The following is a 105,595-nucleotide window of genomic DNA, read 5'->3' on the forward strand; positions in this document are numbered from 1 at the left end:
ATCTCGCTCCCTTCTGCTATCAGATGGTTTATTGTATTTCAATGGCATTTGAATTGCATGGACAAATATCAGATAGTAAAGCCTGTTTTGAGATTAGGGCGATGCTGTTATTATGGCCGCTGCTTCTTTCAGTCGGCGGAATGATTCCTGATCAGTTGAAGAAACATTTAAGGGCAGCAGATTTGGTAACAACTTTGACTCATTAAATCGAATTAGCAATGGTTATAATTGGACATAAAAAAGATGACTCCCGGCGAAAACCGAATACAGGAGCCATCTTTTAACTGCTTAATCTAGGGTCTTTCTGTTAAGTGTTGTAGTGGAACCTATAGGCGTTAAGCATCTTATCCTTTGGGTTTGACAAATACAGCAGCTATAAAGGAGAAGATAATCGCCGCGGATACCCCCGCGCTGGTCACTTTAAAAATACCAGTGATGATCCCTATATAGCCATCCTTATGAAGTTCTTCTAACGCCCCGTGCACCAGGGCGTTGCCGAAGCTGGTAATCGGAACGGTTGCACCCGCACCTGCAAATTCAATGAACGGATCATACAAATTACAGCCGTCTGCTATAGCGCCCAGCACGACAAGCGTGCTCATGGTATGAGCAGGCGTCAATTTGCCGACATCCATCAAAAGTTGGCCAAATACACAGATAGCTCCGCCAATTAGAAAAGCCCAAAAAAAGTTCATGCGTACAACCCTCCAGACTCAATTGAAACAGCATGTGCAATGCAAGGGATGCTTTCCCCTTGTTGGAAAGTAAGCGGCGAGAGCAAAGCTCCGGTCGCTACGACTAGGATTCGCTTCAATTCGCCACTCTTTATGCGCTTTAGGAGATGACCATAAGTGACAGTTGCAGAGCAGCCACAACCGCTCCCTCCCGCTTGAACGGTCTGCTTCTCGCGATCATAAATGATCAACCCGCAGTCGTTATATGTTGTTTGATCAATTGGAAACTTATGCTTATCGAATAGTTCGCGCGCAATGTTCACACCCACTGTTGCCAAATCACCGGTGACGATTAGATCGTAATAACTAGGCTCAATATTCAATTCTCGGAAGTGAGTTTGAATGGTGTCTACCGCTGCCGGCGCCATCGCAGCGCCCATATTAAACGGATCCGTGATGCCCATATCAACGATTCGTCCGATTGTGGCCGAGGTGACGACGGGACCGTCACCGGTCTTACCCAGCACAGCGACCCCAGCGCCAGTGACTGTGTATTGAGCTGTCGGCGGCTTCTGCGATCCGTATTCCGTCGGATAACGGAACTGCTTCTCCGCCGTACAGTTATGGCTGCAGGTGCCGGCCATCACGTAGTTGGCTGCGCCCGAGTCAACCAGCTGCGCGGCTAACGCGAGCCCTTCCATCGATGTGGAGCAAGCGCCGAATATGCCGATGTACGGCATATTCAGCGTACGCACAGCGAAGGTATTGGAGATGATCTGATTCATCAGATCGCCTCCAATATAGAACTGTATCTGGCCGTCAGTAAGCCCGGCTTTTGCAAGTGCTCGCTGCGCAGCTTCTTCTAGCAGCGCCTTTTCGGCTTTTTCCCACGTTTTTTGACCAACGGTCAAATCGCCGTGGACGATATCGAAATCTTCACTAATTGGTCCTTGGCCTTCATCAGGTCCTACAACCGTCCCCGTGGATAGTATCACGGGGCGATTCTCAAAGACCCAGCTTTGATGTCCCTTCAGCATACGGTCAACCCCCACCCGAAATGATAAGATGTACGATACCTACAACAAAGGCTGCGACGGTTCCGAATACAATGACGGAGCCAGCTAACTTGAACATATTACCGCCAACTCCAAGCACAAGTCCTTCCGCCTTGTGTTCAATAGCTGCTGAGCATAACGAATTTGCGAAACCTGTTACAGGAACGGAGCTTCCCGCTCCGGCCCATTGGGCCATTTTATCGTACACACCAAAGCTCGTCAGTATGACGGATATGATAATTAACACGGCAACCGTTGGATTCCCTGCTGTTTTTTCGGTAAAACCAAACCAATTAACGAACATCTCCATGAAACATTCACCAATTAAACAGATTGTCCCTCCAACGAGAAAGGCTCGCATGCAATTTATTAGAACGGGTCTTTTTGGCTCTTGCCTCTTCGCTAGTTTCTGATACTCCTGCTGCGTCATTGTCAAGTTCTTCTTCTTGTTGTTGGCCATGTTTTCCCTCCTGCTTCCTCTAATGCCCTAAGTTCTTAGAATCATATACAGATCCTGAATGACCTTCGTTAACTGCACCGAACATGCCTCGTACATCTTTTTTGCTTGCGGATGACTAGTCGTCAATGAAAATAGTTCAAGATCTGCCTCACATTTCTTCAAAGTGGCTAATAAGGCAGGCCTTTCACTCGGTTGAGGCACTTTTAATTTATCATCATAAAGATCGACCGTTAATTCGCCATGCGTGTCTACTTGTGCGAGGAACACATTCTCCTTCGTTACTCCTAGCTTAACCAGTTCCGTATGTAGCCATCCTCTTCCTCTTCCTGTTGCGGCCAAGGGTTCATCTTGAATGACACCATCCATGATGACAGACTGCGTCGGTTTCTCAATGTTCAGCTTCATACCCAAATGGTTTGGTGTAAGAGGCTGGAGTTCACTTTTAAGTAGAACACTTAAATCACCGCTAGCCTCAAGCATAGCGAACTCAACATCTGCCATGCGAAAAACACTTTTGGTGCGCAGCTGCGCCAGTAGCTCATCGCCCGTGTAGCGTTCTTTTTTCAAATTGTCCTCCAGAATTTTACCATCTTTAATGACAACAGTTCCCCTACCCTCAAACCAAAGCCGTAATGTCTTACTTTTGAGTGTCAAAATCTCTAGTGTTAAAGGGATGAGAACCCAAACGAGTATAGCGATAACGCCATGCCAGAACTCTACATCGACATCGGTGGATATTGCCCCAGCTAAGTCACCAATCGTAATTCCAAGAACATATTCAAAAAAAGTAAGTTGAGATATTTGTTTTTTTCCAAGAATTCGCGTCAGTACAAACAAAAAGACTAGTGCAAAAAACGATCTGATTACGATACTCATCCAATCCGCCACAAGCTTTCCCTCCCCTTCCTAAAGCTCGAAACAACCTCATTATGTGCTATTTTGACAGCAAGTATGATCAATTTGAGTTGGATTTATATGTTAACGATGCGAGTGATAAAATAAGCTTGCAAGTTTAAATTTACACGAGTAAAATATGTTTTATACTATATGGATAAAGAGTAAATTGCTCCTTATCCATTAAATTTCAGCTAATTTTACACGAGTAAAATTTAAGGAGGAAGATGAGAATGACGACAGTAACTCTGAATATCCCTGAGCTCTCACGACAATTTGAAAATGACGGTTACTTACTGCTTTGCAATGTTCTATCGGAAGAAAAAATAGCAGAATTGAATAGTGCCGTTGACGGCATCCTTTCCGATGAGCAAGAATCGTTATCCTACAACATTTACAATAGTGTAGAACGAGCTTCCTCTATTTTGTCCTTAATGGACAATCCGACAATGCTTCCACTTATCGTTAATTTGATGGGCTATAACATCCAACTTCATATCTCACATCTGACCGTGCGCAAACCAAATCCTGATGATCTCAAGACTGAGACCAACAGCTTCATTAACTGGCATCAGGATGGACCAGCGCCCAAATTCCCATGTATTAATGGACTAACATCCACCTATTACATTAAAGTTTGTTATATTTTGAGTGATATGTCTGAGCCAGACCGCGGGAATACGAAAATCATTCCGGGCAGTCATAAGTGGCCAGATTACCATCCCGTTCAAACCGACGTGAATGTGCCAATACCAGGAGAAATGCAGATTTGCGGTAAACCTGGGGATGTATTCATATTTGCTCAAAATCTTTGGCATGCTGGTTCGCCGAATCGTTCTGATTTCACACGTCGCCAATTATTTATCGGCTATAGCCCAATCTGGATGAGACCTATCGATTACCATGCTGCTTCGCCAACTCTACTCACAGGGGCAGATCCGATACGCCGCCAACTGCTCGGTGCAATTAGTGAAAACTATTTCAAATTCTATGTTCCAGATGAGTCAATGGTCCCTCTTAAAAAGCTATGGTTAGGCGATGCTGCTACGAAAAGTGAGTACATTTAGATTTGTCCAAATTTATGATACCCTTGAAGAAACAAGAAAAGGGAGTTCCTTATGATTACCAGGAAAGAAGTCGCAGACCGGGCTGGTGTTTCGGTAGCTGTCGTTTCATATGTGCTTAATAATCGAAGCATCGTCAAAGAAGAAACCAGGCAAAAAGTACTTGCGGTAATCAATGAGCTAGGGTATCGTCCCAATCAAACAGCCCGCAGCCTCAAAACCAGAAAAACAGGGCAAATTGCTGTCCTCGTCCATTTCGTGGGAAATCCCTTCGAGGGTGGATTACTATTATATATTGAGAAAAAAGCTAAACTTAGCAATTATTCAGTATTTTTTCATTCCTTTGAACCTGCACGTGAAGAAGAGTTAAAAAATACACTAATGGGGCGTGTGGACGGCATTCTTCTGCTCGGTCAAACGTTAAGTGAGGAAAGTCAGGCCTTTTACAACCTAATGGAGCTCCCGGTCGTATCTCTGATGCATCCAGGTGTTTCCATGCCGAGCATCCCTGTCGTTGATGTCGATTGGATAGCTGAAATGCGGCGGTTAATTGTTCATCTGCGTGAACAGGGGCATGAGCAGATTGCCTTCATGACCGCTGGCGACCCGCAGGATCCGATTGCTCATCGGCTCATTGCTTTCCGCGAAGCTATGCGTCTCGAAGGATTGAATCTGCCGGAGCCATTCATTCTCGAAGGAGCCGGCCGCTTTGAGCGGGCTTTCGAAGCGTTAACCACAACACTAACGCAAGGTTTTGATTTTACTGCTCTCATAGCAGCAAATGATTTGATGGCGGCGGGTTGCCTCGCAGCTTGCCGCGAATCCGGCATTCTTGTCCCACAACAATTGGCTGTCGCCGGGTGTGAAGATATTCTAATGTCTTCGCAAGTCTCGCCAGCTTTGACAACTATCTGTTATCCACGGATGGAGGTTGGCTTGGAGGCGACAGAACTGCTGCTATCACTCATTGACGGAGATAATAGGACGACACCACGACTGGAAGGTAAGCTTTCAGTTAGAGCTTCTACCGTAGAGAACCCTTTGAAAGTCAAATCATACAGCAATTAAGATGTACGAATCAGATGGCCGTTATGAACAATATTTATTGGAATTAATTGTTGTATATCTGGGTGAAAAGTTAGGGCATATTAAAGATCGCAATCAATTGAAAAACGATCAATTTGCTTGCTATCCTACACAAATCTTAAAGAAGAGGTGCACAACATGACAGTAGCTTCTCAAGTAAAAACAACATTGGCTTCACTTAAAAGTGCGCAAGCAAGCTTAGAAACATTTGCTTTAGGCACGCAAAATCAAGAAGCCAAACAGTTGTATGAAGCGGCCGCCTTATCTGCACAAGACATCGTAAATCAAGTCGCCTCCCGTGTGCAGCAATTGGAAAATGAAGAACCACAGTACAAAGGCTTCTAGTTAACAAACCAAAACCAGCCGACTGCGAACACTCGCAGACGGCTGATTTTGCATTAGAACATACTTACGAGTATTAGAGTAAGTAAAACGAACAGAATTAATATAAGCAGTATCAGCTTATCTTTTGGCATTCCAGCCGCCCCTCGTTTCGGATGAGATTCCTATTTATTCCAATGGTTGACCGGATGATTTCCTTAGCTCGTTGGCCAAACGATGAAATTCTTCTCTTGCCTCTGCATCCTCGGTTGCCAAATAAGCCGCAGATAAGAACGCAATGATTTTATTTGCATCTTCCACACTTAACATAGATTCTGCACCTCCCTGAAGTTGGTTCATTTACCGGTCCAATAATCGAACGTCATCACGTTGTTTTTGAAAAAGGCATAGGGCATGTAACAATACCCTTGATCTCCCCATGCTTTTCCCCATGAATTCCGCACGATGACTGTTCCCTGTCCCTTCTTCTTACCATCCTTATATCCGACGGCTAATAAGGCGTGCCCGCCTAACATCTGCTCTTTTTTCCGATTTGGGTACGGGATCCGCCCTGTTTTTGCCGCCAATGGACTTTCGAAGGATTGATAAATCCAGATTCCAAAGACAACAGGCTGCCCATCAGCTAATGCAGCTTTGATCCCTGCCAAATCATGGATCCGATGGTATCCTTCGATCCGGTAGGGTCCTGCATTAGCTTCCGCCTCAGAATCAGGTTTTTCTTTAAATTTGGCTATACGATAAGGCCATTCGGCTTCTGGACATACCCCTATTTTATGCAGCACCTTCATGCCATCACGTACAGTTGCTCCAGAGTCCCAATTGGTCGTACCTTCTAATTTACGCTCATGCCAATAATGAAAAAGACGAGATAGCCGTATCGTTGAATCACGTTCTTGACGAAGCCAATACTCACGCAGGCCGCTTACAATGGCATTCGATGTGCAAGAGCCTAAATTTCCCTGATTCACGATAGGAGACAGCTCCTTGCGCAAATCAACTTTGCGTGGCAATTGCGATTCCCTGATATAATTGACGCTTCGGTAAAAATAATCCCGAAAATCTCGTTGGTCCCGTTTAACTGTGTATTTACGCATCCCGTAGCCTCCCACGGTGTGTTTGCAGAATTGTACTGCAGTATATTCAACCATAGGCAGCAGCGTGCAAAAAGCACGCATCCCTATGGAATGCGTGCAGGTTGTTGCAAATTACTTTTTCATTACCTTTTGATATATTTGTAAGTATTTTGTTGTCATTTGGGAGGTTGTAAATCTACGAATGACATAACGACGAAGCACGGCCGGATGCGGGTAATTGCCTGCTTTTACCTTGGCAACCATTTCAGAAACGGAACGGCAGATTAATTGCGGAAACCCCGCCATAACTTCGGGTACCGCGCCACGTTTCAAGGCGATTACGGGTGTACCGCAGGCCATAGCCTCAATCATGACGAGTCCGAAGGGCTCTTCCCACAGTGTTGGAAACAGCAAACAACTTGCATATTTGAGCAGCTTCTGTTTGTTCTTCCCTCCAACTGGACCAACAAAACGGATGTTGGGATTTCTTCTAATTCGAGGTGCAATTACATTGTGGAAAAATGTTTTATTTTTTATCGGACCAGCAATAATAAGTTTTTTATTCGTTCTCTCCGCAATCTCAATGGCCTGCAGGACACCTTTCTCTCTCAGAATACGTCCCATAAATAACATATAATTGTGCTTTTTATCACTGAATTCATATTCATTAGGATTTAGTCCATTATACACAAAGTGTCCGCGATTATTGCCCATCACCTTTCTTGCTCGTTTAGAAACATACACAGGATGCTTCACCCACTGTTTTACAGGGAGATGTACAGTGCATACCGTCGGAGTACGCAGATTGAGCCGTCCAAGTGTAGATCTAAACGTATGATCATGAATAACGTCAACATCTCGCGGCATATTATTCAAGACATAACTTGCTATTCCATGGTTACGAAGCCCCTTTGGGAACGGGACAAGTCTAGCGCTTGTTCGACTCCCTAATGAAGCAAAAATAGTAACCCTATGACCTCTTCGCACGAGATTCTCAGTCAATTCATAAACGATTTTTTCTGTCCCTCCCTGATTCGTGGGCGGCAGCTTCCGTGCATTTGGAAAGTTAGAAATCACTTGCACAATGTTAAGACGCTTCATTATTTATCACTCCTTTTCTCTTAACATTTTTTCTATGTGCTCGAGAAGCCAAGGCCTCAAATCGGCTCTCTTGTTCGCTTCAGAAAGAATCGATGCAATAAATCCTCTATGGTTTCCAACGTCATGCCATTGCCCCTTTACCTCACAGGCATACATGGCTTCGATTTTGTTCAGCGTAATCAGTGCGTCCGTCAATTGAATTTCTTTACCTACGCCGGCCTTTTGTGTGGCCAAAACTTCGAAAATCTCAGGTGTCAAAATGTAACGACCCAGTATGGCCAAATTAGACGGTGACATTGGAAGAGCTGGTTTCTCAATAAGGTCTATTACACTATGAAAACCTTCATACAGGGCTTTAGCCGATACAATTCCGTAATTCGAAACGAATTGATCCTCTACTTCCTGAACACCAATAATAGACCTATGATATCGATTATAGTAATGGATTAACTGTGCCAGTGCAGGCGTTTCGGCATCAAAAAACGTATCTCCTAATAACACGGCAAAGGGTTCATTCCCAACGAAAGAACGGGCGCACCAAATAGCATGTCCTAGTCCGATCGGCTCCGTTTGGCGAATATAATGAAGGTTGGCTAGCTGGGTTGGCTCCTGCACACGCCCAAGAAGATCGAACTTCTCACGCGCTCTAAGATAGCTCTCCAGTTCAAAAGCGGTATCGAAATGATCTTCGATCGCTTTCTTCCCTTTCCCTGTCACGATGATGATGTCCTCAATGCCTGAAGCTACCGCTTCTTCTACGATAAATTGAATGGTTGGTTTATCTATGATAGGCAGCATTTCCTTTGGCAGAGCTTTGGTTGCCGGTAGGAATCGCGTACCCAAACCTGCTGCAGGTATGACCGCTTTTCGAATCTTCAAACATATCACCATCTCTCAAATATAATTACTAAGCTTTATGTTTAAAATATGCAAACCAGATTGAAATGCCACGGACATGTATCTTTTTCACTCAAAATATACTGGTTAAAACAGGTCATATGCACTTAGTAAACTTTCAGTTATGATGAGGGTGTGAACATGATTAACTGACAGAAAGGAACGATCACTATGACGATGACATCATTCACGAAAGTGCTGCTTGGTTGCACCAGTCTCTTATTCATGCTGACCTTGGGTACTCAGACGACGGAAGCCAGAGAGAGTCAATTTACTAGAAATGGAACAGGGCCCCTCTATTGGAGCACTTATGAATATCAATACACACGTAATGCCCCTATGAACGAGGCAGAATGGAAGAAAAACATTGATTGGATTGCAAGCGATTACAAAGCATCGGGCTATGATATGATCGCCTCCGACGGTTGGATTGAAGGTGCCCAGCTCACAAATGAGAACGGTTATATTTTATCCCACAATGATAACTGGCAGCACGACTGGGCTTATTGGTCAACCTATATTCAAAATAAAGGCATGAAGCTCGGTGTTTACTATAACCCCTTGTGGGTAACGCGGAGTGCCGCGGCAGATCCATCAAAAACAGTCGTTGGAACGAATTACAAAATTAGTGAAATTGCCAGCTCCGCAGATAAATTTAATGATGATTTGTATTGGGTAGATGTTACGAAACCCGGCGCCAAGGCTTATATTCAAGGGTATGTGAATTACTTCAAACAGCTAGGTGTTCCCTACTTGCGAATTGATTTTCTGTCATGGTATGAAACCGGGACAGATAAAGGCAAGACGATTGGGGTTAATCATGGTTCCGAGAACTATCAGACGGCTTTAAAGTGGATGCAGGAAGCAGCCGGCGATGAGATGGAACTTAGCCTCGTAATGCCTCATTTGAACAATCATGCAGCTGGTGAACTGCCGTATGGGGATATGGTCCGAATTAATGAGGATCTCGCCCATGGCGGTTGGGAAAACTTAAGCGGTCAACGTCAAAATTGGGTGAACAGCTGGTCGCAGTGGGCCAATCCATTCCAAGGATTTACTGGGTTTTCAGATATCGCTGGCCGCGGTTCAAATATGATTCTGGATGGGGATTTCATCCGCATGAATACCTTCAAAACGGATGAAGAGCGCAAAAGCATCATTCAATTATTCACCATGGCGGGTTCACCAATAGCGATCACGGATCAGTATTCTACGATTGGAAATTACGGAAGTTTTTACAAAAACAAGAACATGCTTGCGCTCCATAATCAAGGGTTCGTAGGCAAACCTTACTATAATAATGGGCATTCATTTAGCAGCGATCCGGGAGCAAGGAATTCAGAAAAATGGCTTGGACAATTACCAGATGGCAGCTGGGTTGTCGGTTTATTTAATCGATCCGATATGACAGCCACTCGTTCGGTCAATTATCTGAAAGATTTGGGACTGACTGAATCAGCGAATACGACCGAGCTCTGGACAGGAACTAGCCTTGGTAAACTTACTGCCTACAGCCCGCCCCTTGTGAAACATGCATCAAAAGTTTTGAAAATCGAACCAGAAGGCACGAAAGCAAGTTATGCTGCTGAGGTTGCTACTTGGCTAGGCGGAACGCATTTTAATAATAATTATGCGGGTTATCAAGGATTTGGTTTTGTGGATGGGTTGGGGTTGACGGGGGCGAAAATCGTCTATGCCGTCCAAGCAGCCGAGGAAGGTGACTATGCGCTCTCTTATCGTTATGCGAATGCGTCTGGGATGAACAGCACTCTTCATGTAAGCGCTACGGATGATAAGGGAGTTGTGGTTCAACCTTCGCGTGCAGTTTCGTTTGGTTCTACTTCAGCTTGGCAGACGTGGATGAACCAGAATGATCGTATTCATTTGAAAAAGGGTGTGAACCTGATCACCCTAGAACGTACAGCCTCAGATGCGGGTGAGATTCACTTGGATGGTCTTGTGCTCGACAAGAATCGGTTAGCCGACATTGACTCTTCGCTCATTCAAAATGGGGATTTTGAAAGCGGTGACATTCGAGGCTGGTCGGAATGGCATCCAGCAGGTCAGACAGCAAAGTACGGCGTTGATTCCTACGATGCGTATAAAGGTAAATACAAGCTCTATTTCTGGGACACCAAAGCCTACAAGCAAAGCATTCATCAGAAATTAATTGGTCTTACGAATGGATCATATACCGTCAGCGCATGGGTCAAAGAGACGTTATATGGAAACAAGCCGACAACAGTCCGGATGGAACTTAGTGAGCATGGTGCAAAGACAATATACAAGAACATTAGTCCGACCAAAGGATATCAACGCGTTCAAGCAACCGTTAACGTAACGAATGGCACCTTGGATATTGGCTTCTATGTGGATTCGCCGGGTTTAACTTCTTTGCAAATTGATCAAGTTTCGATTGAGAAGATGGACTGATTGGGCAGGAAAAAAGGAGCTCGCCAGCTGTAAACTGGCCAGAGCTCCTTTTACATTTTAGTATTAAAACACTAGACCTACTTTTTATAAGATTTGTCCATGGTAAGCTTTTACCTGTAAGGGAGCATTGAGGAAATTTCCAGCTTTACCAACGAAAGAAGTGAAGTGATCACTAGCATTATGACTAGCAATTGCTGCTTGATCTTGCCAAACTTCAACCATAGTAAACTTATTTTCTACTTCTGTATCTTTGAGCAAATCGTATGAAATATTACCATTTTCAGCTCTCGAAGCTTCTATTAATGGTTGAATCTCGTTGAGAAAGGCTTCGTGTTTTGCTGGATCAACATTGAATTCTGCATGAATAATAATCATTAGACGTTGGTCCTCCATTCTTCGATAAAGTAGTGACTAGCTCCATTGCGTGATGGTTTCGATGGGAAGCCGTACGGATTGATGACCCCCATCATCTGCTTTACCGATTGAAATAAGCATAACGGGAACATACCGATTTTTATCTAAGCCAAAAGCTTCGGCAATTTTATCTTTTTCAAAGCCACCGATTGGATTTGTATCATAACCATGAGCGCGCGCTACAAGCATCAGCTGCATAGACACTAGACCAGCATCAATAAGAACTGTTTCTTTATTTACAACCGGATCCAGTGCTGCAAAGTGTGGCTTTATTTTAGCTAGTGACATTTCTTTTACCTCTAAAGGCATATAACCCAACTCGACGGCCTTGCCAAAAATTTCGTCGGCGTAATCCGAATTGTTTAAATCACCAAATACAGCGATCACAGCTGATGATGTTTCGACTTGAACTTGGTTAAATTTAGCAAGCGGCGCAAGTGTTGCTTTACCTTCGACACTTTCGATAACAACGAATCGCCAAGGCTGCATGTTTATGGAAGATGGTGCGAGTGTTGCTTCTTTCAGGATGTCTGTCATCTCTTCACGACTAATTTTGACGGATGGATTGTACTTTTTTATGGAACGGCGTCCTGTAATAATTTCTTTAAAATCGTTCGTTGTCATGGTGTTGTTCATTTATCATTTCCCCTTTAATATTGGCTAATATTCGTTAACATGCGTTGGAGCATATCTGAGAGCATATTACGCTCTTCTTCGTTAAAATCTTTAAGCATTTGAGTAATGAATTGTGCTTTTTCTTCTTTGAATGAAATGATTTCTGTTCGTCCATGATCGGTAAGACGTACGAGAGTGACCCGATTATCGTCAGGATTCATGCGCCGTGAAACCATTCCGCTTGCTTCAAGTTGTTTTAAATGTCGTGTAACGGCTGCGCTATCAATGTTAACCTCTTTTTGAAGCGTTGTTTGACTAATTTCTTCCACCTGATAAAGCTGATGCAAGAGACGAAGCCGCGACGGACTAATACCCGTACAACGTTCAAATTTAGTGCTTATTTGTTTATTGAGGCTCAGAAATTTATCAAATAAAGCCGTTTCGTTGACATCGGATTGGGTCAAAATATACCTCCTTGGAGACGGTTCATTCATGACGAATACTTGATACGTCAATTGTTGATGCATCAATCATTGATATATCAACTAATATAGAGGAACTTCGTTAAAACTTCAAGTGTTTCGTAAAATTAAGCCGTAGTAAATTGTGGAATTCTGCACTACTGCTTACTTTCTACTGCGATGAATTGCCTGGTTTCCGGCCATATATAGGATTAGAATGGTCAATCCTCCCGAATTTACACCAAAACAAATACCCCCGCCTATTGTGACATTTATCACGCTTGGCTGGGGTTGTTTGTGTAATTCATCACTGGCTGGGGGTTATATGTGTAGTTCCTAACGCAGATAACGTATAAGCGGCTGAATATTTTGCTTCTTAATACAGTCTACGATCAGCTTGGCAACGGCAATTCCGCCTCTTTCCTGGAAATGTGTATTGTCCTCTGCGCCTTTGGGGAAGTTAGGGAACTCACCTGGCCACGCCCACATGAACAATGATTTCGTTTCCTCCGGACCTAGCGCTTCAAACAATTGCTTGCTCACTTCTGCCAAATCTATCAGGGGAACGTTCTCTTCCTCTGCGAGCTGCTTCATCGCGGTGATATAGTCACCATGCGTATCTATGATTTTAGCAGCACTGTCAAAAAATCTTCGCTGAACTGGCGTTACTAGTATCGGGGCAGCTCCCCGCAATCTCGCCTCTTGAATGTAGATGTTCAAATGCTCTTTATATGTTGTAAAAGGGGAAGTAGCCCGCTCCGCATCCAGCTTCTGATCGTTGTGCCCAAACTGAATGAACAGGTAGTCATTCGCATTTATGTGCTCAAGGATGGGTGCCAAGCGTCCTTCCTCCAAAAAGCTTTTGGAGCTGCGGCCTGATACCGCGTAGTTGGCTACAGCGGCGTCCGCTTTTATAAAAAGCGGCAGCATTTGTCCCCAACCCGTGTAAGGATAACCATCCTGCGGTTGGTCGGTAACGGTGGAATCACCCACGATATATAAGGTTGCCGCTTGCGGTGCTAAAGTGATTTCTAAAGCATTAATTCGCGGAGCAACGCCAGAAAAAGCAAGCTTAAGCTGTCCATCTGCCACATGAACGGCAAAGCTGCTAGTAACAAACTCTCCTGCTTCTGTCAGAACATCGGCCAATACAAGTCTTCCGGGCCCCATCTTCAATCCTGTGCAAGTCGCAGTTATCAGGTCCCCCATGAGTATCTGAACCGTATAGCTGCCATTCGGCACATCCACAACGAAAACAGCACCAACTGGAATGCAGAAATCTTGACGTAACGCCGCGGGACGCCCACGATCTCGTTCAAACACCGTTGAACCATCCAGAAAGCCGTAGCCCAATTTCTCATTGTAATACGTTTGACCGCTAACTCTCGTGTAACCTTCTTTTGTATTGCTCGAACTCTGTTCTGGACCGAAATCGAATCTGAGGTTTACGCTCATATACGCTTACCTCCTACCAGTCTTTGCGATTAAGCAAGGATGCTAAGAAAGTAAGCCCTAACCCTTGTCCCCAGCCTTGAATCCGTTTGTAAGGAACCCCTTTGTAGCCGTCAATATCCCTCATTACCGCTGTCCCAGCTGAAACGTGAGTGACTGTCCCATCTTCCGTGATGCGTGAAAGTATGCCTTGAATTGATTTATTCGTATATTTGTTGTAAAGAGGACCTGAACTGATAAGTGCCGCCGCGATACCCGCAGAACCGCTTGTTTCCAAATAAGCATCCTTGTCCGTCAATACGGTATGCCAGAGTCCACTCTCATCTTGCAAGCGGACAAGTGCGCTCAATTGATCACGCAGCGAGCCCTCGAGAATCATAAATGAAGGATGTGTCACATGCACCAGTCTCAACGCACGCGCCATCGTGATCGCTGCCCAAGCATTGCCACGGGCCCAGAATATGCCTGACATATGATTTTGTGCTAGATGATCCCAACCGTGGTAGTAGAGATTAGTTGTCATATCTTGCAAATAATTCTCGTGACCGTGATATTGCTTCAACCCATCTTCGAAATAATCGTCACGCTTTAGCACGGAACCGATCCGCAGGAGGAAGTAACCTGCCATGAACATGGTATCCACCCATGCCTGCTGCGGAAAGTTATACGTTTCCGAGTTCACCGTGTGCTGGAAAATGCCTTCTCCGAAACGCTCAGCCTCATTCTGAAGGAATTCAGCCATTTGGGTAGCAATATCGATATAGCGATCTTCACCGGTTTCTTTGTACAGTGTCAGCAAGGAATGTCCAATCGAGATCCCGTTGACGGACAGCTTAGGCAGGCCATCCTCCAGCTTCTCATCGATCCAATCTTTCAGCAGCTGCAGATATTCCTCCTTGCCCGTCGCTTCATAGGCTTCGGTTACGCCATAGAAGGCTACGCCGCCCGGCCAATCCCAATTAAAGTCCATCCGGAACGTTCTATGAACAACTCGGTCAATCACCTTGCGAATTTCATCTGGATCGAATTGTAAGACTGGCATCTCTTCATTTCCTCCCTGTAGTTGGCTATTTTCTATGTTTGTAATCATCTTTTCTTATCCTTTCAAACCGCTCGTCGAAATCCCGTCAACAATGTACTTCTGGAAGATGATGAAAACAACGAAAATCGGGACAAGTGATAACGTCGACATGGCAAACATCCCACCCCAGTTATTCAACGACTCGCTATCCAAGAAAAGCTTTAGGGCTAAGGAAACCGGATATTGACTTGGATTATTCAAATAAAGCAGCGGCGTGTAGAAATCATCCCATCTCCAATAGAAGGAGAAAATCGCCGACGTTACGAGTGCCGGAACAATTAAAGGTACGATAATTTTGTAAAAGATGCTGTATTTGCTGCAGCCGTCCATTTTTGCGGCTTCATCCAACTCCGGAGGAATCGTACGAATAAACTGCATGATCAAGAAGATGAAGAACGGAATTCCAAAGAACTGTGGAACAATAATTGGTTTAAAACTAGATAACCAGCCTATTTTGGCAAATAAAATATATTGCGAAATAATCGTTACGTCTTGAGGAAGCAGCAAAGTAAGCATAACCGCTGAAAACCAGAATTTGCTTCCGGCAAAACGAATCCGGGCAAATCCATATCCTACTAAAGCGGAGGAAACCACCGCACCTATCGTCGAAAGAATAACAATAATGAACGAATTTTTCATGAATGTAGCAAACGTATTGCCCGCAAAACCTTTCCAACCCGACACATAATTGTTCCACTCGAGCCGACTTGGGATCAGACTGGTAGCCGTTGTATAGATTTCATCATTCGGCTTCAGTGAGCTGGCAACCAGCCACAGGATCGGATAAATCGCCGTTATTGCGATGATACAAACGATGAGATGATACAGCAGCGTTTTCACATTTTTCACTCGTATAACCATGGACTACCCCTCCTAGCTTTCGTAATGAACCCAATATTTCGATGTTTTGAAAATCACTAAGGTGATGAGTCCGATCAGTATCAACATGAACCAAGCCATGGCCGAAGCGTAACCCATTTCGAAGAAGACGAATGCTCGATGGAATAAATAGAGTGAATACAACAAGGTGTTGTTCAGCGGCCCGCCTTCCCCATTGGAAATGATGTAGGCCGGGGTAAAGGTTAAGAAGCCTGAAATCGTTTGCAGAATTAAATTAAAGAGAATAATCGGACTTAACAAAGGCAGTGTGATGTGGAAAAATTTGCGAATCGGTCCAGCGCCATCAACACTTGCAGCCTCATAATAAGTTCCCGGAATATTCTTGAGTCCTGCGAGAAAAATCAGCATGGAGGAACCAAATTGCCAAACCGACAGCAGTACTAACGTTCCAAGCGCCGTTGCCGGGTAACCAATCCAAGATGTACTGGTGTGGATGCCAATGTTTCCTAGAAAAGCGTTGATTAGTCCTTTATCTCCGAATATTTGTCGCCACATAATGGATACCGCTACGCTGCCGCCAATCAATGACGGTAAGTAATACGTGGCTCGGTATAAGCCAATTCCTTTTACCGCGCGATTCAGAAGCATGGCGACGAGCAATGCAATAATGAGTCGCAAGGGAACGGACGTAAGTACATAAGTCAGTGTCACTCGGATCGAGTCCATGATTTTGTCGTCATCCGAGAACATTTTCTCGTAATTGGAAAGTCCCACCCATCGTGGAGCCGATAGTAGATCGTACTCGGTAAATGAAAAGTACAGCGATGAAAACATCGGAAACAGCGTGAAGATCAGAAAACCCAGGATGAAAGGTGATATAAACACATAACCGACTATGTGATCATTTTCACGTAGTTTCATAGTTCCACTCCCTTACGTTCGTCAATTTCTATTTATTTGGGGAGGGCGGCTTGCATGAAGCTAGCCGGTTCCCCCTTTGTAAAGCTGTTTAAAAGTTCTTATTTCTTATTTTTGGCGAGAATTGCGTTAGCATCCTTCATAAATCTGGCTGCGGCCTCTTCCACCGAGAGCTTCCTATACAAGATTTGTTCTTGCATATCCCGAAGCAGCTTGCTTACTTCTGCAGACCCTGGCGGATCCGGTGGATCCATAACACTGCTGTTCAGCTGCGCCCAAGTGACGTAGTCATAGACTTTCTGATCTGCCTCTGTCAATGTGGGTTTTAGACCTTCCTTAACTGCTGCCGAAATTGGAATCCCGCGGTCACCATTTATGAGCTTATTCGCTTCCAAATCATTAATAAACCAAGAAATAAATTTAGCTGCTTCTGTTTTCTGCTTCGAGCTTTTCGAAATTGAGAACAGCATGGTTGGCTTCAAATAAAGTCCTTGCTTCCCATTTGGACCAGGCAGCCCTATCATACTCAAAGACTTCTTAGCGGCTTCCTGTAGAGTCACGAATTGATTGGACCACGCCATTGTCATGAACCCATCACCGAGGGCAACCGGATTCTCCTCCGGTGTCAATTTGGTTAAAGACTCTTGATCCCAGTTCCGCATATAGCCGGCATCGTACCATTTGAGATACATCGTGAAGTAATCTATAAAATATTGGGGATCGCTATAACCAAGACTCGTACCATCCGAGCTAAAATAGTGCTGATTTTGCGTACGCAAGTAGTAAGGAAAGAACTGATCGAATCGCATATGATCGAGTACTTTACCTTGCCCCTTCATTTGCTTAGCGATTTGCTCCAGATCAGACCAAGTCCAGTTCACAGGAATCGAAGCGATACCAGCCTGCTTCAGCAGCGCTGCATCGAAGGTCGCCCCCATCGCATTCACCCCAAGAGGAATACCGTAAAGCTTGCCGCCAATTCGTCCAGAGTCTATCGATTCCGCTGAAGCTGAACGAACATCTAGCGTTCCGTTACTCGTAAGCTCTGTTAAATCTTCCAGCTGATTCTTCGAACTGTATTGATTTAAGTACGATATATCCATCTGGATAATATCCGGTAGTTGGTTGGCCGCAGCTTGCGGTGCCAGCTTTTTCCAATAATCATCGAAGCCGGCATACTCCGTATCGATTTTCACGCCTGGATTCTGCTGTTGGTATAACTCTATCAGCTTCAAAGTGTAGTCATGTCTGGCTTGACCGCCCCACCAAGCGATTCGAAGCTTAACGTCATGCTTGCTTTCACTTTTCGCAGTTTCTATCGTTCTTGATGTCCCAGTTCCCCCATTCGCTGATTGCTGACTCGAGCTGCATCCGATTATGGTTAACAACAACATGACTAGGAGCAGGACTGGTATTGGTATGCGTTTCATAGTTAGCTTCCCCCTATGAGTCACCTGCGCTCCACACTTCTTATTATCAGCTTGGAAGAGCGAAAGTTGAATCTAATTTACCGCGATAAATGTTCAAAAAACAGTGAAAACAAGATTTATAGCGTCAACTTCTTATACTCGGAAGGAGCGCAGCCTGCGATCTTTTTAAACACTTGGGAGAAGTATTGCGGATTGTCACCAAAACCCAGCTGTTCCGCTAGTTCGAACATTTTAACATCATCATGATGTCTAATAATCTCCATTGCTTTCTTAATCCTTACGGTGACCACATAGTTAGAGAAACGTTCTCCCGTCTCTTTCTTGAACAATTTCCCCAGATAATCCGGGTTCATATACAACATCTGATGGGCTACCCAGTTTAGAGAAAGTTCAGTGTTCGCTAGTTCCACATTAATAATATCAATAACCTTCTGAACGACTTGCGAATGTTTATTTTTATTTTGTTCGAAGTTAATTAGCGTGATTTCGGATGCGATTTGCTTCAGCAAATGGATGCTCGCTTGCAGGGTTTCCAATTGAGATATTTGACCGATCAGCCCCATGTAATGATTCATTTGCTCTTCCGCACATAGTCGCGTCATGGAAATAAAAATTTGAATAACATACGACTTGGTCGTCTGAATATCGAGTCGGGAATTGGCAAGCTGATCATGAAACGCTTCAATGCTCACTTCTGCTTCCTCCCAATTGCCTGCCCGTATCGGGAATAGAATCCGATCTTCGTCATAGACGAAATCAGTTTTGCTCAGTCGGGTGGAATCCAGGATATCACGCATCGTAATCAGTCCGCCTTCACCGAGATAAAAGCGATGGCCCAAACAATCAAGCGCTTGCAAGTAAAGGCGTCTCGCCTCTACGATGTCTCCTGATTCACTTAAAGCGACAGTCGTATCAATTTTGTAATAGAGCATGAAAATGCGCCGTATCTCTTTGATTTGCTCTTGTAATCGCTCCATATCTTCCTGATCCTCAATCATAATCAGAATTTGCTCGGCAATGGTTGAGCTTAGAAGAGGTTCATCGAGAATATCCTCAGCAATATTTTTCACGGCAAAAAGATGCTCATATTCGAACTTGTCTTCCAGACGGAAAAGCAATAAGCGCACTTTCTTCCCGCTAACCTGCAGACCAAATAAATCCTGATAATAATCCCAATCCCGGCTTCCATAGGACTTGTTCGTCACGAACTCCTTCAGAAACTGTTCCTTCACATGGGGCAGTACCTTCCGCAAATTGGCCTTCATCGACTGAATAAAGCCTTCCTTGCTCTCTTCCTGCTTATATTCCTCAGCAATTTCGCTTAATGCCTTCAGAATACTGTTCTCGTTGCATGGTTTTAATAAATAATGCTTCACCCCATACTGCATGGCAATTTGAGCATATTCGAATTCATCGAATCCAGAAAGCATAATGAACCGGATGTGCGGGTGGGTTTCTTTTACTCGGGCTACAAGCTGAAGTCCATCCATACCAGGCATGCGAATATCACTAATAATAATGTCGGGTGTATGTTCACACACGAAGGCGTAGGCTTCAACACCATTTCGCGCTGTTCCAACTAACTGTGTATCCACCGAATGCCAGTCCACAATGGAAGAAATACCCTCCAGAATCATCCGTTCGTCATCAACTAACAGCACTTTATACATAAGCAGTTACCCTCTTTTCGTAATAGGAATACGGACTGTAATTCGAGCACCGCCGCCCGCGCGATTATCCACTTGGACTCCGAATTCATCGCCAAAAGAAAGCTTGATCCGTTCATCAATGTTTTTCAGACCGATACCTGTCCCTCTGGATTTACGTTCTCCTGTCAGGATCTGCTCTAAATAAGCTTCATCAATACCAGGGCCATTATCTTCTACGATGAGCAAAATGGTTTCGCCTTCTTCCTGGCCGATAATTTGAATGACACATGGCTCTAGCATAACTTCTAACGCATATTTAATCGCATTTTCCAAAAGTGGCTGCAGCGTCAGCTTCGGTATACGGTTACTTCTTATTGGTTCCGGAACATCGAGTCGAAAATCGAGCCGTTCTTCAAATCTGACCCTTTGAATCGTAATATAATGCTGCACAAGCTGAAGTTCATCTTCCACCGTGATGATATCCTGCTTCAGACTAATCGACGAACGGAGCAGATAACCGAGTGATTCAACCATTTGAGACACTTGCTTCTGTCCATTCATCTTGGAGATCCAGTTGATTGATTCTAGCGTATTGTACAGAAAATGCGGATTAATCTGCGCCTGCAAAGAACGAAATTCGGTTTCTTTGATGATCAACTGTTTTGTGTAGTTCTCTTTGATCAGCTCTTGAATACGCACTAGCATCATGCGATACGTACGCTGCAGCAAGCCTACCTCATCCATCTGCTGTGATAATGGTGCGATCGTCGGCAGCTCGGACTTCTCTAGATCACTAATTTGCAGGCCGCGCATGTTGGTAATTAAGCCTTCTATCGGCCTTGTTACGCTTCTTGCAACCGTCATCCCAAACCCGACAAGGAGGAAAAAGCTAAGCAGGAATGCGGCAATCATCCAGTTTTTCATCAAAATAATATGATAAAAGATGGTTTGGAAGGGCAGGGTGTTGTAATACGTCCAACCCAAATAATCAGAGTGAATATGGGAAACGAAATATTTCTCTCCATCTTGTTCCATAATGCGAAAGCCCTTGGATGCCGACTCCGCTGGATTGCCCTCATTAAGCAAGGATTTCAAACTAGCTGCGCGCGGGTATACTAAATTCCTATCTGATACAATGACAAGTTCGCCGTCCCTCGTTACCGCTTCTCTTGCGTATTGGTTAACAATTTTGTCTAAATTCACATGCAGCACCAAGGTGCCCAGCTTGTTTAGCTCCAATTTGTCGAAGGAACGGATTTGTCTGGCAGCAATTAAACTGTAATCCTCCGCGTCCGGGTTCACCCACCCCAAGGTGCCATTGCCTCGGTCAGCCGTCGTTTGGATAAGGTCTCTCCGCTCGGATGAGAGCGTTGTCAAATTTCCGCTGGAATAGCTGCTTCCCTTCACATCGGTTATATCGGCTGCAATGATATACGTCTCCGTATTAATGTATTGCACGAGCCGATCCACAAGCTTGGCACGCGATTGGATACGATTGTAATCGGATTCATCCTCGTTCATCACGATCAAATTTTGCTGAATTTGTTCATCTGACATGATACTAAAGGTCAATCGTTCCACTTTGTTTAACTCGTTCTCAATCAAGGTGGATGAGAGATTCAAAACCTGAGATGATTTCTCATAAATTTGCTGATCATAAATCGAATAGGCAATCTGGAGCCCCACCAATGAGATGCAAGAACTGACAGCCATAGATATTGTAATTAGTAGAAAAAGCTTCGCTTTAATACGCAGATTGCGTATTTCATTAAACCACTTGCTTATGCCTGATTTCATGCAACGTCACCACTTTTCTTCGCTGAATAAGGTTCATGTTGGAGAGAGTCTTCGTGATGGATGTTCCAATTCCCTTTATAAATATGAAAAAAGGACGCTGGAATTAGTAACCAGACATCCTCTTTCGTTTATGAACTTAGGTACTCTCCAACGAATTCTAGCGTTTACTTCTCTTCAGTATCCGAACCCCGTAAGGCTGGAGCTGCAAGTTAGAACTGATCTTCACAGACGACGCTGAATCCGAGGCTAGCATGTCCGTATATACTTGTTCATCCAGTGTAATGGTGTGGGTTGTACTGCTAAAATTCATGAGGAAAATGAACTCATTCACACCGTCCGTACGAATTTGAGCTGTTACCTCTGCAGGCAAATCTGTTTGTAGAGCACCATCGATTCCAGCTTCTTTAAGGATCTGCTTATAGAAGCTGCTCTGGAAAGTTTGATCCGTACGAGCTGCTATATAGTATGCTTTACCTTTACCAACTGCATTGACTGTGAGCGCAGGTCGGCCTGCATAGAAGTCATCACCATAGACGGCAAGAGTCTCTGCACCTTCTGTATGAATCAGCTCGCACAGCTCACGAACCTCATATTCACCTGTGATCTGAAGCGCATTGCCCTCCGTGAAGAGGACACGATTCATCTCATGATCATGCAGTCCGTCGATCTCCTCAGACCAGATGCCCAGCGTTTTGCGAAGAGGTCCCGGGAAGCCGCCTTGGAAGCAAAGGTCATTCTCATCCACGATGCCAGACCAATACGTAGTGACGAAAGTTCCCCCATTCGCGACAAACTGTTCGATTCGCTCGGAGGCACCCGGACGTACCAAATATAACATTGGCGCGACAACAAGCTTATATTTGCTAAAATCACAGTCCATATCGATGACATCAACGGGAACGCCTTGTTCCCAAAAGGCACGATAGTGACTTAAAACCGTTTGTTCGTATTTGATCCCCATATTACGAGGACCTTGCGAATCCTTAACGGCCCAGCGATTTTCCCAGTCGAAAAAAAGTGCCGTTTGTGCGGGCACTCGTGTCCCGATGAGATCTGTCAGCTTCTCCAAAGCGCCGCCAAGCTCAGCTACATCTTGAAATACACGCGTATGCTCATGACCAACGTGATCAATCACCGCTCCATGCAGCTTTTCGCTAGCTCCTCGGCTTTTGCGCCACTGGAAATATTGAACGGAGTCAGAGCCATGTGCCACAGCTTGCAAGGAAGACAGTAGATGCATTCCCGGCTTTTTCAGCTTCGAAACAGGCTGCCAATTCGTTAAGCTCGGTGTACTCTCCATAAGCAGGAAAGGCTTACCGCCCCCTAACGAGCGAAACATATCATGATTAAACGAGAACCATGCGGCTAGATTGCTCTGATCTGACGCATCATGCCAAGTTGGATAAGCATCCCAAGAGATGACATCCAGTACATCGGCGAACTTCCAGTAATTAAGACCTTCGTAAGCGTCCATGAGATTCGTCGTTACAGGCAGCTCGGTATTTTCCGCCTTCAGTGGGGCGATTTCATGACGGCAGAAATCAACCGTTTGATCCGTCACGAACCGTTTCCAATCTAAATTCATCGCATGGACCAGATTCTCGCCATGCGGTGCAGGAGATTCAATCTGCGACCAATTCGTATACGTATGGCTCCAAAATGAAGTCCACCACGCCATGTTGAGCGCATCCAGCGTTACGTACTTGCGCTTCAGCCATCCGCGGAAAGCTTCCTGACAATAGTTACAGTGGCATTCCCCTCCATATTCATTGGAGATATGCCAGCCCACTACGGCAGGATGCTGCGCATAGCGCTCCGCCAACTGCTTGTTCATGATCGCGACTTTCTCCCGATAGACGGGGGACGTATAGCAATGATTATGACGCGCACCGAATAAATTGCGCACCCGGTTAGGGCCTACCCGCAGCACTTCCGGGTATTGCTCCGCCATCCATGCTGGTCTGGCACCACTCGGGGTAGCCAACCACGCATAAATGCCGTTGGCCGCGAATTTGTCCAATACACGGTCGAGCCAATCGAAGGTGAACACACCTTCCTCCGGCTCAAGCGCTGACCAAGCAAAAATGCCTACAGCCATCACATTACATTTGGCCAGCTTCATCATGCGAATATCTTCTTCCAACACATGTGGATCGTGCTGCCACTGATCAGGATTATAATCGGCACCGTGCATGAAAACGGGTAATTTCGGGCTTATTGGCGGATGTTTCTGTGACAAGATGATCACCTCTAGGATAAATGTATGGACTCATATTAGGTTCATTGCATCCAAGTTTAACAGGTTCATCACCACAAAAATACCCGACAAATTATCGATTTCCCGTCATTTCTTTCGATTTACTGTCGAATCTAGGCGATCCTTTTGGACGCCTTCATATACGGAGTACAACAATCGGTCCTATTAACCAAAGAAAAGACGGTCAGACTAGACTCCTCCCCCCTACTCGCTCAAACCAAAAAACCAATAATTGGGAACACCAATGATTAGGTTGGTTCTACATGTGTTTTGTCGGTTATTGGTATAAACAAAAAGAGCCTACCCGTAGGTAAGCTCCATATGAAACAAAAACTTATTGTTCTTCGTAAATCACGACGGACTTCGTTTCTTCTTCCCATTTAACCGTAGCTTTTAGAGCTTCGCTAATGAAACGAACCGGTACAACTGTGTTACCTTCAACGATAGCTGCAGGAACTTCCAATGTTACTTCTTTACCGTCTACAGTAGCTTTCGTGCTATCGATAAAGAGCTTCACTGTAATGCCGTCACGAGTAACCGTTACTGAACGTTCTTCCGCGTTCCATGTTACTTCAGCTTTTAGCGACTCAGAAATCGCACGGAATGGTACCAATGTACTGCCATCTTTAATGAAAGGATTCACTTCCAAAGTAGGCTCCTCACCATTCACATACAAAAACACGCCTTTTTTGCCTAGCTTTTCAAAAAGTTTTCCAAGTTTCTTGTAGGAATTCAAGTTCTTTATGTTTGCTTTTACTGCTTCCTTTTGAACATAAACCGCATCGGTTACACTACCCTGCTCGTCCAAAACATCGGCAACAGCAGAAAGTGCAGCATCACGATCTTTAATCGCATCAAGTTCAGCCTTTAATTCATCGCTAATGTGAGCACCGTAGTTAGTCAAAAGAAGATCGGCAATAACAGCTCCGGCTGGCTTATCTTTTACATTTTCGATCGCTTTAAGAAGACCTTTATAACCGTTTTTGCCTTGGTTATCATATGTATCGGAAGTTACAGTTGCATCAGTACCTCCATTAACCTTCACATTCAGTTCTACTGCTGGTTTGGACGAATCCGCTTTATCCGCATTGTTGCCATTCTCGGATTTTGCAAAGGCAGATCCTGTCATAAGGCTAGTTACAACAATACATGTAGCTGTGATCATCCAGGGCTTGTTCATTTTCATAATAACGACTCCTCGGTTGTTTGGATTTATTAACTCTCTTACATATTCGACATCTTTCCTATTTTTGGAGGGGTCAGGTACTTTCAAAGCTAATTTAAAAAAATCCACCTCCTGTAATCAGGAAGCGGACCTCTCTTCAACTTATTTTTTCGCAATCAACGGATTAGCTTGATTCTGCATTTCAGCGACAACTTTTTCGATACCAGCTTGCTTCAGTTTATCGTTAAATACTTTCAGACCATGTTTTTCATCGTTAGGATCAACCAAACCGTAGAAGAGCGGTTTACCATAAGTCTCCATAACGTTGCTAACAGCAGCAACTTCATTTTTCACTTTGGTATCATCAAACGTAAATGTTTCTAAAGGATGGTTGACAGTCACTGTCTTTTTCCAGTTTTCTGTGAATTTTTGCGTTTCAGCAGCTACCGTGGAATCCAAACGCTCATGTAAGGAGTTCCATCCCCATGGATCCGTACCGGACGGAGGGAAATCAGCAGAAGCAGGAAGCGGTTTGAACTGATCGTTGCCCACAGGCTCATAGTGTTTGCCTTTAATCCCGTAGTTGGTCAGGTCATGAATTTCCGGATCATAACGAAGTAAGTCAATCGCCATTAAACCACGTTCGTAGTTTTTGGAACCGGCATGAATGGACATCCCATTATTGATGAACGGATTGGATAGACGTTTTTTGTCTGGACTCAGATCATACAGCTCCACTTTCCAATCTGGATGTGTGGTTTGCATTTCGGATTTTGCACGCAATAATGTTCCTAAATTCCATTCTACGGAAGCTAGTTTACCATCTTTGAATGCTTGTGTTTTGTCGACTTTATTTGCAATGGCATCTCGGGACCAAGCACCTGTTTTTTGGGTATCATTCATTTTCTTAGCAAAATCAGCGAACTCCTGCGTATCTACATAGTTGAATAGCTTGCCCGAACCATCCGTTACTTTATAAGCAACTGGCAGTTGCGGAACGACGAAGTTCCACTCATTCGGTTGAACCAACTCAATAGCATTAAACTCACTTACACCGATACTCGGTTTGAAATCCTTCTCTTTCTCCGCAACCGTTTTCAAATAAGTCACATAGTCATCATACGTTTTCAGCTCCAGCAAATTGTACTTTTGACGCAAGTCTCCACGGATACCGACCATATGGTAGCTGTACTCAAAATTGTTTTGTGGAACCATATAAATTTTACCGTTGATTTTTGCTTGCTCCCAAGCTACTCTTGGCTCTTCCGCCCATGTTTTCGGAGCAAACTTCTTAATCATATCCTCTGTCAATTCCATATAGCCGTTTTTCGTAGCTTGCTGCGCATAGTAGGACCATGTCGCCGAGAAGACGAGATCGAAATCCTCATTTGCTGCGAACATAAGCGGATATTTCTGTTGATATTCGCCCCAATCTAGGAAGCTAACATCCAGCGTCGCATTAATCTTTTCCTTCATAATTTTATTGACTTCACCATAAACCTCATCAAAAGCTTTTGGCTTCGAACCAAGCAAAACCATTTTCAGCTTTACTTCTTTACTTGTATCAATACCATTGCTTGAAGTTGCGGAAGCGCTTGCTTGAGGTACCGCAGACGTACCTGGTGTTGGTGATGCATCCTTCGTACCGCAAGCCGTCAGAACAGTACCCATCACGAAAAGTGCTGCTAGACTGAGTTTAGCTAATTTCTTGGTGTATGCCATTTTTTTCTCCCCTTATAAAAGATAGATAATTTATGATAACCGGGAATTTGAATTCCCGGGGTTACCCTTTTACTGCTCCAACAGTTAAGCCTTGCACAAAATAACGCTGAACGAACGGATATAAGAAAATGATCGGTCCTGTGACAAGAATGGCGAGCGCCATTTTCAAACTTTCACCTGGCAATTCCGTAACCTGCATACCTGTAATGGCCATAACCTTGCGAATGCCTTCGAGATTGCCCAGCATTTTATAAAGTAAATATTGCAGGGTATACAGTTTCTCATTCTGTACAAACAGCAAAGAGTTAAACCAATCGTTCCAATAATTCAGTGCGGTGAACAGTCCAATCGTGGCCAAGCCTGGTTTCGCTAGCGGTAGAATTAAACGGATAAAAATCGTGAAATCCCCTGCTCCATCAATCTTTGCAGATTCCGTAATGGCGTCTGGTATGCTCCGCAAAAACGTTCTTAAAATGATGATGTAGAAAACGTTCAAGAGCGGCGGTAAAAGCAGCGACCAGAAGGTATTCTTCATGTGTAAATAGTTAACCATTAAGATGTACCAAGGTACAAGTCCACCATTAAAAAGGGTTGTGAAGTAGAAAAAGAAGGAAAATCCGCCACGCCACTCAAAATCCTGACGTTGAAGGACATACGCAGCCATCGCTGATATGAATAGTCCCACAATCGTCCCCGTTACGGTTAAAGCAATCGTCAACAGATAAGAGCTAACAAATTGCTGTGGATGTTTGAGCGCAAAGGCATAGGCATCCCAAGAAAACTCCTTAGGCCATATTCGAAAGCCATCACTTGTAATCGAGGATTCGCTCGTTAAAGAGCCGCTAATAATAAGAATAAAAGGGATTAAACAAGCCAAACTGATCAAACTGATAAACACATAGCCCATGACATCCAGCATCCGCTGATCGATGTGACTCTTTTTAACACTCGTCGTACTCATAGGTTCACCCCGCAAATTACTTTCTGTTTAAAATAAGGCATTCTCTTTATCCGATTTACGCACAAGGAAATTCGTTACCATAATGGTCGCAAAACAGAGGATGGATTGATAGAATCCAATCGCGGATGACATCCCGATTTCATTGTTGACCAGAAGTGAACGATACACATACGTGTCAATGACATCCGTCGTTTGATACAGCAGACCATTGTTGCCCACGAGCTGGTAGAATAGTCCGAAATCACCGCGGAAAATACCGCCAATCGCTAATAAGACAAGGATGGTTATCGTAGGACGTAAGGACGGAAGTGTAATGTATCGAATCCTTTGAAACACATTGGCGCCGTCAATTTCAGCTGCTTCGTATGTTTCTCGATCAATACTAAGGATTGATGCCATGTAAAATACAGCGCCGTAACCAACCGCTTTCCACGCTGAGAAAAAGATCAGAATATACTTCCAATATTCAGGAGTGGTATAAATATCAAGCTCAGGAATATGTAGGGAGCGAAGCAGTGTATTCACAGTTCCGTGCTCGTAATTGAATAGATTGTACGCTACGGCACCAACCACGACCCAGGATAAAAAATACGGGAGAAACATAAGTGTTTGCGCCGTTTTGCGAAACAGTTTCGAGCCGATTTCAGCCATCAGGATCGCCACCACAATTTGCTGCAGATTGTTAATAATGATAAAAGCCGCATTGTAAAGCATCGTGTTCCTCGTAACTCTAAAAGCATCACCCGTCATGAAGAAGAATTTGAAGTTATCAAATCCTACCCAAGGTGAGCCCATAATGCCCAAATCATAGCGGTACTGCTTGAACGCAAGCACGATACCGGCCATGGGCACATAGCTGAAAAGCAAGAAGTAAAGAACTGCCGGAGCAATCATAAACAGCAGTGTTTTCTTAGACTTGAGTCGATACAGGAGTCCTGTTCTCATCTTTATTCGTTCCCCCATCCGGTTCTAGTTGTCTCTCCTGTTACTAAATTAACAGGTTCCATGCAGCGTAGTAACCCGACAAAATATCGATTCCCTGTAACTTTTGCAGATAGCCCCTAAGTTAGTGGCTTTGCTATCTAATATGCGCTAATCTTAAGCTACACTAGGATAAACGATTCCGCCGTCCTCCAGGACGAGCGCGTTTATCAAGGTTGATGCAAAGCCAAAGTATAAAACTTATACTTTCTTATCAACTCTAGAGAAGTTTACGCTTACATCATAAGTTTCTTCGAAAATTCTTGGGGGCGATTTTAACTATGAAACTTCTTTTCGCAGAGGATGAAAAATTCACGAGAGAAGGTATTCGTAAATCAATTGCATGGGGAGAACTCGGGATTACTGAGCTTGTCGAAGCGGTCGATGGTCTAGAAGCGGTTGCTATTGCTGAGCAATTTCAGCCCGATATTGTGCTGACAGATATTCGCATGCCGCGCATGGATGGCATTGAGCTTGCCACGCATCTTCGCCGAAAGTATCCACTGTGCAAAATTGTTTTTATGAGCGGTTACGCAGATAAAGACTACTTAAAAGCAGCGATATCGTTGAAAGCGGTCAGCTATGTAGAGAAGCCGATTGATATCGAGGAGCTGGAAGAAGCGTTGCGTAACGCAATAGCTATTTGTTTGGAGGAGCAGCGGCATTTGGCGAACGACGCGGTAGCCAGAGATAATAAGAGCTACATCAAGCAAGAAGCAGCGCTCCAGCTCATTCGTGGGGGATTTGACGAGGAATTGCTAGTTAAGCGACTGTTGGCCGTTGGTTTCGAGGCATCGCTTCACGCTCCGGCGGTTACGATCATGGCCAAGCTAATCACGCCGCAACCAACCAAAGAAATCGTCAGTTCCATCATTGAAACAGCATTGACCGGCTTCGAAAATCCGTACTTGTATGCACTGAAAGATGACAATCACGTCATCCTGCATTTATTTCCGAACGGCATAGAGCCTATAGAAAACAGTGGATTGCATCACGTTTGTTACGTGCTCTCTTCTGCTTTAAAAAAGGAATTTCATTCCTTCTCCATTGCCGCGGGGAAAATAGTACCTACAGTCAAACGGCTGCAGGAATCGTACACAAGTGCTGTCCTTCGGCTTCAGGAGTCATTTTTTCATAAACCATGCTCCGTCATTCTGCATGATAGCCATGGCAGCGAAGTGCATTCTGAGCATTATCAAGCACCGACTGAGTTATTCAACAGGTTCCTAGAATCACTTGTTGAGGAAAACTTCGAGGAAATTTCCCGTTTGTTGGACACGGTTACCGCGGATATTCATCAGCATCCTGGAACACTAATTGTCAGCGTCAAAGAACTCTATTATCGTTTTGCTTTGGAAATGGACAAATTTGCTCGCAGCCGAAATGTCATCCTGTTCGATGTCTCGGAAGAAAATAATGTGCCGTGGAAGCTAATTCTGGAATGTCACTTCCTAGATGATATTCATCGGGTGATCACCCAGAAGCTGGATGAGCTAAAACAATCCTTCAGGGAACGTGGGAACGGAACCATGTCATCTGCCAGCTCGCGGATCATTCGTTACATTCATCTGCATTTTGCTGAGGATAACTTGTCTGTTCAAGATGTAAGTGATCATATGCAAATGACGGCCTCGCATCTCATCTCGATTTTCAAAGAAGCGACTGGCAAAACCATTAAGCAGTACGTCACCGAGTACCGAATGGAAAAGGCGAAGGATTTGCTCCGGAATAATCGATTGAAAGTGCTTGACGTCGCTTCACAGGTGGGGTTTAAAGATGGGGAGCATTTCGCGAAAATATTTCGAAAATCCACAGGGATGACACCTTCCGAGTATCGGGAGCGATGTCAACTATGATATTCACTTTTATACAAACGATACGAAAATGGCTGTACAACGCGAAATTACGGCATAAAATCATGGTTACTTATTTGCTGCTGATCATGATTCCACTTGGCTTCTATCAATTCATTGCTTCGGATAAAATGTCAGCCATCATCATTAATCATGTGACGTATTCGGCCAAGCAGGGCTTCGACCAAACCTATTCGTTCCTCAGCTACCGCGTACAGCGAATAGCGGAAACGACGAATATTCTCGTTTCGAATACAACCATTTCTGACATTTTAATGGACACGAGTATCACGGAAAATATTAATCGTGAGCTGCAGGATTACAGCAATCTCAAGCAGCTCCTCCGCTCTATGCAGGACAGTCTTGATATTTCTCGGGTCATTCTGTATGTGCCGAAGGCGTTTATTTTCTCCAACGAATCGGAGAATTTCCTGCCCCTTGACCAGACCGCCCACAGCCCTTGCTTTGCCCGATTAAACGAACTGCATGCCAAATATTTATGGTGCTCGCCACCTGAATTAGGTACTCATGCTACCCATGATAACTCCTCCCTCTATGTGGTTAGGAGCATTCTGGATCCAAATAATTATTCGGTACCCATCGGCCAACTGCGGGTGGATGTTCAGGCGGAGACACTGCGCTCCATGCTTAAAAAAGCCAACGTGGTGAAGAAAAGCGCCACTTTCTTAGTCGACCAGAACCATCAGATCGTGCTAGCATCTGAACCTCTGACTCTTACCGACTTTACCCTGCCGGATATAGCCAGCGACGCAGTTACGATGAATTGGCAAAGCAACAATAACTACTATTTATACCGGCAGCTTCCATCGAATTGGGGTATGGTGACAGTCATTCCGCTGGATGAAGTCGTTCAGCAGAGTCATGAGCTGCGCAATGACTTGCTAGTTATTTTGCTTATTGTCAGCAGCCTTGCCTACCTGTTAGCCTATCTGCTCTCCTTCTCGGTCACACGGCGCATTTCACAATTGACAAGCCGTTTGCGTGATGTACAGAAAGGCAATCTAATCGCACTTGCTCAAACGCAAGGAAAAGATGAAATTGGAGAGCTGATTCAGACCTACAACTACATGATTGAACAAATTAGTTCGATGAATAAAGAGCATTACCGATTAGGACAAGAAGTGAAAAACGCGGAGCTGAAAGCACTCCAGTCGCAAATCAATCCTCACTTCCTGTATAATACGCTCGACCTCATTAACTGGATGGCTGACAGCGGTCTTAACACGGACATCAAAAAGGTCGTTAAAGCGCTAGCCCGCTTCTACAAAGTCAGCTTAAGCAGCGGCAAAGATATTATTTCGCTCCGCGAGGAATTAAAGCATGTTTCTTTTTACGTGCAGATTCAGAATATACGATTTGAAAATAAGATTGATTTTCAGATCCATGTGCCGGATGAGCTGTTAGATAACGCGATTCCGAAGATTACTTTGCAGCCCATCGTAGAAAATGCGATTCTGCACGGTATTCTTGGACGTACTCACCGTGAAGGTACGATTACGATTAGTGGCACAAGGGTGAATGACAACGTTCACCTGATCATCAAGGACGACGGTGTCGGCATGCGCGCTAATCAGGTCGAAGATATCATGACGGGCACGAGCCGCAGCAAAATCAGCGGCAGCGGATACGGCGTCAAAAACGTCATCGAGCGCATTCGCCACTATTTCGGCGAGCCTGCGAATTTGACGTATCACAGCGTACCCGGCGAGGGTACGGAAGTGGAGATTACGATTCCGGTTACATCGGGATCAGAGATGCCATGATAGAAGAAGAGCCATGGGAAGCTGCTTCCCATGGCTCTTCTTCTATCTATTTCAAATAAAACACTTCACGCATCGGTTGGATTGGCACCGCTTCGCGGAAGTCGAAGGAACCGACGACCATCTTCGAAGTAATCGCATTCCATCGATTACAAGCTTCGCTTTCTGCTAAATAGGCGAAAGCAGATTCTACATCATCGCACATGAAGCAATAAAAAAATTGTGCACCGTTTTGAAAGATCGAGTAATCCCTAATCCCGGCTTTCGTGTGCTCTTCCATAATTTCCGGCCATGGAGCCAGATGCATACTCACGTATTCCTCTAAATCTTCTTCACGTATCGTCCATGTCCATGCGAATTTCCCACTACTCGTCATACGGTCACCCTTCCCCATTAACATTCAATCAATTGTACTTTACCGCGACAACATCGTCTCGTCAATAAACTTCATCGGCCAAGCTTTTATACAGAAAAATACGACAGCCAATTAAGGCCGCCGTCTCGTGTTGCATAGTGTCTATTGTTCAATTTTACGGGATGCGCCAATGAACCAAACGAGAAAAACGTAGCACAGTAGTGCAATAAAGCCATAGCCGCCGAACACGTCATACTTTGAAGCAAAGTAGCCGAAGCCAAGACCTGCGAGAGTGTGCACGAGATTCTCCCCTAATGACTGGAACGAATCGATCGTTGCCCGCATGGAGGAATTCATCCGGTGATGCAAGTATCCGGTGGCGATCGGCTCCATCACGCCAGAGAACAAGCAGATGATGAGCATCGCTGTGAGGCCGATGAAATCCTTACTAATGGCAACATAGGTGAAGCCGACAGCGAATACAACCATAATAATGAAAATCAGCGTTCTATAGCTGAACCAACGTATCAGCACGTGTGCCATCAGATTGCCAGGGAGCTGCAGCAGCATGATCGCGGCGGATAACATGCCGAAGTATACAACAGGCACACCCAATCTGCTCACGTATAACTGCCAGAATTCTTCGATATAGCCAATGGCTGCACCTGACACCATGGCTGAAAGCATCACAAGGGTGACTCTTGGATTCGCTCGGAAAAAGCGCAGTGACACAGCCACATATGCCTTGAAAGGAATAACTTCCTCGATAGAAATGCTGTCTTCTGCAGCAGGCTCAATCAATAGCAATGAGAGGACTAGAGCGATTATAGTGCTCCCGAGTGATATCCAATAGTTCAGCTCAAGGTCGTATTTACTAGCGAGGAGGCTTCCGCATAAGGCGGCGAGTATCGCGGATACGAAGTCGCAGGCATTCAATCTGCCAAGTTGCTTTTCGAACGAAGAGGCCTTCCCTTGCAGCTTTAAGGAATCGTAAAGCAAAGCATTTTCTGAGCCGCTGCTGGCCGATCGACTCACGCCCGCCAAGAAAACGACCAGGGCAAAGTGCCAGAATTCCGTCGCATACAATAGAATCAGAAACTCACTGCATGCCAAGAGGGCGCTTAGTACTAGCATCCTTTTTCGGCCCCAATTGTCGGCCATAATGCCAGTCGGAATCTCCAGAAGGACGATTGTCAGGGCGTAAATAATTTCTGTATACACGACCATCTGAATGGTCATACCCCGCTCCTCCCAGAAAAGCCTCTCGATGACGTAGGCTGGTATAAGGCTGGAAAAGAAGCGGAGCGCATATAGTTTGGGAAGATTGGATGTGTAGTCCATGAAGGAGCTCCTCTCCTAAATCTGATTGGCTAATTAGGCTCAATCAAATAAGGGGGCGCTCGCGCTGGACTAGCGGTTACGTCTTAGCAAGGGGGTCGTGCGAAAGCTATCATAGTGGGGTCTCTCCTTTCATTCAGATCGTGGTTATCCCCATCATAAGTTGCGAAGCGAGGCGCGTCAATGTGATTATTTGAGCTGCTTTCTGTGTAGATACCATGCAAGTATGCCCATTGAAATAACCGCTCCGGCTAATCCAAGTCCCATGTCTTTTTGAGTATCAAAGACATCACCTTGCAGCCCGAGATAATCCACTCCCTTTTGCCCAGCTACCAAAGCAGTCCCCATCTCTATAATTTCAAAACAGGCGCTGCAACTGAAAACAACTGCTGTGGGAATGGCATAAGACCAAAAACCACGCTGTGCGGCGGCCCGGGTTAGCAATTCACGGAATGGATATGCCCAGAACAAACCGAATGCGAAATGAACGACCCGATCGTAGTAGCTTCTCTGGATATGAAACGAGGCCTTCAGCCACATATCAAACGGTGTTCCCTGATAGGTATAATGAGCCCCATAAGTATGTAAGCAAAGAAAAATAAACATGAGTAAATAGGAAACGTTAGAGAAACGGAAAACTTTATAAGTAAAAACCAGAACAAGTATGACCATAACGGGAAGTATGCTCTCCATAAGCCATTGTATCCGGTCAGTGGGTGCGATGGCCGTGAATCCCCAATACACAGCAAACACGAAGATCATCAAGTGCAAAGGCCAATTGCGGGAAAACGGTATGTATGGGTTAGTCAGCATGTTCGTCCGTTCCTTTTACACCGGCTGCTAATCATGTAGAAGTCAACCTTTCCGCTTGTATGTTTTTTATCTGGATTACATATAACAAAATCCCGTTAGCCATTTTCGGCCAATGGGAGATTTATGAATGACTTTAGTCTTCTGGGGTACGATCCAAGTATAACCGAGTCACTGAAGTAGCATCGCCCTTTTCAATATCTTCTTCGGTCGCTTTTTTTTCAAGTGGATCATGCGTGTTCATACCCGGTGCAATTGTCGGCTCGTTATGGTTGGATTGGGACTTGTCTTTCAAATTGATCACCTCCATCAACCATAGTTTGGATTAATATGCCGATTCTATACTTGGCAGAGACACATAACATCCAAAGCGGCTTTTGGGCATCCCCAGAAGTATGGTTTGGGGTGAGGGTGGCTCTCGACAAGCATAGATGTAAAAAGTACATCAAAATTTGTTGAAAGTGACTCATCGGGCGAGTAATCATGCATTTTATACATCAAATTCAGGCCAAATCCGGCCTTTTAGCCTGAATCGGTTAATCTTGATGTAGTTTTTGCAGCTTCTGCCTATCGAAAGCTTGTTTGAGCAGAAATCAGCTGCACTTTTTGCATGAAAGTTCGTTTATAAAGCAATCTCTGCCGTTTCACGGACGAGCACGTCAAATTGGCTAATTGCCTTGGACAAATCAGAATGCTCAGCTGTCAAACAGGCAAAGCCTTCCTGAACGCGTGACTCGAAATCAATTGGAGCCAATTGAAAACGACTGCACTGAGCTACCGCCCCTTTTTCGTTCAGAAGATAAACTCCATTGCAGGCAAATAATACTTGAGTCAAACAACTTACGGTCCGAAAGAGATGACCTGCCGCATAAGAAACGTCCTTGCGACTCCATGCTTTTTTGGCATTCGATACGGAAAATTCAGCTTCCCACATAAACTTGGAGACTGTCGCTTGCCTAAGGGTATCCGGATACGGATCTGTCAACGTCTTCATTTCAGCGACAAGGCCATCCGGATCCCAGAGTGGTCGGCAATACGCCGCTTCTCCCATGTATATGGATGTGCAAAATCCATGAGGATGCCCTGGCTGATAATGGATGTCGATCCTCCCTTGGCGGCAATCGTTGATCACTCCAGTTACGTTCTCAATATCACGGTAGAGTAGGTCCAATGAATACCCTCCCACATTTAACCAGCCGCCGCCATTAATCCACGGTCCCCATCCGCCTAGTCGCGTAATTAGTCCGCTACGACCTTCGTCGTCTAGTGCCGATGCTAATCTATCAAGAGCATCCGTGTCGATCGGGTACCCAGACTGATAGTAGAGTCCAATGTCAATGTCGGATTCCGGTGTTTCTGTACCACGGGCCCGAGATCCGCCCAACACGACTGCCCTGATACCCGGGACATTACGTAATTGCCCAACAACCGATTCAATTACTTCGTTTGCATCCATGTTCCATAGCCTCCATTCAATATCAAAGCAAGCCCAACAAGATGAAGGGCCAGCTCCGACACATGTGTATTAAAACTGTAGGACAAGTATGGTTTGCGGTTCAAGAACTATTTTTTCTTTCCATATCAGATTTCCCTCTGCCTGTTCAAAGGAGACGCTTTTCCCGCCAATCGTTACGCTCTTCACGTCTCGCTCAACCAACTGTCCACTTCCAAAGCTGGACAACCTTAGTTCCCCCATCATTACCTCTAATTCCAGCTGTCCATCGCTGCTGCGAAACTCGCCCCAACCATCGTTCAAGCTCCAGAAACAACGGAAATCTTCTGCTTGCCATCTTGGGCTAAAGCCGATATGTCCGCCTACCATATCATATTCGAAGCCGCTTAGAGCAAGAAGCAGGCCATAGGAAGCCATCGAACGTGCATAATTGCTGCCGCATTCGAATTCGTTCCATGGGTTGCGGCGCTCTCCATCATATCGGTCGCGGATAGACTTAACGGCATTCAATCCTTCCATCACGAACCCTTCATAAATCATATGGCAAGAAGCTTGATATTCGAAGCCATTCATGCATTCGTCTGCATAAGGAACCGGCACTACCGGACTGTTCTCGTCAGGCCAAGTACAGATCATCAGGCCAGATTCGTCATTTAATCCATAAATGCGGCAGGCATTCGGAAAATCGCGTAAATTCTCGATATAATTATTGTCATAAATCGATTGGACCGCTCGTTTCACTTTCACAGGATCAAGGACATAACCGAGACCGACAAGATGAGCAAACCATTGCCCGAGTACTTGATCTATGCCGCAGCCTTCACCAATCTGGTATTTATGCTCTCCTGCCTCGTCATTCCAGTACACTTCTTCCGCACCATATTTTTCGAGGACTGATTGATCTTTGAGATCGACCAACTGATGGAAGTACCGGCCATTGAACAGATGCTCATTCGTCCAAGCGGACCCTTTGGCGCAAAGAGCATCGTACTCTGCCGCAATCTCCTGTTCACCGAGTGCTTTTGCCATCTCTGCTGCCGCCTTCAACGCAGTCAAGTACATGCTCGTTAGCCAAGAATTGGGGCCGAACAATTCCATGTCCAGCGTATGATGTTGGCGCCCTTCCATGACACCGTCCTTGTCGGCATCCCATTGGTCTTCGTTTGTAGGATCCCAGGCATATTCGAGAGCTTTACGAACATTCGGCCAAATCGAGCGCAGCCATTCCGTATCGCCTGAAATTTTCCATTCCCTGTAGGACTTAATCACGCCTCCCATCTGACCGTCGGCTGCCGCCCTGAACGTGTTATCACGAGTCGTTCGCTCGGCCGGCAGCATGAGGCGGAACGCCATTTTTCCATTCTCAAACTGGGCGTGTTTGTACTCGATGTTTCGCATCGAACGGGCAAGAGCCGGGAACAAGAAGGCTGTCGCCTGCTCGTAATTCCATACATGCGAGCAGGAACCTTCACACGAGCCTTCGTTCGTATGAACACCCTCGAAACCGTAAAGTGTCCCGTCAGTCAAACGCAATACTGTAGGGGATTTTAGGATCGAAATATTGCTGCTAATTGCGTCAATCACAGTGTCGGGAAGTGTAGAACGGAACAGTGTCTCTTGGAACAACCGCGTCTCCTTGTTCAATCGGCCATAGTGTTCCATGATGTAATTTGCCGTATCGGTGGAGTCACGGAACACTGTCGAGTAGTAGTTTTTCCAAGAAGGTAGTCGGCCGCTATCATCCCCATTGCCTGGATTCCAGAAGTTGACGCAATTCGGAAAGTTCCAGGCAAGAACGAAGCGGAATTTAGCCTTCCCACCAGCCGCTACAGTGCTATGCCCGCTCAGCAGGCCAACATCCTGATGCTTTTCATGCAGCCTTTTCGCATCCAGTTCACGAGGTCCTTCGTAATTTCGCTCCTGAAAGCGGCCTGGCCGACGGAAATCCTTCCAGAATACGGTCAAGTTATCGAACCATCCACCACGGTACCAATACGATTGGTAGCTGACGTCATCATTGTCAGTCATCAACGTCAGATCGCCGAATTCCGCTTCGTCCGCTTCATACTGTGTGGAAGACATACGGATGGCACTTCGTCCGCCGAATTCCACCGCTTCATTGACAGCTCCCTGACGAAACGGATTTGACACATTGCCGACCACACTGATCTCCAACTCATCCGCTGACCGATTAGTCACCTCATATTCGAAAATGGCACAAGGAATAGATGAATCCCGATCATTCAGAGGAATGAATGGATTAAAGGCTGTCAGTTTGACCGTGATTGGGTCATCAGCATCGTCGAAGTTCATCTCTGCGAACGGGAATTGTCCACGGAACGATGTATTCGTAAAGTGCGGAAATCCGGCCATGTTTTCCCGTCTGGGTCCGTACCCATAACCCTCGTATTTGCCTTTCCCTTCTCCTGTGTACGGTGCCTGCATATCCCCATTGAGTACTTTGGTCAGTTTAACCTCACCCTTACATTCCGCCTTTACGGCAAAGAAAGAAAATCCGTTAAAGCTCAGCTTGTTGGGCCGATTGAAAATTTCCCAATCAATCAACCGTCCGTTGCCGGCGAGACCGATACTTCCCGTTCCAATCCCGCCAAGCGGAAAAGAGATTTGACTCGTCTTGGCGCCTGTATACATAAAATCTTTGTCCATACGAAACTTTTCGTTTACTATATTGTTGCTCATTTCTTGGCCTCCTTAAGTTACTAACTGATTTCATGAATCCTGACAGGCACTCAAAGTTTAAGTCCACCCGCCGTAATGCCATCAAGCAAGTATTTTTGTCCGAAAATATAAAAGAGCAGCGGAACGATAAGTGACAATGTCACCCCTGCCAGGATAGAAGACAAATTCCCCGTCCCGAACGCTCCGGTTAATGCCGTCATACCGATCGGCAGCGTCATTTTTTCGAACGAATTCAGAAAAATTAAAGGGCGGAAAAAATCGTTCCAATGCGCGATGAAACTTATTACCGAGGTAACGGCTATCGCCGGAAACGACATGGGAAGGATGACTTTAAGGAAAACCCATAATCGGCTAGCACCGTCCATATAAGCAGCTTCGTCATACGTATAGGATATGGACATCATGGTTTGCCGAATCATAAATATTCCGAACGGGTTGATAAGCCCCGGCAAAATGAGCGCCAAGTGCGTGTCGACCAAGCCTAACTTCGACATCAGAATGAACTGAGGAATGATCGTTACCTGTCCAGGGATCATAAGTCCGGAAAGAAAGACGAGAAAGAGGACGTTGCGTCCTGGAAAAGCAATACGAGAGAAGGCAAATGCGGCCAAGCTTGAGATGAATATATGCCCAATCACGATGATCAAGCAAATTTTCAAGCTATTGAAAATAAAATCGGAAAACGGTACCTTTGCGAACACCTCTGCATAGTTGCCGATGTGCCACGCTGTCGGAAAAATGGCAGGCGGCAATGAGAACGAATCTTTCGGCAGACGCAGCGAGGTGGAGAAAATCCAAAGGAAAGGGGTGAGCATGAGAAAAGAGAACGCAAGCAAAGCGCCATCCAGTATGATGCGTTCTAGTTTGATTCGCCTCACGGTTCTTCTAGACGTCCCTGCAGCCCGCAGCTTGGTAACCTCCACAAGTATCAACTCCCTTTTAGTCCCGATCGTAATTTACCCACTTATGGCTTATGGAAAATTGCAAGATTGTAACGCACAAAATGATCAAGAACAGACTGAGTGAAAGCGTAGATGCATAACCCATCTCATGATGCTGGAAGGCGACCTCATAGATATACATGTTCACCGAACGCGATGCATCGCCAGGACCACCCCCGGTGATAAGGTACGGTTCATCGAATATTTGCGTCGCACCAATCAGCGTAGTAACCAGAACGAAGAATATGGTAGGGGAAAGCATCGGCAGTGTGATGAAGAAGAATCGCTGCATTTTGCTTGCACCATCAATTTCGGCTGCTTCATAGAGCGGCTCAGGGATGCTTTGAAGGCCGATCAAATAGTAAAGAAATGCATTGCCTATAAATTTCCAAAAACTATAAATCGCAACGGCCAGGTAAACCCACTGAGGCGATTGCATCCAAGGAATCGGGTCAACACCAAACTTACTAAGAAAGTAATTCAGAATGCCGAAGTCCTTGCTGAAAATGAATTGCCAAGCGACGGCGACCGCAGCAGAAGTCGCTAATACCGGGAAATAGAAAATCGTACGGTACAGATATTTCCACCCTTTGGCTATATTCCGGTTAACCGCTAATGCAATTAGCAGCCCGAGAATAACGTGCATCGGCGTTAAAATCGCAACATACTTGATCGTATTGCCATAGGTAAGCCATAACCGATCATCAACAAGTAAATGTTTCATGTTGTCAAAACCGATCCATTTGGCTGGCGTGATTACGTTGTACTTCGTGAAACTGAGATAAATAGTTGCCACAACCGGTTCGCCGATAAATATAATAAAAAATAGCAAAGCAGGCGACAGAAATAAGAACCCGACAATGATGTTGGACATTTTACGATTGGCTGCCACGTTTGATCCCTCCCATGAACCGGGGTGCCGGCGGCGATCCTATTGGACCGTCGCCAGCATACCGCGAGTCAGCGTCATTTTTTCAGGATGGCATCGATTTCTTGTTTGGCTTTCTTCATTGCCGTCGCTGCATCGGACTGGTTAGACAGGATCTCCGATACATGCCGATCGAATACTCCCTGGATTTCACCATATTGCATCGGAGCTTCTACCGCCTTGGCAATATCGGCGCTTTCTGCATATACCTTCCAATTCTGAGCTGGTGTCTTCGGCAATACTTCGTTCATGACAGAGATGCGGGTTGGAATTGACGTGTTGGAAAGCGTCGTTTTCTGCGAGTAGACGCTACTTAGGAAAGCTGCGAGTTTATATGCTGCTTCCGGATATTTGGTTGATTTGAGCACAGGGAACGCCCCTGAACCGAAAATAACTTTGTTCGTCTTGAAGGTCGGCAAAAACTGTACATCAATGTTCGTGAATTTATTTTTGTCATAGGTGCCGAATGGCCATTTGCCTGCTGATATCATGGCAATCTGACCGTTGATCAACATCTGAATTTGGTTATCTTTGGGGTCTGGAACCGGCGCAACTTTATATTTGTAAATTAGGTCCTGAAAAAATTGCATCATCTCAATGGCATTTGGATCATCTAATTTACTTGTGGTCATATCGTCATTCAGAACACTCGCATCATTGTTAAATAACCATGCAGATGCTCCAAAATAATAATTTGGAATCGCAAAACCGAATGTTTTCTTGCCACCCTTCTCAGAGGTCAATTTTTGAGCGTACTGGAGAAAGTCATCCTTCGTCCAGCCTTTATTTGGAACGGATAGCCCTGCTTGCTTGAGAAGATCGGTATTGAAGTGCATAACAACGTTATTCCAGTCCCAAACAAAGCCGTACGTTTTATTGTCAATAACGAAAGGCGATTGAAGCTTTGGATGCAGATCACTATAGTTTTCCAAAGCACCGGGATCTGTTTTCATATATGGATCCAGCGGGAGAAGCAGGTCCTGTTTGGCAAACATCTGGATGCCTTCGATGGCTACGCGAATAACGTCAGGCGATTTGCCGCCAGCAATCATTGTCTGAATCTTATTAAAATAATCGGCCCAACCATTACTGACCACTTCGACCCTCTTCACTGTGATATCGGGGTTAACCTTATTGAACTCGGCCAAAATATTCGTAAGTTGTTCATCGGATGCTTCATTCTTGCTCCAGACTAACGTAAGTTCGGCTTTGCCTGATTTGTTTGCAGTAGTATTACCTGTCGAGCTGCATGCGACTAGCGACCACCCAAGAGAAAGAGTTAGTAATAAGACCCAGGCCTTTTTCATATTCGAGACACCATCCTTAGCAGATTGTGGGACGCACTGCCGGAACAGCTAACCCGGTGCATCCAGATGTCTGTCTATGTTGTTGAATCATGGTCGAAGATCAGTTCCGTGCACGTGCACGGAAAAGACTAAAAAAATTTGTGCCGAAGATACTATTACCGATAGGGGCGTCCCCCTCGCCACTTTTCTTGCATCTGAGTGGCAAATTAACAATGTGAGCTCCAATTGCGTAAATCGTGCACGTGAACGAACTTATCTTATCAAATGCCCTTATGTTTGTAAACGCTTTTATTACAAATTAGTTCATCTTTCCTATACCTACTCTTTCCTATATCGTTCACGAGCACGGGGTATTGACCAGCTCGCTCTGTTAAGCTACGATTAGACCACTAGATCCCATACTCACGGAGGCCGCATGAACATTACCAGTAAACAAATCGCCGAGCTGTGCGGAGTTACACGGGGAACGGTGGATCGGGCGTTAAACAACCGTCCCGGTATTAATCCGGAGACTCGCGTGAAAATACTGCGGGTCGCAGAGGAGCTCGGCTACCGCCCCCATTTTTTAGCTCAAAGTCTTGTCAAAGGACATACCAAAACGTTAGGTATCGTGCTGTTTGACATTCATAATCAGATTTTCTCCCAGCTATTCCACGCATTCGAAGCCGAAGCTAGAAAACGAGGTTATATCGTCTATCTTGTCCTTTCTAATCGCGACAAGGACCTAGAACTAGAGTATATCAACAACTTGTTAGATCGTAGAGTTGACGGAATCGCACTATTGCCGACCAATTTCAACAAAAAATTTGAAACTCTTTTGACACGCTCGCGGACACCTATCGTAACATTCGGCAATCGCCTTTCAGGCCCGTTTCCTTATGTTTGGATCGACGACAAGCAAGCGATCAGAGACTCAGTCGCCTTTCTTTCCAGTCAAGGCTATCGGCACTTGATCTACTTAAGTCCGCCTCTTATGCGAAAGGGAAAAGAAAATATTTATGTGCCCGAACAACGATATCTTGGTTTTATCGAGGCATGTGATGAGATCTCCGATATGCGGCATAACGTCATCGCACAGAAAAATTATTTGGCTGAATTGGAACAATTGATAGAGAAAACGAACAGCAAAAGCGCGATCTTATGCTCTAGTGACGTGTACGCACTTGAGGTTCTGAAATGGTTGAAATCCCGCAAAATCCGAGTACCTGAACAAATTGGCCTCATGGGTTTCGATAACATTCATGTATTGAAATACATTAATCCCTCACTAACAACAGTTGACTACAATGTGAATGAAATCGGCACTAAACTAGCTGACATACTAATTAATCAAATTAACAATGATGAAGTTCCTTCCGAGACACTTATCGCTCATCATGTTCTCCAAGGAGAATCCGTCACTTTAGACAGAGATTTATAAGTCTCTGTAAGAGTGTTTATAAAGGTTGATGCAACGCAAGCGCTACGTTCAAGAGAAGTAATGCTTTAACATTCGCTTCCACATCCGTGTAAAGTTGTACTTTGTACAACAATAAGATAGCTATTCCGCATTATCTACGCGATTGTTGCAAAAAATACAACAATTTTAGCCTAAAGTAGCTTTAAAACCAGTAAACAGGATAAATTGTTGTAGAATTTACAACATTCTGAACTTGTCAAGCAGAAATCAAGGAAATTGTTGTACGTAGTGCAACTTCAGCTTGTTGATAAATTTCAAATGGGCTATATTTCCACTTGGTCTATAACAGATGTCCAAAATACCCATGAATTGGTCTACATTGAAGAACTAGTCCCCGCAGATCATCTTCTGAGATACATACACGCAAATAATTATTCCTTCATATGAATTGACACTCGCGCGTCAAGAGCCATCAGCGAACGATTGGCCCTTGGCGGCAAGGGCTTGACGAATCTGTTCCAGAGCCTTTGGTCCCATACCATGCAGCTTCAAGATCTCGGCCTCGGTGAGCTTGCTAAACTGCTCTAGTCGGATGTAGCCTGCACTAGAGAGTGCTCGACGTGCTGGACTGCTTAACTTCGGAAGGTCAGATTTCTGCTCGTCGTCAATTTTCATATGATTAGGTTCAATGTTTTTGTTCCTTGGCATATAAAGTTCTCCTTAGTTTTTAGTTGATTTTTCAAGTATCTTTTGCAGCGTAGTGTTAATATTCAACAAAGCCATGAAAATGAATCCAAGCATAATAAAAGTGACTATTTCTTGTGTGAAAATAGATACTACCGCTAATATTACTGCATATATTCCATAAAAATTATTTTTTGAAAATATCAATTCAAACACTCTCCTCTTCTAATAAAATTCCCTATACTATTTTACCATAATATGGTTGATGCTAGGGAAGTCGCAGCTTTCCTATAGACTCTTGTCTAATAATCAAAAAAGAGCCGCCACGGCAGCTCCTTGATGATGTTTATTTTTTTACACAAATCCTCGTTACTACGAATGGTTGACCAGAAATCCACTGAGATTCCTCGCTGGCCCAAAACATCGCTGATGGATAACATCAGAGTTCTTTCCCTTTGCCTTATTTCATTTGAAGTTGCGATTAATACTTGTTCTAAGCTACAATCGCACACTCGCCACAACTGGATAATGGTCCGACGGATAGCGACCGTTGTACATGTTTCTATCGACGTTGATTGAATTCACTTGAATTTCGGGCGTCACGAAAATGTAATCTATCGGCTCTCCCGTGTCGCCGCCTTTAAAATCATGCCAGGTACAGCCTACATTTTCGTCCATGCCATAAGCGTCACAAAGCCCCGCTTGTGTCAGAATTTCGATTACATCGCTGCTTGGGCCGCAGTTAAAATCACCCATCAAAATTGCCGGAATCCCGTCTAGGCCGTTCATGGAGCGGATTCGTTCTACAATAAGCTGAATGCCGTTCGTTCTAGCTTCCTCACTCATATGATCCAAGTGAGTATTGAACACGTACAACTCCTGTCCGTCTTGCTGCCTCAGCCGTACCCAAGTGCATATTCGCGGACAGCCCGTGTTCCAGCTCAAGTAACCGAGTCGTTCGGGATATTCGGATAGACCGAAGTTCCCGCTCTCGACTGGCTTCAGCAAGCCACGATGATAGAAGATAGCACAATGCTCGTCTTCGTTTCCTCCTTGACGGCCATCACCAAGCCAAGCATAATCCGGTAGCTGTGCCTGCAGATCCTGCAGCATAGCGTGGGTTCCTTCCTGCGTGCAAACAATCACTGCCCCTGCTTTTTGTATGGCCTCAGCCGCTTCATGGACACGGTTCGGCCATGCATTGTCTCCATCCTGCTTGACATTAACCCGCAGGTTAAACGTCATCACGGTTATATCCATTGTTATCCTCCAATAGGGTTACAAATAACCTGTCAACTTTTTAAGAATTTGCGCTTGTTCTGTCGTAATTTTCTTGCCGCTTTGGGCGTCCACTTGGTTAAGGAAAGCGTGGAGCATGCCTTCCTTGGCCTTTAGATTTCCTCGCTTCTCTGCTTCCTGCGCATTCAGAAGCTTGCTGCAAAGCCCATTTGCAATCCCCTGATCGTCCGCCATGAATTGACGAATGAGTTCGCACACCCCATCATAGGTCACAGAAACCTGAAACGTAAATGTGGCGGTACTGGTGTTTCCTGCCAAGTCTGTGGCCGACACTGTAATATCGTGGCTTCCAGGTTCAAACGTATAGGCAGGTTGCCTAACTAGTGAAGATGAACACGAATTCGTAATCAGTCCGGATAAAGCGTCTGCAGCTGTGCAGCCGATATAGACCGCTTGTTGTACAGTATACGAACGTTCGCCCGAGAATTCAATAACTGGCGCCGTTTTGTCGATCCGAATATCCATCGTTCGAGGAATCTCTTTAATACCCGAGAAGTTCGTAGCGGCATACGTTACACTCGTAACCCCTTCAACAGAAATCGGGAATTGAAGTGATACTCCCTTTACGGTCGTTTGATCAATCGGCTGTGCCCCCATAGCGGAATAGGAGATGGAGTAAGCACGATTTGCTTCAATTGTTACAGCAGCATCCTTGTTAATCCAACCGCTCTCGTTCGGAGACGGATTGATGCTTGCGACTGAGATCGGCGGGACTGAATCTTTGACGCTTATAAAAAAATCATCATAATACGCTGATGAAATATTATATCGGCTCGTTACAGCGATTAGACTAGCGTAGGCTGCATTGGCTGGGGCCTTTCCTTTGAGTGTCACCTTCTGCCATTGGGCCAATCTGGATTCGTCCAGATGGATTTCGAGCGTGGAGATCGTCGCGTTGTTCTTGTCAAAGAAGCGGAACATGAATCCCGGTTGACCTGACTCAATATACAGATTGACACCTGCTTGGTATTCTTCACCAGGTTTGACCGGAATCTTGTCGCTTTGTACGGCGACGGAAGCTGTCCGGAGTTTATCCGTGATCTTCAGGCTTTTGGAGCCGGAGAAGCTGCGATCACCGCTGATTTCAAACCGGTAATCTGTTCCTGTCGCGAACAAAGAAGTCCATCCGGGAATGACGCCATTGATCAAATTATCTTCCAATCCGGCGTTGCGGACAGGAACTGGGATGCCCGGTGGCTCCTCCACGATTTCCCCATCAACCTTCATTCGGTACAAAATCGTATTGGTCGCCTGATCGGTAAGGTATAAGTTCCCATCCACTCCCAGATCAAATCTTGAAGTGTCCGCCAACGTGCGGAACTCCAGCGTTTGCGGATCGATAACAGTCAGTTTGTTATTAAAAAGGACGTAGAGCAGTCCGTCTTCCGACCAGCGAAGCGGATGATGAGCCCATTGGCTGAAATTCAGACTCGGATAGATTTTCTTACTTTTTACAACGTTGTACGTATTCGGATCTATGGCAAAAATGTATTCATAAGAGGCTCCCCAGATCAAGCCATCCGGTCCGACAGCCAGATCGCCGATGAAGATTGGTTTCGTCAAACCGGGAACCCGGAGTGGGAATTCAGCGATTTTTTGCTCCTTATCGACATCCCAAACGAAGATTTTCGCTTCCTCTTCCGTCGGTTCGGAGCCAAGGCCGTTCCGGATCGTGGTAGATCCATATATTTTGCCATTAAGGTAAGCTGTACTGAGTACGCTTTGATTCTGAACAACGTTGCGGTGCACTTTCGTTTCCCCCGTTGCCGGATCATGTACCGTTAAAGAACCGCCTAACGTACCATATCCGGATATCGTGGAAATAAACAACTTGCCCTGACCGCCTGTGATATTGACAAGCCGCTCCTGATCTTCCCCTAATACAGCTAAGCGTTTCGGGTTTGTATCGCTCGGCTCTACCGCCAAGTTGTTTTCATAAAGGGCGCCTTCCGGGTAAACCCCCATATATACTTTGTTTCCTATAGGGTAAACACTATCCGCTTGACCGATGCTGAAGGCCTTGGCTGTGTTATCCGTCAGATTGACAAGTGATGACCGAGCCTGCGAGCCTGTCGTGATTAGCTGTGTTTCTGAGACGCTCTGGAGTCGGTTCACAACCCCAGGAAGTCCTGGTATGACAGGTGGTTTGAGATAAACCTGCTTTGTTTCGATATTCATCAACGTTACGCCGCCGTCATAACGTACTGTCACCAGTGTTTTACCGGGCAGCTCAGGGTTATTCGGAATCTCCACCCAATCCGCACCGCGCAAGCCTGAAGCATATTCCATTCCAGTCAACGCGACTTCATGCGTCGCAAGATCGAAGGTCTTCAGCTTTTTATCGGACATATAGTACAGTTTTCCGTCTAGTGAGTCCGTGGCATGCAATCCCGTTACATTCTCCAATTGGACATCCATCCAAGCTTCTGTCTGCGTATCGTAGATGTAGGCTTCTCCTGGCACTCCACTGCCGTCCGTATAACGGGCAAACAAATAACGGTCATCAATGGTGTCCAAATCATACACCGTATCGTTCTTGACGCTGAGGGAAGCGGCAATATTCGTTTTCACACCCGTTGCCAAATTCACCCTGACGATTTGCTTATGTGCGGTTCCCGCATAGACGTTCCCGCCTTGGTAAGCGATAGAACGTACATATTCTTGATCCAATGCGCCGATGACTCGGCCGTAATCCTTGGTCATTTTGGAGACAGGGTCATACTGATATACCTTACCACCGGGATATGTCCCCACATAGACACGTCCCTGCTCATCCGTTGTAATACTGTTCGGTACGGATTGCCCATCGATCTGAGCCACCTGTGTTGGCGTATGTGTCACCGGCGAGTAGCTCCAAAGCCTGGCCCCGCCACCATCAGCTGCTAGGTATAAAGTTCCGTCAGGGGCAACCGTATGCGCCCAGGAACTCTCCGAAGGGCCAATTGGAATGCTTCGCAACAGCTTATAATCCTCCAGATCAATGACATTGAGATGTCCCGGCTTCCCTTTGCTCGTCGCATAAAGCACATAATGCCCGTCTTCTCGGCCTACAGTGCCATTGAATACCGCAACTGTATAATTATTCGGAATCAGAAGCTCTTCCGGGGTCCCGTAAGTTTTCTGTGAAAGTCGGTTGCCCTCAGCCGAAACGAATACTCCGCCCCAACTTGTCAAAGTGATTAATATGATCATCATGAGCATGAAAACACGATACTTGCTGTTTAGCATTACAAAACCTCCTTAGAGTTTTCAGAGATAACTTTCTCTCTCAAAATGTGAGCGTTTTCACTTCTTCGGAACAGCTTGCTTGTCATATGCCCTCCTCCCTTTTATTTGCAGTTACGCTTTGGGTATTTACTTGTAAGCGCGTTAGCTTCCCTTTTTATATTAAAAGTGCTTCCAACATCCGTAAACAAAACGATTTCCGCCGACTTATATTTTTCTCATACTTTCCTTCAAAAACAAAAAAAACCTTGTCATATCAAGGTTTTCTGCGTGTGGAGAATGATAAAGAGGTAGAAATTCGTTAAAAATGAGGAGTCGTACAGGCTCTTCTGTCAGCCGATCGTGATCTTCCCCTCCGGGTAACGATAAGTTTCTTTTTTCGGCAATGGAGACATGGTATATGCCAATGTGACGGGACCAAGACGTCCGACAAACATTAAAATGATGATAAACACCTTACCAAATCCCGAGAGCTGCGACGTTAATCCAACCGACATTCCTGCGGTAGCATACGCCGAAGTAACTTCGAACAAAATACCTAAGAAATGGAAATTCTCGGTGATCGAAAGGATCATTGTCGAAAGTACGATTAAGATAAAGGAGAGCAAAGTAAATGTAATAGCTTTATAAATCCGATCCTTCGAAATTCTTCGGTGGAATAGTACAATTTCTTCCCTGCCTCGAATCATTGCGTAAACCGCTCCGACGAGGATTACGAAGGTAGTCACCTTTATCCCCCCACCGGAAGAACCTGGCGCGGCTCCGATAAACATCATGATAACAATAAAAAACTGCGTAGCTTGCCTCATCGAGGCAATTTCGACCGTGTTCACACCCGCTGAACGTGATGACACGGATTGCAGCATCGCGCTGAGCGTTTTGCCTATGGTGGACAACGGCTGCAGTGTGAGGGAATTTGAGTACTCAAACACAAAGATGACCAGTGTGCCTACTAATATCAGAGCAGCGGAAGCGGTTAGGACAACCTTACTGTGCAGCGTTAGTTTTTTATTCTTAGGGTATGTAAGCAAGTCAGAGATAACGATAAATCCGATTCCGCCTAAAATGATAAGCAGCATTGAAACAATATTAATGTACGGGTCCTCTACATAATGCATTAGACTTCCCAATCTATTAGGTAAACCGCCAAACAGATCGAACCCCGCGTTGTTGAATATCGAGATGCTATGAAAAATGCCAAAGTATATCGCTTGGCCGATTGGCATTTCAAATGACCAGCGAATTGCGAATAACAGCGCGCCTGCCAGTTCAATATATAGCGCATAGATCAACACCTTACGGATAAGACGGACTATACCTTCCGTTGAATCGTGGTTCATCGCTTCCTGTAAGATGAGACGCTCCTGAAAAGAAATACGGCGGCGGAGTACGAGCGCAATTAGTGTGGACATCGTCATGAAGCCGAGACCGCCAATTTGGACTAGCAAAATAAGAACAATCTCCCCAAAGGTCGATAAATGTGCTCCTGTATTAATCACGGACAGCCCAGTAACACAAGTAGCGGAAGTCGCCATAAATAAGGCGTCAATAAATGTTAATCTCCCTACGTCAACATAGGAGATAGGCAGCCATAGTAATACGGCACCAATTAGGATGATTACTAGAAATCCGATCGCCATAACTTGAGGCGGATTCAAGCGGAATTTTTTCTTGGAATAGTTTAACATGTGAAGGCTCCATAAGCTTATGATTGTGCGATTATTGTATAATCTGGAAGGAACAAAGTAAAGACAGCATGAACAAGATGGCATGCCCTTAAATAGTCTTATAGAATTTTTTGATAATTATTTCTTTTTTTCATTCGAATTATGGTAAGATATCGTACGATAAGTTTAAGAAGGGAGTTCCAACCGTGTCTCGTATTATTCAAGTAGATGAACGCCCCTCCATAGGCGAAAGTATTCCCCTTAGTTTACAGCATTTATTTGCAATGTTTGGCTCCACCGTGCTGGTTCCTATTTTGTTTCATGTCGATCCAGCTACTATTCTGTTGATGAACGGAATAGGCACCTTGCTTTATATTTTCATCACAAAAGGAAAGATCCCCGCTTTTTTGGGGTCAAGCTTCGCCTTCCTCTCTCCTGTTTTCCTCGTCATCGCTTCCAAAGGATATAGTTCGGCGTTAGGCGGATTTCTGGTTGTCGGATTGATTTTTACAATCATAGCGTTGTTGATTCGTGTCGTGGGGACAAGCTGGATTGACGTCGTATTTCCACCTGCTGCGATGGGAGCGATCGTATCCGTTATCGGTTTAGAGTTAGTACCTACAGCCGCCACTATGGCAGGCATTATTCCGCCGGCTAATTTAAAAGAAGCCTGGGTTCCCGATCCTATCGTTATAACAGTCTCTATTATTACGTTTTTGGTAGGCGTAGTAGGTTCCATTGTCTTTCGTGGACTATTGAAGGTCATCCCGATTTTGGTAGCCATCGTTGTCGGTTACGTACTTGCAGCACTGCTTGGTTTGGTGCATATTAGCGAAACATTAGGAGCTGCTCAGTGGTTCAGACTCCCTACATTTTACAGTCCCACATTCGATCTGGCGAGTATTTTAATCATCGCTCCTGCGGCTTTAGTTGTCATAGCTGAGCATATTGGCCACTTGATTGTTACCGGGAATATGGTAGGCAAAGATTTATCCAAAGACCCTGGACTAAGTAGATCCTTACTCGGAAATGGCATCTCTACGATGCTTTCCTCCTTAGTAGGCTCAACGCCTAATACAACTTACGGTGAAAATATCGGTGTGATGGCGATTAGCCGCGTATATTCGGTGTGGGTTATCGGAGGAGCAGCGATCCTGGCGATTGTGCTCTCCTTTGTCGGGAAAATCTCAGCCTTGATTCAAACCATTCCTACTCCGGTCATGGGCGGCGTTTCCTTGCTGCTGTTCGGTATCATCGCTGCCTCAGGGATCCGCATGCTGGTGGAAACCAAGGTCGATTATTCCAAACCGGTCAATCTGATTCTTACAACCGTTGTTCTTGTTATTGGCCTTAGCGGGGCAACACTGAAATTGGGACATTTTGAACTAAAAGGTATGGCACTGGCCACCATAGTTGCCATTCTGCTCAGCTTGTTCTTCAAGCTGCTGGAGGTTCTCAAACTTTCTAACGACTAAAGCTCAAATGGTAATAAGAATGGCTCTCCCTATAGTCTTAACAGACCCGAGGGAGAGCCATTTTTTAATTTTTTAAATATGAGTCTTCGCAATATCTACTTCAACCTCTTACATACATGGATGGCATCAAAAAAAGGCTCGCTATACCTACCATCCTCCTGAACTGTCCAACAGGTTGCTAGAACAGAATGTGCAAAGCCCCACGATAAGATTCTTTTTTTGTCTAAATTCAACTCTTTTACAAATATATCAATACGCTTTTCAATGACCTGTGTTGAATCTCCATTAGGCAATTTATTTAGTAAATACTGAATGACGTCGTATTCTCTGTCTCCAATCAACCCTTTAGGATCAATCGCTAACCAAGGTTCCCTAGCCGCCATTAAAATATTGTAATGATGTAAATCGCCATGAAGTAAAAATGGTTTATCCGGCATAGCGTTCATTGATCTATAAGTGTCCACTGCTTCTTGCAGTATTTCTTTTGTTATAGGACCTAGACCTTCTGTATTTCTCTTATAAGTATTGATTAATTTCTCTTCCATATGCCTAGTTGTTGGAATGCTAGATAAGTTAGAAGGTGCAGGAATCCATAATTTCTTCATTACTTGTGAGGCAATATGTGCAGCTTCCTCCTCATTTTCTAATGAGGCTAATGTTTGCCCAGGAATTAATCGTTCAAGAATAAGAATCCCTTTTGCGATATCTATATCAATGATTTTAACAATGCCATTCCCATTAAAAAGTTTAAGGGCTGCGACTTCAGCTACAAATTCATCACCTGGAATGACGAGTTTTATCACAACTTCAGTTCCGTCTTTCCGTATAGCAGGAGCCACAAAATTAAAAGATAAATCAAACGGGGGCATCATTTTCATTTGCCAACGCTTTTCGCAATCATAAATAAGCCTGTCAAAATCTCTCAACCATTCTTCGGCTTTCACCTTATGGACGTCTCTTAATCTTTGAACGAATTGTTTTGGTAAGCTGCTCATTATCTTTGCCCCCACAATAGTCAAATTGTAGTACGATCGATCTCATTATAAGATAAATCGTCCAGATTAGGTACTTATCTAACTATGAGAATGGTTTCATCTAAATATAGGATTTGTTTTTACGTTCATTTTTTATTAAAATAAGTAAATTCGCTAACCATTTTGCAAAGAAGGAACCCATATGCCTTTTCTCAGATTTAAAGGTTTTCAAAAGGATTTCATTGCTTCGATTTCAAGCACCATCATCCAACAATTTTCGAAGTTAACGGGCGTTGTGCAAGAAAAAATAAAAATCGAACTTCTTCTTGTGGAACAATTAAATAACTCTCCCCTATCATTAGAAATATATATGTTCCCAAGAGATCAGGAATTGCATGATAGCATTGTTAAAGAACTCTATACGATTTTAAGTGAGCATGGCTTTGGCGATGTTCATATCTTTTTTATCCTGCTATCCCCTCATTTGTATTATAAAGAAGGACAACCATTAATCACCAATCATTCAGAACCTTTCTTAATTACATGACTATATGGAGTGAAAAAGAACAATGGGCTGTCCCAAAAGTAGAAAAAGTCTACTTGAGGGCAGTCCTCTTTTATTGAAATTGGTCAAGGAATATCACCCGACCTTTGGTTTAGCGGAACGTCGATTCGTTAATTTGGGGAATCTACGCTAGAAATCAAATTAGGGGAACGTAAGTGCGCTATCTGATCATTTGAACGATCCGGAGGCAAAAAAATTAGAAATACTTACTCCACGTTAAACTCCATATGATTTTTTTCCTGTTTATAATAATCTAGTCTGTCCTGTAAAGTACCTGTATGAAATTCGAACTTATGACCGTCTGGGTCAGTGAAGTAAATAGACCTCTTATCTTTCTCATCTCTTGGACGACCTGAAAGGATGTTAACATGCAATTTCTTTAGTTTCTCATACAGATTATCAAAGTCGGCTTCTTCAATTGAAAAAGCAATGTGTGTGTAGGAATGGTTTATTTCATTACGCGGAATATTTTGTTCTACATTCAGGGCAATCCACATGCCATTCAGATCAAAATAGGCCGTACTTCTTCCTTTAACTAACAGCTTTGCATCAAAAACATCTTGATAAAACGAAATCGAATTCTCTAAATTAGAAACAGAAAATAATAAATGATTCAAACCTTTAATAGACACCCGATCACCTCAGAATTCATTTATTTTTTACTGACCCCAACTAACTCTTTAATCATCTCCGCCAAATACTCAATCCCCCATTCAAGCTCATGAAGCTTGGCATAGGCATAGGAAATACGCAAGTAACTTCCCGCATTTCTATCATAAATCGAACCGGGGTTCAGCAAAATCCCTGCCTTCAAAGCACGCTCAAACAGCATCTGCATGGGCACATCCACGATGAGGCGAACCCAAATGTAGAAACCGCCTGCCGGCACTGACCATGAAGCAATCTCTGTAAAATTGGACTTCAACAACTGAACAGCTAGATCCCGTCTTCGTTTAAGTTGTTCTCTAACATAGACAAGATGCTCTTGATATAAGCCTCTGCCAAGCCATTCGGCTGCTGCCCATTGGGAGACCGAACTCGAGCCGTAATCGTTCTGCATTTTAATATCAGCCAATCGATCAATAACCGGTTCTGGGGCAACCACCCAACCAATTCTGAGTCCTGGACTTAAGGTCTTCGACAAACTCCCCAAATAGAGGACCAGTGCATTGGGATCCCTTGACTTTAAAGGCGGCGGTGGTGGAGTTTCAAACCAAAGCTCCCTATAGGCATCGTCCTCAATGATTGGAAGTCCCTCATCCGCGCAGATTCTCATCAGCTCTTGACGTCTTGGCTCTGACATCAGCGTACTGGTAGGATTATGAAAAGTAGGAATGGTATAAAGCAGCGAAGCGTTATAGCCTTCTTTATATCGGCTAATCTGATTCGTCTGAATGCCTTCCTCATCCATAGGTAGACCAACCAGCTTAATTGCACTAGATTGAAACACATGGACCGAATACAGATAGGATGGCTTTTCCAAAAGGATGGAAGAACCTCGCTGCAGTAGTCCGATGGATATGAGCTGTAACGCTTGGAGCGAGCCAGATACAATAAGGATATTGGAAGGCGAAGTTTGAACGCCAATTCCTTGCAAGTAAGCAGCTATCTGTTCCCGCAAATACTGATTTCCTTTAGGTTCTTCATAGCCCAATGAGAAAGGATTTAATGAACTATTTTCAAAAATCTTCTTCATTTCTTCAGAAGGAAGCAGCTCCGGTGAAAGCTCTCCAGTCCCCAAACGGATAATGCCATCTTGAAATTCCGCACGATTAATATGCTGTATGGCAGGCTGGTTTGGATAATAAGTGCCGGCTTGCACATAAGAGCTCCAGTCAGGGGGAGGCGAAGCAGCTAAAAGGTTCCAAGAGTTATTGATGACTCTAGTCCCTCCTCTGGTGTTGCCTTCCAATAACCCCTCGGCAATCAAATCGCTCAGCGCGGTAACAACCGTACTTCGATTGACGTCAAAGCGTTCAGCCAGCGCACGCTGTGAGGGAATTTTGGTCCCAACCGCCCATTCGCCTAGCGATATTTTATTTTTAATAAAATCTTTAATCTGACTATATAAAGGGGTTTCCGACGATAAGTCCGGTTTCCATTCCATGCTGTGATCCTCTCCTAACTAGCTCAAATATAACATTTGGTTGGGTGATAAGCCATCCATTTGGAGGGAGACATCCGATTGATTTGCTCTATACTAGTGAAGAATAGTCTTATAGATGGGAGAGATCGTTTTGCTGGAAACTGTTTTACATGGGCTTATTTTAGGTTTTGGGCTCATTCTGCCTGTAGGGGTACAAAATGTTTTCGTATTCAACCAAGGTGCCCGTGGGCCCTCTTACCTTAAAGCACTGCCTGTCATCCTCACGGCGTCGGTTTGTGACACGATCCTTATTTTATTGGCAGTCTTAGGCGTTTCTTTCGTCGTATTAACCTTCACTTGGCTTCAAGCAGCGCTCTATGGATTTGGATTCTTTTTCCTCATATACATGGGGTGGGTACTCTGGAGGAGTAAACCTGGTTCGATGACATCACAACGGGAAAATGATCCAAAAAAACAAATCCTGTTTTCAGCATCCGTGTCATTAATGAATCCCCACGCTATACTGGATACGATTGGAGTTATCGGTACAAATTCCTTACAATATGTTGGCGGAGAAAAATGGGTGTTCACTGTCTGCGTTATTTTAGTCTCCTGGCTCTGGTTTTTCGGTTTAGCGTTCGCAGGACGCCTAGTGGGCAAGCGCGATCCTAAAGGCCAATTCATTACCAAATTAAACAAGGTTTCTGCTTGTATGATGTGGGCTGTTGCTGTCTATATGGGTATGCGATTCATTTAAGGTATGGAGGAAACGTTAACACTTAGAGCATTACTTTATGCCCACTGGAGGTTCCCAGATGAATGAATCCCTATTCTCGGCAGAGTGATGTTGTAAAATGTGCAACAATTTCAGCTTAGATCCCGCCTCTCACCCTTCACTGTTGTATTATGTACAACAATTTGGCCAGATACAGGCGATTTGCAGCAAATGGGCTCGAATTGTTGTACGAACCTACAACTTTATGCTGCAAAGTAGCCTTTAGGTGTGCGAATTGTTGTAAAAATTACAATTACTACTACAATTGCTACGTCGGTAGAGCCTGAGAAGCCGAAAATCGGCTTCTCGACAGACTGACCCGCGCGTCCGCCCTGTGAAAGCGCGAAAACCGCGCTTAATGTGGAGCGCTCGAACAAATAAGCGCGGTTTCCGCGCTTTCAGCGAGAGCTCCACGAGCAGGAGCTCTTCGGTAGAGCCTGAGAAGCCGAAAATCGGCTTCTCAGCAGACTGACCCGCGCGTCCGCCCTGTGAAAGCGCGGAAACCGCGCTTAATGTGGAGCACACGAACAAATAAGCGCGAAAACCGCGCTTTCAGCGAGAGCTCCGCGAGCCGAAGCTCGTCTTAATGAGCAGGTTGTCCTCCGACACCTGCTCATTATTTGTTCCATTCCAACCAAATATCTAAAAAAACTACAAAAAAAACTAAAAACAATGGCATACCTGTGGGTAGAAAGGAGCGCTATACTTAAGGCACACAAATGAAAGCACTTACAAATATAGAGAGAGGAGGTCCGCTTTACGATGAGAATACTTCGAAAAATTGCTCTCGGTATCGATTCATTTATTGAGTCTGCCGCCCTCATCGGCTTGCTTAGTATGATCATCATCGTCACCGCACAAGTTATGACCCGCAAGCTGTTTAACTTCGTATTTTTCTGGTCGGAGGAAGTGACCATGCTGCTTCTAGTCTGGTTTTCCTTCATGGGCATTGCGATTGGCTTTCGTGAGAAGCTACATTTGGGCATCGATTCCTTCACCCACAAGCTTCCAGCCTCCATCAATAAAGTTCTTGATAAAGTCATCGAGGTTGTTATTCTCGCTTTTGGTGCCTATCTTGTGTATTTTGGATGGGACTTCACCGTCATCATGAATGAATCAGAATTACCGGCCACGGGCCTGCCTAACAGCACACTATATGTCATCATGCCGATAACCGGCGTCATGACCTGTGCCTATGCGCTCTTGCAGTTGTTTGGTATCGAGACGAAGCGGCATCACAATATAAAAGAAGGAGGCCCCGAATAATGGATCCGACCATAGCTATTCTCATACTTTGCGTCACCTTTGTTGGTCTGATCGTCCTCCGCTTTCCGATCTCATTGGCTTTAGCAGGCTCATCATTGCTCACCTTACTTTACTTGAAAGTCCCACTGGCAACCGTGGGTCAAACGATGATTCAGGGGATGAACTCTTACTCCCTCCTGACCATTCCATTCTTTATTCTTGCCGGGCAAATTATGAGTGAAGGTCAGATGGCACTGCGTCTCATCAACCTCGCTCAAGTTCTCGTTGGAGGCATACGCGGAGGCTTAGCCATGGTCAACTGCGTCGCCTGTATGTTCTTCGGGAACATCTCCGGATCAGCCATCGCTGACGTCTCCTCCATCGGCTCTGTCATGATTCCGATGATGAAGAAAAAGGGCTATGACACCGATTATGCAGTTGGCGTTACGGTCTCTGCCGCCATTCAAGGCGTGGTTGTGCCGCCAAGCCACAACCTCGTCCTGTATTCCCTAGCCGCCGGCGGTGGAATCTCTATCGCGTCGCTTTTCCTAGCGGGCATTGTCCCGGGCTTGATCCTATGTGTTTCGCTTATGATCACGAGTTATATCATCGCCATCAAGCGCGGTTATACGAAGAGTGAAGCTGTACCAGTGCGAGAAATTCCGAAGATTGTACGCGATGGCCTGCTTTCCCTTCTAACAGCCGTCATCATTTTAGGCGGTATATTCACGGGATGGTTTACAGCTACAGAAAGCGGCGCATTAGCTTGTCTATACGCTTTTATTCTTACCTTTCTAGTGTATCGAGATATTCCCATAAGCCGGATGTGGATTATTCTCCAACGTACATTCCGAACCGTAGCCATGGTGCTCTTCCTGATTGCTGCCTCAGCTACCTTCAGTTGGGTTTTAGCCTTTCTCAAAGTTCCCGGCATGCTAACGGATTGGATGCTGGGCATCACAGACAACCCCATTGTCATTTTGCTGATCATCAACGTCCTTCTGCTCTTATTGGGCGCGCCGATGGATATGGCTCCACTCATCTTAATCATGACGCCTATTTTACTCCCAGTTGTGACAGCGCTTGGCATGGATCCTGTTCACTTCGGCATTATTATGATGTTAAACTTAGGTATTGGACTGCTGACACCGCCTGTCGGAACCGTCCTCTTCGTTGGCTCTGCTATTGGAAATATTTCGATTTCTGAAGGCACCAAAGCCATGATGCCATTCTTTTATGTCATGTGCGTTGTGCTCATGATACTTACCTATATACCGGGTCTCGTCATGTGGCTTCCTAACTTAATGAAATAAGGAAATAACTCAACTACTACGATAAAAAGGGTGAATATTCGATATGAAAATGAAAAGAAAATATATCACAGCTCTAAGTACAGTGATTGGTACAAGTCTCTTGCTTGCGGCTTGCGGTGGCGGCAGCACACCGACGAATAGCGCTTCAACAACGACTCCTGGAGCCGCGAGCCCTGCAGCAGCAGCGAAGAAAGCCGATGGTCCTAAATTAAATTTCCGTCTGGCTGAAACACACCCAGCAGACTACCCAACGACACTAGGCGATAAGAAATTCGCCGAACTCGTCAATCAAGCATCGGATGGGCGCATCAAAATCGATGTGTTCCCTGCCTCCCAGCTCGGTGAGGAGAAGGCCGTCATCGAGCAAGTGCAGCTCGGCGCTATTGAATTCACTCGTGTTAGTACAGGAGCACTTGGCGGATTCAACAAGCAGTATGAGGTCTTCAGCTTACCCTACATTTTCGATAACGATAATCACCAATGGAAGTTCCTAGAAAGCGAGCAAGGAACGAAGCTGCTCGATAGCTTAGAGTCATCACGTATGAAAGGACTGGCGTATTACAGCTCAGGCGCTCGTCATTTCTATTCCAAGAAGCCGATTAAAAGCATCGCTGATCTGAAAGGACTCAAAATACGTGTTATTCAAAACAAGGTCAACATTGATCTCATGAACGCACTTGGCGCAAATGCAACCCCAATGCCTTATGGAGATGTCTTCAATGCTTTGCAAACAGGTGTCATCGATGCCGCTGAGAATAACTATCCGAGCTACTTCTCTTCCAACCATTTTCAACAAGCCAAAAATCTCATTCTTGACCAGCACCAACGGGTGCCTGAAGTTCTTTTGATTTCAAAAGTAGCATGGGATAAGCTGTCTGCTGATGATAAAGCGCTTATTAAAAAGGCTGCCTTAGAATCCGTCAAAACGCAAAAAGCAGAATGGGATAAATTCGAAAAGGATTCCGAAGCCAAAGTGAAAGCGGCGGGAGTTACGATTACGGACGTATCTGATCTTAAGCCATGGCAAGATGCTGTAAAACCAGTTATCGAGAAATATCGCAACGACTATAAAGAAACATTAGAAGCGATTGAGAAAGCTAGACAATAGCACTACAAAACAAAGTAAAAAAAGGACATTCTAAGGGTTGCAATCACCCCCTCAGGTGTCCTTTTCATTTGACTTCATTTGGCTTCATCTAGCCTTCCGCCACATTTCCTATATTCCAACGGGGAGCAGCCTGTCAGCTTTTTGAACGTACTGCTGAAGTAAGAAATATCCCCATAACCAAGTCGTTCCGCGATCTCAGAGACACGTAAAGACGTTTTTATCAGCAGCTTCTTCGCTTCTTCCATGCGCATTTCAATGACATAATCGACGAACTTGCCTCCCGTTTGCTGCTTAAAGAGCTGGCTTAAGTAACTGGGGTTCAAATGGACCAAAGCTGCAGCATCGGTTAAGGTGATGTCTCTGGATAAGTTCGAACCGATAAACTGCTGCACTTGTTCAATGGCTGACAATTCGTCCGTTCCGATTAGCGGGGAATCCGCCAAGTGCCTCGCTGACTTCGTCGTCCGGTCTTGCATCCATCGGCCCAAACAATCTGCCATTGCCTCCATTTCCACAGGTTTAAGCAGATAGTCCTTCACCCCAAATCGTATTGCTTGCTGCGCTAACTGAAAATCATCATATCCGCTCACTAAGATTAAATTGGCTGATACTTGTGTCATTTGCTCCGCTAAAGCAATGCCGTCCATGATCGGCATCTTTACATCCGAAATAACCAAATCAGCTTCGTGCTTCTGCAGCGCATCTATAGCCTCCAAACCATTCGCGCATTCCTGCACGATTTCGAAAGGAAGCTTTGTTTGTTCCACGGCTTTCCGAAGCACGACACGAACCCATCTTTCATCGTCCACGAGAATGACTTTATACATGACCCACTACCTCCCTTCCTCTCCGTGAGGCTTCAGCGGCAGCTTGATTCTCACCAGAGTTCCTGCCTCTGCACTTTCAAGCTCCAGACCATAGGCGTCACCAAACAGATAAGAGATACGCCGATGCACGTTGACGATGCCGATCTGTGATACCGCCGTAACCATGTCCTTTTGCAGCAAATCGAGCTGTAAGGCACGGAGTTTGGCTGCCGGAATGCCAACACCGCTATCCTGAATCTTAACAACAAATTGATGATCATTTATTTGAGCAGCTGAAATGACAATATGAACAGGCTGTGCACTCGTTTCAATGCCATGAATGACACAATTTTCAACCAAAGGCTGTAAAGCGAACTTCGCAATAATTTGTCCTTCTGCCCATTCAGGGATCTGGAATTCATAGGTGAGTTTATCGTCAAACCGATATTTCTGAATCCGTAAATACATATCACATATCTGGATTTCCTGCTGCAAGGAGATCGTTGCCCCAGCATGATTCAAATTGTAACGCAGTAGACGAGCAAGAGAAGCAACTAGCACAGAGATGTCGGTCATATCCTTTTCCAGTGCCATCCCACGCACCGTTTCTAAAGCGTTCATGAGAAAGTGCGGATTAACCTGCGATTGCAGCACTTTCAGTTCTGTCTCTTTTTGGCGCAGCTGAAGATCCTTCTCTCGGAGTTGTGAGTAGTAAATTTCATCGAGCAGTACCTGGAGCTTTTCTACCATTTTATTAAAATCGTTCGTTAGCTGCCCAATCTCATCCTTGGATTCGATATCCACGCGAGCCAGAAAGTCGCCCTCTTTCACTCTTTTCATGAAAAATTGCAGCGCCCTCACAGGTCGAACGATACTCGTAGCAAAACCAATCCCAATCAAATAGGCAATTAATAATGTGGCAAGGACCGTCCACCAAATCGTTCGCCGAATATACTCGGTTCCACGTGTCAATTCTTCTTCAGGGATTGTCGTCACCAACCGCCAATTTAAATAGGATGACAGGCTGAAGGTGTAGAAAGGCTTATCTCCTGTTTGCGCTTGGTAAGATCCGCTTTCCTGCTGTAAAATCCATTTTAATTGATCCCAATCCGCCAAATGACCTATTTCCTTATACTCAGGTGAATAAATATAACGCCCGTATGAGTCGAGAATAGATAAATACCCTGTTCGGCCAATTGTAACCCGTTCAGCAATCTCTTGAATCCGTTTAAAGTTGACCTCCATAATTAGCGTTGCAACCGGCTCTAATGTATTGGGACTCACTAAGCGCTTCACGATGGAGAGAACAGACACATATTCCAGCTCATAGCGCTGAGAAGGCGGTCTTATGATCAACATAATATCACTGTTGGAAGGTACACTGGCAAACCATGGCTCCTGTATTAATTGCAGCGCCGGGGTCACATTTTTGTTCATGCTTGTATCCAAGACCGTCTGGTTTTCCATAACAAGCATGATCCGAGAGATGTCTGATCGAGAGTAAGCGGTATCGTTCAATAGCTGCATCATGGGCTCGCGGATGCCTGAATTTTTCACTTCCTGTTCGCTTGTCATCCTAAGAAACTGCTGCATCGAAGGATGATTCTGCATGCGAATCGAGTCGATCTCGAAATCTCGAATATAGTATTCAATATGCAGCTTGACTTGCTCAATGATTTGCTTGTTGCTCAAATTGGCTTCCTCGCGAAGCACTTCGGATGATTTCTGAAAAGAAATAAGCCCAACCACAAGCAGCGGAATGACAACCAGCATAGCCGAATAGACGAGCAATTTCACTGTCAATGGACGATCACGCAAAAACAAGCTTCTGTAGAACCATATCCAAGCTTTACGACCTCTTCTACTCATGTTCAGCCTCCATTCCGCCGAATTTGTAAACGCATTCAAATCTTAGGAAAGAAAAACCAGCTGCAAGCGCAACTGGTTACCGTTTGACAAGATCTTCGCGAATCGGTGTGAAGACATCTAACAATGCGGATTCTTCTAATGCTGTAACACCATGCTTGGCGTTACTTGGTATGTAGACCGTCTGGCCTTGCTCGATAACGGTCACAACACCATCTATAGTAAACTCAATTTTTCCTTTTAAGCAATAGGACATTTGTTCATGCACATGGCTGTGTTGGTAACCAATGGCTCCTGGCTCGAAATGAACCTCCATCATCATTAAACCAACCTCAGCTTTTAGAATACAGCGCTGAACGCCTGGCTCGGCTGCTTCCCATACGCCAATATTAGACATCTGACTTTCCCCTTTCATAATTAAACGATCTAACGAAACAAGGATAAACGACTTCGTCGTCCTTCAGGGACGAGCGCGTTTGTCAAGGTAGATGCGAAGCAAAAGTATAAAACTTATACTTTCTTATCTACAAATAAAAGGACCGCAAGCGGTCCTTCACTTACTTTTTAATTATATCTGAGAAGCACCTAAATGAACATACTTGAATCCAAACGAACATTAAGAGTTAACAGCTGCACGATCCTTCCCTTTGTCCGCTTCCCCTGCATTTTTATTCGCAGCTTCACGATCCTGCTGCATTTCTTCCACCGTTTTCACTTTCAAACGAGCTGCACCTTCGTAGCTGCGCGTAGGAACGAGGTTCCCAGCTGCGAGACGTTGCTTTGCTTCTGTAATAGCCGCGCCATACTGAGGCAGCCATGCCTCCTGAGCGACCAACATTTCATCGACCATTTGCCAAATTTCTTTGGGATTGCAGACAGCTCCTACGAGCGGATCCATCATAAACGCTTGACGAAGCAGCTTATCATCGCCATGTACAGCCGCTTCCACCGCAAGCCGCTGCACGGAAATACTCACATTGCATACTGCTGCTGGTCCAAGCGGCAGGTCCCCAACATGCGGCATCGAGATGCCGTTGCGATCTACATAGCCTGGTGCTTCGATAATCGCATCATCAGGCAGATTCGAGATGACACCGTTATTGACTAAGTTGAAATGTCCGCGATAGACGCGTCCTGTCTCAAGACCTTCAATAATATAAGAGCCATGCTCTTCACTGCGTTTCTCGGCATCGTAAACAAATGCCTTATCCTTCATCCAGTTCGGAAACTCCGTTTCGAACCAGTTGCGTCCCTCCGTGCAAACACGCAGATAACCGCCTGTTTCTCCATTAATCCAGCTGCCCATGTCAATCCAATCTTGGATTTCACTAGCACGCTTTCGGTACCAAGGCACATACTCGCTTAGATGTCCATTGGATTCTGTACTATAGTAGCCAAAGCGGCGCAGCATGTCGATACGCACTTTCTCCGTACGTGTGAACTCCGGATGGTTCTCGAAGGCTTCAAGCAGACCGCCTGTCAAATCTTGACCGTTGTGACGGATCTGTACATACCACGTTTGATGATTGATGCCTGCGCAAATAATGTCTACTTCTTTTTTCTCCAAGCCGTATACTTCCGCGATTTGTTTATGCCCATGCTGAACACCGTGACAGAGACCGATCGTCCGCACACCGCCATACTTGTTGCAAGCCCAAGTCAGCATGGCCATCGGATTCGCATAATTTAACAGCAGCACGTCAGGCGCAGCTACTTCCCGAATATCTTGGCAAATGCGAAGCATTTCCGAAATGCCGCGCTGACCATACATTATGCCGCCTGCACATAGCGTGTCGCCCACACATTGGTCAACACCGTATTTCAGCGGAATATCCACATCGGTGGCAAAAGCCTCCAGACCTCCCACACGAATCGTACATAAGACATACTTCGCATCTTTCAAAGCTTCTCTACGATCTGTAGTAGCTTGAATCTCTATTTTCAATCCATTTTCTCGAATATCCCTTTGGCACAGCTCGGTAACCATATCTAAATTATGTTGATTAATGTCTGTAAAAGCGACTTGAATATCGTGAAATTCAGATACGGCTAACAAATCTCGAAGTAATCCGCGTGTAAATCCAATACTCCCTGCTCCAATAAAAGCCACCTTAAATGACATATCTATCGTCCTCTCTATCGTTTAATCTACAATTCACATTGTATCAAGCGCGAAAGAGAAAACGTTATCAAATTCCTAACTTCATGGGAGATGATTTGTCAAAAATCCCAACTTTTTTCTGGATATTCCCACTTTGAAGTATCCATTGATTTACGATATTCCGTAGGGGTTAAATCAGTATAGTCTTTGAAAAGCATATGAAAATACTGTCGGCTCCCAACCCCGATATAATCGCATATTTCTGAAATCGGCACATCGGTTTCCAGCAGCAGCATTTTGGCTTTTTCCATTCGAATCACGGTTAAATAAGCCATAAGGGTTTGCCCCGTTAAAGATTTGAAAATCCGCTGTAAATACCCAGGGTGTAAATTTACGACTCCAGCAATATCCTTCACTTGAATGTCGCGGTCATAGTTCTGGTGCAAATAATCCATGCTCTGTTTCACATACCACTCACTTTGCGCCATGCCGCTGCTTGCTGCTTCTTGCCTAAGACGTGCAATTCGAATGAGCAGTTGAGCGATGAGCAATTGAACCATCGTTTCACTTTTGGCAGCAGCTTTATCCAGTTCAAGCACCAAGCTTTTCATAATGTGGTAAACCTCATCGGGGTCGCGCAGTACCAAATAAGGCGATTTGACCTCCAGTAAAGTAGCTAAAAGCTTGTCTTCTGCGGCCAGTTGATGAATAGATGGGAACACACCCTTTTGCTGGGTAAAGCGGAACTCTACATTTAGCATTCTACAGGGAGCAGCCTCGTCAACGATCAATCGATGGGAGACATTAGCGTCCATAATAATGAACTCTCCCTTTTTGAGACTAACACTCTCTGTTTGTGTAGGCAGTGTTTGGATTTCAATGTCACAGTAACCTTGTATGGTATACATTATTTCTACCGCATCATGGCGATGAAAGGGCATATTGAAGCCTTGCCATTGTTTAAAATAATACGCCATCACCTGAGGAAGGCAGTGATGCTCGGTCAAAAAGGCGTGAAAAAGGCTGCCGCTATTCTGCATGGGAATCTCCTTTCCCCCAAGATGAAGTCCTTATTTCTGAAGGGGTTTTACCTGTTTGCTGCTTCACCAATCGCGCGAAGTGGTAACTGGTTTGGAACCCGCTTCGCTGAGCAATTTCCGATATCGATAAACCCGTATGGGCTAGTAACTCAATAGCACGCAGTACACGATAGTGCCATACATATTTAATCGGCGTCGTTTGCTCGTATTTACGGAAAAGTCGGACCAAATGCTCATCTGAAACTCCCGCATGCGCGGCAATCATCGTCAAATCGAGTCCTTCCTTGAACTCTTGATGAATATAAGCTTTCGCACGTAAAACAGATGGATGAATGTCTTGCTGCAGCTGCGCTTTGGACAGTTCGGTTAGAAACAATTGAATCGCTGTGAGGCCGAGACTTCGCATGACAGGACCTGTATCCGCATGCTCGGATCGGATCGATAGCATAAGGTCTGTTATTCGGTTCAAGTGTTCTGAGATTGGGAGACTAAACGGAACCTGCTCCAATGCTTTTACTTCATCCACAGATAATAGTTGGACGCTTATCGCCACCCAACGATGCCAGCTGTCCTGTTCATCTGCAAATGTAAAATGCTCAATGTGCCCTGGCTTCAGAAGTGCCACATTGCCGGGCTCCAGTCGGAAGAGGACTCCATCAATGGTCACTTCCATAGAACCAGTATGTAATAGAACCAGCTGAATATCTTGTTGGATGCGAGGACCATACTTGCCGCCCGGCGGATATACAATCGTACCGACCGTAGCGGAATCGATATGATTAAAACTAAGATGTTCCAACGGATTCGCCATGTGCTTCATCTCCAGAAAAGCTGTGTCATCATTAAGGCAATTGTAACCGCCTGTAGGTAAAAAGAAAATCCCTTCGTGTGGAAGGGATTTTGCACCTTAATTATCGTTTAAACAAAACCGGAAAATACTCATTTGCAAAAGCTTGACCGTGATAAGGGCGCGGTCCTAACAGACGGGAATTGTCATGACGCTGCACGCCTGCGCGGTAGCTGGTGCCGCCCGGCATCAGATGCGCGACGACAGACATACGCGGCTCATTCGTCTTGTTAGCTCCCGAGCCATGGAACGTAAGAGCGTGATGAAAGCTTGCCTGACCTGCCTTCAAAATGCAGGGCTCTTCGACCCATTCGCGGCCTGCCGCATATTTGTTCCTAAGCTCCTCCATGTTCGGATCGAAGAACGTGTTGCTATCAGGTATCAATCCCCACTTGTGAGAGCCAAGAATGGTCATCATCCCGCCGTTGGTTAGATCCGTGTCCTGCAGCGCGATCCAAACGGTTACCATATTCGGATTGTTGGAGCATTGCCAGTAGCCGTAATCCTGATGCCAGCCCACGTTGCCGGACTGCGTCTCCTTGTCACCGACACCTGGTTTATAAATAACTTGATCGTGCCACAGCCGAATTTCATCGGTCTCCAGCAAATCGGCTGTAAACTCACCGATTAACGGATCCGTGACGGTTTTTCGGATCTCGTCATTGATCCACCATCCATTATCTAGCTTGCGGAGCGAATCGGGGTTCGAGTTCGCACGGTAATGGTTCATTGGGAGCCCATCGCCATCGTAATCGCCAGCCCAAACCCGCTCATGCGCAAGTCGCAACCGCTCGATTTGATCATCGTCCAGCAGCTTCGGAGATATCCAGTAACCATCGCGATTGAATGTATCCTTATCCTGAGCCGTAATTTTGTATGTTCTCTCTGCTTGCGAAGTCATCATAAATTCCTCCTTATACGTCTTGCTTTCATCATACTTAATCCCTGGTTGATTGACGTTCACAGAGCTATAAAGTAGTATGAGAAACACATAAGACAAATGAAAACACCCGAATGTAGAGGAGGTCTCTCCCCATGCCTACGAAACAAGGTCCACGCTGGACTTACGACATCAATAAGGAAAATCGCATACTAGGAGTTCCGGAGCTGCTCCTTTTCGGCTTCGATGAGATTAGGTCGGCATTGCCCCTTCCCTATCATAAGCATGACGGATACGAATTCGTTTTGGTTGAACGGGGCAAAGCCAGCTGGGAGCTGGGTGGGCACGTCTATGAGACAAAAGCAGGTGACGTGTTTCACACAAGTCCTGGCGAGGTTCATCGCGGGGGCTTCAACGTGATTGAGCCCAGTCGATTCTGGTGGTTCATCGTCACACCACCACTTTCGGATGATTGGTTGCGCTTGCCGCAAGACGAGAGTGAATGCTTCAGACATGCACTAGAGGCACTGCCCAGAGTTACGCATACTGGTCTGCAAGCCGTTGACGACATTAGACAGTTGCGAAATGCGATAAATTCCAACAGTCCATTACGAACCTCCTCTACCCGCCAAGCGCTGCTAGGGATGCTGCTTCGAATTCTTCAGCCTAGTCAACAAATGGTTTCTCTCGCAGACGATCTATTGCGTCAATTGGATGCACTGATAGGCCGGATCGCGGAAGAGCCGCAATGGCGCCCCACCATCGAAGAAATGGCTGATTTTGTCCGGATCAGTCCCTCCCACTTCTTCCGCACCTTCCAGGAATACACAGGGCTCCCGCCAATGGTATTTATTGAACGCGCACGAATTAAAAATGCCTGCGGACTGCTTGTTGAAGGCACAGATACGGTAACAAAGATTGCCAATGAATTGGGTTACGCGTCCAGTCAACATTTTGCCACCGTGTTTAAACGCATTACAGGCATGACCCCGATCCAATGGAGAATGAATCAAACTAAAAATGAGACCGTCGATTCATTCGTCTGATCTAGCTCTACATTGAGGTGTCTTAAATCGGGATCAATCGTCATATATACTGGGTTGAGGTTGCTAGATGAATGAAGGAATGAATCCATATTCGCGGTTTTATGATAGTGATGTTGCAAAAAGTGCAGCAATTGCTGCCTAAATCTCGCCTCTTTCCCTTCGTTGTTGCATTATGTACAACAATTTGGCCCTATATAGGCCATTTCGCAACAAATGGACAGAATTGTTGTACAAACTGCAACTTCAAGTTGCCAAATAGCCTTTTGGCGTGTGAATTGTTGTAGAATATACAACAATGGTAACCACGATTGCCCATCTACTCTCGCGAAAGCTGAATGACTCTAAAATCAGATTTTGGAGTTATGCCTACCAGCTGTGAGGAATAGTTACTTACCGAGATATTGTGCATATCCAAAATCTCACTTAGCCTAGCAAATATTCGTTGCAAACTATCCTAAATAAGGTAAGCATCGTCGACTTACCCCTAACCCCGAATGAAAAAAGGACCTTGTTATCTACACATGTAGACAACAAGGTCCTTTGCAGCGCTCTCCCATCCTCGGAAGAAGCTATTCCACTCCTAATCCCGATCATCAGGTTCGCTGGTCGAGAACACCTTTTTCACATTATCCATGATTTCCTCAACAGCCTCACTCAGCATATCTGTTGGTGTTGTGGCCTCTTCCTCAGGAAGAGTGGGAATCGTGTCGTTACATACGTGATCGAAATAATGATTTTTATCCATGTGATAACCTCCTAAGTGTAAAACAGTCTCGTTTGTTTGTTGTTTACTTATTGCTCAGACTTTATCCACCCTAACTGAAACTTTTGAAATATAGGTCCAAAAACCCTTGCCTAAACCCTATTAATGGAGTAAATTAAACCTATATGAACACATATCAACATAATTAAACCAATTTTGAGGAGAGATTAACCGATGGATATCCGCTACGCATCACACCCGAATGAAGTTAAGCAATTTGACACTGAACGCCTGCAAGCTGAATTTCAAATTAATTCTTTGTTCTCACCTAATGATATTAAATTAGTGTACTCCCACGTTGACCGTTTCATCATTGGTGGCGTGCTTCCTATTACAGGCGCACTTCAATTACAAGCTGACAAGAAAGAAATGGCTGCTGATTATTTCTTAGAGCGCCGCGAGATCGGTATTATTAATGTAGGCGGCAGAGGCACGATCACCGTTGATGGAACGGTTTACAACATGGATTCCAAAGATTGCATTTATATTGGTCTTGGCGCGAAGGATATTACGTTTGCTAGTGATAACGCTGCTGAGCCAGCGAAATTCTACTTTAATTCCACGCCAGCTCACCAAACATATCCAACAGTGAAAGTCGCCATCAGTGAAGCTACTCCTACTCACTTAGGCAGCATCAATACATCCAATGAGCGCACGATTTACAAATACATCCACACTGGCGGCGTAAAAAGCTGTCAACTCGTAATGGGTATGACGCTTCTGAAGCCAGGCAACATGTGGAACACGATGCCTTCTCATACACACAATCGTCGTTCCGAAGTTTATTTCTACTTTGACATGCCAGAAGATGCAGTAGTGTTCCACATGATGGGCGAACCGCAGCAAACACGTCACGTAGTTATGCGCAATGAGCAAGCTGTCATCTCCCCAAGCTGGTCCATTCATAGCGGTGTTGGCACGAACAATTACACCTTCATTTGGGGCATGGCTGGCGAAAATCAAATGTTTGATGATATGGACGCCGTGGCCATGAAAGATTTAAAATAGTCGGTAACCTCTATTTAGAAACGGATGAGAACCGATGAACCCTTTACGCAGATATGAAACTATTATGGAAATACTACTGGCACAGAAAGAAGTAACCGTTAACGAGCTTAGTGAACGGCTGGACGTTACAGGTAAAACGATTCGCGAAGATTTGGCTAAACTCGAAGAAAAAGGGCTGCTTGTCCGCATTCATGGCGGCGCGGTGCTCGCTCAAAGTGATCAGCTTGGCATTCTTTCAACGAAAGAACCGATCATTAAGCATGCCGATCAGAAATCCGAAATCGCGACGATTGCTCTGCGATACATTCAACCAAGAGATATTATTGCCCTCGATGGCGGCAGTACAACACTTGAAATTGCTAGGCGGCTGGAGAATCAGCCGCTTACTGTTGTAACGAACGATTTATTTATTATCTCTGAGCTCTTGCATAAGGAAGAAATCCGCTTGGTTGTTCCAGGCGGCTACCGTCTGCGCAACATGCTCGCAGGTCCTGAAGCCGTGGAATATGTGAATAAGCTCAACATTCAGAAATCGTTCATTTCTGCCACTGGAGTTCATTTACAGCACGGCTTTACCATTTACACGAGTGATCATGCCGATTATAAACGTGCATTGATTCGATCCAGCGCAACGGTTTATGGCGTTGCCGATCATTACAAATTCGGCCAGTGTGCCTTACGAACATTCGCTTCGTTGTCCGAGGTGGCTATGATTCTAACAGACAGTGCTCTACCTGCTGATATTGCCAAGCAGTACCGTGATGCTGGCATCCAGATCGTAACTCAATAGTGAAAAGGAGTATCCTTCATGACACTTTTTAATTTAACAGGCAAAACAGCCTTCGTAACCGGCGCTTCCGGCGGTCTTGGTCAAGCGATGGCAATCGGCCTTGCTGAAGCAGGCGCGAACGTCATTGCTGTATCCTCTTCCGAAAGCGTTCAAACGGTAGAAGCCATCCGAGCACTTGGCGGAAAAGCCGAGCTGATTGCAGCTGATCTTAGCAACGAAGACATCCTTGATGATGTGGTAAACAAAGCCATCGGCATCTACGGCGGCATCGATATTCTCGTGAATAATGCCGGAATCATCCGACGTACGCCAGCTGTTGACCATGCACGTCAAGATTGGCACGATGTCATTGATCTGAACTTGAACTCTGCCTTCTTCTTGTGCCAGCTGATTGGCCGTCACATGATTGAGCGCGGCAGCGGCAAGATCGTGAACATCGCTTCCATGCTGACTTACCAAGGAGGCATTAATGTTCCTGGCTACACAGCGAGTAAACATGCTATTGCTGGTGTTACCAAAGCATTAGCGAACGAGTGGGCCGGGAAAGGTATCCAGATCAATGCCATCGCTCCTGGTTACATGACGACCAATAATACAGCTCCTATCCTCAAAGATGAGAAACGCACACAATCCATTACAGATCGGATTCCGGCAGGCCGTTGGGGCTCACCAGAGGATTTGAAAGGTCCTGTTGTTTTCTTGTCATCGAATGCATCGGATTATATGAACGGACACGTACTATGCGTGGACGGCGGATGGATGGCTAGATAGATGGGAATTGGTACATTAGCCCATACCGTCGGACATCTTCCATTGAAGCAATTAACAGAGAAGCTAAGCGGACGAGGCATTGACTTCGTTCAACTGGCACTCAGCAAAGCAATCAGTGATTTTGACACCAGCCTCGGCAGGCTCAGCCCTGCTCTTGCCAACCACATTGGCGAGCACTTCCACCGTGCTGGTATCCGGATTGGCGTGCTTGGCTGTTATATCAACCCGATTCATCCAGATCCGCAGCAGCGGCGTCATGAAATTAACCGTTTCAAAGAGCATCTGCGTTTTGCCAGAGACTTTGGTACCTCTATCGTTGCGACGGAAACAGCTGACTTAACGACGTACCTCTCGCAGGATTCCGAGCGTTATGAGGCTATTGGTTGGGAGATCCTCAAGCAAACAATTGAAGAATTGGCAGAGGAAGCGGAACGTTGGGGTGTCTTCATCGGACTCGAACCGGTATTCACTCACACATTATCTAGCTGCGATAAAATGGTCCGGATTTTGGATGAGGTTCCATCCAGTAATCTGGGGGTTGTATTTGATCCAGTGAATCTACTGCCACCCGCTGCTGTTGAATCGCAAGAAGTTTTTCTGGATCAGGCCTTTGCTGCTTTCGGTGACCGGATTGTCCTCGCCCATCTTAAGGATGTTGTCATTCAAAACGACAAGCTAAAAGAGGTACGATCTGGTAAGGGTATTTTCCAAACGAAATCGTTCTTGGAGAAGCTGTACCGGGCAAAGCCAGGCATCGATATCTCTTTAGAACAGCTTGCTGATGATACGCTTGACGAAACTTTTCAGTACGTAAGAAGCCTTATGGGTTAAAAATAAGCCCCGTTCTCTCTTTCATTGGAGGGATTGGGGCCTTTCCTATTTGAATGACGCCTATTTCTTTATATCAGGCTCTGTCATGACTTCGTACGCATTACCCAGATAAGACTGCAGCGCCTTTAACGCCGCAACCCCCACCGCAATGTCATCCTCTCCATTCCCTCCACTTACACCAACTCCGCCAATGACACTCCCGTTCACCACAATCGGAAGCCCCCCGACGAAAATAGCAAATTTACCAGGCATCATCGCATGAATACCAAATGCCTCACCATGGATAGTCGCTGGACCACCGGGCTGATTGAACAAATGCGTAGAACGCCTATGACCGCTAGCTGTAAACGCCTTAGCTATGGCGATTTCCGGGCTCGTATTGCGAGCGCCATTCATTCTTTCTAATGCAATTAGATACCCGCCATCGTCTACGATACATATCGTTTCGGCTGCATTCGCTTCTATTGCCGCTTGTATGCCTGCTGCGATCATGACCTTCGCTTCCTCTACTTCAAGCTTAAATACCGATTTCACTATGTAATTCCCTCCCCGCTTGTCGGCCTTTATGAGGTGCGCAACGAACGCCTCTTCCATTCATATGGGGACGTGAAGGGTTTAAGTCATTGTCGTCACTCGAAAAAAGATATTGAATTTCGGTGAGGGAAATTGTAAGATTATAGAAATTAAACCGATGTGTGACTGGCGTAAACATGGATAACCATGAGGGAGCACATTGTAAACAGCCGGACGCCTGGGCAAAGTATTTGATCCTTAATCAAATGCTTTTTTGTGCTTTTATGACAATTGAAAGGTCAGGTGGCTGTTTATGAAAATCGCATTTGTACTATTCGATGGAATGACAACGTTAGACTTTGCTGGCTTCTTTGAAGCTATCACATGGATGGGCATTTTGGGGGCTAAAGAGAACGTCACTTGGGATTTCTGCTCCAATAAGGAGGAAATTACGGACGACCGAGGCTTAACCGTCAAGGTAACACATGTCTATCCCGATCTATCGGTTTATGATCTCCTGTTCGTACCTGGCGGATTTGCAACGAGAAGCCTTAGATTCGACGCTGCCTTCATCACTTGGCTCCAAACCTCAGGTAATGTGACATACAAAGTTTCTGTGTGTACAGGTGCGTTGTTACTAGGTGCTGCCGGATTCCTACATGGAAAAAAGGCAACCACAAATCCCTCCGCCTATGAGTTATTGACGCCTTACTGTTCCGAAGTCGTTAAAAAACGAATCGTCAGAGACGGGAATCTCTTTACCGGTGGCGGCGTTTCGGCCTCTATTGACTTAGGATTATTCGTTATTGAATCGCTCACTGACTCAGATTTCGCACAGCAAGTTCAACAAAAGATGGACTACCCTTACTATCAAGCGGGGCAGATTTCTAAAGTGAGTTTGGAGTGATTAAGCTACTCAAAAAGGATAAACGGAATACACTTGCCTTTGTAGAGAGCTAAAGTGAGAGTATGGGTGTTGTTGCACTTCATACAACATTTCCCTAGCGAATCCACGTTTTCCTAGCGATTGTTGCACAAAATACAACAATTCCAGCCGAAAGTAGCTTTTTAGCAGGAAACACAGCTATATTTTTGTACAAAATACAACATCTTCACCTTAACTCAGTCGAAATGATAGAAATTGTTGTACGCCGTACAACAATTTCCTCCCCCTCATTCCCCAGATCAACCGGAAGACCAAATACCAAGAAAACACAATCACTTCCCAGCTGTTATGCCTGTATTTTGTATCCACAATCTCACTCGAGCCGAGTACGAATTGCCATTCGCTGTCGAACTCGTCGAACTTCTTTAGTGTAGCCGTGCTTCTCCCCTTCTTAACAATGGCTAAGTTCCGCCTCCCCAAATGACCCGCAACAAATAAATAAGCCCACCCAGCACTCATAAAGTGTCTGGATAGGCTTATCTGCCTTATTTTTTAGGTTGTTCACGATTTACGCGAACCGGTCGCTCAACCCAGTTCTCACGATTCATACGTTGAACCTGATTAATCGGATTCTTAAGATCGATAACCTCGACCGATTTACCCTCCGCTTGCATGGTGGCCGCGAGCTTTTCCTTATAACCTGTTCCAGCCGCTGGTCCGCCACCTCCGTTGCGTTTACCCTTGTTCCAAACTCTACCTTTACTCATTTCACCACTCCATTTTTGTTTTAAGTGTAAAGGCACGAAGAAAAAAACGCAAATTTTTACTTCAAAACCTTTTCTACTTTTTGTCAAAAAGGGTGCCTGCTCCAAGACCAGTCACTTCACGGGCCCCATACTTCCTATGATCACCTTAACGGAAACGTGAATGTCCGCCTTCGACAGCTCTTCTCCCCAATGATCCTCCACTTTCTTGTATTGACTATATTCGTGGGCCCGAGCGTAGAGACCAAGCCCGATTGGGTCGATTTGATGCTTCTGTATGTTTTTGATGAGGTTATCGAATTGCTTTTGCATATGTTCAGAAATCATTTTCTCTAACTCTTTTCCATTCTTTCGTACATTAAAAGGGAATAAAAGTTCAGTAATACCGGCTGGCATTTTAATGTTGATATCGAACCGAAACTTGTTCTGCTTATACGAGGTTTTTATTTTCGTTTTCATTCCTTGAACCGATATACTTAAATGGTCTGTATGGAATGGACCGCTCTTCTTCTCACCAGGAATCGGAAGTGTAAAGCTAACAGGTTTCTTGGCATTTTTATTCAATATTTGAAGTAAACCGGTTTCCTCTGTATTCAACGAGGTTTTATATTTCCCTTTATGATCAAGCAGCATTATGCCAACCAGCCTGATCTGTTTGGCCTTGTCTAACTGAATTTCGGACATATAGGGCGTAACCCCCTTCTCATACATTTGCCAATGCAGCTGCTGTAGTGTTGTTTTTGCCGTTTCTGATCGAGCGCTCTTCGTATCGACCATCCCCCGCAACAATAAAGGTAACATCGGCTGATCTTTCGGATGTAGATATATAATATCGGAAATAGATCCATCGACTGCGATGATTCTAGGTGTTAATGGATTTTTCATATCACGAAAAAAGACGTCAAGTATCCGGAACCAGTCTTCATGTTCCAAGATGCGTTTCCCGATAAGCATGACTTGAACCTTTCTTCCTGTAATTACACCCGGTGCAAATTCATCTTGCTGCTCTCTCGATTGACGAATCGTTAGCGATTTCACTTCAACTTCTAATGTTTTCTTCTTGATATCTCTACCGTAAGAAGGGCTATTCAAAAATACAAGCAAGTTGTTGTCTTTATCGAGATCCATGCCAAGAGCGAGGTTGTTTGTGGAATCTTCCATATCCAACCGGTCACTGCACCCCGGAACAATAACGATAATAATCATGAAAATAATCAAAACGTACAGCGGCCGCTTGTTCATAAGTGCTTCCTCCACCCCAAACGATCATGTATCCATACATACAGTAGTAAACAACCAGGAACTATGTACTCGACAACAAAACCGATCTGACCAAGTAAAGTATTCATCCGTTCGCTTTGAAAAAAAGTAGGCATGAAGAAATACGTGCCCACAGCGATGAATAGCCAAAGTAGCCGCAAATGATTACGGTGATCCTGCTTTCCGATTAGCCAAGTTGTGCAAAAAACGCTCATGTACATCGTGGGTATCCATGACAATGAAAAGATAAGCAAATAAAACGCGATAAATAGCACTTCGATCCGTGATATAATCTTAAACTCGATAGCTTTCAATACATTGATCGTCGGTTCGTTGTATGCGATAATTTCATCTGGACCGAAATAGACGAAACAAGTAACGGTAATGAACACATACATGAGCATCGTCAGTGTATACGAGATAACGATTCCTGCTGAAGCCTTCCGCTTGTTTTTGAGAAACGGATACAAAATAAACGTGGTTGAAAAACCTATATGATAATATAAAGTGCCAGGTAACGCTGCGAAAACAGGCTTCCATCCTTCTTTAAGCACAGGAAGCAGACGGAGCCAATGAGCGTCCTTAAGCGGAATCAAATAAACGAAGGGGATCCATAGAGATAGGAGTATAATCACTTCCACATATCTGCCCAATATGCGTGGTCCGTTCCGCACAATAACATAAGTGGGAATGAGCAGCAGAAGCATAACGATATAAGCAGGGGTATGCTGCAAAAGATATTGCTTTGTAATCAATATCGTATATACGAGACCTGTGTATCCGTAGTAAAAGAGATAGATGGCAAAAAGGATAGCCCCCGCTTTGCCTGCCCATTTGCCCAAATACATCGACAATAGATCTAACACGGTACCGTCTGGGTACCTCTTCATCACTTGTATGACGATTAGACTCGCCACTATGGAGATGATCCAAACGATGATGAGCGCAATCCAGCCTGCCGTGCCTGCCTGTTCGGCTAATACTCGCGGCAGCGACAAAAATCCGATACTCACAACCATTCCGAAGTTGAGAAGGATATACTGCATGAAGGTGATTTCATTCAAGGCATATTTTTTCACTTGTTGTCCCCCTAGAGCTTTCCATTAAGAAGCTGCATCGTATGCATACAAGGCTGTTACTTCACTGATCCCATAGCTCCTATGATTGTTTTCACGGAAACATGAATATCCGCATTGGCCAGCGTTTCACCCCATTGATCTTCCACTTTCTTGAAATGGCTATATTCATGCGCTTGCGCATAGAGGCCGAGCCCTATCGGATCAATTTTATCCGTTTGTATTTTCTTGATGAGGTTTTCAAATTGCATTTGCACTTGTTCGGTAATCTTATTCTCCAACTCTTTTCCTTGACTACGTACGTCGTAAGGGAACAAAAGCTCCGATAGTCCTACGCGCATGGTAATGTGAATATCGAACTGAAATTTGTCCTTGAGGAAAGAGGTCTTGATTTTCACCTTTATTTCATCCGCGTTTAAACTTAATTTATCTGTATGGAATGGTCCAATCTTCATTTCGCCGGAAATGGGAATTGTTAAGTTGACGCTCTTTTTTGTATTTTTTTTCAAAATGCGCAGTAGAGTAGTTTCTTGCATGTTCAGAGAATCAGCAAATTTCCCTTTATGATCCAACAATGTCGTCCCTGTCATCGCAATCTGCTTATCTTTCATTCGAACTTCAGAGATGATAGGAGTGACACCCTTTTCACGTAGTTGTTGGTGCAACCCCTGTAAAGTCGTCTTTACCGTTTCCGATCGGGCATTCTTCGTTTCTACCATTTCCCTCAGCAATAAAGGCATCATCGGCTGATCTTTCGGATTCAGGTAGATGATTTCAGAGAGAGGTCCATCGAAAGCAATGATCCTTGGCGTTAACGGATTTTTCGGATCGCGAAACCAAACATCCGTTAATTGGAACCAATTTTCTTGCTGCAATATTCGCTTAGATACTAGTAGGACTTGAATACTTCTCCCTTGGAAAACACCATCTGTATAACTGTCTTGTTTTCCTCTTGATTGCCGATTCGTCTGTGGTTTCACTCTAAGTTCACGCGTTTTTTTCTCAACATTTTTGCTGAAAACTGGAGATGTGCTATATAGAATGAACTCGTTTTCTTTATCGAGATCAAAACCTACTAATAAAGCATGTGTAGCCTCTTCCATATCTAACTTGTCACTGCAGCTCGCAATGATGACGACAACCGTGGCGATGAGTATAAGATGAAGGAGCCGCTTGTTCCTAAGCGCTTCCCCCACTGAAAACGATCATGCATCCATAAATATACGAGTAAACAACCGGGAAAAATATATTCGATTCCAAAACCAATCTGAATGAGAAAATCATTCATGCGATCTCTCTGATTAAAAGTTGGTATGAAGAAAAACGTGCTCACAGCAGTGAACAACCACAATATCCGCAAATGATTGCGGTGATCCTGCTTTCCGAGCAGCCAGCTTGTACAAAAAACGCCCATGTATATCGCGGGTATCCACGCCATTGAAAAAATAAGCAAAAAAAACGCGATAAACAGCACTTCCATCCGTTCTACAAAATTAAATTCAATGGCTTCTAAGATATTAACCACAGGTTCGTTGTACTTCTGAATTTCATCCGGGCTGTAATAGACAAAACAGATAACCGTAATGAACAAATATCCAAGCATCGTCAGTGTATCGGAGATCATGATAGCGCTAGAAGCTTTTTGTTTGTTCTTCAAAAAAGGATACAAAATAAACGTGGTAGCAAATCCGATATAAGAAAAGAACGTTGTAGGTACCGCTGAGAATACAGGCTTCCATCCTTCCTTTAATAAGGGAACCATATTGAGCCAGTGGGCGTCCTTGAGCGGAAATAAATATACAAATGGTATCCACAAAGAGATCATAAAAACAAGTTCCGCATATCTGCCCAAGACGCGAAGTCCATTACGTGCAATCACATAAGTGGGAATGAGCAATAATAGCATGACGGTAGATGCCGAAGTTTGCGGCAAAAGCCATGCCTTCGTGAGCAATACCGCCTCAACGAGCCCAGTATAAGCGTAGTAAAAGAGATAAAGGGCAAAAAAGATGGCAGCCACCCTGCCTGCCCATTTGCCCAAATATCGTGCTATTAGATCAAATAATGTTCCTTCGGGGTGCTTTTTCATCACCTGAATAACAATCAAGCTTGCCACAACCGTAATAGCCCAGCCGATGATAAGTGCGATCCAGCCATCCGTGCCTGCCTTCTCGGCTAATTTTCGCGGCATTGCCAAAAAGAATACACTCACTTGTATGCCGCTATTAAGAAAAATATATTGCATAGAGGTGATCTCATTGTAAGCATATTTCTTCATTTCCCATCACCTTTTGGACGATTTGTTCCTTGCCTCTTCGATTGGGTCGCTCTTGTGCCTAGAGGTCGCTTGCCCATTATCCACAACGGTAAACGAATGAACGTATCTTTCCAATCGGCAAAACGAACCGGCGCGAAAGGGGTATTGTACGGGGTTCCAAGCGATTCGAGAGCAATCAGATGTCCGATCATTGTCATCAAACCAATAATGATGCCAACAATGCCGAACATGGAGGCAGCTATCATCATGCCGAAGCGGATAAGCCGAACGGCTGCGACCATATCATAATTGGGCAGGATGAACGATGCAATAGCCGTAAAGGCAACGACAATCACCATGATATTACTGATGAGTCCTGCCTGTACGATCGCTTGCCCAATGACAATCCCCCCAACAATGCCAACGGTTTGCCCGACTGGAGCTGGCAGGCGCACACCTGCCTCACGCATCATTTCTAAAGTTACCTCCATGAGGATCGCTTCTACAAATGGCGGAAAGGGCACTCTTCCTCTGAACTCGCCAATCGTGAGCAGTAATTTAACAGGAATGATCTCGAAATTATAGGAAATGACGGCAATGTAGAATGCCGGCAAAAATATAGCGACGAAAAACGCCAATATCCGCAGCAGCCGTATAAAAGTAGCAATCGACCAGCGTGTACTGTAATCGTCGATGTTCTGAAAAAAAGATATAAATGACACTGGTGCGATCAACACGCTGGGCGAGCGATCGACGACAACAGCGAATCTTCCTTGCAATATTTGTGAAGCTGCAGCATCTGGTCTTTCCGTCGTTATAAATTGCGGGAATGGGGAATACGGATTGTCCTCGATCCTCTCTGCCAACTCACCTGTGTTAAGGATGACATCGACATCAAGCTGCTGAATCCTATCTTCCAGTTCTTTCAGCATCTCAGGATTCGCGACATCTGCTAAATATAAGATAGTAACTAAACTGTTCCCTCTTCGTCCAACGATCAGCTCTTTCATTTTCAATTCACGATTTTGAATATAGCGACGGATTAAAGCAATATTTTGGCTTCCTGTTTCAACAAAGCCTTGATGTGCTCCTTTTAAAGAAGTCTCAATCTGTGGATCTTCAATTGCCCGCTGCGGCCACCCTTGCGTTCCTAAGGCGTAGACTTCCGTTCGTCCGCCAATAAAGAGAATACTGCTGCCATGCAAAATGGCAGATTCAATTTGGTGCCAAGATTTCAACGGATCGATTTGACCTACATTTATCGTAAAGCCATATTCCGAATCGCCGCTTCCCGTTTCAAATTGAAGAGGCCGAAGGACATTATTATTGATTGCGTTTTTATCTATGAGTCCAACCAAGTAGACTAGCGCAGCTTGGTCCCCAGACTCTTTGATGATAAAATGCCGCACAACCAGATCGGGAGTTTGACTGAACTGACTATGTAAATAGGTAATATTTTGCGCCAACGAAGCACTTATCGAGTCGCTAGGCGGCTGATTAATTTGCTCTGGAACCGAACGATACTTCTTCCCTCCGAACCAGTTTGAAAATAGCAACGAAACTTCACCACCCTCACCCCTATTCTTCCTTTTATTATCCAAAATTATGTATTCATGACAAAGGCTGAACGCCAATGAAACGGAAGTAAGGATACGATACTCATAGAAAAAAGCAGCCACCGTTTATCGGTGTGCTGCTTCTGATTTACAAGATTGAGCCTATTTCCATACGGCCATACTTTACGCTAACATTTACCCTTGCAGCTCAAATGCCTTGGCTAACAAACGATATGAATGAATGCGCGCATCCACATCATGAATCGGGGATACGACCATAAACTCATCAGCTTTATACGCCTCGTTCAGCTTGAGAATCTCCGCTTTTACTTGCTGTGGAGTACCCACAATACGCTTGTGTTGGCGACCACGTATTAGGGCCAAATCAGCTTCTGTATACGGATAATTCATAGCCGTTTCAACGGAAGGGAATGAGGGCAGCAGCGCGCCGCGGCCAAGAGATAGGAAGAACAAATCTGTACTCGTCGCTAGTCGGTTTGCCTCTTCTTCCGTATCGGCACAAACGACTAAAACCGCTGCAAGCGAATGTGGCTTATCATTCAAAATAGACGGTTTGAATTCCTCGCGGTAAATCTGCAGCGCTTGTTCACAATCGGCATTGCCAAAAAACTGGGCAAAACCAAATGCAGCCCCTTGTTTAGCAGCAATGCTGGCACTGTCATAGGAAGAACCGAGCAGCCAAATTTCCGGTGCTGTCGGAATAATTGGAGACGCGTGCAGTGCGGCAAAGCGATGGTTCGCAGGCAGCGAATCATATAAATACCCTGTCAAGTCTGCAACTTGCTGCGGGTATTGATCTACGCTCGTGTATTTCCCCTCTTGCAGCGCTCGCGTCGAGATGGGCATGCCGCCTGGCGCACGTCCAAGGCCAACATCAATCCTTCCTGGATGCAGCGCCTCCAGCAATCGGAAATTTTCTGCTACTTTGTATGCACTGTAATGCGGCATCATGATACCGCCTGACCCTAAGCGGATCCGATTCGTTTTTGCAGCTAAATGAGCGATAAGTACTTCTGGGCTTGAGTGAGCAAGCGCCTCAGAGGCATGATGCTCTGACACCCAGTAACGCGTATATCCAAGTTTATCTGCCTCTTGCGCCAGCTCGGTCGTTTCAACCAGCGTTTGCGCGGCGTTGCGACCTTCTCCTATTTGTGATTGGTCCAAAATCCCCAATTTTAACATGCTCGATCACCTCCTTTTAACTGTAACATATTTAAGCACAGAATAGCAAAAAACAGCCAGAATAGCTCCCGGCTGTCTTTAGGCATCTACTTATTGGGCAAGTTGAACTTGATCGAATAAAGTCTTCTTCAGGAAAACCAACGTATCCGTTTCATCCAGCGGCCTTTCGTGAAAGGCTTGATAACCTTTACGTTCATACATAGGAAGCAGCCAAGGATGATTCTTCGACGTTGCAAGGACAACACCGGATGCCAACAAGGTGTCTCTGACGATGACCTCTTCCACATAAGTCAGCAGCCGATTGCCGACGCCTTGATTTTTGAATTCAGGTAAGACAGCGAACCAATACAAAAAAGGCAGATCGGTCAGTTCTGGCAAATTTTTCAATGAAATGGTTGCTGCAATAGAGCCGTCAATTTCCAAGACATAGCTTGTATTTTCTAAAAGGTTCTCCCGAATCAAGTCAATATCCGCATTCGCGGCTCTAAATGTAATACCTAATTCACGAATCGACTCATAGGCGCCATCAATGACTTTGTATTGTTCTTCTGCATCATCAATCGTCGCCAATCGATAAATCTCACTCATATAGGTCACCTTCCTAGTTGATATGGGCAGCAAGGTCATCTCTTACCGAGAACCTGGATAAGGTAAAAGGAGCGATATCTTGCTCGGTTATGCCTTCCCTTGAAAGATCTGATAATATTTCTCCTACTACACTTGCGAACTTAAAGCCATGACCTGAGAAACCACCAGCCACTAGGACATGAGCATGTTCCGGGTGACGATCTATAATAAAATGTTCATCAGGTGTTAATTCATATTTACAAACGGCTCCCCGAAGCACTTGACCCGCAGCTTGTGGCAGAAAGGCTTCCAAGGCTTGCCGCAGATCCCTCTCATCTTCGGTATAATGACCGAACGGTTCAAAGGGCTGCCCTGGCTTCCAAGGCTGACCGGCATCATGCCGACCAATCTTGACACCGGAACCATCGATGCTAGGGAAGCCATAGAACCCGCCATTTTCCGCGCCAAATGTAAACCCTGGAAACCTAGCTGAATCATATAGAGATTCGTCTGATTTGAACCAAGCGACAGCTTTACGAACGGAACGAATCGGCAGCTGAATAATGGCATTTAACTTACTAAACCATGCCCCGGCAGATAAGATTAACTGATCTGCATGATAAGCCCCATCTAGTGTTTGTACGGTAACGCCGCTCTTTCCTATCTTAATGCTTGTCACTGGTGTATTGACCAGGAGTCTTGCACCTGCGGCCAAAGCTTGCTGGCGATAGGCGCGTACGCAAGCTTCACTGTACAGAAACCCCGCTTCCTGTTCATACAAGCCTATGTAGGAATCTGGTGGATTTACGCCCGGCCAACGTTTACGAATTTCATCCGCGTCTAGTTGATCAACCTTCAGTCCAAAGGCAGCTGTAGACTTTAATTTACTCCCCATATGCAGGGACTCTGCAGCTCCCATATTCAGAACCCCGCTGCGTACAATAAGCCGCTGTCCGCTTGCTTCCTCAAGCTCCTTCCACAGCCGGTCGGATCTAAGCGCCATTGCCGTGTAGGTGGAACTGCCTGTGTAGGCATGACGGATAAGGCGAGTCTCCCCATGATGACTGCCTGCCACATGGGGTGGATCAAATTTATCAATTAATAATACTTTCACCTTGTTTTTGGCCAAATGGTATCCAGCGCTCATGCCCATCGAGCCGGCTCCTATAACAATGACATCATATGAGGTTGGCATAAGTCACACTTCCTTGCTCATATAATCGCTGCGCGTAGTTCGTTAACCGAATCATACGACTCCTCCTCGATTGTAGACCGTTACTTTTTTCTCCAAAAATGAAGTAAGTCTTTCTGCTAACAAGGTCAACCCCCAGTAAATAAAGGCTGCGGCAATATATGCCTCGAGAAATTTCAAGCTCACTGAAGCAACAACGCTTGCTTTGCCAAGGAGCTCCATTTGAGACACCGTAAAGGCAAGCGATGATGTATGCAGGAATCCAACAAAAATGTTGCACAAATTGGGTAAAATAACACCAATCGCTTGAGGAGCTACGATTCGCCAAATCGCTTGAGGTGTTGTCATGCCAATGGCATGGGCAGCTTCGATTTGACCTCGGTCAACCGATAAGATACCGGATCGAATGATCTCAGACATATAGGCACCAGCCGTGATAGAAAATGCCGTCAACACGATAAGCAGAGAAGGGATCGATGACGATTTGAACCCCCAACCGTAATACGCAGACAACCGATCAATGACGAGTGGCATCCCAAAGTAGATGACAAAAATATGAAGCAGAATCGGCGTCCCGCGAAGAAAGGATACGTAGAAATCTAGGAGACGATGAAAATATTTCACTTTGTAGATACGAGCGAAGGCAGTTAATAAACCAATGCCGAAGCCGATAACAAGCGGGATAAAGGTCAACACCAAGGTTAACGGTAATGCCTTTAATATTTGGAAAAAGGCCGTATAAATAAAAAAAATATCGATTTTCATGTCCTCACCTCACCCCGCTAATGAACGCTCATGCCTTTGCAGCCTGAACTCCGTCACTTTAAATACTTTTTCCAAAATTAATACAGTTACGTAATAAATGATCGTTAAACTGATATAAACTTCCAGCGTATGAGCCGTAGCCGCAATCAATGTTTGTCCACGCCCCATCATATCCATGACCCCAATCGAGAAAGCCAGCGACGTATCTTTGAGGAAACCAATCACCGAATTCGCAAAGTTAGGGAAGGCAATAAGTAAAGCTTGCGGCACAACGATTCGAGAAAAGGATTGTTTACCGGTCATGCCTACCGCATAAGCAGCTTCGGTCTGGCCCCGATCGACGGCATTCACAGCCGCCCGGATGTTTTCGGATTTGAATGCGGCAATACTAAGCCCATAGGTAATAATCACGAAATAAATCGGATCCCATCGAGAAATATTGATATCGATAATCTCGAGCAGCATCGGCAAGCCATAGAAAACAAGAAATAATTGGATCAAAATCGGTGTTCCACGGATAAACGATACGTACACGATGGATAGTTGGCTAAGCACCGGAATACGATATAACCGAGTTATGGCGATCAACGTGCCTAGGATGAGACCTAATGTGAGTGAAGCTACAAGAATGAGCAGGGTCAAAGGCAGGTAGTAGAGCAGCTTCGGCAGAAACTCAGCAACAAGAGTAATATCGAATGATTTCCCCATCTAGCTACCCACGGTATAGTCGGCTCCCAGCCACTGCGTACTTAATTTACCGAGTGTTCCATCTGCTTTGATGGCTTTCACAGCTTCGTCAATTTTCTTTTTTAGCTCTTCTTGATCCTTGCGTAAAATGAAGTAAACTTTGGAGTTGGACAGCGGCTCACCTACTGTTTTCAGCTGCGCATCTACCGATTTATTAACGAAATCAATCGCAAACTGCGTACTAATCGAGGCATCCGCACGACCTTGCTTGATGAGTGATTTCGCATCCTCACCTGCTCCTGTATAAACGATATTAATACCGGTGTTGTGTTCTTTGTTATACTTTTCTGCTAATACAGCCGCGTTGCTTGTTGCTGTTACCAATAACTTCTTACCTTTAAGATCATCAATGGATTTAACAGTATTGTTGTCTTTGTGAACGATAATTTTGTTCGGGAATATATTATAGGCTTCATCATTGAAAAGGAATTTCTGCTTTCTTTCCTCGTTCACTTCCATTTGGTGAGCAATGAAGTCGATTTTATTCGTCTCCAAGCTCAGCAAAAGGTTCTTGAATTCCATTGTTTTGAGCTCAAATTCATACTCAGGAAGTCGTTTATCGATTTCTTTGACAAGCTCTACATCATAACCCGTAAGGTTGCCCTTATCATCAATAAAGCAAATGTTCGGGAATTGTGTACCTGTTCCCACCACAATTTTTTTAACCGCTTTTGGTGCTTCTGTTGCTTGTGCTGCAGGTGCTGCTGCCCCGGCGGATGGTGTCGTGTTGACCGTTTTGGTTTGAGCCGCACATCCTGCTGCGAATGCAGCCGTAAGAATAAGGGATGAAAGTACCGTGAATTTTTTCATGATTAAAATGCCTCCTGAGTAATGTCTATTAGATCAATCCATATATGACTATTCCTACGTTTTAACTATGTTTTAATCCGAAAAGAAAACGGGTATTTTCCCGCTGAAGTGAAGACTTGCCTAACCGAATATTCTCTATATTTTTACAAGGGGTAGTGACAGGCCGTCCAATGACCTTCCCGCAATTGGAGCAGCTCCGGTTGCTCCTCCCTACACCTTGCTTTTGCTGCAGGACACCGGGTATGGAATCGGCAGCCGGATGGCGGATTCGCAGGGGATGGAATTTCGCCTTCAATCGCAAACCACTCTCTTTTCCTCGATGGATCAGGTGAAGGTATGGAGGATAGCAGTCCCTTCGTGTAGTGATGAGATGGATGAAGGAACAGCTCTTCACTTGGCGCAATTTCAACAAGCTTTCCTAAATACATCACACCGATACGATCCGATAAATGGCGCACAATATTTAAACCATGAGCGATAAATAGGTACGTTAACCCCAGTTTTTTCTGCAAATCCTGCATTAAATTAACAATTTGCGCCTGTACGGATACGTCTAAGGCAGATACCGCTTCATCGGCAAGTATGAATTGGGGATGGAGGGCGATGGCTCGAGCGATACCAATTCTTTGCCTCTGACCTCCCGAAAACTCATGAGGAAATCGATCATACATGGAGCGATTCAAACCAACTAACTCCAATAGTTCTTCCACCTTAGCGCGTTTCTCAACCTTGCTGAAAGATTCATGTACATCGAAAGGTTCGCCGATGATATCGCCAACTTTCCAACGCGGGTTCACCGAACCGTATGGATCTTGGAAAATGACCTGCATGTCACGACGTACTCCCTGCAGTCCTTTGGCCGAAAGCTCGGATAACTCCTTCCCTTCGAAAAGAACCTTTCCTTCCGTCGCCCTCTCCAGCTGCAGCAGCACCCGGCCTAAGGTTGATTTACCGCTGCCGGATTCGCCAACTAAACCGAAGGTCTCCCCTTTCTTAATCGAGAAAGACACGTCGTCAACAGCGCGAATATAGGCCTTTGAACGGTTAAACGTCCCTTTCCCTATCGGGTAAAATTTACTTAACCCCTTTACTTCGAAGAGCTTCTCCTTAGCTGACCCCTGTTCTCCTAACTCAGGAATGGTCCGTTCATTCTTTCCAGCTCTTTCAGCCTTATCTGTGGGCGCTGCATGCTGCTGCCAATCTTCCAGTTTGACTAAATCCTCTGAATACCAACAAGCGGCTAGCCGTCCATTCACAGATTGAAGAGGCGGGCTATCTTTCTTACAACGATCCGTCGCAAAAGGACACCGAGGATGAAACCGACAGCCTGTAGGGAGATCCGATAAATGAGGGATCGTTCCTTCGATGGAGAATAAACGGTTTGTACGATCACTATCCATCGTCGTAATCGAACGAAGCAATCCTCGTGTATACGGATGATGAGGTTTCGTGAACAACTGCTGAACCGTTGCTTGTTCGACGATCTGCCCTGCATACATCACGATGATGCGGTCAGCCATCTCAGCGGCAATCCCCATATCATGTGTAATCAGGAGAATCGACATGTTAAATTCTTCTTTAAGCTCTTGCAGCAGGTGAAGAATTTGCGCTTGAATCGTCACATCAAGCGCCGTTGTGGGTTCATCCGCAATAAGGAGCTGTGGATTACAAGAAAGTGCCATGGCAATCATTGCCCGCTGCAGCATTCCCCCTGACAGCTCGCCGGGGTATTGGTTCATCCGGATTTCAGGTTCAGGAATACCAACTCGCTTCAATAAATGGACGGCCCGCTCCCAGGCTTGTTCCCGATTACCCTGTTTATGCTGAATGATAACTTCCGTGATTTGACTGCCAATTGTAAACACCGGATCAAAAGCAGCCATTGGCTCTTGAAACACCATCGCCATCTTCTTCCCACGTAATGCTCGAAGCTCTTTCTGTGACAAAGTGGTTAAATCATCACCATCCAGCACGATTTGGCCGCTGGAAATCACACCATTCTCATAATCAATTAAGCGCATGACCGATTTGGAAGTCACCGATTTGCCGCTGCCGGATTCGCCCACGAGACAGACGGTTTCGCCTGCTCCAATTTTCAGAGTAACGTCTTGAATTGCCGTGAACGACCCTTTATTCGTTGTAAATTGAACACTTAAATTCTCAATCTCAAGCAGTTGTTTCATTTTGCGCCGCCCCCTTGCTATGCCCTTTTCTGCTTTGGATCCATGGAGTCGCGCAGTCTATCTCCGATTAAATTAACCGATAGGACAAATAAGGTGATCGCTAATCCTGGAAACGTACATATCCACCATGCCACCGTCAGATAGCCTCTTCCTTGTGATAAGAGTGTTCCCCAATCTGGAATCTCTTTGAGCACCCCCAGACCAAGGAAGCTTAGTCCTGCTCCAACCAATATAGATGATCCCAAACCAATCGTAGACATAACCAAGAGTGGCGACCAAGCATTCGTCAAGACATGACGAAAAAATATTCGCACATTAGAAGCACCTATCGATCGCGAAGCTGTAATGAAGGAGCGATTCTTGATGCTCAGAATCTGACCGCGCATGACCCTGGCATATTGTGGAATGGACGCTGCTGCAACAGCAAAGATAAGATTGAATAAATGAGGACCAAGAGCGGCAGCTATGGCTAAGGCTAATAGGATACCGGGAATGGTCATCAGAACATCGATGATCCGCATGAAGATTGTATCGATAACACCACCAATATATCCAGCTACCGCACCTATGAATCCGCCTATTAAACCTCCTGCGAGTACAGAAGCAAAACCAATGAATAAGGAGTCACGACTCCCATGCACGACAACACTAAAGACATCTCGGCCAAAATAGTCCGTACCAAACAAATGAGCTTTACTTGGCGCGCTCAGAATTTGATCGGTGAGCATCGCCGTGGGTGCATAAGGAGCAATCCATTGCGGAAAAAGTGCACATCCTATCATAAATAAAGTCACAATAGCCGCTAAATAAACAAGTATTTCCGTGGCGCTAATTTTACTAGATGCCTTCGGAATTTGTAGCTGCCATTTACGCCTCTGCCAAATAACCCTTGTGGAAATCACTTCTTTCATACCCAATCTCCTCTCCAATATGGTTTCATTGACACCTTATTGTGTTCGACGCACCCGTGGATCGATGAATACATAAGAAATATCCACAAGCAAATTTACAGCGACGTAGATAATTGCAGAGAAAAAGACAACGCCCTGAACAACCGGCAAATCTTTGGACATGATGGCATCCGCAAGAATTCGCCCTATCCCCTGTCTAGAAAATACAGTTTCGATCACAACGGTACCCGCCATTAGGTCTCCAATATGAATACCAATAATGGTAACAGCAGGTATTAACGCATTGCGAAGCGCATGTCGATACATCACTAATCGTTCCGATAGTCCTTTCGCACGCAGCGTGACAATGAAATGCTCATTGATGACTTCCAACATCGAGTTCCGTACCATGCGAACGATAAAGCCGGCGCCAACAAAGCCGAGTGCTAGCGAAGGAAGGACAAGAGTAAATAGCCCTTGCGACCCCATCGCGGGGAACCAGCCTAAGGATACGGAGAAGATGAGAATCAACAGGATCCCCGACCAGAAGGTTGGCATTGATATACCGAACAGCCCTACGATGCGAGCTAGAACGTCGATCCATCGATTGCGGTGTATGGCGGAAAGTACGCCGAGCCCTACACCAATAATCGTGGAAATGAGTGTACTAGCTAAAGTTAGTGCCATTGTAGCTGGGAGATGTTTAATAATTTTGGGCAGCACAGGTTCACTGTTCAGTAAAGACTTACCAAAATCTCCGTGAATCATAGCTAGGAAGTAGCGACCAAATTGGACATAGAAGGGCTCATTCAATCCCAGTTGAAGCCTTAAGTTGGCAATGGCCTCCGGTGTCATGGATGAAGGATCGACCATCGAGAGTACGGGATCTCCCGGAAGTACATACAGAATACAGAAAACGAGGATTAAGGAACCAAGAATGACCAGCAAGGAAACCACAAGCCGCTCCGTTATTATCCTGCTCATATCGATTAGCTCCCTATGTCATTATTTTTGGATAAACGTGTCATTGAAGAGCGGATAACCTAATGAATCAAATTTCAGTCCTTTAACGGTTTTCGATGCGGCTACAGTATATGGGAATACATAAATAGGAATGATGACCGCATTATCGATAATCGATTTTTGAACTTGTTTATAAAGTTCTACACGTTTTTTATCATCGGGTTCGATTGCGCCTTGCTCCAGCCACTTATCTACTTGCGGATCGGCCAGACCTGGAAGACTTGGACGGGCTTTCGGATCACTCGTATGGTAGAAGGCATAAAGCGCACTAGGATCCGAGTTTACCTGGCTGTTCCCATAGATATCATATTCGCCTTTGGTATACACAACATTGGCTACATCTTTGGTAATCTCAACTTCGACAACGATACCGACTTGTTTCAGCTGTTGTTGAATAATAACCGCAATATCATTGCGTTTCTCACGGTTTGGCGAACCATCTACATAATGTAAAGTCAGCTTTTTGCCATCTTTCACACGTATGCCGTCCGCGCCTTTCACCCAACCTAGTTCATCCAGTAATTTGTTCGCTTTAGCGACATCAGGTTTGATTCCGTTTTCCAGCGATGCATCATAGCCGACAACGCCAGGTGAAAGCGATGACCAAGCACGTGGATAGGTCCCTAGATATAGCGTTTTGACAATCGCATCTACGTCAATAGCCGCTTGCAGCGCTTGCCTTGCTTTCACATCGCTCCAAGGTGCTTTCCGCTGATTAATAAACAAGGTATAAGGTAAACCTGTTGTATTCACTTGGTGAACTTGAATGCTTGCATCTGATTTCAAGGAAACGACGTTTTGTGGAGGAACGGTTTCGCCTGCGAGTACTTGTTTGCTTTGAACACTGCCAATACGAGTGGCCTCTTCTGGAACAATACGAAATGTGATTTGATCCAAATAGGACTTTCCTTTATTCTCCACGATCTCGGGAGCTGAGTTGTAATCAGGACTGCGCTTGACTTGAATGGATGCATTCTCTTCCCATTTCACAAAGGAAAAGGGGCCGGATCCTACCGGATTTTTACCAAACTGATCCCCATACTTTTTAGCTGCCGTAGGTGATACAATCCCAAGTAGTGCTTGACTCAGGTTGCCTAGGAAAGCTCTGGATGGTGTTTCCAGATTTATTTTTATCGTGAATTCATCAATCACTTCAGAGGATTTATAAGGCTTAATGAGGGCTACAGAGTTAGCCGCTTTCGTTGTTGGATCGAGAATACGATCATAGCTATATTTAACAGCTTCCGCATTAAATGGGGTACCATCTTGGAATTTCACATCTTTACGCAATTTGAAAATGTAGCTCAGACCATCGGGCGCGACGGTCCACTCCGTGGCTAGCCAAGGTTTGATCGAGCCATCGGGTAATTGAACGACTAAACTATCGTAGATGGTACGAAGTACCCGAACAGCAACGGCAAGTCCGCTGCGATGCGGATCTAGTGAATCTGGCGATGTCGCGAGCGCATAGGTGAGCTCTCCGCCTACCACGGCCGTCTGCTTCGCCTCTTGATTGGCATTCGGTGATTGGGCTGCATCCCCGCTGCTGTTTTTTGCTGAACCGCATCCCGTCAAAGCTAAAACGAATGCTAATGATAATGTACTTAACTTGACCCATTCTTTTGATCTATGCAAGATAAACACTCCCCCATCTATTTGAACGAATTAGTTAGCAATCGTCACTTTCGTGTAGCGATTAGCAGGAATAGGAATTCCCAAATTGCCACGCAGCGTGTCTGCTTCATACTCTGTGCGATAAATACCGCGCTCTTGCAAAATCGGAACAACGAGATCAACGAAATCATCCAATGCTCTAGGCACCGTCGTGCGAATGACAAACCCATCAGCGGCTTCTTCTTTGAACCACTGTTCTACCAAATCAGCAACCGCCTCTGGAGTTCCTATAAAATTGCCCCTAGGCGTGGCCGCACGAATAGCTGCTTGACGAAGCGTCAGATTGAGCTCTTTCGCTTCCCTTTTTATTCTATCCGTCGTACCTCGGAAGCTATTGGCACCGAAATCACCCAAATCCGGAAATGGTTCATCGAGTGGATACTGAGAAAAATCATGATGCTCGAAATAGCGGCCTAAGTAGTCAAGTGCGCTTTGGATGGTTACCAGATTAGCGACTTCTTGATACTTAAGCTCTGCTTCTTCCTGTGTACGTCCAATAATCGGATTAATTCCAGGGAAAATCAGCACTTCCTCCGGATTACGGCCATAAGCTGCTGCTCTTTGTTTAATATCTTGATAAAATAGCTTCGCTTCCTCGATAAGTTCATGCCCTGTATAAATGGCTTCGGCCGTTCTAGCAGCCAAATCTCTGCCGGATTCTGAAGCTCCGGCTTGGAAAACAACCGGATGCCCCTGTCTGGAACGACCGATATTCAGAGGTCCTTGAACCGAGAAGAATTCACCTTTATGATTCAGAGTGTGAAGTTTGCCCGGATCAAAGAAAACACCGGACTCCTTATCTCTTACGAAAGCATCGTCTTCCCATGAATCCCATAGGCCTTTCACAACCTGGACATACTCTTCAGCAATCCGGTAGCGCAGCTCATGAGCAGGATGTTCGCCCTTGCCGAAATTTTTGGCTGAGCCTTCAAGTGGAGACGTCACAACATTCCAGCCTGCGCGACCTCCGCTAATATGATCCAGTGAGGAAAACTGACGAGCGACGGTGAAGGGCTCACTATACGAAGTCGATAGTGTGGCGACGAGTCCGATTTGTGAAGTCACAGCTGCTAATGCGGAAAGAATGGTAAGCGGTTCGAAGCGATTCAGAAAGTGAGGATTTGATTTCTCATTGATGTACAAACCATCCGCGATGAACACAAGATCGAACTTCCCAGATTCAGCTTTCAATGCTTGCTGCCTGTAGTAATCAAGACTGACACTTGCGTCAGTCGAAACATCCGGATGTCTCCATACAGACATGCTGTTGCCGACACCGCTGATATTAACGCCAAGCTTCAATTTTCTTTGTTTTGCCATTCAAATATCGCCCCCTTTTCTAATTGATAATGCGCATATGTTAAGTCGGAATCACAACATATTAGTGCGTTACTTTTTCTTTCGCATAGCGATTTGTCGGAAAAGGAAGCCCTAAATTGCCTCGTAGTGTATCCGCTTCATACTCCGTACGATATATCCCGCGTTCTTGTAAAATCGGTATGACCAAATCCACAAAATCGTTCAAACCATTCGGAACACCGGAGCCCACGATGAATCCGTCTGCGGCTCCGCTCTCGAACCATTCCTGAATGCGATCTGCAATTTGGGTTGGCGTACCAATGAAGAGCGGACGCGGTGTGGTCGATTGGAGGGCGACCTGACGTAGTGTCAAACCTTGCTCCATCGCATTCTGTTTAATGCGATCCGTCGAGCTTTGGAAGCTGTTTTTGCCCAAATCGCCTAGCTCAGGGAATGGGGCATCCAAGTCATACTGCGTAAAATCATGATGCTCGAAAAAACGGCCCAAATAAGCGAGTGCTTCCTGAGTGGTCACTAAATTCGCTACTTCCTGATACTTGCGTTCTGCCTCTTCTTCCGTTACGCCAATAATTGGTCCTATGCCGGGCATAACAACAATCTCATCAGGATTTCTGCCATAACCAGCTGCTCGGCCTTTCACATCGTCATAAAAGCGCCTGGCATCTTCCACGGTTGGATGTCCAGTAAAGATCGCATCTGCTTCTTTGGCAGCTAAGTTTTTGCCATCTTCAGATGAACCTGCTTGGAAGATAACGGGTCTGCCTTGCTTGGATCTCCCAATATTAAGCGGTCCTTGTACAGAGAAAAATTCACCCTTGTGGTCTAATTGGTGCAGCTTCTCGGGATCAAAGAAAACACCGGTTTGTTTATCCCTTACAAAAGCATCATCTTCCCATGAATCCCATAACCCTTTGGCTACCTGCAAATATTCAGAAGCAATTCGATACCGTTTGGGGTGATCAGGATGATCCTCCAGCTTCTTATTGTAGTTAAGAGCGGAGCCCTCTAGCGGGGATGTGACCACATTCCACCCTGCTCTGCCATCACTGATATGATCCAATGAGGAAAACTGCCTTGACACTGTGAAAGGTTCACTGTAGGACGTAGATAGCGTACCAACTAGACCAATTTGGGATGTCACTGCTGCCAAGGCCGATAAAATCGTTATTGGTTCGAAACGATTCAAGAAATGAGGAATCGATTTATCGTTGATGAACAACCCGTCTGCGATAAACAACAAATCGAATTTACCAGCTTCTGCTTTTTGTGCTTGCTGTTTGTAATATTTGAAATTCACACTCGCATCTACGATCGCATCCGGATGTTTCCAAGATGACATGTTGCCCCCGACTCCATGAATGATAGCTCCGAGCTTTAATTGTTTTTGTTTGGGCATGTTTTTTCCTCCTAAAAGTTTGGCTTTCATAATCGAGCTTTGCAGCGCATGCTTTATACAGGGAGTTCTGAGAATGCTTCAACAGCAGATTTGTTTTCCCCGATCAGTGTTTGATCCAATATACTTAATTGAATGCTCATGTAGTCTCCCTAATAATCAATAAACAATAATTCCAATTTGTTTTGTCGGTATTAAATTCTTTCTTACTGTATCACCGGCTCATTAGGCGGTCAATTTGATATTAAGATGTTCTATTATCAGATAGAATTGTTCTATGGAGAACTTATTTTCAATTTCATCTCTTTCAAAGCTTCTAGGCACACATGCGTGAAATCGTTGGCCGCTTCCTTGAGTGAAATGAGATTAGTCCGAAGCGACAATCCTCCTAGAGCGGGGATATGGATAGGTACAAGTAAGCCATCCTTCACTTCTTGACGTACGCAGAGATCGGGTAAAAATGAAACCCCCATCCCACTCGCGACAAGCTTCTTCGCCGTTTCAAGATTATCGATCTGGTATTCGATTTGGGGCGGACGGTCAAGTGTGGCGAATAAGCGATGTATCTTTATCCAATCGAGAGAGCCACACTCGAAAAACACAAGGGATTCCCTGCTTACATCTTCAATCGTAATTTGTTCTTTCTTCACAAAAGGATGACGCTGATGTACGAAAAGTCGAATCGGATCTTGATAAAACCCCGCACAATCAACATGTGGATGGGTCACGTTTCGCACAAAGCCAATGTCTATTTCCTTATTCAACAGCTTCTCCAGAATCGTTTCGGTGGGAGCTGTCGTTAATTTAATCTGCAGGTTTCGGTACTCCTTTTTGATGATGGGAAGAATGTCAGGAATGACATAATTGGAGACAGAAACCGTGCACCCTATTCTTAATTCATTAGGAGTCGTGTTTAAATTCTGAAGCTGTTGTTTTCCCTTCTTGTAAGTTTGGAGTATTTGCTGAGCAAACGGCAGGAACTGCTTCCCTTTCTCCGTCAGCGTAAAATTCCTCCCTTCTCGATCGAACAGCAATGTATTCAGTTCTCGTTCTAACGATTGAATTCGGGCCGTCACCGATGGCTGGGATAAGAACAATGCATCCGCTGCCTTGTTGAAACTATTGAAATGTATGACATAGACGAATGCTTCAATATTTTCAATATTCATGACAATAAACTTCCTCTCTAACTTGCAAGCGACTAGGAACTATGCGAATAGGCCTTTTGTATACTGTGATCCGTGCTTTGTAAGTACACAGACACTTTTTCAAATGCTTCCTGTGCATCAACGCCATCTAATTGCAAAACAATATCCGACTGATTGCCTAGTGTTAGGCTAAGGGAAACAATGCCCAGTAAACCCTTTGCATTCAGCATTTTTCCACTTACGCCCACATAAATATTGCACGAATACCGATTAGCTATAGTCACAAAATCCAACACAAGATCAATCGTCCAAGGTTTGTTCATCGCAAAAGTCCATTCAATTTTCATACCCATTCCTCCTAGATAGTGTTATAAAATAACTTGCATCATAAACTATAGATAGCATTTGCTGATTATGAATGAAAAAAGGAGACACTTTCATCCCTTAGGATGAAGCATCTCCAGTTTGTCTGGTTGATTCATATTATTCCGATAAAATTACTTGTATTTAGATTATAGTGAATCAAACCAGATTCTGTCAACGTTTAAAATTTGAAATACCTTCCATACATGCAAATGGTATTTCCAGCTAGGCGGAAACCCGCGTACGTATAGGCAATAGAAAAGAAGCAATTAACCATATTTACATGCAATTAGTCAGGAATAGACAATTTCTATCAATTTACACCTCTACCAAAATTACTCGATTGATGATAGTTTAAGATATACATCAAAGCGAGGGAGAGATCAGAATGAGAACCATTTATGAGAATTACCGAGGCTTTAAAATCAGCAAACAAGAAAGCACCTATAATGCGATTTCTTCAGACCATATAATTTTTAGTCGTTGGCAGCTAAGCCAAGTTCTAGATACGGTCGATAATTATGTGGAATTCACGGATAACAACTCGAGTTCGAATGAGGAATCCGGTATGCCGCAAAACTAGACGTTCCGTTTATTTAAATTAAAGCCATTTCCCAAAAATGGGTTGTAATGACCTTCAGTCTATGGACCTAGTTGTTGTAATTTGTACAACATTATGATCCATAACAACTTTATAAAACCACATGCTTCATCTTCATCAGCTCTGCGACCTTCTGGAACATAGAAGCATTATGACCAATGGACATCACGCAGTGATGCGTCGGCGTCTCGGCAAACCAGCGCGTCATGTACGCATCTGGATGATCGCGGAACTTCACCGGCGTCTGCGTGTTGCCGATCTTCATGATCGGCCCGTTCGTTGACTCGCTTTCGCTGGAGATCAGCTTCAGCCGTCCATCGCCAGTCTGTGTCACGTTCAGCGTCGTGATTGCCCCCGACTTCACCTTCGCCTCGACGGATACGCCAGTGCCTTGCTTCCCGTGATAAAGCCCCATGCCGCGCAGAATCGGCTTTCCTTCGGAAATCGCGATATGGAACGGTCCGTCATAGCCCAGCAAGATCGTCTCGTCGATATAATCCACAACGATGATTTCGGAGAAGCTGCCACCGACGCCAAGGATGTCGCAGATTTTCATCGCGACGGCCGTCTTGAGGTCCCCTTCGCCGGAGCACGGGATACCACGGGCGGTAAGCAGCGAGTGGCCAACGATGAAGCCGCCCTGCAGCTTCTCATAGTCGCCCCCCGGCGCACCGTGGTAGTAGTAGGACAAGGCGTCCAGATCGTACGCTCTGACGAGCTTCTCCTGCGCTGCCGCCACTTTGCAAGACCACTCCAACTGCTCATCCGTAGGCTTCTTCGCGATCGGATCAGATGGCGAGTCGCCGCTGATCTGGAACATTTCGTGAACCTCTGCCAGCTTCGCTTTCATCTCCTGTGGTGTCACTTCCCCCAGCATGCGATCCAAATCACACATTTCAAGCACTTCCACGTGCAGCCCTGTCTGCGCCGAAATCATCGTAAAATCGCTGTACATATCAAGCATCCCGCTGTACGTATTACCAAGAAAGCCGAAACGGCTATGCTGAAGCGTCCGAGATACGCCGGCTGCCTTCACCCATTCCTCGATCTCCCTCCATGCTCGAACAGCTTCTGGGCGCTTATGTGTCACTTCATTCGTTAACGAAATCACTGGTGTATAATCGAGTCCCAGTACCCCATTTACGACACGGAATGGGATACCCGCTCTGTTAAACACATTGGCGAACTCAGGCAAAGGACAAGCCCCGCAATGAGCCAACCACTCCCCTGTCGTTGATTGCCCATAATTAAGCCGCAAGGTTGGTGCAAATTTGGTGAACGGGAAGCACTGTCGAGCTAGTCGTATATGTCGCTGCGTGATACAGCTTTGGCCATGTTCATCGTTTGATCTTCAAGTGATTCACGAACACCTTTTCTTCTGCCATCAATCGTTGGTCGTATCCCAATCTTCGGGAATTCCTGGTTCCATCTGTAATCGCTGTTTGCCATTTTTATTTCATCCTCCTTGTTATGTATGGGATTAATATGAATTATGCCTTCAAACTGGTTTGACTTTAGAGTTATCGATAATCCAAACTACTCACTTATGACACCTTTTTTCAAAATAATATTGGCGTATAAAGCTTTTTCACTTGTTGCCACGATCGCATAGACTTTCTTCGCTCGCTCATAAAAAGCGAATCGCTCCACATGCTCAATTTGTGGCTGCATATGGGTACGAATGATATCTTCATACGTTGCCCAAATTGGTGTTTCCACTTTATCCCCTGGAACTTTGGCCATTAGCGCTACAGGTTGTTCACTGTAAGTATCCAGTGGGAATAACGATAAAACCGCTTCCAATAATTCCGGCACACCATGGCCATCGCAGCGAAGCAAACGATTCGTATGACTGGCAGCAGGGAAATTGCCATCCGCTAGAATAATTTCATCCCCATGCCCCATTTCCATCAGCACCTTCAAAAGCTCCGGCGACAGGATGGAAGGAATACCTTTAAGCATATTCAAGACCTCCTCAAGAAATGCGTGTTATCGATAACTCAAAATTATCAATTTTAAGCCTTGCTGTCAATCCTTAATTTCTATACAATAAACGAATAGGATGAGATGAAAAGGTGACTCAACGTGATTACAATTTATGATATCGCTGAAAAAGCCGGTGTTTCGGCCATGACCGTTTCACGGGTTATCAATAATACAGGTCGTATCAGCGAAGCAACGCGCAAACGGGTAAGGAAAGTAATGGAAGATCTCCACTATATTCCGAACTCGATGGCACGCAGTCTGGTACTTCAGAAGACGAAAATTCTTTCCCTGCTCATTACAGATATTACGAACCCGTTCTACACTACGCTTGCACGCGGCGCAGAGGATGCAGCTAAACGAGCTGGGTATCGGCTGCTTTTTGCAAATAGTGATGAAGATTATGCAAAAGAGAAAGACTACGTTGATATGATTCTTTCAACCCGAGTGGATGGCGTTCTATTCGCCCCGACGGGAGATCAATCTGCCCGGAATCTTGCGCAGCTCCAAAAGCATAATATCCCCTTCGTTGTTTTAGACCGTGAAATTCCGGGAATTGAGGCGGATGTGGTACTCGGGGACAGCAAGGAAGGCGCGAGGAAGCTTGTTGAGCATTTAATTGGTCTGGGGCATCGTCGAATCGCTTTGATTAACGGTTCACAGGATGTCTCTACAGCCCGCTTGCGTTATACAGGGTATTGCGAGGCGCATTCGCTTAGCGGATTATCCATTGATGACTCGCTCGTCGCACATCTGAACTATCGTGATTTCCACGATGAATCTGCGTTAGACGCACTACTCAATCTTGAGGATCCACCGACAGCTATCTTCGCGGCTAACAACATGCTCGCCGTCGGCGTCATTCAATCATTGAGACAGCGCGGCTTGCAGGTGCCAGATGATCTATCAGTCGTCTGTTTTGACGATTTCGGCCCAGCAGGTGCGATTAACCCTTTTCTAACCCTGGCTTCACAGCCTGCCTATCAATTCGGCTTATTAGGCATGCAGTTGTTGATCGAACGCATTGAAGGTGAAGCCGTTCATGAGAATCGGAAGATCATTCTGCCATCGGAGATGATTATCCGAGCTTCTACGCAGGCGTTGAAGTGATGGTTGAATTGGCAGCTTACACCTGTCTGCGCAGAGATTTCCACTTTAGTGTTGTAAAACATGCTTTCGTACAGGGAGATGATCATTACACTCCTCACTGCTGCCTGAAACGATGTTTTTCATCGCTAAATGACGAGTATCGCGGAAGCTTCCCACTTTTACGATGTAAAACATGCTTAAATTCAAGCGAAATGACCATTCTACTCTCTACACCTCTCTGAGACGATGTTTTTCATCGCTAAATGACGAGTATCGCGGAAGCTTCCCACTTTTACGATGTAAATCATTCTTAAAGTCTAGAAAAAAACAGTCTTCCCCTCTATCATCTGAGTCTCAACGAGCATAGTACTAGACAGATGCAAAAGGAAAACAAGTAAGCCATTGACGCTTTTAGGAGATTATTATGAACCCAAACGTAGAGCAAGCCTTACAAACCACGCTAAAAAATTGGAATGCTATGTCGGCATCACGCGGTGATGAGCAGGAAGCTGTCGCCGATCAGTTCCAATCATCTTTTTATTTATTTATCGATGCAGTCCGTGAATGGGTTTATAAGTTAGAACCGCGACCTCAAACCATTGATGAGTTATTAGACATGGACATGATGCAGGAAATCCTCGATGTACTTCCAGCACCGCTTCATTTGAACTTTGAGACGGAAGTTGAGCTTATCATGGATAATGTGGTTAGAATCGACGATGATAAATATGATTAAGAGTTCCCGCAATTACGAATCATTGCTGCATTAACAAGCCTAATCTCCAGTTGGTTCATTAAGTCCAAGTAGCAAAAAAAAGCCCAATGTCGCATTGGGCTTTTTTCATCGTTTTATGAGCCTCATATCGAGCAATCCGCAATTAAACCGTTTTATCCACAAACGGAATCTGGTTCTGCTCAGCAAATTTTTTCAATCTAGCAGCCATAGCCGCTACATCGAATCGATTCAGAGATTTGTTATACACCCAACGAGGTGACTTTCCATTCAGGTCAATGACCACCTGACCGGGGGAGTATACGATTTCCTTAATTTTATCGGCATTTAGTACAAGCTCTCTGGCAAAACCTCTCTTCGAGATGCTCGTCTTACTAACCTTTAAATACGGACGGCGAATAAAATAAACGAACAGTCCAACCGCCATGTAACTAAGCGTCGTATACCAGTACATCTTGTCCCCGTCTGTTTTGGTCAAAGTAACCAATAATAAGATGGAAATTAGAACAAAAAATAAAGCTAACATAATGCTTCTACCCTTGAATACTTCCGATCGATCCGGATCCGAAGAAATCGGGGCAATCCCCTGTTTGGAGCGATTCTTATTTACTGTTTTCGTATTTTTGCTTACCATTCTTTCCCACTTACGTGACATTCATTTCACTCCTTGGTTTATTCGTACTTACACAAGTACATCCCTCTTCATTTCAATAATCGTGCCAAAATGCCTTCATACCATCTCCATGGCAAAAGATTTCTCGCCCACAGCCCCGCCCTTACACCACGCCCCATTAGATAACGGAGCTTTGGCCGCGGATTGTCTACAATTCGTGCAATCTGGTCTGCTACTTCCTGCGGATCGGGTGCTGTCGCTGAGGCTTTCCTTGAGTAGTCAAGCATTTTACTAAGCCGTTTCCAATTAGGAGACGCTTCCGTGGTATGGATCGCCTCGAAACCTTTACGCCAAATCTCTGTCTTATAGGCACCTGGCTCTACAAGCACGACGCGCACACCCAGGGGCGTCATCTCCAAACGAAGCGATTCACTAAAGCCCTCAATGGCAAACTTTGAAGTACTATATGGGGCATAGCCAGGAAATGCGGATAACCCGCTCACACTGCTTACATTAACAATACAACCAGATTGCTGTGCCCGCATGTGCGGCAGGACGGCCCTCGTTGTCGCAATGACGCCGAATACATTCGTTTCCAGTTGAGATCTCCACGCTTCCATCGGTACATCTTCCACATACCCCCCGACGGCAAAGCCGGCATTGTTAACGAGAACGTCGATTCTACCATACTTGTCCATAATATCAGAAACGACTTGCTCAATCGAGTCATGAATCGTTACGTCTAGAGCCATGGTTTCGATGGCATTTGTTACGCCAACTTGTTCGGCATGCGCGAGCAATGCTCCGCTTTTACCAAGGTCGCGCATAGTTGCGATAACGCGATACCCTTTTTGGGCCAGTGTTATAGACGTTAAAAAGCCAAATCCACTAGATGCGCCAGTCACCAATGCTGTCAGCTTTGTGAATCTCATCCTGGCTGCCCCCTATTATCCAACTCACATTCCTTCATAATCCCATACAAAAGGCATAATGTCGATATGTAAAAGAGGACAATTGATTCGAGCGGATGCTAACCTCCTAGTGATTGCCCATTTATGGCTGATTTTATCCAAACACATGTAAAAAAACCTGTGGCTTCACCTCAGGTCGATCTTGCCAAATTAGTATTCATGCGCGGAGGCGGAATGAATCTGCGCTCTCCTTCCAACCATCCGAAAACCTTGTGTGACGGAACGACGATACGCTATTTCGCTTCAATTCGGCAATTTTGCTAGAGCAGCGGAACGACAGTGCGTTATTTTCGCTTTGAGAGCCATATTTCAGTCCATAACGGCAAATTAACGCTTCCACGTTCCCTCAACGCTCAAAAAGGAAGCTTTATCGATAAATAGCGCATCGTAGTTCCTCTTCCTTCTTTCGAAGCCGACGCCCCTCCAGCATTGTTGTAATTTGTACAATAATAATCTAGTGAATTTACCTTTTCCCCTCCGAATGTTGCAGAAAATACAACAATTCTCCACAAAAGTAGCTCCACAGAATGAAATAAGGCTAAATTGTTGCACAAACAATCCCGTAATGTTCCATTCCGGCCGCCATGCCTGAAAATAGTTGGCGTGCTCGCATCAATTTCAAAAGCTAAAGATTTAAAAGCTTGAAATCTTAAAAACCTGTCAAAACTGATGCTGACAAATCCGAGGACGGTGTATTTATTGGGACTCGATCCTGTTGCACAAACCGTTCCATTGCGCTCCGCGAGAACCGCCAATTGTACGCCGAGTACGAGTATAAATATTCACTCAGCAGTGCCTCCCTCTCAACTCCACCCATAAATGCATTACAATCATTTTCTGCATAAGCCAAGTATTCCCTGCTTCTTCATGAAAATAGAGGTAATAATTATTTATTGTAAACAGTCATAATCGATTTTTATCCCACATAGAATATATAGTTGCTTATTACTGAAAGCCGAATGAAAGTTTACTGAAATCCAATTTACACATTTGAAGGGATGCTGATTTCGTATTATTACATTAGAACAAATTCAATTTATCGAGACTCGCTGTATCAATCCGCAAGATGCCATCATCGTTCGTTTACTCACAGAGGGTATTGCCTCTCACGAGATTGTTTATTTGAAAAAGAACTCATTAGATGCCAAAAATCAAATGCTTACAGTCACTGACTCCATGGGAGCAAAGAGGCAAGTACAAATTACGCGAAAATGTGCTGAACTGTATCAAAGTGCTCTTGGACAAACGAAATACATAGTCAACTACGGAGTCCTCCCCAATAAACAACTGATAACTGATCTTCGAGATAGCGATTATCTCATCAAGGTGAGCATGCGTGATTTTATTGCAAATCGCAGTATGATTACAGAGATGGATTCCGTTATTTTGCGAACGATATATATGAGACTTCGGCGATTAGCTGACTTTTTCTCAACACCCGAACTCACGCATTTAACGACAGGAAAACTTGAATTTAAACAATTAGCACATGCATAGTGGTTGGATACGGAGGCCTTTAAGGCCTCTTTTTATGGAAACTAAAGTTAAATTAAATAGAGGCTGTCCCTCCGGTAATCACATCCTACCGTTGGTGACAGCCTCATTTTATGTATTACTCCAGCAACTCGTCAAAGATCCCCCTGAACTGATCCGCTACTGAGGAAGAACCTTCTTCCAGCTCTTCTAAATTGAAAAAGTAGCGATGATGGGACTCATCCGTATCCAACATATCCGATAGAAATCCGCTGAAACCACGCGTTTTGCGATCAAACTCTAGAATGATCTCAACGCCGTCTTCATTCGGATAGAAGATGAGTTCAAGTTCATCCACCGAACTGCGGTACTCGCCATTTTGATAGGGGACAAATTCAAACTTCTGAATAAACGGCAAATGATAATCTCGTTGTAAATAATACTCATTCTCCGCCTGATGCAAATGAAATCCGAGTTCTTCCAGAGCTTCAAAAACAACCGCTGTATGTGGATGTGCCTGAACTTCAATATCATCACGATCCGAAGGATCAACCGCATTATCAATGTCTAAACCTGTGCGCACCCAGATCGGGCTGACACCGATTGAGATTGGCGTTTCATGCGGCAGAACAAATTGAAAAGGAATTTCAATCGTTTCATCCGGTGCAATCACGAGATTTTCTCCAAGCAGCATGTTGGCAATAACGACGGTTTCCTTCTGCATACGAGTTTCAGTTCGCCCATCGCGATTAGCATCTGTCTCCACAGGCTTCTTATATTCCGTCATGATTTGAAAATAGATTTTATCTACCTTCTGCTCCACTTTTCCGCCTTTGGCAATAACGACGCCCTCAACCAGCTCTCCCGGAATAAAATCCTCCGTATGAAACTGTGTGTCTATCTTGATGTTCCCAATCCCTACACTTGCTAACATTTTCTTGAAAAATGACATTTCTACTTCCTCCAATTGCTTAATTGTTAATTTTCTACCTCAAATGCACTGTATCTTCATACGCAATAGGTCCAACGTCGTTTCAGAAATTCCAGTTGAATCCAATCAACAATGATTTGTCTCCCCTTATTCTCACTACTAGTTCCATTAATAATAAGATCGGCATACCATTTTGTTGGTTCCACGTACTTATCATGACTGTGTCTAACAAGGTCTAAGTATTCAGCAACGATTTCGGTAACGTTATTTCCATCCTTCGAATCTCGCGCAATCCTTCTAACTAATCTCTCATCAGATTCACAATCTATATAAAACTTGTATTCTAGACGCTCTCTTAAAACTTCAAAGTGAAATATCAAAAATCCCTCAACGATTAAAAGATCTAATTCATCATTACAGATAGCTATATCAATATCACTTATCAATCTTTCAATATCAACAGACTCCGGTTGATTAAAATCATCGTATTCTTTATTTGAGAAAGGCGCTCTGGTAATAGGCCTCATCTTCTTAAAGTATCTATCACTATGTATAATTCGGACTTTGTGATGATTAAAATGTTCTAACAAGTAATGACTCCAAGTCGTTTTTCCACTTCCAGAGCCTCCAGATATGCCTATTATAAGAGGTTTTTTCATGCTTGTTGTCCTTCTCTGTTTTTCTTGATTTGGGTTGCCACCTTTTTTACTTTACACGATAATTGACCATATCTCCACGAGTTTGTGCAATTTTAATTTT

The 105,595-nt window shown here is 44.9% G+C and carries 99 protein-coding genes, 1 pseudogene and 1 riboswitch; of the genes and pseudogenes, 24 read left to right on the forward strand and 76 right to left on the reverse strand.

The annotated features are described in order from the left end of the window. Positions 1-206: hypothetical protein (locus tag GC102_RS39060; protein WP_216628011.1), on the forward strand; the 206-nt coding region annotated here is incomplete at its 5' end. Positions 207-344: 138 nt separating this feature from the next. Here GC102_RS39060 and spoVAE read toward each other — a convergent pair. From spoVAE to GC102_RS09980, 4 genes are read right to left on the reverse strand one after another with little or no spacing between them, the layout of a single operon-like run. Further along, positions 345-695: a stage V sporulation protein AE gene (gene spoVAE, locus GC102_RS09965; RefSeq protein WP_171643680.1), complete on the reverse strand. Its 351-nt coding sequence runs from the start codon at positions 693-695 to the stop codon at positions 345-347. Further along, positions 692-1,711: a stage V sporulation protein AD gene (gene spoVAD, locus GC102_RS09970; protein ID WP_171689382.1), complete on the reverse strand. Its 1,020-nt coding sequence runs from the start codon at positions 1,709-1,711 to the stop codon at positions 692-694. Before spoVAD ends, spoVAE begins: the two co-directional genes overlap by 4 nt. Positions 1,712-1,715: 4 nt before the next feature. Beyond that, positions 1,716-2,189, reverse strand: a complete 474-nt coding sequence (spoVAC, locus tag GC102_RS09975; RefSeq protein WP_171643678.1) for a stage V sporulation protein AC — start codon at positions 2,187-2,189, stop codon at positions 1,716-1,718. 27 nt (positions 2,190-2,216) lie between these two features. After that, entirely contained in the window at positions 2,217-3,065 is an 849-nt protein-coding gene (locus tag GC102_RS09980) for a DUF421 domain-containing protein (protein WP_171689462.1), read from the reverse strand. 251 nt (positions 3,066-3,316) lie between these two features. Here GC102_RS09980 and GC102_RS09985 point away from each other — a divergent pair, with 251 nt between their 5' ends. The 3 genes from GC102_RS09985 (at position 3,317) to GC102_RS09995 (ending at position 5,578) form a co-directional block, all read left to right on the forward strand. Beyond that, positions 3,317-4,150, forward strand: coding sequence for a phytanoyl-CoA dioxygenase family protein (locus GC102_RS09985; protein WP_171689383.1), 834 nt, complete (start codon positions 3,317-3,319; stop codon positions 4,148-4,150). A gap of 51 nt (positions 4,151-4,201) precedes the next feature. Next, positions 4,202-5,215, forward strand: coding sequence for a LacI family DNA-binding transcriptional regulator (locus tag GC102_RS09990; protein ID WP_171689384.1), 1,014 nt, complete (start codon positions 4,202-4,204; stop codon positions 5,213-5,215). Between the two features lie 156 nt (positions 5,216-5,371). Then, positions 5,372-5,578 carry a DUF1657 domain-containing protein gene (locus GC102_RS09995; protein WP_057303170.1) on the forward strand — a complete coding sequence of 69 codons (207 nt, stop codon included), beginning with the start codon at positions 5,372-5,374 and terminating at the stop codon, positions 5,576-5,578. A gap of 165 nt (positions 5,579-5,743) precedes the next feature. Here the strand turns inward: GC102_RS09995 and GC102_RS10000 are convergent, their stop codons facing one another. The 4 genes from GC102_RS10000 to galU form a co-directional block, all read right to left on the reverse strand. Beyond that, the gene (locus tag GC102_RS10000; protein ID WP_047672235.1) at positions 5,744-5,884 is read right to left on the reverse strand and encodes a hypothetical protein; all 141 of its coding nucleotides are present in this window, start codon (positions 5,882-5,884) and stop codon (positions 5,744-5,746) included. A gap of 26 nt (positions 5,885-5,910) precedes the next feature. Further along, positions 5,911-6,669 carry a C1 family peptidase gene (locus tag GC102_RS10005; RefSeq protein ID WP_171689385.1) on the reverse strand — a complete coding sequence of 253 codons (759 nt, stop codon included), beginning with the start codon at positions 6,667-6,669 and terminating at the stop codon, positions 5,911-5,913. A 111-nt stretch (positions 6,670-6,780) separates the two neighbouring features. Continuing rightward, a complete protein-coding gene (locus GC102_RS10010; protein ID WP_171689386.1) occupies positions 6,781-7,749 on the reverse strand; it encodes a glycosyltransferase family 4 protein in 969 nt (322 codons plus the stop codon). A gap of 6 nt (positions 7,750-7,755) precedes the next feature. Beyond that, entirely contained in the window at positions 7,756-8,628 is an 873-nt protein-coding gene (galU, locus tag GC102_RS10015) for a UTP--glucose-1-phosphate uridylyltransferase GalU (protein ID WP_171689387.1), read from the reverse strand. Between the two features lie 189 nt (positions 8,629-8,817). Here galU and GC102_RS10020 point away from each other — a divergent pair, with 189 nt between their 5' ends. Further along, on the forward strand, positions 8,818-11,079 hold the full coding sequence (locus GC102_RS10020; protein ID WP_171689388.1) for a carbohydrate-binding protein: 2,262 nt from the start codon (positions 8,818-8,820) through the stop codon (positions 11,077-11,079). 84 nt (positions 11,080-11,163) lie between these two features. Here the strand turns inward: GC102_RS10020 and GC102_RS10025 are convergent, their stop codons facing one another. The 15 genes from GC102_RS10025 to GC102_RS10095 all read right to left on the reverse strand — a co-directional run bounded on the left by GC102_RS10025 (position 11,164) and on the right by GC102_RS10095 (position 28,786). Next, positions 11,164-11,454 carry a putative quinol monooxygenase gene (locus tag GC102_RS10025; RefSeq protein ID WP_171689389.1) on the reverse strand — a complete coding sequence of 97 codons (291 nt, stop codon included), beginning with the start codon at positions 11,452-11,454 and terminating at the stop codon, positions 11,164-11,166. A gap of 36 nt (positions 11,455-11,490) precedes the next feature. Next, positions 11,491-12,129: a nitroreductase family protein gene (locus GC102_RS10030; protein WP_171689390.1), complete on the reverse strand. Its 639-nt coding sequence runs from the start codon at positions 12,127-12,129 to the stop codon at positions 11,491-11,493. 14 nt (positions 12,130-12,143) lie between these two features. Then, positions 12,144-12,602 carry a MarR family winged helix-turn-helix transcriptional regulator gene (locus tag GC102_RS10035; RefSeq protein WP_171689463.1) on the reverse strand — a complete coding sequence of 153 codons (459 nt, stop codon included), beginning with the start codon at positions 12,600-12,602 and terminating at the stop codon, positions 12,144-12,146. Between the two features lie 303 nt (positions 12,603-12,905). Beyond that, positions 12,906-14,024, reverse strand: coding sequence for a rhamnogalacturonan acetylesterase (locus GC102_RS10040; protein WP_171689391.1), 1,119 nt, complete (start codon positions 14,022-14,024; stop codon positions 12,906-12,908). Positions 14,025-14,037: 13 nt separating this feature from the next. Then, entirely contained in the window at positions 14,038-15,063 is a 1,026-nt protein-coding gene (locus GC102_RS10045; RefSeq protein WP_171689392.1) for a glycoside hydrolase family 88/105 protein, read from the reverse strand. A 54-nt stretch (positions 15,064-15,117) separates the two neighbouring features. Beyond that, positions 15,118-15,963, reverse strand: a complete 846-nt coding sequence (locus GC102_RS10050; protein WP_171689393.1) for a carbohydrate ABC transporter permease — start codon at positions 15,961-15,963, stop codon at positions 15,118-15,120. 12 nt (positions 15,964-15,975) lie between these two features. After that, positions 15,976-16,863, reverse strand: a complete 888-nt coding sequence (locus GC102_RS10055; RefSeq protein ID WP_171689394.1) for a carbohydrate ABC transporter permease — start codon at positions 16,861-16,863, stop codon at positions 15,976-15,978. A 98-nt stretch (positions 16,864-16,961) separates the two neighbouring features. Then, positions 16,962-18,290: an ABC transporter substrate-binding protein gene (locus GC102_RS10060; protein WP_171689395.1), complete on the reverse strand. Its 1,329-nt coding sequence runs from the start codon at positions 18,288-18,290 to the stop codon at positions 16,962-16,964. Positions 18,291-18,406: 116 nt separating this feature from the next. Continuing rightward, entirely contained in the window at positions 18,407-19,960 is a 1,554-nt protein-coding gene (locus GC102_RS10065; protein WP_171689396.1) for a response regulator, read from the reverse strand. 6 nt (positions 19,961-19,966) lie between these two features. Continuing rightward, entirely contained in the window at positions 19,967-21,736 is a 1,770-nt protein-coding gene (locus GC102_RS10070; protein ID WP_171689397.1) for a cache domain-containing sensor histidine kinase, read from the reverse strand. Between the two features lie 157 nt (positions 21,737-21,893). Then, entirely contained in the window at positions 21,894-23,930 is a 2,037-nt protein-coding gene (locus GC102_RS10075) for a beta-galactosidase (RefSeq protein WP_171689464.1), read from the reverse strand. A gap of 397 nt (positions 23,931-24,327) precedes the next feature. Beyond that, positions 24,328-25,179, reverse strand: coding sequence for a copper amine oxidase N-terminal domain-containing protein (locus GC102_RS10080; protein ID WP_171689398.1), 852 nt, complete (start codon positions 25,177-25,179; stop codon positions 24,328-24,330). 141 nt (positions 25,180-25,320) lie between these two features. Next, positions 25,321-26,880 carry an ABC transporter substrate-binding protein gene (locus tag GC102_RS10085; RefSeq protein WP_246320844.1) on the reverse strand — a complete coding sequence of 520 codons (1,560 nt, stop codon included), beginning with the start codon at positions 26,878-26,880 and terminating at the stop codon, positions 25,321-25,323. 61 nt (positions 26,881-26,941) lie between these two features. After that, positions 26,942-27,841 carry a carbohydrate ABC transporter permease gene (locus tag GC102_RS10090; protein ID WP_171689399.1) on the reverse strand — a complete coding sequence of 300 codons (900 nt, stop codon included), beginning with the start codon at positions 27,839-27,841 and terminating at the stop codon, positions 26,942-26,944. Between the two features lie 27 nt (positions 27,842-27,868). Beyond that, a complete protein-coding gene (locus tag GC102_RS10095; RefSeq protein ID WP_171689400.1) occupies positions 27,869-28,786 on the reverse strand; it encodes an ABC transporter permease in 918 nt (305 codons plus the stop codon). 317 nt (positions 28,787-29,103) lie between these two features. On the opposite strand from GC102_RS10095, the gene GC102_RS10100 reads away from it, so the two are divergent. Then, positions 29,104-30,678 (forward strand): response regulator, encoded by a 1,575-nt coding sequence (locus tag GC102_RS10100; RefSeq protein ID WP_171689401.1) that lies wholly within the window; start codon positions 29,104-29,106, stop codon positions 30,676-30,678. Further along, positions 30,675-32,459 carry a cache domain-containing sensor histidine kinase gene (locus GC102_RS10105; protein ID WP_171689402.1) on the forward strand — a complete coding sequence of 595 codons (1,785 nt, stop codon included), beginning with the start codon at positions 30,675-30,677 and terminating at the stop codon, positions 32,457-32,459. Before GC102_RS10100 ends, GC102_RS10105 begins: the two co-directional genes overlap by 4 nt. A 46-nt stretch (positions 32,460-32,505) precedes the next feature. Here the strand turns inward: GC102_RS10105 and GC102_RS10110 are convergent, their stop codons facing one another. The 9 genes from GC102_RS10110 to GC102_RS10150 all read right to left on the reverse strand — a co-directional run bounded on the left by GC102_RS10110 (position 32,506) and on the right by GC102_RS10150 (position 42,288). Then, a complete protein-coding gene (locus GC102_RS10110; protein ID WP_171643734.1) occupies positions 32,506-32,832 on the reverse strand; it encodes an L-rhamnose mutarotase in 327 nt (108 codons plus the stop codon). A 141-nt stretch (positions 32,833-32,973) separates the two neighbouring features. Next, the gene (locus tag GC102_RS10115; protein ID WP_171643657.1) at positions 32,974-34,152 is read right to left on the reverse strand and encodes an MFS transporter; all 1,179 of its coding nucleotides are present in this window, start codon (positions 34,150-34,152) and stop codon (positions 32,974-32,976) included. 186 nt (positions 34,153-34,338) lie between these two features. Continuing rightward, complete coding sequence (locus tag GC102_RS10120; protein ID WP_171643656.1) at positions 34,339-34,962, reverse strand: DUF2238 domain-containing protein; 624 nt, start codon at positions 34,960-34,962, stop codon at positions 34,339-34,341. Between the two features lie 133 nt (positions 34,963-35,095). After that, entirely contained in the window at positions 35,096-35,254 is a 159-nt protein-coding gene (locus GC102_RS10125; RefSeq protein WP_171643649.1) for a hypothetical protein, read from the reverse strand. A gap of 327 nt (positions 35,255-35,581) precedes the next feature. Next, positions 35,582-36,415, reverse strand: a complete 834-nt coding sequence (locus tag GC102_RS10130; RefSeq protein WP_171643655.1) for a nucleotidyltransferase domain-containing protein — start codon at positions 36,413-36,415, stop codon at positions 35,582-35,584. 69 nt (positions 36,416-36,484) lie between these two features. Beyond that, entirely contained in the window at positions 36,485-39,112 is a 2,628-nt protein-coding gene (locus GC102_RS10135; RefSeq protein WP_171689403.1) for a GH116 family glycosyl-hydrolase, read from the reverse strand. 50 nt (positions 39,113-39,162) lie between these two features. Continuing rightward, positions 39,163-40,035, reverse strand: a complete 873-nt coding sequence (locus tag GC102_RS10140) for a carbohydrate ABC transporter permease (RefSeq protein WP_171689404.1) — start codon at positions 40,033-40,035, stop codon at positions 39,163-39,165. Between the two features lie 16 nt (positions 40,036-40,051). Then, a complete protein-coding gene (locus tag GC102_RS10145; protein WP_171689405.1) occupies positions 40,052-40,945 on the reverse strand; it encodes a carbohydrate ABC transporter permease in 894 nt (297 codons plus the stop codon). A 74-nt stretch (positions 40,946-41,019) separates the two neighbouring features. Then, positions 41,020-42,288: an ABC transporter substrate-binding protein gene (locus GC102_RS10150; protein WP_171689406.1), complete on the reverse strand. Its 1,269-nt coding sequence runs from the start codon at positions 42,286-42,288 to the stop codon at positions 41,020-41,022. 415 nt (positions 42,289-42,703) lie between these two features. Between GC102_RS10150 and GC102_RS10155 the strand changes: the two genes are divergently transcribed. After that, positions 42,704-43,708 carry a LacI family DNA-binding transcriptional regulator gene (locus GC102_RS10155; protein WP_171689407.1) on the forward strand — a complete coding sequence of 335 codons (1,005 nt, stop codon included), beginning with the start codon at positions 42,704-42,706 and terminating at the stop codon, positions 43,706-43,708. A gap of 441 nt (positions 43,709-44,149) precedes the next feature. Here the strand turns inward: GC102_RS10155 and GC102_RS10160 are convergent, their stop codons facing one another. From GC102_RS10160 to GC102_RS10175, 4 genes are all read right to left on the reverse strand, one after another. Further along, positions 44,150-44,395 carry a helix-hairpin-helix domain-containing protein gene (locus GC102_RS10160; RefSeq protein ID WP_246320845.1) on the reverse strand — a complete coding sequence of 82 codons (246 nt, stop codon included), beginning with the start codon at positions 44,393-44,395 and terminating at the stop codon, positions 44,150-44,152. Between the two features lie 474 nt (positions 44,396-44,869). Then, positions 44,870-45,631 carry an endonuclease/exonuclease/phosphatase family protein gene (locus GC102_RS10165; RefSeq protein ID WP_171689408.1) on the reverse strand — a complete coding sequence of 254 codons (762 nt, stop codon included), beginning with the start codon at positions 45,629-45,631 and terminating at the stop codon, positions 44,870-44,872. An 18-nt stretch (positions 45,632-45,649) separates the two neighbouring features. Beyond that, complete coding sequence (locus GC102_RS10170; RefSeq protein ID WP_171689409.1) at positions 45,650-48,898, reverse strand: hypothetical protein; 3,249 nt, start codon at positions 48,896-48,898, stop codon at positions 45,650-45,652. Between the two features lie 329 nt (positions 48,899-49,227). Then, entirely contained in the window at positions 49,228-50,583 is a 1,356-nt protein-coding gene (locus tag GC102_RS10175; protein WP_171689410.1) for a TrkH family potassium uptake protein, read from the reverse strand. A gap of 185 nt (positions 50,584-50,768) precedes the next feature. Here GC102_RS10175 and uraA point away from each other — a divergent pair, with 185 nt between their 5' ends. Continuing rightward, positions 50,769-52,037 (forward strand): uracil permease, encoded by a 1,269-nt coding sequence (gene uraA, locus GC102_RS10180; RefSeq protein ID WP_171689411.1) that lies wholly within the window; start codon positions 50,769-50,771, stop codon positions 52,035-52,037. A gap of 95 nt (positions 52,038-52,132) precedes the next feature. On the opposite strand, the gene GC102_RS10185 is transcribed toward uraA, so the two are convergent. Next, positions 52,133-53,032, reverse strand: a complete 900-nt coding sequence (locus GC102_RS10185; protein WP_171689412.1) for an aminoglycoside phosphotransferase family protein — start codon at positions 53,030-53,032, stop codon at positions 52,133-52,135. A gap of 181 nt (positions 53,033-53,213) precedes the next feature. On the opposite strand from GC102_RS10185, the gene GC102_RS10190 reads away from it, so the two are divergent. Then, positions 53,214-53,558: a DUF1904 family protein gene (locus GC102_RS10190; RefSeq protein ID WP_171642032.1), complete on the forward strand. Its 345-nt coding sequence runs from the start codon at positions 53,214-53,216 to the stop codon at positions 53,556-53,558. A 224-nt stretch (positions 53,559-53,782) separates the two neighbouring features. Here GC102_RS10190 and fosM read toward each other — a convergent pair whose 3' ends face one another. Together fosM and GC102_RS10200 are read right to left on the reverse strand one after the other, a co-directional pair. Then, the gene (gene fosM, locus GC102_RS10195; RefSeq protein WP_171689413.1) at positions 53,783-54,208 is read right to left on the reverse strand and encodes a FosM family fosfomycin resistance protein; all 426 of its coding nucleotides are present in this window, start codon (positions 54,206-54,208) and stop codon (positions 53,783-53,785) included. A gap of 20 nt (positions 54,209-54,228) precedes the next feature. Continuing rightward, positions 54,229-55,683, reverse strand: coding sequence for an aminotransferase-like domain-containing protein (locus GC102_RS10200; protein WP_171689414.1), 1,455 nt, complete (start codon positions 55,681-55,683; stop codon positions 54,229-54,231). A gap of 130 nt (positions 55,684-55,813) precedes the next feature. Here GC102_RS10200 and GC102_RS10205 point away from each other — a divergent pair, with 130 nt between their 5' ends. The 4 genes from GC102_RS10205 to GC102_RS10220 all read left to right on the forward strand — a co-directional run bounded on the left by GC102_RS10205 (position 55,814) and on the right by GC102_RS10220 (position 60,103). Then, positions 55,814-56,419 (forward strand): LysE/ArgO family amino acid transporter, encoded by a 606-nt coding sequence (locus GC102_RS10205; RefSeq protein WP_171689415.1) that lies wholly within the window; start codon positions 55,814-55,816, stop codon positions 56,417-56,419. Between the two features lie 780 nt (positions 56,420-57,199). Then, positions 57,200-57,703: a TRAP transporter small permease gene (locus tag GC102_RS10210; RefSeq protein WP_171689416.1), complete on the forward strand. Its 504-nt coding sequence runs from the start codon at positions 57,200-57,202 to the stop codon at positions 57,701-57,703. Then, the gene (locus GC102_RS10215) at positions 57,703-58,995 is read left to right on the forward strand and encodes a TRAP transporter large permease (RefSeq protein WP_171689417.1); all 1,293 of its coding nucleotides are present in this window, start codon (positions 57,703-57,705) and stop codon (positions 58,993-58,995) included. Before GC102_RS10210 ends, GC102_RS10215 begins: the two co-directional genes overlap by 1 nt. Positions 58,996-59,038: 43 nt before the next feature. Beyond that, positions 59,039-60,103: a TRAP transporter substrate-binding protein gene (locus tag GC102_RS10220; protein ID WP_171689418.1), complete on the forward strand. Its 1,065-nt coding sequence runs from the start codon at positions 59,039-59,041 to the stop codon at positions 60,101-60,103. A gap of 74 nt (positions 60,104-60,177) precedes the next feature. Here GC102_RS10220 and GC102_RS10225 read toward each other — a convergent pair whose 3' ends face one another. The 7 genes from GC102_RS10225 to GC102_RS10255 form a co-directional block, all read right to left on the reverse strand. Further along, positions 60,178-60,930, reverse strand: a complete 753-nt coding sequence (locus GC102_RS10225; protein WP_171689419.1) for a response regulator transcription factor — start codon at positions 60,928-60,930, stop codon at positions 60,178-60,180. Positions 60,931-60,936: 6 nt separating this feature from the next. Further along, positions 60,937-62,778, reverse strand: coding sequence for a sensor histidine kinase (locus GC102_RS10230; protein WP_171689420.1), 1,842 nt, complete (start codon positions 62,776-62,778; stop codon positions 60,937-60,939). A gap of 76 nt (positions 62,779-62,854) precedes the next feature. Beyond that, complete coding sequence (locus GC102_RS10235; protein ID WP_171642082.1) at positions 62,855-63,172, reverse strand: cupin domain-containing protein; 318 nt, start codon at positions 63,170-63,172, stop codon at positions 62,855-62,857. A gap of 219 nt (positions 63,173-63,391) precedes the next feature. Further along, positions 63,392-64,897, reverse strand: a complete 1,506-nt coding sequence (locus GC102_RS10240) for an alpha-glucosidase/alpha-galactosidase (protein WP_171689421.1) — start codon at positions 64,895-64,897, stop codon at positions 63,392-63,394. Positions 64,898-64,995: 98 nt separating this feature from the next. After that, on the reverse strand, positions 64,996-65,916 hold the full coding sequence (locus GC102_RS10245; protein ID WP_171689422.1) for an AraC family transcriptional regulator: 921 nt from the start codon (positions 65,914-65,916) through the stop codon (positions 64,996-64,998). Beyond that, positions 65,906-66,727 carry an AraC family transcriptional regulator gene (locus GC102_RS10250; protein WP_171689423.1) on the reverse strand — a complete coding sequence of 274 codons (822 nt, stop codon included), beginning with the start codon at positions 66,725-66,727 and terminating at the stop codon, positions 65,906-65,908. Before GC102_RS10250 ends, GC102_RS10245 begins: the two co-directional genes overlap by 11 nt. Positions 66,728-66,827: 100 nt before the next feature. Then, positions 66,828-67,667: a phytanoyl-CoA dioxygenase family protein gene (locus tag GC102_RS10255; protein WP_246320846.1), complete on the reverse strand. Its 840-nt coding sequence runs from the start codon at positions 67,665-67,667 to the stop codon at positions 66,828-66,830. A gap of 131 nt (positions 67,668-67,798) precedes the next feature. Between GC102_RS10255 and GC102_RS10260 the strand changes: the two genes are divergently transcribed. Beyond that, the gene (locus GC102_RS10260) at positions 67,799-68,689 is read left to right on the forward strand and encodes a helix-turn-helix domain-containing protein (RefSeq protein ID WP_171689424.1); all 891 of its coding nucleotides are present in this window, start codon (positions 67,799-67,801) and stop codon (positions 68,687-68,689) included. Between the two features lie 580 nt (positions 68,690-69,269). On the opposite strand, the gene GC102_RS10265 is transcribed toward GC102_RS10260, so the two are convergent. Further along, complete coding sequence (locus GC102_RS10265; RefSeq protein WP_171689425.1) at positions 69,270-69,434, reverse strand: hypothetical protein; 165 nt, start codon at positions 69,432-69,434, stop codon at positions 69,270-69,272. Positions 69,435-69,626: 192 nt separating this feature from the next. On the opposite strand from GC102_RS10265, the gene kduI reads away from it, so the two are divergent. Genes kduI through GC102_RS10285 form a run of 4 tightly spaced genes read left to right on the forward strand, consistent with a single transcriptional unit; the run spans position 69,627 to position 72,852 of the window. Then, a complete protein-coding gene (gene kduI / locus GC102_RS10270) occupies positions 69,627-70,460 on the forward strand; it encodes a 5-dehydro-4-deoxy-D-glucuronate isomerase (RefSeq protein WP_171689426.1) in 834 nt (277 codons plus the stop codon). Between the two features lie 34 nt (positions 70,461-70,494). After that, entirely contained in the window at positions 70,495-71,250 is a 756-nt protein-coding gene (locus tag GC102_RS10275; protein ID WP_171689427.1) for a DeoR/GlpR family DNA-binding transcription regulator, read from the forward strand. 18 nt (positions 71,251-71,268) lie between these two features. After that, on the forward strand, positions 71,269-72,021 hold the full coding sequence (gene kduD / locus GC102_RS10280) for a 2-dehydro-3-deoxy-D-gluconate 5-dehydrogenase KduD (protein WP_171689428.1): 753 nt from the start codon (positions 71,269-71,271) through the stop codon (positions 72,019-72,021). After that, the gene (locus tag GC102_RS10285) at positions 72,022-72,852 is read left to right on the forward strand and encodes a sugar phosphate isomerase/epimerase family protein (RefSeq protein WP_171689429.1); all 831 of its coding nucleotides are present in this window, start codon (positions 72,022-72,024) and stop codon (positions 72,850-72,852) included. Between the two features lie 60 nt (positions 72,853-72,912). Here the strand turns inward: GC102_RS10285 and GC102_RS10290 are convergent, their stop codons facing one another. Continuing rightward, positions 72,913-73,386: a GlcG/HbpS family heme-binding protein gene (locus tag GC102_RS10290; protein ID WP_171689430.1), complete on the reverse strand. Its 474-nt coding sequence runs from the start codon at positions 73,384-73,386 to the stop codon at positions 72,913-72,915. A 151-nt stretch (positions 73,387-73,537) separates the two neighbouring features. Beyond that, positions 73,538-73,616, forward strand: a riboswitch (ZMP/ZTP riboswitch). Between the two features lie 62 nt (positions 73,617-73,678). On the opposite strand from GC102_RS10290, the gene GC102_RS10295 reads away from it, so the two are divergent. Next, a complete protein-coding gene (locus tag GC102_RS10295; RefSeq protein WP_171689431.1) occupies positions 73,679-74,272 on the forward strand; it encodes a DJ-1/PfpI family protein in 594 nt (197 codons plus the stop codon). Positions 74,273-74,482: 210 nt separating this feature from the next. On the opposite strand, the gene GC102_RS10300 is transcribed toward GC102_RS10295, so the two are convergent. The 21 genes from GC102_RS10300 to GC102_RS10400 form a co-directional block, all read right to left on the reverse strand. Further along, on the reverse strand, positions 74,483-74,770 hold the full coding sequence (locus GC102_RS10300; RefSeq protein WP_171689432.1) for a hypothetical protein: 288 nt from the start codon (positions 74,768-74,770) through the stop codon (positions 74,483-74,485). Positions 74,771-74,796: 26 nt separating this feature from the next. Next, on the reverse strand, positions 74,797-75,018 hold the full coding sequence (locus GC102_RS10305; RefSeq protein ID WP_171689433.1) for a hypothetical protein: 222 nt from the start codon (positions 75,016-75,018) through the stop codon (positions 74,797-74,799). A 111-nt stretch (positions 75,019-75,129) separates the two neighbouring features. Then, positions 75,130-76,257, reverse strand: coding sequence for a Ger(x)C family spore germination protein (locus GC102_RS10310; RefSeq protein WP_171689434.1), 1,128 nt, complete (start codon positions 76,255-76,257; stop codon positions 75,130-75,132). Then, complete coding sequence (locus tag GC102_RS10315) at positions 76,254-77,354, reverse strand: GerAB/ArcD/ProY family transporter (RefSeq protein WP_171689435.1); 1,101 nt, start codon at positions 77,352-77,354, stop codon at positions 76,254-76,256. The genes GC102_RS10310 and GC102_RS10315 overlap by 4 nt, the downstream gene beginning before the upstream one ends. A 56-nt stretch (positions 77,355-77,410) precedes the next feature. Then, positions 77,411-78,547 (reverse strand): Ger(x)C family spore germination protein, encoded by a 1,137-nt coding sequence (locus GC102_RS10320; RefSeq protein WP_171689436.1) that lies wholly within the window; start codon positions 78,545-78,547, stop codon positions 77,411-77,413. Beyond that, complete coding sequence (locus GC102_RS10325) at positions 78,457-79,629, reverse strand: GerAB/ArcD/ProY family transporter (RefSeq protein WP_171689437.1); 1,173 nt, start codon at positions 79,627-79,629, stop codon at positions 78,457-78,459. Before GC102_RS10325 ends, GC102_RS10320 begins: the two co-directional genes overlap by 91 nt. Further along, complete coding sequence (locus tag GC102_RS10330) at positions 79,626-81,164, reverse strand: spore germination protein (RefSeq protein ID WP_171689438.1); 1,539 nt, start codon at positions 81,162-81,164, stop codon at positions 79,626-79,628. Before GC102_RS10330 ends, GC102_RS10325 begins: the two co-directional genes overlap by 4 nt. Before the next feature lie 195 nt (positions 81,165-81,359). Beyond that, positions 81,360-82,367 (reverse strand): LLM class flavin-dependent oxidoreductase, encoded by a 1,008-nt coding sequence (locus GC102_RS10335; RefSeq protein WP_171689439.1) that lies wholly within the window; start codon positions 82,365-82,367, stop codon positions 81,360-81,362. A 90-nt stretch (positions 82,368-82,457) separates the two neighbouring features. Then, on the reverse strand, positions 82,458-82,955 hold the full coding sequence (locus GC102_RS10340) for a GNAT family N-acetyltransferase (RefSeq protein WP_171689440.1): 498 nt from the start codon (positions 82,953-82,955) through the stop codon (positions 82,458-82,460). Positions 82,956-82,968: 13 nt separating this feature from the next. Further along, positions 82,969-84,129, reverse strand: a complete 1,161-nt coding sequence (solA, locus tag GC102_RS10345; protein ID WP_171689441.1) for an N-methyl-L-tryptophan oxidase — start codon at positions 84,127-84,129, stop codon at positions 82,969-82,971. 51 nt (positions 84,130-84,180) lie between these two features. Further along, entirely contained in the window at positions 84,181-84,891 is a 711-nt protein-coding gene (locus tag GC102_RS10350) for an amino acid ABC transporter permease (protein WP_171689442.1), read from the reverse strand. 9 nt (positions 84,892-84,900) lie between these two features. Then, positions 84,901-85,599 (reverse strand): amino acid ABC transporter permease, encoded by a 699-nt coding sequence (locus GC102_RS10355; RefSeq protein ID WP_171689443.1) that lies wholly within the window; start codon positions 85,597-85,599, stop codon positions 84,901-84,903. Continuing rightward, positions 85,600-86,448: a transporter substrate-binding domain-containing protein gene (locus GC102_RS10360; protein WP_171689444.1), complete on the reverse strand. Its 849-nt coding sequence runs from the start codon at positions 86,446-86,448 to the stop codon at positions 85,600-85,602. Between the two features lie 143 nt (positions 86,449-86,591). Continuing rightward, positions 86,592-88,631, reverse strand: a complete 2,040-nt coding sequence (locus tag GC102_RS10365) for an ABC transporter ATP-binding protein (protein ID WP_171689445.1) — start codon at positions 88,629-88,631, stop codon at positions 86,592-86,594. 17 nt (positions 88,632-88,648) lie between these two features. Continuing rightward, positions 88,649-89,542 carry an ABC transporter permease gene (locus GC102_RS10370; protein WP_171689446.1) on the reverse strand — a complete coding sequence of 298 codons (894 nt, stop codon included), beginning with the start codon at positions 89,540-89,542 and terminating at the stop codon, positions 88,649-88,651. Between the two features lie 36 nt (positions 89,543-89,578). Further along, on the reverse strand, positions 89,579-90,505 hold the full coding sequence (locus GC102_RS10375) for an ABC transporter permease (RefSeq protein ID WP_171689447.1): 927 nt from the start codon (positions 90,503-90,505) through the stop codon (positions 89,579-89,581). 21 nt (positions 90,506-90,526) lie between these two features. Continuing rightward, complete coding sequence (locus GC102_RS10380; RefSeq protein ID WP_376769357.1) at positions 90,527-92,182, reverse strand: ABC transporter substrate-binding protein; 1,656 nt, start codon at positions 92,180-92,182, stop codon at positions 90,527-90,529. Positions 92,183-92,209: 27 nt separating this feature from the next. Then, positions 92,210-93,538, reverse strand: coding sequence for an LLM class flavin-dependent oxidoreductase (locus GC102_RS10385; RefSeq protein WP_171689449.1), 1,329 nt, complete (start codon positions 93,536-93,538; stop codon positions 92,210-92,212). Between the two features lie 61 nt (positions 93,539-93,599). Then, positions 93,600-94,934 carry an LLM class flavin-dependent oxidoreductase gene (locus GC102_RS10390; protein WP_171689450.1) on the reverse strand — a complete coding sequence of 445 codons (1,335 nt, stop codon included), beginning with the start codon at positions 94,932-94,934 and terminating at the stop codon, positions 93,600-93,602. Positions 94,935-95,206: 272 nt separating this feature from the next. Next, complete coding sequence (locus tag GC102_RS10395) at positions 95,207-96,100, reverse strand: LysR family transcriptional regulator (RefSeq protein WP_171689451.1); 894 nt, start codon at positions 96,098-96,100, stop codon at positions 95,207-95,209. Between the two features lie 32 nt (positions 96,101-96,132). Further along, entirely contained in the window at positions 96,133-96,426 is a 294-nt protein-coding gene (locus tag GC102_RS10400; protein WP_171689452.1) for an HPr family phosphocarrier protein, read from the reverse strand. A 404-nt stretch (positions 96,427-96,830) separates the two neighbouring features. Here GC102_RS10400 and GC102_RS10405 point away from each other — a divergent pair, with 404 nt between their 5' ends. Continuing rightward, the gene (locus tag GC102_RS10405) at positions 96,831-97,025 is read left to right on the forward strand and encodes a hypothetical protein (protein WP_171689453.1); all 195 of its coding nucleotides are present in this window, start codon (positions 96,831-96,833) and stop codon (positions 97,023-97,025) included. Between the two features lie 109 nt (positions 97,026-97,134). Here GC102_RS10405 and GC102_RS10410 read toward each other — a convergent pair whose 3' ends face one another. The 3 genes and pseudogenes from GC102_RS10410 to fucU all read right to left on the reverse strand — a co-directional run bounded on the left by GC102_RS10410 (position 97,135) and on the right by fucU (position 99,005). Further along, the gene (locus GC102_RS10410; RefSeq protein ID WP_246320847.1) at positions 97,135-98,301 is read right to left on the reverse strand and encodes an L-fucose/L-arabinose isomerase family protein; all 1,167 of its coding nucleotides are present in this window, start codon (positions 98,299-98,301) and stop codon (positions 97,135-97,137) included. Positions 98,302-98,360: 59 nt separating this feature from the next. Further along, a pseudogene (locus GC102_RS10415) lies at positions 98,361-98,492 on the reverse strand (hypothetical protein); the annotation flags it as partial. A gap of 87 nt (positions 98,493-98,579) precedes the next feature. Continuing rightward, the gene (gene fucU / locus GC102_RS10420; RefSeq protein ID WP_171689454.1) at positions 98,580-99,005 is read right to left on the reverse strand and encodes an L-fucose mutarotase; all 426 of its coding nucleotides are present in this window, start codon (positions 99,003-99,005) and stop codon (positions 98,580-98,582) included. Between the two features lie 123 nt (positions 99,006-99,128). Between fucU and GC102_RS10425 the strand changes: the two genes are divergently transcribed. Next, positions 99,129-100,136 carry a LacI family DNA-binding transcriptional regulator gene (locus GC102_RS10425; protein WP_171689455.1) on the forward strand — a complete coding sequence of 336 codons (1,008 nt, stop codon included), beginning with the start codon at positions 99,129-99,131 and terminating at the stop codon, positions 100,134-100,136. Between the two features lie 403 nt (positions 100,137-100,539). Continuing rightward, complete coding sequence (locus GC102_RS10430; RefSeq protein WP_171689456.1) at positions 100,540-100,851, forward strand: hypothetical protein; 312 nt, start codon at positions 100,540-100,542, stop codon at positions 100,849-100,851. 142 nt (positions 100,852-100,993) lie between these two features. Here the strand turns inward: GC102_RS10430 and GC102_RS10435 are convergent, their stop codons facing one another. Both GC102_RS10435 and GC102_RS10440 read right to left on the reverse strand, forming a co-directional pair. Then, entirely contained in the window at positions 100,994-101,503 is a 510-nt protein-coding gene (locus GC102_RS10435; protein ID WP_171689457.1) for a hypothetical protein, read from the reverse strand. A gap of 47 nt (positions 101,504-101,550) precedes the next feature. Further along, on the reverse strand, positions 101,551-102,393 hold the full coding sequence (locus GC102_RS10440) for an SDR family oxidoreductase (protein WP_171689458.1): 843 nt from the start codon (positions 102,391-102,393) through the stop codon (positions 101,551-101,553). A gap of 1,053 nt (positions 102,394-103,446) precedes the next feature. Between GC102_RS10440 and GC102_RS10445 the strand changes: the two genes are divergently transcribed. Continuing rightward, complete coding sequence (locus tag GC102_RS10445) at positions 103,447-103,929, forward strand: phage lytic cycle repressor MrpR family protein (protein WP_512698988.1); 483 nt, start codon at positions 103,447-103,449, stop codon at positions 103,927-103,929. Positions 103,930-104,044: 115 nt separating this feature from the next. Here GC102_RS10445 and GC102_RS10450 read toward each other — a convergent pair whose 3' ends face one another. Together GC102_RS10450 and GC102_RS10455 are read right to left on the reverse strand one after the other, a co-directional pair. Then, entirely contained in the window at positions 104,045-104,857 is an 813-nt protein-coding gene (locus tag GC102_RS10450) for a sporulation protein (RefSeq protein ID WP_171689460.1), read from the reverse strand. A gap of 56 nt (positions 104,858-104,913) precedes the next feature. Next, positions 104,914-105,495: a uridine kinase family protein gene (locus GC102_RS10455; RefSeq protein ID WP_171689461.1), complete on the reverse strand. Its 582-nt coding sequence runs from the start codon at positions 105,493-105,495 to the stop codon at positions 104,914-104,916. Between the last annotated feature and the right edge of the window lie 100 nt (positions 105,496-105,595).

It is taken from the genome of Paenibacillus germinis (assembly GCF_013141785.1).
Taxonomy (GTDB): domain Bacteria; phylum Bacillota; class Bacilli; order Paenibacillales; family NBRC-103111; genus Paenibacillus_E; species Paenibacillus_E phytorum.

Excerpts from the sequence above, each read along its gene's own strand:
- spoVAE (WP_171643680.1), bottom strand. The coding sequence starts at position 695 with ATGAACTTTTTTTGGGCTTTTCTAATTGGCGGAGCTATCTGTGTATTT.
- spoVAD (WP_171689382.1), bottom strand. The coding sequence starts at position 1,711 with ATGCTGAAGGGACATCAAAGCTGGGTCTTTGAGAATCGCCCCGTGATA.
- spoVAC (WP_171643678.1), bottom strand. The coding sequence starts at position 2,189 with ATGGCCAACAACAAGAAGAAGAACTTGACAATGACGCAGCAGGAGTAT.
- GC102_RS09980 (WP_171689462.1), bottom strand. The coding sequence starts at position 3,065 with ATGAGTATCGTAATCAGATCGTTTTTTGCACTAGTCTTTTTGTTTGTA.
- GC102_RS09985 (WP_171689383.1), top strand. The coding sequence starts at position 3,317 with ATGACGACAGTAACTCTGAATATCCCTGAGCTCTCACGACAATTTGAA.
- GC102_RS09990 (WP_171689384.1), top strand. The coding sequence starts at position 4,202 with ATGATTACCAGGAAAGAAGTCGCAGACCGGGCTGGTGTTTCGGTAGCT.
- GC102_RS09995 (WP_057303170.1), top strand. The coding sequence starts at position 5,372 with ATGACAGTAGCTTCTCAAGTAAAAACAACATTGGCTTCACTTAAAAGT.
- GC102_RS10000 (WP_047672235.1), bottom strand. The coding sequence starts at position 5,884 with ATGTTAAGTGTGGAAGATGCAAATAAAATCATTGCGTTCTTATCTGCG.
- GC102_RS10005 (WP_171689385.1), bottom strand. The coding sequence starts at position 6,669 with ATGCGTAAATACACAGTTAAACGGGACCAACGAGATTTTCGGGATTAT.
- GC102_RS10010 (WP_171689386.1), bottom strand. The coding sequence starts at position 7,749 with ATGAAGCGTCTTAACATTGTGCAAGTGATTTCTAACTTTCCAAATGCA.
- GC102_RS10020 (WP_171689388.1), top strand. The coding sequence starts at position 8,818 with ATGACGATGACATCATTCACGAAAGTGCTGCTTGGTTGCACCAGTCTC.
- GC102_RS10025 (WP_171689389.1), bottom strand. The coding sequence starts at position 11,454 with ATGATTATTATTCATGCAGAATTCAATGTTGATCCAGCAAAACACGAA.
- GC102_RS10030 (WP_171689390.1), bottom strand. The coding sequence starts at position 12,129 with ATGAACAACACCATGACAACGAACGATTTTAAAGAAATTATTACAGGA.
- GC102_RS10035 (WP_171689463.1), bottom strand. The coding sequence starts at position 12,602 with ATGAATGAACCGTCTCCAAGGAGGTATATTTTGACCCAATCCGATGTC.
- GC102_RS10040 (WP_171689391.1), bottom strand. The coding sequence starts at position 14,024 with ATGAGCGTAAACCTCAGATTCGATTTCGGTCCAGAACAGAGTTCGAGC.
- GC102_RS10045 (WP_171689392.1), bottom strand. The coding sequence starts at position 15,063 with ATGCCAGTCTTACAATTCGATCCAGATGAAATTCGCAAGGTGATTGAC.
- GC102_RS10050 (WP_171689393.1), bottom strand. The coding sequence starts at position 15,963 with ATGGTTATACGAGTGAAAAATGTGAAAACGCTGCTGTATCATCTCATC.
- GC102_RS10055 (WP_171689394.1), bottom strand. The coding sequence starts at position 16,863 with ATGAAACTACGTGAAAATGATCACATAGTCGGTTATGTGTTTATATCA.
- GC102_RS10060 (WP_171689395.1), bottom strand. The coding sequence starts at position 18,290 with ATGAAACGCATACCAATACCAGTCCTGCTCCTAGTCATGTTGTTGTTA.
- GC102_RS10065 (WP_171689396.1), bottom strand. The coding sequence starts at position 19,960 with ATGTATAAAGTGCTGTTAGTTGATGACGAACGGATGATTCTGGAGGGT.
- GC102_RS10070 (WP_171689397.1), bottom strand. The coding sequence starts at position 21,736 with ATGAAATCAGGCATAAGCAAGTGGTTTAATGAAATACGCAATCTGCGT.
- GC102_RS10075 (WP_171689464.1), bottom strand. The coding sequence starts at position 23,930 with ATGCACGGTGCCGATTATAATCCTGATCAGTGGCAGCACGATCCACAT.
- GC102_RS10080 (WP_171689398.1), bottom strand. The coding sequence starts at position 25,179 with ATGAAAATGAACAAGCCCTGGATGATCACAGCTACATGTATTGTTGTA.
- GC102_RS10085 (WP_246320844.1), bottom strand. The coding sequence starts at position 26,880 with ATGGCATACACCAAGAAATTAGCTAAACTCAGTCTAGCAGCACTTTTC.
- GC102_RS10090 (WP_171689399.1), bottom strand. The coding sequence starts at position 27,841 with ATGAGTACGACGAGTGTTAAAAAGAGTCACATCGATCAGCGGATGCTG.
- GC102_RS10095 (WP_171689400.1), bottom strand. The coding sequence starts at position 28,786 with ATGAGAACAGGACTCCTGTATCGACTCAAGTCTAAGAAAACACTGCTG.
- GC102_RS10100 (WP_171689401.1), top strand. The coding sequence starts at position 29,104 with ATGAAACTTCTTTTCGCAGAGGATGAAAAATTCACGAGAGAAGGTATT.
- GC102_RS10105 (WP_171689402.1), top strand. The coding sequence starts at position 30,675 with ATGATATTCACTTTTATACAAACGATACGAAAATGGCTGTACAACGCG.
- GC102_RS10110 (WP_171643734.1), bottom strand. The coding sequence starts at position 32,832 with ATGACGAGTAGTGGGAAATTCGCATGGACATGGACGATACGTGAAGAA.
- GC102_RS10115 (WP_171643657.1), bottom strand. The coding sequence starts at position 34,152 with ATGGACTACACATCCAATCTTCCCAAACTATATGCGCTCCGCTTCTTT.
- GC102_RS10120 (WP_171643656.1), bottom strand. The coding sequence starts at position 34,962 with ATGCTGACTAACCCATACATACCGTTTTCCCGCAATTGGCCTTTGCAC.
- GC102_RS10130 (WP_171643655.1), bottom strand. The coding sequence starts at position 36,415 with ATGGATGCAAACGAAGTAATTGAATCGGTTGTTGGGCAATTACGTAAT.
- GC102_RS10135 (WP_171689403.1), bottom strand. The coding sequence starts at position 39,112 with ATGAGCAACAATATAGTAAACGAAAAGTTTCGTATGGACAAAGATTTT.
- GC102_RS10150 (WP_171689406.1), bottom strand. The coding sequence starts at position 42,288 with ATGAAAAAGGCCTGGGTCTTATTACTAACTCTTTCTCTTGGGTGGTCG.
- GC102_RS10155 (WP_171689407.1), top strand. The coding sequence starts at position 42,704 with ATGAACATTACCAGTAAACAAATCGCCGAGCTGTGCGGAGTTACACGG.
- GC102_RS10160 (WP_246320845.1), bottom strand. The coding sequence starts at position 44,395 with ATGCCAAGGAACAAAAACATTGAACCTAATCATATGAAAATTGACGAC.
- GC102_RS10165 (WP_171689408.1), bottom strand. The coding sequence starts at position 45,631 with ATGGATATAACCGTGATGACGTTTAACCTGCGGGTTAATGTCAAGCAG.
- GC102_RS10170 (WP_171689409.1), bottom strand. The coding sequence starts at position 48,898 with ATGCTAAACAGCAAGTATCGTGTTTTCATGCTCATGATGATCATATTA.
- GC102_RS10175 (WP_171689410.1), bottom strand. The coding sequence starts at position 50,583 with ATGTTAAACTATTCCAAGAAAAAATTCCGCTTGAATCCGCCTCAAGTT.
- GC102_RS10185 (WP_171689412.1), bottom strand. The coding sequence starts at position 53,032 with ATGAGCAGCTTACCAAAACAATTCGTTCAAAGATTAAGAGACGTCCAT.
- GC102_RS10190 (WP_171642032.1), top strand. The coding sequence starts at position 53,214 with ATGCCTTTTCTCAGATTTAAAGGTTTTCAAAAGGATTTCATTGCTTCG.
- GC102_RS10200 (WP_171689414.1), bottom strand. The coding sequence starts at position 55,683 with ATGGAATGGAAACCGGACTTATCGTCGGAAACCCCTTTATATAGTCAG.
- GC102_RS10210 (WP_171689416.1), top strand. The coding sequence starts at position 57,200 with ATGAGAATACTTCGAAAAATTGCTCTCGGTATCGATTCATTTATTGAG.
- GC102_RS10215 (WP_171689417.1), top strand. The coding sequence starts at position 57,703 with ATGGATCCGACCATAGCTATTCTCATACTTTGCGTCACCTTTGTTGGT.
- GC102_RS10220 (WP_171689418.1), top strand. The coding sequence starts at position 59,039 with ATGAAAATGAAAAGAAAATATATCACAGCTCTAAGTACAGTGATTGGT.
- GC102_RS10225 (WP_171689419.1), bottom strand. The coding sequence starts at position 60,930 with ATGTATAAAGTCATTCTCGTGGACGATGAAAGATGGGTTCGTGTCGTG.
- GC102_RS10230 (WP_171689420.1), bottom strand. The coding sequence starts at position 62,778 with ATGAGTAGAAGAGGTCGTAAAGCTTGGATATGGTTCTACAGAAGCTTG.
- GC102_RS10235 (WP_171642082.1), bottom strand. The coding sequence starts at position 63,172 with ATGTCTAATATTGGCGTATGGGAAGCAGCCGAGCCAGGCGTTCAGCGC.
- GC102_RS10240 (WP_171689421.1), bottom strand. The coding sequence starts at position 64,897 with ATGTCATTTAAGGTGGCTTTTATTGGAGCAGGGAGTATTGGATTTACA.
- GC102_RS10245 (WP_171689422.1), bottom strand. The coding sequence starts at position 65,916 with ATGCAGAATAGCGGCAGCCTTTTTCACGCCTTTTTGACCGAGCATCAC.
- GC102_RS10250 (WP_171689423.1), bottom strand. The coding sequence starts at position 66,727 with ATGGCGAATCCGTTGGAACATCTTAGTTTTAATCATATCGATTCCGCT.
- GC102_RS10255 (WP_246320846.1), bottom strand. The coding sequence starts at position 67,667 with ATGATGACTTCGCAAGCAGAGAGAACATACAAAATTACGGCTCAGGAT.
- GC102_RS10260 (WP_171689424.1), top strand. The coding sequence starts at position 67,799 with ATGCCTACGAAACAAGGTCCACGCTGGACTTACGACATCAATAAGGAA.
- GC102_RS10265 (WP_171689425.1), bottom strand. The coding sequence starts at position 69,434 with ATGGATAAAAATCATTATTTCGATCACGTATGTAACGACACGATTCCC.
- kduI (WP_171689426.1), top strand. The coding sequence starts at position 69,627 with ATGGATATCCGCTACGCATCACACCCGAATGAAGTTAAGCAATTTGAC.
- GC102_RS10275 (WP_171689427.1), top strand. The coding sequence starts at position 70,495 with ATGAACCCTTTACGCAGATATGAAACTATTATGGAAATACTACTGGCA.
- kduD (WP_171689428.1), top strand. The coding sequence starts at position 71,269 with ATGACACTTTTTAATTTAACAGGCAAAACAGCCTTCGTAACCGGCGCT.
- GC102_RS10285 (WP_171689429.1), top strand. The coding sequence starts at position 72,022 with ATGGGAATTGGTACATTAGCCCATACCGTCGGACATCTTCCATTGAAG.
- GC102_RS10295 (WP_171689431.1), top strand. The coding sequence starts at position 73,679 with ATGAAAATCGCATTTGTACTATTCGATGGAATGACAACGTTAGACTTT.
- GC102_RS10300 (WP_171689432.1), bottom strand. The coding sequence starts at position 74,770 with ATGAGTGCTGGGTGGGCTTATTTATTTGTTGCGGGTCATTTGGGGAGG.
- GC102_RS10305 (WP_171689433.1), bottom strand. The coding sequence starts at position 75,018 with ATGAGTAAAGGTAGAGTTTGGAACAAGGGTAAACGCAACGGAGGTGGC.
- GC102_RS10310 (WP_171689434.1), bottom strand. The coding sequence starts at position 76,257 with ATGAACAAGCGGCCGCTGTACGTTTTGATTATTTTCATGATTATTATC.
- GC102_RS10325 (WP_171689437.1), bottom strand. The coding sequence starts at position 79,629 with ATGAAGAAATATGCTTACAATGAGATCACCTCTATGCAATATATTTTT.
- GC102_RS10335 (WP_171689439.1), bottom strand. The coding sequence starts at position 82,367 with ATGTTAAAATTGGGGATTTTGGACCAATCACAAATAGGAGAAGGTCGC.
- GC102_RS10340 (WP_171689440.1), bottom strand. The coding sequence starts at position 82,955 with ATGAGTGAGATTTATCGATTGGCGACGATTGATGATGCAGAAGAACAA.
- solA (WP_171689441.1), bottom strand. The coding sequence starts at position 84,129 with ATGCCAACCTCATATGATGTCATTGTTATAGGAGCCGGCTCGATGGGC.
- GC102_RS10350 (WP_171689442.1), bottom strand. The coding sequence starts at position 84,891 with ATGAAAATCGATATTTTTTTTATTTATACGGCCTTTTTCCAAATATTA.
- GC102_RS10355 (WP_171689443.1), bottom strand. The coding sequence starts at position 85,599 with ATGGGGAAATCATTCGATATTACTCTTGTTGCTGAGTTTCTGCCGAAG.
- GC102_RS10360 (WP_171689444.1), bottom strand. The coding sequence starts at position 86,448 with ATGAAAAAATTCACGGTACTTTCATCCCTTATTCTTACGGCTGCATTC.
- GC102_RS10365 (WP_171689445.1), bottom strand. The coding sequence starts at position 88,631 with ATGAAACAACTGCTTGAGATTGAGAATTTAAGTGTTCAATTTACAACG.
- GC102_RS10370 (WP_171689446.1), bottom strand. The coding sequence starts at position 89,542 with ATGAAAGAAGTGATTTCCACAAGGGTTATTTGGCAGAGGCGTAAATGG.
- GC102_RS10375 (WP_171689447.1), bottom strand. The coding sequence starts at position 90,505 with ATGAGCAGGATAATAACGGAGCGGCTTGTGGTTTCCTTGCTGGTCATT.
- GC102_RS10385 (WP_171689449.1), bottom strand. The coding sequence starts at position 93,538 with ATGGCAAAACAAAGAAAATTGAAGCTTGGCGTTAATATCAGCGGTGTC.
- GC102_RS10390 (WP_171689450.1), bottom strand. The coding sequence starts at position 94,934 with ATGCCCAAACAAAAACAATTAAAGCTCGGAGCTATCATTCATGGAGTC.
- GC102_RS10395 (WP_171689451.1), bottom strand. The coding sequence starts at position 96,100 with ATGAATATTGAAAATATTGAAGCATTCGTCTATGTCATACATTTCAAT.
- GC102_RS10400 (WP_171689452.1), bottom strand. The coding sequence starts at position 96,426 with ATGAAAATTGAATGGACTTTTGCGATGAACAAACCTTGGACGATTGAT.
- GC102_RS10405 (WP_171689453.1), top strand. The coding sequence starts at position 96,831 with ATGAGAACCATTTATGAGAATTACCGAGGCTTTAAAATCAGCAAACAA.
- fucU (WP_171689454.1), bottom strand. The coding sequence starts at position 99,005 with ATGCTTAAAGGTATTCCTTCCATCCTGTCGCCGGAGCTTTTGAAGGTG.
- GC102_RS10430 (WP_171689456.1), top strand. The coding sequence starts at position 100,540 with ATGAACCCAAACGTAGAGCAAGCCTTACAAACCACGCTAAAAAATTGG.
- GC102_RS10435 (WP_171689457.1), bottom strand. The coding sequence starts at position 101,503 with ATGTCACGTAAGTGGGAAAGAATGGTAAGCAAAAATACGAAAACAGTA.
- GC102_RS10440 (WP_171689458.1), bottom strand. The coding sequence starts at position 102,393 with ATGAGATTCACAAAGCTGACAGCATTGGTGACTGGCGCATCTAGTGGA.
- GC102_RS10450 (WP_171689460.1), bottom strand. The coding sequence starts at position 104,857 with ATGTCATTTTTCAAGAAAATGTTAGCAAGTGTAGGGATTGGGAACATC.
- GC102_RS10455 (WP_171689461.1), bottom strand. The coding sequence starts at position 105,495 with ATGAAAAAACCTCTTATAATAGGCATATCTGGAGGCTCTGGAAGTGGA.